The sequence below is a fragment of the Kitasatospora sp. NPDC051705 genome (genome assembly GCF_044453265.1).
Taxonomy (GTDB): domain Bacteria; phylum Actinomycetota; class Actinomycetes; order Streptomycetales; family Streptomycetaceae; genus Kitasatospora.
The window spans coordinates 1-115041 of the sequence record NZ_JBITCO010000020.1; the positions used below are offsets into that span (position 1 = coordinate 1).

The 115041-nt window shown below is 75.1% G+C and carries 98 protein-coding genes and 2 pseudogenes (1 of these 100 only partly in view); 51 read left to right on the plus strand and 49 right to left on the minus strand.

Features of this window, described 5'->3' with window-relative positions; all coding sequences use genetic code 11:
* Nucleotides 1-276: 276 nt before the first annotated feature.
* Nucleotides 277-888 carry a TIGR03086 family metal-binding protein gene (locus ACIA8Q_RS23470; protein WP_396317624.1) on the plus strand — a complete coding sequence of 204 codons (612 nt, stop codon included), beginning with the start codon at nt 277-279 and terminating at the stop codon, nt 886-888.
* 54 nt (nt 889-942) lie between these two features.
* Here ACIA8Q_RS23470 and ACIA8Q_RS23475 read toward each other — a convergent pair whose 3' ends face one another.
* Complete coding sequence (locus ACIA8Q_RS23475; RefSeq protein WP_387906983.1) at nt 943-2607, minus strand: histidine decarboxylase; 1665 nt, start codon at nt 2605-2607, stop codon at nt 943-945.
* 182 nt (nt 2608-2789) lie between these two features.
* On the opposite strand from ACIA8Q_RS23475, the gene ACIA8Q_RS23480 reads away from it, so the two are divergent.
* On the plus strand, nt 2790-3281 hold the full coding sequence (locus tag ACIA8Q_RS23480) for an Lrp/AsnC family transcriptional regulator (RefSeq protein ID WP_360223335.1): 492 nt from the start codon (nt 2790-2792) through the stop codon (nt 3279-3281).
* Between the two features lie 73 nt (nt 3282-3354).
* Here the strand turns inward: ACIA8Q_RS23480 and ACIA8Q_RS23485 are convergent, their stop codons facing one another.
* The 4 genes from ACIA8Q_RS23485 to ACIA8Q_RS23500 form a co-directional block, all read right to left on the minus strand.
* Complete coding sequence (locus tag ACIA8Q_RS23485; protein WP_396317625.1) at nt 3355-5031, minus strand: CocE/NonD family hydrolase; 1677 nt, start codon at nt 5029-5031, stop codon at nt 3355-3357.
* Nucleotides 5032-5244: 213 nt separating this feature from the next.
* Nucleotides 5245-6114, minus strand: coding sequence for a hypothetical protein (locus tag ACIA8Q_RS23490; protein WP_387906978.1), 870 nt, complete (start codon nt 6112-6114; stop codon nt 5245-5247).
* 269 nt (nt 6115-6383) lie between these two features.
* The gene (locus tag ACIA8Q_RS23495; RefSeq protein ID WP_396317626.1) at nt 6384-7424 is read right to left on the minus strand and encodes an oxygenase MpaB family protein; all 1041 of its coding nucleotides are present in this window, start codon (nt 7422-7424) and stop codon (nt 6384-6386) included.
* Between the two features lie 155 nt (nt 7425-7579).
* A complete protein-coding gene (locus ACIA8Q_RS23500; protein WP_360222259.1) occupies nt 7580-8110 on the minus strand; it encodes an EF-hand domain-containing protein in 531 nt (176 codons plus the stop codon).
* A 383-nt stretch (nt 8111-8493) separates the two neighbouring features.
* Here ACIA8Q_RS23500 and ACIA8Q_RS23505 point away from each other — a divergent pair, with 383 nt between their 5' ends.
* The 10 genes from ACIA8Q_RS23505 to ACIA8Q_RS23550 all read left to right on the plus strand — a co-directional run bounded on the left by ACIA8Q_RS23505 (nt 8494) and on the right by ACIA8Q_RS23550 (nt 24169).
* Nucleotides 8494-10134, plus strand: a complete 1641-nt coding sequence (locus tag ACIA8Q_RS23505; RefSeq protein ID WP_360222256.1) for a Re/Si-specific NAD(P)(+) transhydrogenase subunit alpha — start codon at nt 8494-8496, stop codon at nt 10132-10134.
* Nucleotides 10131-11594, plus strand: a complete 1464-nt coding sequence (gene pntB, locus ACIA8Q_RS23510) for a Re/Si-specific NAD(P)(+) transhydrogenase subunit beta (RefSeq protein ID WP_387906970.1) — start codon at nt 10131-10133, stop codon at nt 11592-11594. The genes ACIA8Q_RS23505 and pntB overlap by 4 nt, the downstream gene beginning before the upstream one ends.
* Nucleotides 11595-11822: 228 nt before the next feature.
* A complete protein-coding gene (locus ACIA8Q_RS23515; RefSeq protein ID WP_396317627.1) occupies nt 11823-12266 on the plus strand; it encodes a hypothetical protein in 444 nt (147 codons plus the stop codon).
* 288 nt (nt 12267-12554) lie between these two features.
* Entirely contained in the window at nt 12555-14543 is a 1989-nt protein-coding gene (locus ACIA8Q_RS23520) for an FAD/NAD(P)-binding protein (RefSeq protein WP_387906965.1), read from the plus strand.
* Nucleotides 14540-15988 carry an adenylosuccinate lyase family protein gene (locus ACIA8Q_RS23525; RefSeq protein ID WP_360222244.1) on the plus strand — a complete coding sequence of 483 codons (1449 nt, stop codon included), beginning with the start codon at nt 14540-14542 and terminating at the stop codon, nt 15986-15988. The genes ACIA8Q_RS23520 and ACIA8Q_RS23525 overlap by 4 nt, the downstream gene beginning before the upstream one ends.
* A 625-nt stretch (nt 15989-16613) precedes the next feature.
* Nucleotides 16614-17876 (plus strand): phenylacetate--CoA ligase family protein, encoded by a 1263-nt coding sequence (locus tag ACIA8Q_RS23530; protein ID WP_360222241.1) that lies wholly within the window; start codon nt 16614-16616, stop codon nt 17874-17876.
* Nucleotides 17873-19228 carry an MFS transporter gene (locus ACIA8Q_RS23535; protein WP_396317628.1) on the plus strand — a complete coding sequence of 452 codons (1356 nt, stop codon included), beginning with the start codon at nt 17873-17875 and terminating at the stop codon, nt 19226-19228. The genes ACIA8Q_RS23530 and ACIA8Q_RS23535 overlap by 4 nt, the downstream gene beginning before the upstream one ends.
* A complete protein-coding gene (locus ACIA8Q_RS23540) occupies nt 19225-20376 on the plus strand; it encodes a GNAT family N-acetyltransferase (RefSeq protein WP_360222235.1) in 1152 nt (383 codons plus the stop codon). Before ACIA8Q_RS23535 ends, ACIA8Q_RS23540 begins: the two co-directional genes overlap by 4 nt.
* 11 nt (nt 20377-20387) lie before the next feature.
* Nucleotides 20388-21554, plus strand: coding sequence for an acyl-protein synthase (locus ACIA8Q_RS23545; protein ID WP_360222232.1), 1167 nt, complete (start codon nt 20388-20390; stop codon nt 21552-21554).
* Between the two features lie 11 nt (nt 21555-21565).
* Nucleotides 21566-24169 (plus strand): acyl-CoA reductase, encoded by a 2604-nt coding sequence (locus ACIA8Q_RS23550; protein ID WP_396317629.1) that lies wholly within the window; start codon nt 21566-21568, stop codon nt 24167-24169.
* An 85-nt stretch (nt 24170-24254) separates the two neighbouring features.
* On the opposite strand, the gene ACIA8Q_RS23555 is transcribed toward ACIA8Q_RS23550, so the two are convergent.
* From ACIA8Q_RS23555 to ACIA8Q_RS23585, 7 genes are all read right to left on the minus strand, one after another.
* A complete protein-coding gene (locus tag ACIA8Q_RS23555; RefSeq protein WP_387906952.1) occupies nt 24255-25010 on the minus strand; it encodes a class I SAM-dependent methyltransferase in 756 nt (251 codons plus the stop codon).
* A gap of 3 nt (nt 25011-25013) precedes the next feature.
* Complete coding sequence (locus ACIA8Q_RS23560) at nt 25014-25781, minus strand: SDR family oxidoreductase (RefSeq protein ID WP_360215287.1); 768 nt, start codon at nt 25779-25781, stop codon at nt 25014-25016.
* Complete coding sequence (locus tag ACIA8Q_RS23565; RefSeq protein WP_360215284.1) at nt 25778-26677, minus strand: TauD/TfdA family dioxygenase; 900 nt, start codon at nt 26675-26677, stop codon at nt 25778-25780. The genes ACIA8Q_RS23560 and ACIA8Q_RS23565 overlap by 4 nt, the downstream gene beginning before the upstream one ends.
* A gap of 18 nt (nt 26678-26695) precedes the next feature.
* Entirely contained in the window at nt 26696-27967 is a 1272-nt protein-coding gene (locus ACIA8Q_RS23570) for an aminotransferase class III-fold pyridoxal phosphate-dependent enzyme (protein ID WP_360215281.1), read from the minus strand.
* A 162-nt stretch (nt 27968-28129) separates the two neighbouring features.
* Nucleotides 28130-32473, minus strand: coding sequence for an amino acid adenylation domain-containing protein (locus ACIA8Q_RS23575; RefSeq protein WP_396317630.1), 4344 nt, complete (start codon nt 32471-32473; stop codon nt 28130-28132).
* Nucleotides 32470-33057 (minus strand): DUF6309 family protein, encoded by a 588-nt coding sequence (locus ACIA8Q_RS23580; RefSeq protein WP_360215275.1) that lies wholly within the window; start codon nt 33055-33057, stop codon nt 32470-32472. The genes ACIA8Q_RS23575 and ACIA8Q_RS23580 overlap by 4 nt, the downstream gene beginning before the upstream one ends.
* Nucleotides 33058-33067: 10 nt before the next feature.
* Entirely contained in the window at nt 33068-33865 is a 798-nt protein-coding gene (locus ACIA8Q_RS23585) for a phytanoyl-CoA dioxygenase family protein (RefSeq protein ID WP_396317631.1), read from the minus strand.
* Between the two features lie 365 nt (nt 33866-34230).
* Here ACIA8Q_RS23585 and ACIA8Q_RS23590 point away from each other — a divergent pair, with 365 nt between their 5' ends.
* The 3 genes from ACIA8Q_RS23590 (at nt 34231) to ACIA8Q_RS23600 (ending at nt 36089) form a co-directional block, all read left to right on the plus strand.
* Nucleotides 34231-34914 (plus strand): TetR/AcrR family transcriptional regulator, encoded by a 684-nt coding sequence (locus ACIA8Q_RS23590; RefSeq protein ID WP_360215269.1) that lies wholly within the window; start codon nt 34231-34233, stop codon nt 34912-34914.
* A gap of 156 nt (nt 34915-35070) precedes the next feature.
* Nucleotides 35071-35265, plus strand: coding sequence for a DUF1918 domain-containing protein (locus ACIA8Q_RS23595; RefSeq protein ID WP_360215266.1), 195 nt, complete (start codon nt 35071-35073; stop codon nt 35263-35265).
* 50 nt (nt 35266-35315) lie between these two features.
* Nucleotides 35316-36089: a DedA family protein gene (locus tag ACIA8Q_RS23600; RefSeq protein WP_396317632.1), complete on the plus strand. Its 774-nt coding sequence runs from the start codon at nt 35316-35318 to the stop codon at nt 36087-36089.
* Between the two features lie 21 nt (nt 36090-36110).
* Here the strand turns inward: ACIA8Q_RS23600 and ACIA8Q_RS23605 are convergent, their stop codons facing one another.
* The 6 genes from ACIA8Q_RS23605 to ACIA8Q_RS23630 form a co-directional block, all read right to left on the minus strand.
* Nucleotides 36111-36851, minus strand: a complete 741-nt coding sequence (locus ACIA8Q_RS23605) for a PIG-L deacetylase family protein (RefSeq protein ID WP_360215260.1) — start codon at nt 36849-36851, stop codon at nt 36111-36113.
* 363 nt (nt 36852-37214) lie between these two features.
* Nucleotides 37215-38450 carry an MFS transporter gene (locus ACIA8Q_RS23610; protein WP_360215257.1) on the minus strand — a complete coding sequence of 412 codons (1236 nt, stop codon included), beginning with the start codon at nt 38448-38450 and terminating at the stop codon, nt 37215-37217.
* 5 nt (nt 38451-38455) lie between these two features.
* Nucleotides 38456-39103, minus strand: a complete 648-nt coding sequence (locus ACIA8Q_RS23615) for a GNAT family N-acetyltransferase (protein WP_360215254.1) — start codon at nt 39101-39103, stop codon at nt 38456-38458.
* Complete coding sequence (locus tag ACIA8Q_RS23620) at nt 39100-40338, minus strand: type III PLP-dependent enzyme (RefSeq protein WP_387906992.1); 1239 nt, start codon at nt 40336-40338, stop codon at nt 39100-39102. The genes ACIA8Q_RS23615 and ACIA8Q_RS23620 overlap by 4 nt, the downstream gene beginning before the upstream one ends.
* A 166-nt stretch (nt 40339-40504) precedes the next feature.
* Nucleotides 40505-41818: a DUF6271 family protein gene (locus ACIA8Q_RS23625; protein ID WP_396317633.1), complete on the minus strand. Its 1314-nt coding sequence runs from the start codon at nt 41816-41818 to the stop codon at nt 40505-40507.
* Nucleotides 41800-42909 (minus strand): phytanoyl-CoA dioxygenase family protein, encoded by a 1110-nt coding sequence (locus tag ACIA8Q_RS23630; RefSeq protein WP_360215248.1) that lies wholly within the window; start codon nt 42907-42909, stop codon nt 41800-41802. The genes ACIA8Q_RS23625 and ACIA8Q_RS23630 overlap by 19 nt, the downstream gene beginning before the upstream one ends.
* A gap of 524 nt (nt 42910-43433) precedes the next feature.
* On the opposite strand from ACIA8Q_RS23630, the gene ACIA8Q_RS23635 reads away from it, so the two are divergent.
* A complete protein-coding gene (locus ACIA8Q_RS23635; protein WP_360215245.1) occupies nt 43434-45392 on the plus strand; it encodes an FUSC family protein in 1959 nt (652 codons plus the stop codon).
* 132 nt (nt 45393-45524) lie between these two features.
* On the opposite strand, the gene ACIA8Q_RS23640 is transcribed toward ACIA8Q_RS23635, so the two are convergent.
* On the minus strand, nt 45525-46928 hold the full coding sequence (locus tag ACIA8Q_RS23640; RefSeq protein WP_360215242.1) for an amidase: 1404 nt from the start codon (nt 46926-46928) through the stop codon (nt 45525-45527).
* Nucleotides 46929-47223: 295 nt separating this feature from the next.
* Here ACIA8Q_RS23640 and ACIA8Q_RS23645 point away from each other — a divergent pair, with 295 nt between their 5' ends.
* Nucleotides 47224-48546, plus strand: coding sequence for a cytochrome P450 (locus ACIA8Q_RS23645; RefSeq protein ID WP_360215239.1), 1323 nt, complete (start codon nt 47224-47226; stop codon nt 48544-48546).
* A 90-nt stretch (nt 48547-48636) separates the two neighbouring features.
* On the opposite strand, the gene ACIA8Q_RS23650 is transcribed toward ACIA8Q_RS23645, so the two are convergent.
* Complete coding sequence (locus ACIA8Q_RS23650; RefSeq protein WP_360215236.1) at nt 48637-49218, minus strand: YetF domain-containing protein; 582 nt, start codon at nt 49216-49218, stop codon at nt 48637-48639.
* 184 nt (nt 49219-49402) lie between these two features.
* A complete protein-coding gene (locus ACIA8Q_RS23655) occupies nt 49403-50224 on the minus strand; it encodes a LysR family substrate-binding domain-containing protein (protein ID WP_387906991.1) in 822 nt (273 codons plus the stop codon).
* 67 nt (nt 50225-50291) lie between these two features.
* Between ACIA8Q_RS23655 and ACIA8Q_RS23660 the strand changes: the two genes are divergently transcribed.
* From ACIA8Q_RS23660 to ACIA8Q_RS23670, 3 genes are all read left to right on the plus strand, one after another.
* Complete coding sequence (locus ACIA8Q_RS23660) at nt 50292-50711, plus strand: DUF5997 family protein (RefSeq protein ID WP_360215230.1); 420 nt, start codon at nt 50292-50294, stop codon at nt 50709-50711.
* A gap of 227 nt (nt 50712-50938) precedes the next feature.
* The gene (locus tag ACIA8Q_RS23665) at nt 50939-51853 is read left to right on the plus strand and encodes an SDR family oxidoreductase (protein WP_360215227.1); all 915 of its coding nucleotides are present in this window, start codon (nt 50939-50941) and stop codon (nt 51851-51853) included.
* A gap of 247 nt (nt 51854-52100) precedes the next feature.
* Nucleotides 52101-53777, plus strand: coding sequence for a DUF885 domain-containing protein (locus ACIA8Q_RS23670; RefSeq protein ID WP_360215224.1), 1677 nt, complete (start codon nt 52101-52103; stop codon nt 53775-53777).
* Nucleotides 53778-53835: 58 nt separating this feature from the next.
* On the opposite strand, the gene ACIA8Q_RS23675 is transcribed toward ACIA8Q_RS23670, so the two are convergent.
* Nucleotides 53836-54711 (minus strand): hypothetical protein, encoded by an 876-nt coding sequence (locus ACIA8Q_RS23675; protein WP_360215221.1) that lies wholly within the window; start codon nt 54709-54711, stop codon nt 53836-53838.
* Between the two features lie 313 nt (nt 54712-55024).
* Here ACIA8Q_RS23675 and ACIA8Q_RS23680 point away from each other — a divergent pair, with 313 nt between their 5' ends.
* Entirely contained in the window at nt 55025-55759 is a 735-nt protein-coding gene (locus ACIA8Q_RS23680) for a hypothetical protein (RefSeq protein ID WP_387906917.1), read from the plus strand.
* A gap of 174 nt (nt 55760-55933) precedes the next feature.
* On the opposite strand, the gene ACIA8Q_RS23685 is transcribed toward ACIA8Q_RS23680, so the two are convergent.
* The 5 genes and pseudogenes from ACIA8Q_RS23685 to ACIA8Q_RS23705 form a co-directional block, all read right to left on the minus strand.
* Complete coding sequence (locus ACIA8Q_RS23685; RefSeq protein WP_396317634.1) at nt 55934-57304, minus strand: glycosyltransferase; 1371 nt, start codon at nt 57302-57304, stop codon at nt 55934-55936.
* Nucleotides 57305-57437: 133 nt separating this feature from the next.
* Entirely contained in the window at nt 57438-58181 is a 744-nt protein-coding gene (locus ACIA8Q_RS23690; protein ID WP_360215212.1) for an SDR family oxidoreductase, read from the minus strand.
* Between the two features lie 95 nt (nt 58182-58276).
* Nucleotides 58277-58729, minus strand: a pseudogene (locus tag ACIA8Q_RS23695) (SAM-dependent methyltransferase); the annotation flags it as partial.
* Nucleotides 58730-58978: 249 nt separating this feature from the next.
* Nucleotides 58979-59911, minus strand: coding sequence for an ADP-ribosylglycohydrolase family protein (locus ACIA8Q_RS23700; protein ID WP_360215293.1), 933 nt, complete (start codon nt 59909-59911; stop codon nt 58979-58981).
* Nucleotides 59912-59948: 37 nt separating this feature from the next.
* Nucleotides 59949-60119: a hypothetical protein gene (locus ACIA8Q_RS23705; protein WP_396317635.1), complete on the minus strand. Its 171-nt coding sequence runs from the start codon at nt 60117-60119 to the stop codon at nt 59949-59951.
* A 254-nt stretch (nt 60120-60373) separates the two neighbouring features.
* On the opposite strand from ACIA8Q_RS23705, the gene ACIA8Q_RS23710 reads away from it, so the two are divergent.
* The gene (locus ACIA8Q_RS23710; protein WP_396317636.1) at nt 60374-60844 is read left to right on the plus strand and encodes a hypothetical protein; all 471 of its coding nucleotides are present in this window, start codon (nt 60374-60376) and stop codon (nt 60842-60844) included.
* Nucleotides 60845-60947: 103 nt separating this feature from the next.
* Here the strand turns inward: ACIA8Q_RS23710 and ACIA8Q_RS23715 are convergent, their stop codons facing one another.
* Entirely contained in the window at nt 60948-61832 is an 885-nt protein-coding gene (locus ACIA8Q_RS23715; RefSeq protein ID WP_360215203.1) for a hypothetical protein, read from the minus strand.
* A gap of 58 nt (nt 61833-61890) precedes the next feature.
* Entirely contained in the window at nt 61891-62367 is a 477-nt protein-coding gene (locus ACIA8Q_RS23720) for a hypothetical protein (protein WP_360215200.1), read from the minus strand.
* Between the two features lie 127 nt (nt 62368-62494).
* Between ACIA8Q_RS23720 and ACIA8Q_RS23725 the strand changes: the two genes are divergently transcribed.
* A complete protein-coding gene (locus ACIA8Q_RS23725; RefSeq protein WP_396317637.1) occupies nt 62495-63076 on the plus strand; it encodes a hypothetical protein in 582 nt (193 codons plus the stop codon).
* Nucleotides 63077-63089: 13 nt separating this feature from the next.
* Here the strand turns inward: ACIA8Q_RS23725 and ACIA8Q_RS23730 are convergent, their stop codons facing one another.
* The 3 genes from ACIA8Q_RS23730 to ACIA8Q_RS23740 form a co-directional block, all read right to left on the minus strand.
* On the minus strand, nt 63090-63563 hold the full coding sequence (locus ACIA8Q_RS23730) for a hypothetical protein (RefSeq protein WP_360215194.1): 474 nt from the start codon (nt 63561-63563) through the stop codon (nt 63090-63092).
* Nucleotides 63564-63667: 104 nt separating this feature from the next.
* Nucleotides 63668-63811: a hypothetical protein gene (locus ACIA8Q_RS23735; protein WP_360215191.1), complete on the minus strand. Its 144-nt coding sequence runs from the start codon at nt 63809-63811 to the stop codon at nt 63668-63670.
* Between the two features lie 308 nt (nt 63812-64119).
* Nucleotides 64120-64692 carry a nuclear transport factor 2 family protein gene (locus tag ACIA8Q_RS23740; RefSeq protein ID WP_360215188.1) on the minus strand — a complete coding sequence of 191 codons (573 nt, stop codon included), beginning with the start codon at nt 64690-64692 and terminating at the stop codon, nt 64120-64122.
* Nucleotides 64693-64953: 261 nt separating this feature from the next.
* Here ACIA8Q_RS23740 and ACIA8Q_RS23745 point away from each other — a divergent pair.
* The 4 genes and pseudogenes from ACIA8Q_RS23745 (at nt 64954) to ACIA8Q_RS23760 (ending at nt 69542) form a co-directional block, all read left to right on the plus strand.
* Nucleotides 64954-66142 (plus strand): annotated as a pseudogene (locus tag ACIA8Q_RS23745) (IS110 family transposase).
* 433 nt (nt 66143-66575) lie between these two features.
* Nucleotides 66576-67136, plus strand: a complete 561-nt coding sequence (locus tag ACIA8Q_RS23750; protein ID WP_360215185.1) for an SMI1/KNR4 family protein — start codon at nt 66576-66578, stop codon at nt 67134-67136.
* A 183-nt stretch (nt 67137-67319) separates the two neighbouring features.
* Nucleotides 67320-68579 carry a damage-control phosphatase ARMT1 family protein gene (locus ACIA8Q_RS23755; RefSeq protein ID WP_360215182.1) on the plus strand — a complete coding sequence of 420 codons (1260 nt, stop codon included), beginning with the start codon at nt 67320-67322 and terminating at the stop codon, nt 68577-68579.
* Between the two features lie 747 nt (nt 68580-69326).
* A complete protein-coding gene (locus tag ACIA8Q_RS23760) occupies nt 69327-69542 on the plus strand; it encodes a hypothetical protein (RefSeq protein WP_360215179.1) in 216 nt (71 codons plus the stop codon).
* A 188-nt stretch (nt 69543-69730) separates the two neighbouring features.
* Here the strand turns inward: ACIA8Q_RS23760 and ACIA8Q_RS23765 are convergent, their stop codons facing one another.
* The 4 genes from ACIA8Q_RS23765 to ACIA8Q_RS23780 form a co-directional block, all read right to left on the minus strand.
* The gene (locus ACIA8Q_RS23765; RefSeq protein WP_360215176.1) at nt 69731-71104 is read right to left on the minus strand and encodes a M14 family metallopeptidase; all 1374 of its coding nucleotides are present in this window, start codon (nt 71102-71104) and stop codon (nt 69731-69733) included.
* Between the two features lie 403 nt (nt 71105-71507).
* A complete protein-coding gene (ftsH, locus tag ACIA8Q_RS23770) occupies nt 71508-73454 on the minus strand; it encodes an ATP-dependent zinc metalloprotease FtsH (RefSeq protein ID WP_360215173.1) in 1947 nt (648 codons plus the stop codon).
* 238 nt (nt 73455-73692) lie between these two features.
* A complete protein-coding gene (locus ACIA8Q_RS23775; protein ID WP_360215170.1) occupies nt 73693-74298 on the minus strand; it encodes a disulfide bond formation protein DsbA in 606 nt (201 codons plus the stop codon).
* Nucleotides 74299-74414: 116 nt separating this feature from the next.
* Nucleotides 74415-76022 carry an alpha/beta hydrolase gene (locus tag ACIA8Q_RS23780; RefSeq protein WP_360215167.1) on the minus strand — a complete coding sequence of 536 codons (1608 nt, stop codon included), beginning with the start codon at nt 76020-76022 and terminating at the stop codon, nt 74415-74417.
* 285 nt (nt 76023-76307) lie between these two features.
* On the opposite strand from ACIA8Q_RS23780, the gene ACIA8Q_RS23785 reads away from it, so the two are divergent.
* The 4 genes from ACIA8Q_RS23785 (at nt 76308) to ACIA8Q_RS23800 (ending at nt 80189) form a co-directional block, all read left to right on the plus strand.
* Nucleotides 76308-77183, plus strand: a complete 876-nt coding sequence (locus ACIA8Q_RS23785; RefSeq protein ID WP_360215164.1) for an NUDIX domain-containing protein — start codon at nt 76308-76310, stop codon at nt 77181-77183.
* 151 nt (nt 77184-77334) lie between these two features.
* Complete coding sequence (locus tag ACIA8Q_RS23790) at nt 77335-77715, plus strand: PadR family transcriptional regulator (protein WP_396317638.1); 381 nt, start codon at nt 77335-77337, stop codon at nt 77713-77715.
* Nucleotides 77712-78314 carry an HAAS signaling domain-containing protein gene (locus tag ACIA8Q_RS23795; RefSeq protein ID WP_360215158.1) on the plus strand — a complete coding sequence of 201 codons (603 nt, stop codon included), beginning with the start codon at nt 77712-77714 and terminating at the stop codon, nt 78312-78314. Before ACIA8Q_RS23790 ends, ACIA8Q_RS23795 begins: the two co-directional genes overlap by 4 nt.
* Nucleotides 78315-78986: 672 nt before the next feature.
* Nucleotides 78987-80189 carry an Ig-like domain repeat protein gene (locus ACIA8Q_RS23800; RefSeq protein ID WP_360215155.1) on the plus strand — a complete coding sequence of 401 codons (1203 nt, stop codon included), beginning with the start codon at nt 78987-78989 and terminating at the stop codon, nt 80187-80189.
* 53 nt (nt 80190-80242) lie between these two features.
* On the opposite strand, the gene ACIA8Q_RS23805 is transcribed toward ACIA8Q_RS23800, so the two are convergent.
* Nucleotides 80243-80956: a DUF5995 family protein gene (locus ACIA8Q_RS23805; RefSeq protein WP_360215152.1), complete on the minus strand. Its 714-nt coding sequence runs from the start codon at nt 80954-80956 to the stop codon at nt 80243-80245.
* 207 nt (nt 80957-81163) lie between these two features.
* Here ACIA8Q_RS23805 and ACIA8Q_RS23810 point away from each other — a divergent pair, with 207 nt between their 5' ends.
* Both ACIA8Q_RS23810 and ACIA8Q_RS23815 read left to right on the plus strand, forming a co-directional pair.
* Nucleotides 81164-81856 (plus strand): TetR family transcriptional regulator, encoded by a 693-nt coding sequence (locus ACIA8Q_RS23810; protein WP_360215149.1) that lies wholly within the window; start codon nt 81164-81166, stop codon nt 81854-81856.
* Nucleotides 81853-82767 (plus strand): SDR family oxidoreductase, encoded by a 915-nt coding sequence (locus ACIA8Q_RS23815; protein ID WP_360215146.1) that lies wholly within the window; start codon nt 81853-81855, stop codon nt 82765-82767. The genes ACIA8Q_RS23810 and ACIA8Q_RS23815 overlap by 4 nt, the downstream gene beginning before the upstream one ends.
* A gap of 144 nt (nt 82768-82911) precedes the next feature.
* On the opposite strand, the gene ACIA8Q_RS23820 is transcribed toward ACIA8Q_RS23815, so the two are convergent.
* Both ACIA8Q_RS23820 and ACIA8Q_RS23825 read right to left on the minus strand, forming a co-directional pair.
* Nucleotides 82912-83577, minus strand: a complete 666-nt coding sequence (locus tag ACIA8Q_RS23820) for a DUF6461 domain-containing protein (protein ID WP_396317639.1) — start codon at nt 83575-83577, stop codon at nt 82912-82914.
* Nucleotides 83578-83860: 283 nt separating this feature from the next.
* Nucleotides 83861-85297, minus strand: a complete 1437-nt coding sequence (locus ACIA8Q_RS23825) for a purine-cytosine permease family protein (RefSeq protein ID WP_396317640.1) — start codon at nt 85295-85297, stop codon at nt 83861-83863.
* A gap of 73 nt (nt 85298-85370) precedes the next feature.
* On the opposite strand from ACIA8Q_RS23825, the gene ACIA8Q_RS23830 reads away from it, so the two are divergent.
* The 3 genes from ACIA8Q_RS23830 (at nt 85371) to ACIA8Q_RS23840 (ending at nt 89966) form a co-directional block, all read left to right on the plus strand.
* Nucleotides 85371-86066, plus strand: coding sequence for a TetR/AcrR family transcriptional regulator (locus tag ACIA8Q_RS23830; RefSeq protein ID WP_387906861.1), 696 nt, complete (start codon nt 85371-85373; stop codon nt 86064-86066).
* A 117-nt stretch (nt 86067-86183) separates the two neighbouring features.
* The gene (locus ACIA8Q_RS23835; protein ID WP_387906858.1) at nt 86184-87860 is read left to right on the plus strand and encodes an amidohydrolase; all 1677 of its coding nucleotides are present in this window, start codon (nt 86184-86186) and stop codon (nt 87858-87860) included.
* 120 nt (nt 87861-87980) lie between these two features.
* On the plus strand, nt 87981-89966 hold the full coding sequence (locus ACIA8Q_RS23840; protein ID WP_396317641.1) for an acyl-CoA dehydrogenase: 1986 nt from the start codon (nt 87981-87983) through the stop codon (nt 89964-89966).
* 154 nt (nt 89967-90120) lie between these two features.
* Here the strand turns inward: ACIA8Q_RS23840 and ACIA8Q_RS23845 are convergent, their stop codons facing one another.
* Entirely contained in the window at nt 90121-90585 is a 465-nt protein-coding gene (locus ACIA8Q_RS23845; protein ID WP_387906852.1) for a MarR family winged helix-turn-helix transcriptional regulator, read from the minus strand.
* A gap of 118 nt (nt 90586-90703) precedes the next feature.
* Between ACIA8Q_RS23845 and ACIA8Q_RS23850 the strand changes: the two genes are divergently transcribed.
* The 4 genes from ACIA8Q_RS23850 (at nt 90704) to ACIA8Q_RS23865 (ending at nt 94928) form a co-directional block, all read left to right on the plus strand.
* Nucleotides 90704-92056, plus strand: a complete 1353-nt coding sequence (locus ACIA8Q_RS23850) for an aldehyde dehydrogenase family protein (RefSeq protein ID WP_360215125.1) — start codon at nt 90704-90706, stop codon at nt 92054-92056.
* 143 nt (nt 92057-92199) lie between these two features.
* Complete coding sequence (locus tag ACIA8Q_RS23855; protein ID WP_360215122.1) at nt 92200-92958, plus strand: maleylpyruvate isomerase family mycothiol-dependent enzyme; 759 nt, start codon at nt 92200-92202, stop codon at nt 92956-92958.
* 199 nt (nt 92959-93157) lie between these two features.
* The gene (locus tag ACIA8Q_RS23860; protein ID WP_387904070.1) at nt 93158-94087 is read left to right on the plus strand and encodes an immunity 49 family protein; all 930 of its coding nucleotides are present in this window, start codon (nt 93158-93160) and stop codon (nt 94085-94087) included.
* 334 nt (nt 94088-94421) lie between these two features.
* Nucleotides 94422-94928 (plus strand): HPP family protein, encoded by a 507-nt coding sequence (locus ACIA8Q_RS23865; RefSeq protein ID WP_360218265.1) that lies wholly within the window; start codon nt 94422-94424, stop codon nt 94926-94928.
* A 31-nt stretch (nt 94929-94959) separates the two neighbouring features.
* Here the strand turns inward: ACIA8Q_RS23865 and ACIA8Q_RS23870 are convergent, their stop codons facing one another.
* The 3 genes from ACIA8Q_RS23870 to ACIA8Q_RS23880 form a co-directional block, all read right to left on the minus strand.
* Nucleotides 94960-95487: an NAD(P)-binding domain-containing protein gene (locus tag ACIA8Q_RS23870; protein WP_360218268.1), complete on the minus strand. Its 528-nt coding sequence runs from the start codon at nt 95485-95487 to the stop codon at nt 94960-94962.
* 150 nt (nt 95488-95637) lie between these two features.
* Nucleotides 95638-96432, minus strand: a complete 795-nt coding sequence (locus tag ACIA8Q_RS23875) for a maleylpyruvate isomerase family mycothiol-dependent enzyme (RefSeq protein ID WP_396317642.1) — start codon at nt 96430-96432, stop codon at nt 95638-95640.
* 8 nt (nt 96433-96440) lie between these two features.
* The gene (locus tag ACIA8Q_RS23880; protein ID WP_396317643.1) at nt 96441-97025 is read right to left on the minus strand and encodes an SRPBCC family protein; all 585 of its coding nucleotides are present in this window, start codon (nt 97023-97025) and stop codon (nt 96441-96443) included.
* Nucleotides 97026-97239: 214 nt separating this feature from the next.
* On the opposite strand from ACIA8Q_RS23880, the gene ACIA8Q_RS23885 reads away from it, so the two are divergent.
* Both ACIA8Q_RS23885 and ACIA8Q_RS23890 read left to right on the plus strand, forming a co-directional pair.
* Nucleotides 97240-98133 (plus strand): LysR family transcriptional regulator, encoded by an 894-nt coding sequence (locus tag ACIA8Q_RS23885; protein ID WP_387904062.1) that lies wholly within the window; start codon nt 97240-97242, stop codon nt 98131-98133.
* Nucleotides 98134-98513: 380 nt separating this feature from the next.
* A complete protein-coding gene (locus ACIA8Q_RS23890; RefSeq protein WP_396317644.1) occupies nt 98514-99236 on the plus strand; it encodes a hypothetical protein in 723 nt (240 codons plus the stop codon).
* 54 nt (nt 99237-99290) lie between these two features.
* On the opposite strand, the gene ACIA8Q_RS23895 is transcribed toward ACIA8Q_RS23890, so the two are convergent.
* Nucleotides 99291-100052, minus strand: a complete 762-nt coding sequence (locus ACIA8Q_RS23895) for an enoyl-CoA hydratase-related protein (protein ID WP_396317645.1) — start codon at nt 100050-100052, stop codon at nt 99291-99293.
* A 236-nt stretch (nt 100053-100288) separates the two neighbouring features.
* On the opposite strand from ACIA8Q_RS23895, the gene ACIA8Q_RS23900 reads away from it, so the two are divergent.
* Nucleotides 100289-101623, plus strand: coding sequence for a PLP-dependent aminotransferase family protein (locus ACIA8Q_RS23900; protein ID WP_396317646.1), 1335 nt, complete (start codon nt 100289-100291; stop codon nt 101621-101623).
* Nucleotides 101624-101692: 69 nt separating this feature from the next.
* Here the strand turns inward: ACIA8Q_RS23900 and ACIA8Q_RS23905 are convergent, their stop codons facing one another.
* A complete protein-coding gene (locus ACIA8Q_RS23905; protein ID WP_396317647.1) occupies nt 101693-102667 on the minus strand; it encodes a helix-turn-helix transcriptional regulator in 975 nt (324 codons plus the stop codon).
* Nucleotides 102668-102776: 109 nt separating this feature from the next.
* Here ACIA8Q_RS23905 and ACIA8Q_RS23910 point away from each other — a divergent pair, with 109 nt between their 5' ends.
* Nucleotides 102777-103319: a DinB family protein gene (locus ACIA8Q_RS23910; RefSeq protein ID WP_396317648.1), complete on the plus strand. Its 543-nt coding sequence runs from the start codon at nt 102777-102779 to the stop codon at nt 103317-103319.
* A gap of 97 nt (nt 103320-103416) precedes the next feature.
* Here ACIA8Q_RS23910 and ACIA8Q_RS23915 read toward each other — a convergent pair whose 3' ends face one another.
* The gene (locus tag ACIA8Q_RS23915) at nt 103417-104130 is read right to left on the minus strand and encodes an ester cyclase (protein WP_360218295.1); all 714 of its coding nucleotides are present in this window, start codon (nt 104128-104130) and stop codon (nt 103417-103419) included.
* A gap of 14 nt (nt 104131-104144) precedes the next feature.
* Nucleotides 104145-104921: an SDR family oxidoreductase gene (locus tag ACIA8Q_RS23920; RefSeq protein WP_360218298.1), complete on the minus strand. Its 777-nt coding sequence runs from the start codon at nt 104919-104921 to the stop codon at nt 104145-104147.
* A 156-nt stretch (nt 104922-105077) separates the two neighbouring features.
* Here ACIA8Q_RS23920 and ACIA8Q_RS23925 point away from each other — a divergent pair, with 156 nt between their 5' ends.
* From ACIA8Q_RS23925 to ACIA8Q_RS23940, 4 genes are all read left to right on the plus strand, one after another.
* On the plus strand, nt 105078-105980 hold the full coding sequence (locus tag ACIA8Q_RS23925; RefSeq protein WP_360218301.1) for a LysR family transcriptional regulator: 903 nt from the start codon (nt 105078-105080) through the stop codon (nt 105978-105980).
* 154 nt (nt 105981-106134) lie between these two features.
* Nucleotides 106135-106836 (plus strand): DUF3152 domain-containing protein, encoded by a 702-nt coding sequence (locus ACIA8Q_RS23930; RefSeq protein WP_363365659.1) that lies wholly within the window; start codon nt 106135-106137, stop codon nt 106834-106836.
* A 156-nt stretch (nt 106837-106992) separates the two neighbouring features.
* On the plus strand, nt 106993-107922 hold the full coding sequence (locus ACIA8Q_RS23935; protein ID WP_360218307.1) for a glutaminase: 930 nt from the start codon (nt 106993-106995) through the stop codon (nt 107920-107922).
* Between the two features lie 187 nt (nt 107923-108109).
* A complete protein-coding gene (locus ACIA8Q_RS23940) occupies nt 108110-108520 on the plus strand; it encodes a hypothetical protein (RefSeq protein ID WP_387904044.1) in 411 nt (136 codons plus the stop codon).
* Between the two features lie 138 nt (nt 108521-108658).
* Here ACIA8Q_RS23940 and glmS read toward each other — a convergent pair whose 3' ends face one another.
* On the minus strand, nt 108659-110485 hold the full coding sequence (glmS, locus tag ACIA8Q_RS23945; RefSeq protein ID WP_360218313.1) for a glutamine--fructose-6-phosphate transaminase (isomerizing): 1827 nt from the start codon (nt 110483-110485) through the stop codon (nt 108659-108661).
* 142 nt (nt 110486-110627) lie between these two features.
* Entirely contained in the window at nt 110628-110903 is a 276-nt protein-coding gene (locus ACIA8Q_RS23950) for a hypothetical protein (protein ID WP_244178662.1), read from the minus strand.
* 227 nt (nt 110904-111130) lie between these two features.
* Here ACIA8Q_RS23950 and asnB point away from each other — a divergent pair, with 227 nt between their 5' ends.
* The 3 genes from asnB to ACIA8Q_RS23965 all read left to right on the plus strand — a co-directional run.
* Nucleotides 111131-112981, plus strand: a complete 1851-nt coding sequence (asnB, locus tag ACIA8Q_RS23955) for an asparagine synthase (glutamine-hydrolyzing) (protein ID WP_360218316.1) — start codon at nt 111131-111133, stop codon at nt 112979-112981.
* Nucleotides 112982-113210: 229 nt separating this feature from the next.
* Complete coding sequence (locus ACIA8Q_RS23960; protein ID WP_396317649.1) at nt 113211-114329, plus strand: hypothetical protein; 1119 nt, start codon at nt 113211-113213, stop codon at nt 114327-114329.
* 166 nt (nt 114330-114495) lie between these two features.
* Nucleotides 114496-115041, plus strand: partial view of a pyridoxal phosphate-dependent decarboxylase family protein gene (locus ACIA8Q_RS23965; RefSeq protein WP_396317650.1) — the 5' end (the start) only. Its footprint extends 975 nt past the window's final position; the window shows 546 of its 1521 coding nt (coding positions 1-546); it begins with the start codon at nt 114496-114498; its stop codon lies off the right edge, out of view.

The window sequence follows — 115041 nt, forward strand, 5'->3', positions numbered from 1 at the left end:
CGACCCAGCCCGAGCCGGGAAGTGGTGTTTCGAAGGATTGGCCGCCCCGGGACCGTCCGCGCCGATGCGTGTCCGGTGCTCCCTGCCGAGCGACTTGGTAACACTACTCCTCCCCGGCGCCCAGGACAAATGGCGGTTCGGGGGCGGCCGGGCACTCTGGGTGACCACGCGTCCGGGGGCGGGCGTCGTCGGACGAACTGGGGCCCGCAGGCCTGGCGAGTCACGCCCGGTAGTTGTTTACTGGGAGTGATCAGGGCAGGAAAAGGAGGCCCGGCGATGGAATGTCCACACCCATCCGGGTTCCACGCCGAGGTCCGCTCGCAGTACGCCGCGGCGGGGGCCGAGGTGGCCAGGCTGGTACGAGCGGTTCCCGACGATCGATGGACGGCGCCCACGCCCTGCCAGGACTGGGACGTACGCGGGCTCGTCAACCACCTCGCCGCGCAGCACCTGTGGGTCTGCCAGGCCGTGGCCGGTTACACCCCCAAGGAGATCGGCCACCGCTTCGAGGGCGACGTGCTCGGGCTCAACGCGGCCGGTGTGTGGGAGATGGCGGTGAGCAGCGCGATGCGTGCGCTGTACCGGCCGGGCGCCCCGGACCTGCTGGTGCACCTGCCGTACGGGGTGCGCGACGCCGGCGGGTACGCCCGGGAGCTGACCGCGGAGACCGTCGTGCACGCCTGGGACCTGGCGCGGGCGCTGGGTGAGAGCGGGCGGATGCCGCGCGGCGCCGCGCCGTACGCGCTGGCGGAGTTCCAGGGCTACCGCAACCTGGCCGGCACCGGGATGTTCGATCCTCCGCGGGTCGCCCCGCCGGGGGCGGACGCCCAGGAGGAGCTGCTGGCCCTCACCGGCCGCGATCCCCACTGGTCGGCCGAACGCATCTGAGCGGGTGCGGCGGCCGACGGCCCGTGAGCCGCCGGGCACCGCGCCCCCGAGCCGTCAGACCTGACGGGTGGGCAGCCCCAGGATGGCCGGGTCCTCGGCGAGTTCGGCCAGCAGGGCGTCGAGCTTCGCCCGGTCGACCGACGGCATCACGAAGACGTGCACGTAGCTGCGGCGGGTGGACTCGTCACCCGGGACCATCAGCACGTCCTGGGAGGACAGCGACCACTTCGCGACCAGCTCCGCACTGGGCTTGCGGAACCGCACCGTGACGGCGCCCGGGGTGCGGGCCGGCCAGAGCTCGACGCCGAGCTCGGACTCCATGGCGACCAGGCGGCGCTCCAGGTAGTCGGCGAGCTCCTGGGCGCGGCGGATCCGGTCGACCTGGTCCTGGTAGGAGTGCCGGGACAGGTGGTCCCAGAGGACCAGCGGGGAGAAGCCGTTGCGGGAGCCGGCGAAGGTGGTGTCCGGCGCGCCGATGTAGTCGGGCTGGGACGGGGGCGAGATCTGGTACTTCACCTTCGTCATGTAGATGCCGCACGGCCAGGGCGCGCCCGGCCACTTGTGGCCGCTCATGGCTATCGAGGAGACCATGTCCACCTCGCCGTGCCCGGCGGTCGGCAGCCGGAGGCCGAAGTCGAACTGCGGCAGCCGCGTCTCGGGGGTCCAGCCGTACGCCGGGTCCTCGGCGGCCATCCGCATGAAGGGCGCGTAGCCGGCGCCGAGGGCGCCGTCGACGTGGATCCAGAAGCCCCGGCGGAGGTCGACGAGCGGCTCGCCGGTGCGCGGGTCGGTGCCGTAGACCACCTCGCGGCGGACCAGGCCGTGCCGCTCGAAGATCGGCAGCAGGCGCTCGCAGACCGCCTTGACGTCGTCGTGCGCGCCCTTGAAGGTGCTGCCGAGGTTGAGGTTGACGAAGACCGGGTGGCCCTTGGCGGCGAAGAACTCGACGAGCACCGCGAGGGCGTCGACGTCGATCTCGCCGGGGCCGTCCCAGGAGCCGCCCGAGGGGCCGGGGGCGGAGGGCACCTCGGTGGGCCACTCGCGGCGGCCGGTGGCGGGGTCGACCAGCGGGCACTCGTCCGCGTACTTCTCCAGGCCGACGGCGTGGAAGGTCTCGACGCCGAGCACCCGGACGGCCTTGGCGAAGGAGTAGTGGGTGTCCTCAGAGTAGAACGCGACCGGGCGGTGGGCGTTGGGGTTGTGCCGGTCCGGCGCGGCCTGCACGTAGCGCAGCGCGTCGAACGGTGCGGTCGGCGGCTGGATCAGGGCCTTGCCGCTGAGGTAGTCGCGGGCGTTCCAGAGGGCGTACATGTTGCCCTCGGTGGAGCCCATGGAGAGCATGTAGCCCCAGTAGGACTCGGGGTCGGCCGGGTCGTGCGGCCGCTCGGCGTTCCACAGGGCCGCGTAGTAGTCGAGGACCGCGCGCTCCAGGACCTTGGTGTTCGGCTTGTAGCCGCCGCTCTGGAACGGGTCCCCGAGGTTGTTGATGTTGTTCGGCATGAACCGGGCCAGGTCCAGGGCGCAGCCCTGCATGTCCTGGGTGGCCTGGTAGCCGACCAGGTGCTCGCGCTTGCGCGACAGGTACTCGTCGACCGTGTCGAGGGCCCGCAGGCGCTGGTCGTCGTCCAGACCGCCGGTGGGGAGCACGAACTCGCGTCCGTCCAGCTCCGGGCCCGGGTCGACGGCGGGCGCGGCGGCGAAGGTGGCGGTCGGGCTCATGGGCAGGGCACTCCAGGATCGCTGGCCGGCCGGTCCACGGCGCGGGGAACGGCGGAGGGGCGTTCGCCGCTCGCGGCCAGGATGGAACTTTCCGGCCCGGTGCGGAAGATCTCCCGAAGAAGATTCGGTGGACGGCCGTCGTGGTTTGCGGATCGGCGGAATCACCTGGGATCCTGGGCGCCATGCCGAATAATCCGCAGGGCCGCAGGGGCCCGGTCGACGACGTGGACCGGGCGATCATCCGCACGCTCGCCGACAACGCCCGGATGCCGAACAACGCGCTCGCCGAGGCGGTGGGCATCGCCCCGTCCACCTGTCTGGCCAGGGTCCGCACCCTCCAGGAGCGCGGCATCATCCGCGGGTTCCGGGCCGACGTCGACCCCGCGGCGATCGGGCTGCCCCTGCAGGCGATGATCTCGGTGCGGCTGCGGGCCCACACCCGCGAGCAGAACGAGAGCTTCCGCAGCACCGCGCCCGACCTGCCCGGGGTGCTGGCGGTGTTCCACATGGCCGGCTCCGACGACTACCTGCTGCACGTCGGTGTCGCCGGCCCGGAGTCCCTGCGCGACTTCGTCGTGGACAACCTGACCACCCACCCGGCCGTCGCCCAGACCAGGACCAACCTGATCTTCGAACAGATAGCGGGGCGCCGCTACCTCGCCCCTGAGCACTGACCGGCCGCGTCGCCGGGCCGTCCCGTCCGGAGGCGCGGAGGCGCGGAGGCGCGGCCGGGGACCGCTCCCGCGGTCAGCGCAGCGGGAGCAGCAGTGCGGACGGGTCGGCGGCCGTGGACCCGAAGGTCACCGTGCCGCCCGGCGGGGTGTCGCCCCCGTACAGGGCGTCCCGGGTGCCCAGCACCACGGCGAGCCGGTGGCCCGCCGGCAGGTCGTAGGCCGTCGGGAAGAGCGTGACGTCCAGGGGGAACGGCTGCCCGGGCACCCGGCCGGACCAGCTCTGCGGCGCGTGCGAGATCAGCCGGCCGACGCCGAGCGCGCCCACGTCGTAGAGGTAGGCGACGACCGTCCCCCGCGGGCTGGAGGCGGTGACGGTGGTGTGCACCCGGGCGGCGCCGCGCACCTCCAGGCCCTGCGGGTAGGGCGGGGACTGCCGGACGACGGCGGCGGAGCGGTCGAGCAGCGGGAGGAGCACCGTCGGCGGCTGGTGCACCCGCTGGTCGAGCAGCCCGGACAGCAGGGCGACGCCGCCGCCGGCGCCGGACGCGGTGTCGCCGAGCACGGTCGTCCGCCACTCGGGGGCGTCGGCCGGGCCGCCGGGGGTGTCGGCGCCGAGGGAGTCTGCGCCGAGCGGGAGCCGGTCGGTGCGGGAGCTGACGGACCGCCAGTCGGGGTGGGTCTCGTGCGCGCCGGTGGGCCGGACCTCCAGCTCGACCCGGCCGGACCGGTCGGGGGCGGCCGGTGCGCCCATGACGTACTGGTCGAGCCAGGCACGGGCGCTGTCCCAGGTGGCGTTGTCCAGTCCGAGCAGACCGGTGAACTCCTGGCTCGCGTGGTCCCCGGGGCGCAGTTCGAGTCGCTTGGGCCCGGTCAGCCCCTGGTAGAAGTCGGTGATCTGGCCGGGGTTGAAGAAGCTGTCGCCCCAGGCGTTGGCCAGCAGGACGGCGGTGCCGTTCGCGTTGATCCGGTCCAGGTAGCGGGCCGGGGACCGGGTGTCCGCCCAGCGGACCACGTCGGGTAGGTCCCGGTCGGCGAAGAGGTCGTCCAGGACCCGGGTGAACCCGGGGCCCGGCCGGCCGGTCGGGGCCTGGATTCCGGCGAGCACGGCGGCGGCCTGGAGGTGGCGGGTCCGCCCGCTGTACAGCGAGTCGGTCAGGTCGGCCCAGCCGCTCAGCGAGGCGACGGCCTTGATCCGCGGGTCGAAGGCGGCGCCGAGCAGGGTAAGGCCGCCGCCGAGCGAGAGGCCGACCATGCCGACCCGCTCGCGGTCGGCCGGGGTGTGCGCGAGCGCCCAGTCGATCACCGTGGAGACGTCGGCGACGTCCTCGGGCCCGGCGACGTCGACCTGGCCGCCGGAGCCCCAGAAGCCCCGCACCGTGTAGGTGACGACGACGTACCCCCGGGCGGCGAGCGCCCGGCCCTGCGCGACGTACTCCAGGTCGTGCTGCCCCCAGCTGGCCGGCTGCACCACCAGCGGGTGGCGGCCCCGGGCGTCGGTGCCCGCGCCGCCGGGGGCCGGGGTGAACACGTCCGCCTTGAGGACGACGCCGTCCCGCGCCGGGATGTCGGCGAGCCGGAAGGAGTCGACGCCCGACACGGCCGGGGACGGGGCCCCGGACGCGGCCGGGGTGGTGGCCGGCGGAGCGGCCGCACCGGCGGGCCCGGCGACGGCGGCCCCGCCGAGGGCGAGCGCCGCCGTGAGGACGGCGCTCACGGTCCGGCGTGCGCGGCCTGGGTGGGATCGTTCCATCGTTGCTCCGTCTGTGCTCGTCCGAACCACTGGGCTGCCGGGAGCCTAGCGATCTGACGATTGCTCAGAGGAGTTGTCGATCAGCCAAATTACTGGCCGGTAACAGCGGTCGGGCGAGGCGACGCCGTCGTCGTCCGGGCGGCACGGTCGCCGGCCGGGGCGCGCCGGGGCGGACGGCACCGGGGCGGACGGCACCGGGCCGATCGGCCGGTGTCAGGCCAGCGACTTGGCCTGCCAGTACCGGAACTGCTCCAGCGGGTCACCGTCCAGCACCCACGGCCAGTCGGTCACCGTGTCGCCGAGCAACTGGAACGCGCCCGTGCACTCGCGCCCCCGGCCGGCCTGCACCAGGGCGAACGCGAGCAGGTTCAGGTCGGCCTGCGCGGCCGCGTGCTGCAGGTATCCGGGGCGGGTCCAGGTCGCCAGGGCGCCGTCGAGCACCCGGGCGGCGCGCACCCCGGTCCACTGTCGGCGGGCGAGCAGCGCCTCCACGCCGCCCTTGGCGGTGGTGCGGGTGTGCTCGTCGACGACCGCGGTGAGCTCCACGCCGACGGCCGGCGCGTTCGCCGGCACCGCGGCCCGGACGGACTCCACGAAGTCCATCTGGCTGCTGCGCGACCCGCACTCCTCCGGCGAGAGGTACCGCAGCATCTCCAGGTGCGCCTCGCGGTTCCAGCTGTCGCGGGTGGTCACCTCGTGCCAGACGGCGAACAGCTCGCGCGAGTCGGCGCGCATCAGGCGCAGGATGCCGAGCAGCACGACCCACGGGGTCGGGTCGTCCGGCGCGAGGTCGGAGGCGCGGTAGCAGTTCTCGGCGGCGGCCCTGGCGTCCTCCATCCGGCCCGCGTGCCGGCCGCGGACCAGCTCGACCCACGCCTCGAAGACCAGCGGGTCGGCGCCGGCCGGGCGCCGCAGTCGCCAGGTCCGGGCCAGCGCGGACGGCGCGGCGACCTCGGCCAGCACGACCATGCGGTGCGTCCGGCGGTCCCAGTCCTTACCGGTCTCCTGGAGGAGCCGCTCGACCTGGTCGACCTGAATGGCGTCCTGGCCGGGCATGCCGGAGGATTTCAGCTGCCGCCGCACGCGGCCCAGTTTGACGTCGTCGAGTTCCGGACGCAGACGCGGACCGGAAGCGCGAAATCTTCGAAGGATCGACACGCGCCGCAGCCTAGGCCCCGTCCGGAATTCCGGACACCCCCCGGATCCAATCGTTATTTCCGCGATTCCGGTGACGCCGCGCTTGCGTACGGCGACCATCCCGGCGGAATGATCATCCGGGCGCAGAATTCCCCACCGGGCATTTCCGGAATTGACCGTGCGTCAGAAAATCGGAATTCCGGCGGCCCGGCGGCTCAGCCCACCACGGACCCGCCCGCGGCCGGCCGGTCCGCGGGCGGCACGACGGCGGGTGCGGCGGGTGCGGCGGGTGCGGCGGGTGCGGCCGCCGGTGGTACGGCGCCGCGGGGGGCGCCCTCCGGCCGCGCGGTGGCGCGCGCGTGCGCGGCGGCCCGGATCTGCGAGGGCCCGCAGGCCCAGACCATCACCCGCCCGCCGGTCCGCGCCAGCGGACGGTCCCACCCGGAGCGGACCAACCGGGGCCGCCGCACGCCGAGTTCGTCCCTCGCCCAGCCGGGCAGCAGCCCGATCGAGGCGTTCGTCAGCAGCCGGACGGCGGCGCGCTCGCGGCGGCTGCGGCCGAACCCGCGCAGCAGCCGGAGCACCTCCAGGGCGGCCGGGGTGACCGTCAACTCCGGCCGGATCCGGGCCAGGTAGGCCGTCGCCTCGGACCGGGAGCGGGGTATCGCGGTGGCGCCCAGCCGCTCGGCCACCAGGGACGCCTCGGCGAGGTAGCCGTCGCACTCGGCCGCGGACAACGCGGTGGCGGCGAAGGCCTGGTGCCCGGCCAGGAAGCAGAGCACCTCGGCGGTGTGCACCCAGGTCAGCAGCTCCGGATCGTCGGCGCGGTAGGCGCGGCCGTCCGCCGCCGTCCCGCGGATCCGCGGGTGGATCCGCCGCACCGCCGCGATCGCCGCCTCGGCCGCCGCCGTCGAGCCCAGCGTGGTGGTGGTGACGAAGCGGGCCGTCCGGTGGAGCCGCCCGGTCGGATCGACCCGGAAGTCGGAGTGCGCGTCGACGGCGGCCATCGCCAGCGGGTGCAGGGACTGCAGCAGCAGCGCGGCGAACCCGCCCACCAGCATCCCGGCCGGGTGCCCGTGCACCCGCCACACGACGCTCGCCGGCCCGAAGAGGCCCGGGTCCCCGGCCGGCCGGTCGTACCGTTCCAGGTGCAGGTCCTGCCCGTGCACCGTCGCGTTGATCTCCGCCAGCAGCCGCGCGCGCAGTGCGGCCAGCGGCGCCCACCCGCCCGCGGTCCCGATGATCGTCCCCACCACGCCAACCCCTCCGTCGCCGAGGCCCACCACCCTACGGCGACCGGCCGGGCGGCCGGTCGGGCGGCCGAGCGGGCGCCGTAGGGGCGGCGACGGGCCGTCCGGGCCGCCGGACGCGGCTCCGCGCACGACGCCGGGGCCGTACCCCGGCCGGCCGGTCAGCGGACGGGCAGCTGCGGCGCCCCCGGGCGGGCGCCGCCGTAGGCGTCGGCCATCGGGGAGGCGCCGGTGGTGAGGAAGTCGTGGATCGCCGCCAGGTAGGAGGCCCGGTCCACGGCGCCGTCGCCGTCCTCGTCGAGGGCGTCGAAGGCCGCGGCGGCACCGTCCTCGGTGTTGCCGGTCGCCGCCCTCAGCCGGGTGAACTCCTGCCGGGTCAGCCGGCCGTCGCCGTCCGCGTCGGCGAGGTCGAACAGGGAGCCGAGCGCGGGGCGGCAGGACCGCTCGAACGCCTCGTGGCCCGCCCAGGACCGGTACTCCTCGAAGGTGACGCGCCCGTCGGCGTCGGCGTCCATCTGCCGGAACACCTCCTGGTGGGCTTCCCGGGCCGCGGCGACCAGGGGGTGCTGCGGGTCCCGTCCGGTGGCCGCGGCCGCGCGGTCGACCCGCGCGAGGTACTCGCCGTGGGAGATCACCCCGTCGCCGTCCGCGTCCAGCATCCCGAAGATGTACTGCTTCGCCGAGTCCGACACGTCGTCGCCTTCCGGTTCAAAGGGGGCCCCGGGCAGGGACGTTACCGGCGGCGGGCACCCGGCGCGGGGCCGACACGACGGCCGGTCCGGTGGGCGGTCCGGGGCCGGCCGGACCGCGCGGCGGATCCCCGGCGGGAAGGGGCGGCCGTCCCTTCCGGGGGCGTGGTCCGGCGGCGCCGCGCCCCCCTGATGGAGCAACCCGGGCCCGCGGTGCGGGGGCGCACGAGGCAGGCGCGGACGGGGCCGTGAGGCTCGTCACTGCTTCGACGCCTCGGCGCGCAGGCTGGGTAGGTGTACGTTCCAGCGACCGACGGGCGGGGTATCCGCCCCGATCGCAGACGCCCCGTCAGCGTTGCCCTCCGATGAAGGAGAGACACCGGACAATGGCTGCACAGGTCCCGCACCACCACCCACCCCAGCGCATCGGCGTGGTCGCCGAGTCGGCCCACGGGGAGACCCGCGTCGCGGCGACCCCCGCGACGGTGCGCACCCTGCTCGGACTCGGTTACCGGGTCGTCGTCGAATCGGGGGCCGGCAGCGCCTCCGGCTTCACCGACGCGGCCTACCGCGAAGCCGGCGCGGGCATCGGCGACGCCTGGGCGGCGGAGGTGGTGCTGAAGGTCAACGCCCCCTCCTCCGACGAGATCGGCCGGCTGGCCGAGGACGCCGTCCTCGTCGGCCTGATCGCACCGGCGCAGAGCCCGGAGCTGCTCAAGGCGCTGTCCGCGCGCCGGGTGACGGCGCTCGCGCTGGACGCCGTACCCCGGATCTCCCGGGCGCAGTCGATGGACGTGCTCAGCTCGATGGCGAACATCGCCGGGTACCGGGCGGTGATCGAGGCGGCCCACGTGTTCGGGCGGTTCTTCACCGGCCAGGTCACCGCCGCGGGCAAGGTGCCACCGGCGAAGGTCCTGGTGGCGGGCGCCGGCGTGGCCGGGCTCGCCGCCATCGGGGCCGCGTCCAGCCTGGGCGCGATCGTCCGCGCGACCGATCCGCGGCCCGAAGTCGCGGACCAGGTCAGGTCGCTGGGCGGCGAGTACCTCGCCGTGGACGTCGCCCAGGAGGCGAGCACCGACGGCTACGCCAAGGCGACCTCCGCCGACTACGACCGCGCCGCCGCCGCGCTCTACCACGAGCAGGCCGGGGACGTGGACATCGTCATCACGACCGCGCTGATCCCGGGCCGCCCCGCCCCGCGGCTGATCACCGCGGCGGACGTCGCGGCGATGCGGCCGGGCAGCGTCATCGTCGACATGGCCGCCGCGCAGGGCGGCAACGTCGAGGGCACCGTGGCGGGCCGCACGATCGTCACCGACAACGGCGTCACCATCATCGGCTACACCGACCTGGCCGCCCGACTGCCCGCCCAGGCCTCGCAGTTGTTCGGCACCAACCTGGTGAACCTGCTCAAGCTGCTGACCCCGGGGAAGGACGGGCTGCTGGTCCTCGACCTCGACGACGCCGTCCAGCGGGCCGTGACGGTGGTCCGGGCGGGCGAGATCACCTGGCCACCGCCGCCGGTGGCCGTGTCGGCCGCCCCCGCCGCCGCACCGGCCGCCGCGACCGCACCCGCCGCGCCGCAGGCCGGGCGGCCCCGGCTCACCCCGGCCGTGCGGTTCGGCCTGATCGGCCTGGGCATGCTGGCGGCCTTCCTCGCGATCGCCGCCGCGCCGGCCCGGCTGGCCGAGAACCTCACGGTGTTCGCGCTGGCGGTGGTCATCGGGTACTACGTGATCGGCAAGGTCCACCACGCCCTGCACACCCCACTGATGTCGGTGACGAACGCGATCTCGGGGATCGTGGTGATCGGCGCCCTGTGGCAGATCGGGCACGAGAGCCGGGTCGTGACCGCGCTGTCGTTCGTGGCGGTGCTGCTGACCAGCGTCAACGTGTTCGGCGGCTTCGCCGTCACCCGCCGCATGCTGTCGATGTTCTCCGCCTCCCCCGGGCCGGCCTCCCCAGCGCAGGCCTCCCCCGGGCCGGCCGGCGCCCGGTCCACCTCACCCGAAAGGCGAGCCCGATGACCGCCACGACGGCCTCGCACGCCGCGGACCTCGTCGCCGCCCTGCTATTCATCCTCAGCCTGGCCGGACTGTCCCAGCACCGGACCTCCCGCGCCGGCGTCGTCTACGGCATCGCCGGCATGGCCCTCGCCCTGGTCGCGACCGTGGTGGTGGCGGCCCGGAGCATCAGCGCCGGCGCCATCGCGCTGATCGTCCTCGCGATGGCGCTCGGCGGCGCGGCGGGCCTGTGGCGGGCGCGCCGGGTCGAGATGACGCAGATGCCCGAACTCATCGCCGTGCTGCACAGCTTCGTCGGGCTCGCCGCCGTCCTGGTCGGCTGGAACGGCTACCTGGAGGTCGAGGCGCACGGGTCGGCCCAGACCCGGGTCCCCGGCGAGCTGCTGGGCATCCACCACGCCGAGGTCTTCATCGGCGTCTTCATCGGCGCGGTCACCTTCACCGGCTCGCTGGTGGCCTTCCTGAAGCTGTCCGCCCGGATCGCCTCGCGACCGCTGACGCTGCCCGGCAAGAACCTCCTCAACCTGGGCGCGCTGGCCGCCTTCGCCGGGCTGACGGTCTGGTTCACCGTCAGCCCGGACCCCGGCCCGATGATCGCGGTCACCGTGCTCGCGCTCGCCCTGGGCTGGCACCTGGTCGCCTCGATCGGCGGCGGCGACATGCCAGTCGTCGTCTCGATGCTCAACAGCTACTCGGGCTGGGCCGCGGCCGCCGCCGGGTTCCTGCTCGACAACAACCTGCTCATCGTCACCGGGGCGCTGGTCGGGTCCTCCGGCGCCTACCTGTCGTACATCATGTGCCGGGCGATGAACCGCTCGTTCCTCTCGGTCATCGCCGGCGGGTTCGGCATCGAGGCCCCGACGGGCGGCGCCGAGGAGGACGGGGAGCACCGCGAGATCACCGCGGACGAGACCGCCGAACAGCTCGCCCGGGCCGGCTCCGTGATCATCACCCCCGGCTACGGGATGGCCGTGGCCCAGGCCCAGCACCCGGTCGCCGAGCTGACCCGCCGGCTGCGCGAGCGCGGCGTCGAGGTCCGGTTCGGCGTGCACCCCGTGGCCGGGCGCCTTCCCGGCCACATGAACGTCCTGCTGGCCGAGGCGAAGGTGCCGTACGACGTCGTCCTGGAGATGGACGAGATCAACGACGACTTCGCCGTGACCTCGGTCGTCCTGGTCATCGGCGCCAACGACACCGTCAACCCCGCCGCCATGGACGACCCGGCCAGCCCGATCGCCGGCATGCCGGTGCTGCGGGTGTGGGAGGCGGAGCAGGTGGTCGTGTTCAAGCGCTCGATGGCCTCCGGCTACGCGGGCGTGCAGAACCCGCTGTTCTTCCGCGAGAACAGCAGCATGCTGTTCGGGGACGCCAAGCAGAGCGTCGAGGCGATCCTGCGGGCGCTCGACGAGCGCGCCCCGCAGGCCCCGGCCGCCCCGCTGCGCCAGCCGACGGCGGCCGGGTAGCCCGCGGCGGCGAGCAGGCGTGGAGCGGGAAGTCGGCCCGGCCGACTTCCCACTCCACGGCGCCGGTCCGGCCCAGGTGGGCGGGCGGCCGGACAGGGAGGCGTGCAGCAGCCGGGTTCGCGGGACACCCGTGTTGATCCGTGCACGACCGACCCCCGGCCGGTTGAATCGACCCGTTCGTCGACCAGCGGCGCCACCCGGTGCCGCGCGAGCGAGGGAGCCCGACCGGTGGCACGCGTACCGAGCCTGATCTACGGCATCAGCAAGTCCGACGAGCGGCTGCTCAGTCTGCTCGGGCCCAAGGAGCACGTGGTCCTCCTCCCGGGCACCGAAGGCGAACTGGAGGCCCAGTCGTGGGAGGTGGAGGAGCTCGACAACGGCAACGTCCTGCTCCGCAACGAGCGACACCGCACCTTCGCCGGCTACGACGGCGATCCCCGGGAGAACGCCGAGGTCGTCGGTTCCTACGAGCCCCGGGAGTGGCGGCTCCGCCCGGTGTCGCACCCGGACGACTCCCGCTACCACGTGGTGGTCCCCGGCGGCCCGGTCGGCGGGGTGGAGCTGACCCTCGACCTCAGCGTCCTGGACATCGCCCCGCAGCGGATCGCCCTGCGGCCGCTGGACGCCCACGACCAGCAGCAGGTGTGGGACTTCCTGATCCACCTCCCCTGAGGCAGGCCCGCGGCCCCGGAGCCGCGGGAAGAGGACACCGAGGCCACGGCCCCACCGCGCACGCGGTGGGGCCGTGGCCGTTCCACGCCCCGAGCCCGGGCACCGTCACCGCCGCCGCGGCGAACCGGGCGGCGCTCCAGCCCGATCCGAGCCCGGGTCGACCGCCACGGCCGACGGTTGCGGATGGAAGGAGGCGCTGCGGGGACGGCGGACGCTCCGTTCCGCCCGGCCGCCCGGGCCGACCGCACCGGGATCCCCCTTGCCCATCTGCTGAACGGAGTTGGCGTAGTGAGCAGCGGACGTTTGGAACTGTGCCTGGTCGGCGCCGGTCCGCGCGGCCTGTCCGTCCTCGAACGGATCTGTGCGCACGAGCGGAGGCGCCCCCGCTGGGGGCGGATCACGGTGCACGTCGTGGACCCGGACCCGGCGGGCTCCGGCCGGGTCTGGCGGCCCACGCAGTCCCGGCAGCTGCTGATGAACACCGTCGCCTCGCAGGTCACCGTCTACACCGACGCGAGCCTCAGCATCGAGGGGCCGCTGGAGGAGGGCCCGAGCCTGTACCAGTGGGCGAAGGCGCTCGGCCCGAGCGCGCTCACCCCCGGTTCCGGGGCGGTCTACGACGACGAGACCCTCGCCGAGGCCCGCGACCTCGGCCCGGACACCTACCCGACCCGCGCCCTCTACGGCCACTACCTGACCTGGGTGTTCCGGCAGGTCACCGCGACCGCGCCGGCGCACGTCTCGGTCCGGGTGCACGCCGAACGGGCCGTCGCCCTGGAGGACGCCGACCCCGGGTACGACGGCGCAAGCCAGACCCTGGTGCTGGCGGACGGCACCCGGCTGGCCGGGCTCTCGGCGGTGGTGCTGGCCCAGGGGCACGTCCCCGCGGTCCTCTCCGCCGCCGAGCGCGAGCTGGCCGGATTCGCCGAGCGCCACGGCCTGGCCTACGTCCCCCCGGCCAATCCGGCCGACGTGGACCTCTCCTCCGTCGCCCCGGGCGAGGCCGTCCTGATCCGCGGTCTCGGCCTCAACTTCTTCGACTACATGGCGCTGTTCTCGCACGCCCGCGGCGGGGTCTTCGAGCGCGTCGACGGCCGGCTGGTCTACCGCCCGTCCGGCCGCGAACCGCACCTGTACGCGGGCTCGCGCCGCGGCGTGCCGTACCACGCGCGCGGCCGCAACGAGAAGGGCGCCCACGGCCGCCACCTCCCCCGCCTGCTGACGGCCGAGCACGTCGCGCGGCTGCGCGCGGGCGGCCGGCGGATCCGGTTCGGCACCGAGCTGTGGCCGCTGGTCGCCAAGGAGGTGCAGACCGTCTACTACCGGGCGCTGCTCGCCGCCCGCGGCACCCCGGCGCTCGCCGCCGAGTTCGCCGACCGCTACCTGGCGGCCGAGCCCGGCGAGGCCGAGGACGGGCTGCTCGCCGAGTACCGGATAGCCGCCGGGGAGCGCTGGGACTGGGAACGGATCTCCCGCCCCTGGGGCGAGCGCGTCTTCGCGGACACCGCCGACTTCCGCGCCTGGCTGCGGAACCACCTCGACGAGGACGTCCGCCTCGCCCTGCAGGGCAACGTCAGCGGCCCGTTCACCGCGGCCCTGGACGTGCTGCGCGACCTGCGCAACGAGCTGCGCCTCGCCGTCGACCACGCCGGGCTGGACGCCGACTCCCACCGCGACGAGCTCGACCGGTGGTACACCCCGCTCAACGCCTTCCTGTCGATCGGCCCGCCCGCCGCCCGGATCGAGGAGATGGCCGCGCTGATCGACGCGGGCGTCCTGGAGCTGACCGGCCCCGGGATCCGCGTCGGCACCGACGCCGACGACCCCCGGGGCCCCGCCTTCACCGCCACCGGCGACCTCGCCGACCTGGCGGTCCGCGCCACCGTGCTGATCGAGGGCCGGCTGCCCGAGATCGACCTGCGCCGCACCGAGGACCCGCTGATGCTCCACCTGCTGCGCACCGGCCGGTGCCGCCCGTACCGCATCCCCGCGAGCGTCGGCGAGGACTACGAGACCGGCGGCCTCGCGGTCTCCGGGCGGCCCTACCGGGTGCTGGACGCCCAGGGCGTGCCGCACCCGCGGCGCTTCGCCTACGGCGTGCCCACCGAGTCCGTGCACTGGGTCACCGCCGCGGGGATCCGCCCCGGCGTCGGCTCGGTCACCCTGGAGGACTCCGACGCGATCGCCGCCGCCCTGCTGGCCCTGCCCGAGCTCCCGGCCCCCCTGTCGGACGGGGAGTTCCGGGCGGCCGACGAGAAGGCGCGGGCCGGGGCATGACGGACCACCGCACCGACGCCCACCTCGACGCCGGCCTGCTCTCCCCCGTCCGGGTCGGGTCCCCCGTCGAGGCCGCGGTCGGCGACACCGCCTGGCTGCAGGCGATGCTCGACGCCGAGGCCGCGCTGGTCCGCGCCCAGGCCCGCTGCGGCACCGTGCCCGCCGCGGCGGCCGCGGCGATCACCCGGGCGGCGCGGGCCGAGCACCTGGACGTGCGCGCCCTCGCCCTGGCCGCGCGCGAGACCGCCAACCCGGTGGTCGGCCTGGTCGGGGCACTGACCGCCCGGGTCGCCGCCGAGTCGCCCGGGGCCGCCGAGTACGTCCACCGCGGCTCGACCAGCCAGGACGTCTTCGACACCGGCGCGATGCTGGTCGCGGCCCGGGCCCTGGCCCTGATCACGGCCGACCTGCGGGCCGTCGCCGAGGCCTTCGGCGATCTGGCGGCCGGGCACCGGGACACCGCGATGGCCGGCCGGACGCTCGCCCTGCACGCCGTGCCCACCACCTTCGGCCTGAAGGCGGCCGGCTGGCGGCAGCTGGCCCTGGAGGCGGCCGAGCGCCTGGACCGGGTCGCCGGGGGCGGGCTCCCGGTCGCCCTCGGCGGCGCGGCCGGCACCCTGGCGGGCTACCTCCAGTACGCCGGCGAGGGGGCCGACCCGGCCGCCGTCCTCGACGGCCTGGTCACCGCCTTCGCCGAGGAGACCGGTCTGGCCGTGCCGGTGCTGCCCTGGCACGCGCTGCGCACGCCGATCGCCGACCTGGGCGCGGCGCTCGCCCACACCGCCGGCGCCCTGGGCAAGATCGCGGCGGACGTGCTGGTGCTGGCCCGCACCGAGGTCGGCGAGGCCGCCGAACCCACCGCCGCCGGCCGGGGCGTGTCCTCGGCGATGCCGCACAAGCGCAACCCGGTGCTCGCGACGCTGATCCGCTCGGCCGCGCTGCAGGTCCCCGCGCTGGCGTCGGTCCTGGTCCAGTGCCTGGCGACCGAGGACGAGCGCTCGGCGGGCGTCTGGCACGCCGAGTGGCAGCCGCTGCGCGAGTGCCTCCGGCTGGTCGGCGGGGCCGCGCACACCGCCGCCGAACTGGCCCGGGGCCTCACCGTCGACCCGGAGCGGATGCGGACCAACCTCGGGGTCACGGGGGGCCAGATCGTCTCCGAGCGGGTCTCGGCCGTGCTGGCCCCCCTGCTCGGGAAGGCCGCGGCCAAGGACCTGCTGACCCTGGCCTCGCTCCGGGCCGCCGAGAGCGCCCGCCCGCTGACCGAGGTGCTGGCCGGGCTCCCGCAACTGGCGGGCGTGCTGACGACCGCCGAGCTGGCGGGCCTGCTCGACCCGGCCGGCTACACCGGCGTCGCCGGGGCCCTGGTGGACCGCGCGCTGTCCGACCGGGACCGGCACCCGCTGCGCGCGGACGACACCGCGGCCGTCCGGCACGAGCGGGCGTAGGGCACACCCGGCACGGCGCCCCGGGGCGCCGTGTCGCCCGGTGCGCCGTCGCCGCCAGCCGTCGCCGCCAGCCGCCCACTGCCCACCGCCCGCCGAACGGCGGAGGCGGACACCCCCTGAACGGCGGGTGGCAATTCCGGCATCCGCGCCGCAATCAGGCGGCGCCACATGAAATGTCGTTAATTCAACTACAGAAATGGGGAATCCGCCTCCCGCCTGCGGATTCCCCGCCGAGCCGGCGCGGCCGTGAGATCCAGCTCACCCTTTCGCCGAGCTTTCGCGACCCTTTCGCCGGAAACCCCCTGCTGACGGGAGCTCAGGTCGTATCCGCACCGTTCTGATGCAGGATCATGCTGCAATCCAAGGAACATTCGGATGCTAGCCTTGGTTTCTGCGAGCGAGAGGCCCCAACACTCCCGATTTCGCATCAGCTGACGGACCGTCCACGCGCCCACCGGACCACCGGTACGCACGCCCGGCCCGTTTCCCGCCCCCCGTGGCCCGCCCGGTCCCGGCGGAATCGAATTCCGCCGACCGCGGGCCCGACCATCGCCTCCGACCCATCGGGCGCAGCCGTGCACCACTCGGCCTCGCCCGGCCCTCGCATGCCTAAAAGCAGGAACTGATGCCCGTTCAACCCCTGGCGGAGCTCATACGCTTCGCACGCCGCAATTCGCCCTTCTACGCCGACCTGTACGCCGGCCTGCCCGACCGCACCACGGCCCTCACCGACCTCCCGGTCGTCCCGCAGGCCGAGTACTGGCAGGCCAACACGCCCCGCCACAACCGGCTGCTGACCGGGCCGCTGGAAGAAGCCGTCGTCTTCAAGAGCGGCGGTACCACCGGCTCGCCGAAGTTCTCCTTCTACAGCCGGGAGGAGTGGCGGGAGTTCACCACCTCCTTCGGCGCCGGACTGGTCGACGCCGGACTGCGCCCGGGCCACCGGGTCGCCGACCTCTTCTACGCGGGCGACCTCTACGCCAGCTACACCTTCATCCTCGACTCGCTGCACCGCTCGCCCGTCTCCAACGTCCGGCTGCCGATCGGCGGGGCCGCACCGCTGGAGTCCACCGCGCAGACCCTGGAGCAGTTCGAGGTCGAGGTCGTGGCCGGCACCCCGACCACGCTCTGCGCGCTCGCCGACCACCTGCTGGCCTCCGGCCGCGCGCTCCCCCGCGTGGAGCTGCTGCTGTTCGGCGGCGAAGGCCTCTACCAGGACCAACTGCCCCTGCTGCGCGCCGTGTTCCCCAACGCGAGGGTCTCCTCGATCGGCTACGCCGCCGTCGACGCCGGGCTGCTCGGCCGGCCCGTGCCGGGCCCGGACACCCGGGTGCACCGGGTCTTCGCCCCGGAGACGGTGGTGGAGATCCTCGACGACCACACCGGCGAACCGATCACCGCCGCCGGGGTGCCCGGCCGGGTCGTGGTGACCGACCTGCGGCGACGGCTGATGCCCGTACTGCGCTACCCCGTCGGGGACCGCGCGGAGTGGACCGACGCCGCCGCCGGACGGTTCCGCATCCTCGGCCGCGCCCAGGAGGGCGTCCGGGTGGGCCCGGTCTCGCTGTACACCCAGGACGTGCTCGACCTCGTCCGCGCGGCCGACCCGGCCGAGCGGGTGAACGGCGTCCAGCTGGTGGTGCGCCGCTGGGAGGCCCGCGACGGGCTGCTGCTGCGCCTGGCCCACGACGGGAACCCCGACGGGCTCGCCGAGCTGGCCGACGCCGTGACCTCCGGGCTCCACGCGGCACGGCCGCTGTACCCGGAGGCCGTCGCCGCCGGTCACGTGCACCCGCTCTCCGTCCAGTGGGTGCGCCGGGCCGAGCTCGCCGTCAACGCGCGGACCGGCAAGCTGATCCGCGTCCTCGACGAACGGCCGAACGCGTGACCGCCACCGGGGCGGCCGGCGCACCCGCCCGGCGCACCCCGCTCGTCCTGCGCAACCGGCGGTTCGGCGCCGTCTGGGCCGCGCAGGTGCTCACCCAGGCCGCCGGCCGGATGTTCCAGGTCGGCGCGGTGTGGTGGCTGATCGCCCACGCCGCCGGCTCCGACCGCGGCCTCGCCTCCGGCGCCTTCCTCGCCGTCAGCACCCTGCCCGCGGTCGTCCTGGCGCCGCTGGTGGCCGGGCTCATCGCCCGCCGCCCGCACCGCGCCGTCCTGGGCGTCTCGGCCGCCGTCGCCGGTCTGGTCGCCCTCGGCACGGCCGCCTGGACGTCCGCCACGACGCCGCCGGCGCTCGTCACCTACGGCGCCGCGCTGGTCCTGGCCGGCTGCCAGGCGGTCTTCGACCCCTGCCTCACCACCGCCGTCCCCGAACTCGTCGAGGACGCCGACATCGAGGCCGCGACCGGTTTCGAGCTCGCCACCCAGTCGCTGGCCGGGCTCGCCGGGGGTCTGCTGGGCCCGCTGGTGGTCGACGCCACCGGCCTGGCGGGCGTCGTCGCCGGGTGCGCGGGCGCCTACCTGCTGGCGGCCGCCGTGATCGGCGTGACCCGGTTCCCGGCCACCCCCGCAGCGGCGGCCACCGCCGACGCACCGACCGCCGACGCGGCGCCCGCCGCCGGGCGGCCGCTGCGCCGGATCCTGGCCGAACTGCCGTTCATCCGGCGCGTGCTGCTCTGCTTCACCGCGGCGAACGTCTTCACCACCGCGGTGTTCGTGGTGATGCCGCTGTACACCCGCACGGTGCTGCACGCCGACGGGTCGACCGTCGCCGCCCTGGAGGCGGCGCTCGGCGCCGGCACGCTGGTGGGCTCGTTCACCGGAGGCCGCCTCCCGGGCGCGCCGACCGCGGTCGGCGCCGGGTGCCTGGCCCTGATGGCCGCCGCCCTCGGGCTGCCCGGTCTGGTCGGCGACCGGGCCGGCCAGGCCACGGCCGTGGGGTCGATGGCGCTCGCCGGCTGGTGCGTGGGCGTGATCGGCGTGCGGTTCGTGGCGCTGTTCCAGCGGATGGTCCCGGCCGAGGACCGGCCCGGCTTCTTCGCCGTGATGCAGGCGCTGCTGGGGGCGACCTTCCCGGTGTCGTCCCTGGTCTTCGGCCTGCTCGGCGACCACCTCCCGGCGCGGACGCTGTGCCTGGTCCAGGCCGTCGGCGTGCTGCCCGTCGCGGCCGCGCTGTGGTGGACCGGCCGCCGGCACACACCGGCCACGGACGCCGACGCAGACGCCGACGCGGCCACAACCACGGTCACGGCCGCTGCCACCGCGGTGTCCGCGGAGCCGATCGGGGGCGGGCGATGACCGTGACGATGACCATCGCGCCCGCCGCCCCGCAGGACGTCGCACAGCTGCGCCAGCTCTACTTCGACGTCTACGGCCACGGCTACCCGGTCGCGCTCGGCAGCGATCCCGAGGAGATGCGCCGCCGGATCGACGACCCGCACACCCACTGGCTGACCGCCCGGCACGACGGCGCCGACCAGTTGGCCGGTTCGGTGGCGGTGCAGACCGACCCCGGCGGCCGGATCGGCAAGCTGGTGGGCCTGGCGGTCCACCCCGAACAGCGGGGCGGCGGACTGGCCGGCCGCCTGACCGCGGCGGTCTGCGCCGACGCCTTCGCCGCCGGCACCGTGGACTCGGTCTACGCGACCGTCCGGGTGGTCACTCCCGGTCCGCAGCAGGTCTTCGCCCGCAACGGGTTCCAGGCCCTCGGGTTGCTGCCGAACGCCGTCGAGGTGGCCGGGTGCGAGAGCCTCGCACTGTTCGCCCGCCACGCCGACGGCGTCCTGACCCGGCGCCAGGGCGTCGACCAGGTGCCCGGAGCGCTGCTCCCCCTCCTGGAGGCGGCCCGGCGCAGCACCGGCGTCGGGTACGGCCGGCCGCGCGCCGCCGAGGGGCCCGCCCGGCCCGTCGCGCGGAGCGCGCCGGTGACCGCGCCGATGGAGCTCATCAACGCGCCTGGCTTCGTCCGCCGCCGGTTCCTGGAGCACTTCCCCGACCCGGGCGAGCGGTTCTTCCCGCTGCACCTCCCGAACACCGTGCTCACCCCGCCGGACGGCGCGTTCGAGGCGTACGCCGATCTGGACCGGTCCGCGGCGAGCTGCTCGCTGGTCGCGGTGCACCCGTCCCCGGCGGCCGTCGCCGGAGCGCTCGAACCGCTGATGGCGGCCGTCACCCGCGCCGGCGCCGACTACGTCGAGACCCTGCTGCCGCTGGCCGACACGGCCGGGCTCGACGCCTTCCTGGCGGCCGGGTTCGTCCCCAGCGCCGTCTACCCGGCGATGCGCCGGATCGGCGACCGGTTCCACGACTACGTGGTGCTGTCCCGCACCAGCCGTCAGATCGACTTCAGGACCACGGCCGTCAGCGAGCCGCTCCAGCCCTACCTGCTGGCCTACCTGACCGCCTGGACCTCGACCTACCTACCCCTTTCCGAGGTTGCCCCGTGACCGTCCGTCCCGTGAACCCCCATCTCGCGCCGGTCGGCGTCCCCGACCCCGCCGCGCTCCCGCACGTCCAGCAGCTGTGCGACCTGGCCTCCCCCTACGCGGCCGGGCCGGAGCCGGACGCCCTGTTCGCCGCCGCGATGGCCGAGGCCAACGCGTGGCACGCACAGCGCTCCCCCTTCCTCCGCTCGCTGCTGGACGGCCCCGCCGAGACCCCGGCGCCGAGCGTCGGCACCGGCGTCCGCACGCCCCTGGTGCACGCCAACTTCTTCAAGCGGCACGAGGTGCTCTCCATCCCCCGGGAGGAGGTGCACCTCCACCTCACCTCCTCCGGCACCACGGGCCAGAAGTCCCAGATGTTCTTCGACACCTGGACGATCCGCTCCGCGCAGCGCATGGTGGCCCGGATCTTCGACCACTACGGCTGGATCACCCCCGACCAGCCCGTCAACTACCTGCTGTACAGCTACGAGCCGGCGCCGCAGCTGAAGCTCGGCACCTCGTTCACCGACAACTACCTGTGCGACTTCGCCCCGGCCAACCACACCACGCACGCGCTGCGGCACACCGGGAGCGGCCACGAGTTCGACGTCCACGGCTGCATCGAGGCGCTGCGGCGGTACGCCGGGGACGGCCTGCCGGTGCGGATCCTGGGCTTCCCCGCGTTCCTGCACTTCACCCTGGAGCGGATGCGCGCCCTCGGCCTGCCGCCGGTCCAGCTGCCGGCCGGCTCGCTGGTGCTGCTCGGCGGCGGGTGGAAGGGGCACACCGACCGGCAGATCGGCAAGGAGGAGTTCTACGCGGACGTCACCGCGCAGCTGGGCGTCCCCCCGGAGCGGATCCGCGACACCTTCGGCTCGGTCGAGCACTGCGTGCCGTACGTCGAGTGCGGCCACCACCGCCTGCACGTCCCGGTCTGGTCGCGGGCCGCCGTGCGCGACACCCGCACCTTGGAGCCGCTGCCGTACGGGGAGCGCGGCTTCCTCCACCTGGTCTCCCCCTACATCACCTCGGTGCCGGCGCAGAGCGTCGTCATGGGGGACCTCGCCTCGCTGCACGCCCCGCAGGAATGCCCCTGCCCGCTGCCCACTCCGTGGTTCACCGTCCACGGCCGCGCCGGGGTCAGCCGGAACCGCAACTGCGCGGCGGCGGCCGCCGAACTCCTGAAGGGAATGTCGTGACCACCGAACCCGTGACCACCGAAACCGCGACCACCGAAACCGCGACCACCGACCCCGCGGCGACCGGGCCCGCGGCCACCGGACCGGTGACGCCCGCCGGGACGCACTTCTGGCAGGGCTCGTTCATCGACGACGACGAGGCCGCCCAGCGGCTGGCCGACCTGCCCGGGCTCGCCGCCCGCGTCCTGGCCGACCCCCTGCCCACCGAACTGGTGCTGGACGCCTGCCAGCGCCTCGCCGACGCCCTCGGCACCGCCGGCGGCCCGGTCCGCACCCGCCTGCTCGACGAGCTCACCCGCGGAGGCGTCGCCCCGGACGAGGCGGCGCAGACCCTCGCCGAGATCGCCGACGCGATCACCCGGGCGGCCCTGGAACGCAAGCTCCGCCGCGAGCTCGGCGGGCTGCGCCCCGAACGGCTCACCCGGCCCGACGCGCGGGAGACCACCTTCGAGGCGTGGGCGCCGGTCGGGCTCCTGGTCCACATCGCCCCCGGCAACGGCGCCGCGGTGGCCCCGCTGAGCGTCGTCGAGGGCCTGCTCACCGGCAACCTCAACGTGCTGAAGACCAGCAGCGCCGACACCCTGCTCGCCCAGCACCTGCTCGCCGAGCTGGCCGCCGCCGACCCGACCGGCGCCCTGGCCCGCCGGATCGTCGCGCTGCGCTTCCCCTCCACCCGCACCGGGTGGCTCCGGCTGCTGTGCGAGCCCGCCGACGCGGTGGCGGTCTGGGGCGGCGAGGACGCCGTCCGCTCGGTCTCGGAACTGGTCCCGCCCGGCTGCCGCCTGGTCGAGTGGGGGCACCGGATCTCCTTCGCGTACCTGACCCGGGACGCCTGGTCGGACGGGACGACGCTGGACGCGCTCGCCGCCGACGTCTGCCGCCTGGAGCAGCAGGCCTGCTCCAGCCCCCAGGTGGTCTACCTCGACACCGAGGACGACGGCGAGGTCTTCGCCTTCGCCGACCGCTTCGCGGCCCACCTCGCCGCGGCCTCGGACCCGATCCCCCGCCCCGAGCTCGAACCGGCCGAGCACGCCGAGATCACCACCACCGAACTGCTCGCCCGGCTGGAGGAGCACCTCGGCCTCACCCGGGTCGTCGCCGCGCCGGACGGCTCCTGGCGCGTCCTCGCCGACACCCGCTCGGCACTGGCCGCCTCGCCGCTCCACCGCAGCGTCTGGGTCAAGCCGCTGCCGCGTACCCGCGCCATGGCCGTGCTGCGCCCGATGCGCCGGTACCTGCAGACCGCCGCGATCGCGGGCAGCCGCGCCGACGTCGCCCGGCTCTCCCGGGCCGTGCTCGCCGCCGGCGTGCTGCGGGTCACCCCGGTCGGCGGGATGCTCGACGGCTACCACGGCGAGCCCCACGACGGCGTGTACGCGCTCCAGCGCTACAGCCGCCGGGTCAGCGTCCGGGCGGACGCCGCCTTCACCACCACCGCCTGCCTGGACGACCTGGCGGCCCCCGCCGCCGTCCCCGCCGCGCCGAACGGCCCGCTGCTGGACAAGGCCGGGGTGCAGGAGCAGCTGGGCACGCTCGCGCCGGAGCACGCCCACCTCCACTTCCGCAGCGGTGGCAGCAGCGGCGCCCCGGCGCTGTCGGTGTTCACCAACGCCGACTACGACACCCAGATGCGGGCCGCCGCGGACGGCCTGCTCGCGGCCGGGTTCGACCCGGCCCGCGACCGCGCCGCCAACCTGTTCTACTGCGGCGGCATGTACGGCAGCTTCATCAGCTTCTTCTCGATCCTGGAGCGCCTCAACGCCACCCAGTTCCCGATCGCCGCCGGCCCCGACCACGCCGCCACCGCGGAGGCGCTGGTGACGTACCGGGCGGACACGGTGTTCGGCATGCCCTCCTACCTCTGGCAGCTGTTCCACGCCGAGGCCGCCGTGCTGCGCGGGTACGGCGGGATCCGCAAGGTGTTCTACGGCGGCGAGCACTTCACCGCAGAGCAACGCCGGGTGCTCACCGAGGAGTTCGGCGTCGAGCTGATCCGGTCGGCGGCGTACGGCAGCACCGACCTGGGGCCGCTCGGCTACCAGTGCGGCCACGCCGAGGGCTCGGTCCACCACGTCCTGACCGACCTGCACACCCTGGAGGTCCTGGCCCCCGGGGCCGACCGCCCGGTGGCGGCCGGGCAGCCGGGCCGGCTGGTCTTCACCAGCCGCACCCGGGCCGGGCAGCGCCTGGAGCGGTACCAGATCGGCGACCTCGGCCGCACGGTCGAGGGCGTCTGCCCGTGCGGGAGCCACACCCCCCGGATCGAACTCCTCGGCCGGTACGGCGACGTGGTGCGGGTCGGGACCTACTTCCTCAACGTCCGGCGCCTCGTCGCGGTGGCGGAGGAGGAACTCGGCTACCGGGGCGAGCTGCAGCTGCTCCTGGACGCCGGTGCCGACTGCGAGCGGGCCGTCGTCCGGCTCGACGAGCGGTACGCCCCGGACCGGGCGACCGCCCGCGCCGCCTTCCTGGCCGCCGTCCCCGAGCTCGGCTCGGCCGTGGCCGAGGGGCTGCTGGAGTGCACGGTCGAGACGACCGGCGCCGCCGGCTTCGAGCGGACGCCCACCAGCGGCAAGCTGCGCACGGTGGTCGACCGGCGGCCGCTCCCGGCCTGACGCCCCGGCGCGGGAACCGGCCGCTCCGGTCCCCGCGCCGGGGGGACGCAGCCCCGGCCCCTGAGCGGCCGCGGGCCGCGCCCGCTCAGGGGCCGGGACCCGGCGCGGCCTCCCGGTGGCGCCAGCGGACCGGGTCGACGGGCGCGGAGGGCCTGGCCGCTCGGACCGGGGGCCGGTACCCGCCGCAGGAGAGGACCAGCCGCTCGTTGTCCCCGGGCTGGAACTCGTAGGCCGTCCGTTCCAGGCGGCTCGGGATCCCGGCGTCGGCGAGCTGCGAGCGCAGCCGCTCCAGCGGACCGTAGCGGCGGCCGGTGTCGTACACCATGACCGGGAAGAGCCGGACCTCGCGGCGGGCGACCCGGGCCAGCTCCAGCAGGGACGCCAGGTGGAACGCCTCGTCCAGCCGGTTGCCGTACGAGAAGAGCAGGTGCGAGCTGAGCACGAGGTCGAAGGAGTCGTCGGCGAAGGGCAGGTCGGGCAGCGATCCGGCGACGTAGCGCTCCGGGCGGGCGGCGATGTCGGCCCGGAAGGCGCGGGCGTTGCCGATCCACTGCTCGGTCAGGCGGTCGGGGTGGCCGTACCAGCTCCAGACGAACGCCGCCGCCTCCCGCAGCAGCGCCGGGTGCTTGTGACGGGTCTCCCGCTCGACGAGGGCGCCGAGTTCGGCCCGGTGGCGGGCGTACTCGCGGTCGACGGCCACCGCGTCGACGCCGCGCCCGCCGGCCTCGGCGACGAAGCTCCCGGCACCGCCCGGGCAGTCCAGGACGCTCCCGCCGAGGTCCCGGGCGGTGAGCCCGAACATCGCCCGGTACTCGGCGAAGGAGCGTGCGCTGACCAGCACGGTTCAGCCCCTTCCGACGTACGGCATGGTGGTGGGCAGGACGGTCAGGGAGTGGACGTTGGTGTCCAGGGGCATCGAGGCCATCAGCAGCACCGCCTCGGTGAACCGCTCCACCGGGATGGTCGGCTCCACCGCCGTCCGCCCGTCGGCCTGCAGGGCGGCCGGCTGGGGTCCGCCGTCGAACGGGGCGACGTTGCCGACGTCGATCTGGCCGACGGCGATGTCGTGGGCCCGGCCGTCCAGCGACAGCACCCGGGTGAGGCCCAGGAGGGCGTGCTTGGCGGCCGTGTAGGCGGCCGAGTGGGGGCGGGGCACGTGCGCGGAGGGCGCGCCGTTGTTGATGATCCGCCCGCCCTGCGGGGTCTGGGTGCTCATCACCCGGAAGGCCTCGCGGGCGCAGAGGAAGCCGCCGGTGACGATGGTGTCCAGCACCCTGTTCCAGTCGGCGAGCGGGGTCTCGGTGACGGGCCGGCGCGGAGCCGCGGCGCCGGCGTTGTTGAACAGCAGGTCGAGCCGGCCGAACCGCTCGCGGACGGCGTCGAACAGGGCGGCGACCTCCTGCGGGTTGCGGACGTCGGTCGGGAAGGCCAGCACCCGGCCCGGGTCGACCGGTGCGAGGGCTGCGGTCTCCTCGAGCGCGTCCTTGCGCCGGCCGGCCACCGCCACCGACCAGCCGGCGCCGAGCAGGGCCAGCGCGGCGGCCCGGCCGAGCCCGCTGCCGCCGCCGGTGACGATGGCGATCCGGCCGTCCGGTGTCCGTGCGGCGGTCATGACGCCTCCGTGTTCATCCAGATCCGCAGCATCCGCCGGGCGTTCGGTCCCGGCTCGTCCACGTAGGGTGAACGGCCGTGCAGCACGCGGCTGTTGCGGATGATCAGCAGGTCGCCCGCGGCCATCGGCAGGCCGAAGGCGATCTCCGGGCGGTAGAGCACCTCGTCCAGCACGCCGAGCGCCTCCCACTGACGGTCCGTCAGCGGTGGTCCGCCGCGGTCCGGCGAGGAGCGGACGGTGCGGGTCTGGTAGTAGCAGCCGACGGTGCCGTCCTTCTGCGCGAAGAGGATCGGGGAGACCACGACCTGGGGGCCCGCCCGCCCGGTCCGGTCGAAGGTCCAGTCCTCGGCGAGGGTGGCGAGGGCGTCCGGCCGCTCCCGCGCGATCAGGTCGTGGACGTGCCGCGCGCTCGCCAGCTTGGTCGCCCCCCCGCCGTGGAAGGCGGGTCGGAGGCAGAACAGGACGAGCAGGTCGCAGGTGTCGCAGTGGAAGCCGAGCTCGGTGTTCCCGTCGCCGTCCTGGTCGCTCAGCACCTGGGTGAGGTCGCCGCGGCCGTTCTGCGGGACGATCTCGCCGAAGTCGCTCAGCAGGAAGGACAGTGCGGCCGTGACCTCCGCCTCCGGCTCCTCCGGGTCCAACAGCCCGCGGACGTGGGCGAGGCCGACGGAGCGGGTGGCGCCGTCGACGAAGGCGCGCAGCCGGGCCCGGACGGGCTCCGCCGGGCCCCAGCGGCGGGCCCGCGCGTCGGCCCGGAGCAACCGCCGTTCCCGGTCGTCCGGCGCGAGCGACCAGAGCACCCGCCGGGCATCCAACTCGGCACTCTCCCAACCGATCTCGGCCACCCGGCCGGCCCCGGCCACCGTGCCGGCGTCCGGCGTCGTGTCGTCGTGGTCCATGTGCACACCGTCCCTCCGCTACCGGGCGTCCGCCACCGCGACCGCCTTGGACCACAGCGCCAGCGCCTCGTCGATCTGATCGGCCGTGACCACCAGCGCCGGCACCATCCGCACCACGTTGAGGTGGACGCCGCAGGTCAGCAGCAGCAGGCCGAGGTCGGCCGCCGCCTGCTGGGCCCGCCGCGCGGTGTCCGGGTCCGGCGAGCCGTCCGGGTGGCAGAACTCGCTGCCGGCCATCAGCCCCAGCCCCCGGACGTCGGCGACGGCCGGGGCTCCGGCGGCGACCGCCCGCAGGCCGTCGAGCAGACGCGGGCCGAGCTCGGCGGCGTTGTCGACGAGGCGCTCGTCCCGGATGACGTCCAGCGTGGCGAGCGCGGCGGCGCAGGCCACCGGGTTCCCGCCGTACGTGCCGCCCTGCGAGCCCGGCCGGGCCCGGCGCATCAGCGCGGTCGACGCGGCGACCGCCGACAGCGGGAAGCCGCTGGCCAGGCCCTTGGCGGTGATCAGGACGTCCGGCACCACGCCCTCGTGGTGCAGGTGGGCCCAGAACCGGCCGGTGCGGCCGAAGCCGGTCTGGATCTCGTCCACCACGAGCAGGATGCCGTGCCGGTCGGCACGCTCGCGCAGCCCCGCCAGGAACCCGGCCGGCGCGGGCACGTAGCCGCCCTCCCCCAGCACCGGCTCGACGAACATCGCCGCCGTCTCGTCCGGGTCGGAGACGGTGGCGAGCACCTGGTCCAGCCCGCGCAGGGCGTGGGCCACCGCCTCCTCCTCGCCCAGGCCGAGGTCCAGCCGGAGGCGGAAGGCGTTCGGGAAGGGCGCCACCGCGACACCGGGCATCACCGGGCCGATGCCCGCGCGGAAGCGGGTGCCGGCCGTGCTGAGCGCCGCCGCGCCCATCGTCCGGCCGTGGAAGGAGCCCTCGAAGACGATCACGTTCTGCCGCCCGGTGGCGTGCCGGGCGAGCCGCAGCGCGGCCTCCACCGCCTCGGTGCCGGCCGTGGCGTAGAACAGCGCGTCCAGACCGGGCGGCAGCACCTCGCCCAGCCGGCCGGTGAGGGCGAGCAGGGGGTCGTGCAGCACGGTGGTGTACTGGCCGTGGATCAGCCGGCCGGCCTGCTCGCGGACCGCCTCGACCACCCGCGGGTGGCAGTGGCCGGTGCTGGTCACCCCCACGCCGGAGGTGAAGTCGAGGTAGCGGCGGCCGTCCGCGTCGAAGAGGTGGAGGCCCTCGCCGCGGGTCGCGACGACGGGGGTGGCTTGCTTGAGCACCGGGGAGAGCTGGGACACGCGGTCCGCCTTCCGTGGTCGGGGGGTGGGTCTCGGTCGGTCGCGGATGGTCCGCGGGGTGCATACGTCGGGTGCGTGCGCGGAGCGGGCGGTGGGCGCGGGAGCGGGTCGGTGACGCGGGGCGGGCGGTGGGCGCGGGAGCGGGTCGGTGGCGCGGGGCGGTCAGTGGCGCGCGGGGGCGGGCGGCAGGTAGCCGGCGCCGGCCGCCCAGGTGAGCGCGGCCGACCACCACTGCGGGGTCGGCGCCGCGAACCGGACTCCCAACCGCGCCAGCACCGAGGTGGTGTACGCGCTGTCCACCAGGACGTTGCGCTCCTCCTGCAGCGCCCACGCGGCGGCCAGTCCGGCGGCCGTCGGGTGGTCGCGCTCGGCGCGGGCGATCGCCGCCGCGAAGGTCGCGTCGTCGGCGAGCCGGACGGCGTGGCCGTGGGCGGCGAGCCAGCGGACGAGGTCGTCGTGCGGCGTCTCGTGCGGCGTCTCCACGTGGTAGGCGCCGGGCGGCGCGGACGGGTCCAGCGCGATCGCGGCGATCCCGGCAGCCACGGTGTCCACGTACGAGAACCCGAAGGCGGTGTGCGGCCGGCGCGGGGCGACCCCGGCCAGCAGGTAGCCGCGGACGAGCTGGTAGATCCGGTTGTCGCCGACGTTGGCCTGGAAGGCGCCGGTGCCGCTGTGCGCCGCGATGTGCCCGCTGCGGTACAGGTAGGCGGACCGGCCGCCGGCCGCCCAGGCCCGGACGGTCTGCTCCGCGGCGAACTTGCTCCGCTCGTAGGGGGTGCGGAAGTGCTGGCCGATCCGCAGGTCCGCCTCGCTGAACCGGCGCGGCGGGCCGTCCACGCCGCCCGCGACGGCCAGCGTGGAGACGTGGTGCAGCCGGGCCGTCGGGGCGTGCTCGTCGACCCAGTCGAGCAGTCGGCGCACCGCCGTGTGGTTGGTCCGCTCCAGCTCGTCGGGCGAGGCGACCAGCCGGACGTCGGCGGCCGCGTGCACCACGACCTGCGCCCGCCGCGCCCGCGCCAGCCCGGCCGGGGACAGTCCCAGCCCTTCCCCGTCGATGTCCCCGGCGACGGCCCGGACGGCATCCGGCAGGCCGCCCAGCCGGCGCGCGGCGTCGGCGTCGTCGGCGGCCCGCACCAGGCAGGTGACCTGGGCACCGCGGTGGTGCAGGGCGTCCACCAGGTGCCGCCCCAGGTAGCCGGTGGCGCCGGTGAGCAGCACCCGGACGGGCTCGCGGACCACCAACGGGCCGGGCGCCGCGGGCCGGGCGGGCGGGGCCACCGGGGCGCCCGCGTGGAGCGGTTGGCCGGAGGTCGACAGCGGGCACCGCACCGGCGGTGCGGGCCGCGCCCCGGCCTCGGTGGCCACGGCGGCGGCGAACCCCGCGACGATCCGCTCCGCCTCCGGGTGCGGCAGCGCGGGCCACCCGTACACCAGGTCGGCGACCAGCCGGCGCTCCACCACCCGTGCGGTGAGCCGCAGTTCGTAGAGCGGGTCACCACCGGTGCAGCGCGCCACCCCGGCCTGCTCGTCGGCGACGGTCCAGTCCAGCGCCGGCTCGTCGGGCAGCCGGAAGGTACCGAGGAAGTTGAACCCGGCGGCCGGGCGGTCGCCGGGCGCGTCCATGGGCCGCACGGGTGCCCGGCGCAGCCGCTCGGCCACCGCCGCCGGGCCCGCCGACGGGTCCACCTCCAGCCGTTTGACGGCGGTGAACCAGCCCACGGTGTCCAGGAACTCGCCCTGGTCCCCGGCGGTGTCGCGGCCGTGCGTCTCCACCTCGACGGCGAGCCGTGACCGCGCACCGCGGCCCGGGACGGCCGCGGCGAAGGCGGTCAGCAGGAGGGCTTCCAGTCCGGCGCCCCCGCCGTGCCGGGCGACCAGCCGGGCGGTGCCCGCCTCGTCGAGCGCCCAGCCGACGGCCGCCGGCCGCGCGCGGACCGGGGCGGCCGGGGACGGGGGCCGGGCGGGCGGGCGCCGGACGGGCGGGGCGCCGGAAGGCGGTTCGTCCGCCGGGGCGGGCACGGCGGCGGCCCACCGGTAGAAGTCCGGGGCCGGCGGCAGGGCGGTCGGCTCACCGTCGAGCGCCGCCCGGTAGGCGTGGGCGAGGTCGTCCAGCAGGATCCGCCAGGAGAGGCCGTCCACCACCAGGTGGTGCGCGATCAGGGCGAGCCGGTCGTCGGTGCCGGGCGGGCCGGTGAACAGGTGGGCGCGCAGCAGCCGGCCGGCCGCGGGGTCGATGCCGCGGTGGAGTTCGGTGCAGACCCCGGCGATGGTTCCCGCGAGGGTCCCGGCGAGGGGGTCGGCGGTAGGCCCGTCGACCGGGCCCGGCGGGCCCGGGAGCCGGGAGAAGGTGAGCGGGTCGAGGTCGGCCACCGGCCGGGGCTCGCCGTAGCCCTGCGGGCCGACCGGCCGGCGCAGCGCCGGGTGCCGTTCCAGGACCGCCCCGAGGGCCGCCGACAGCGCGCGCGGGTCGACGGCCTTCCGGCAGCGCAGCAGGACGGACTGGTTCCAGTGCCGCAGGTCGTCGACGGCACTCTGGCGGTACAACCACCGCTGGGCCGGGGCGAGTCGGGCCCCCCGGTCGCCGGGCGGCGCGGCGCCCGCGTCCGGCGGCGTGACCGGGGTCGCCGGCGTGCCCGGGGTCGGTGGTGCGGCCGGAGCCGGCGGTGCGGCCGCGGCGACCGCCGCCAGGCCGTGCGCCGTCGGGTGCCGGTAGAAGTCCTCGTAGTGCACCCGCAGGCCCCGGCGGCGCAGCAGGGCGACGGTGCGCATGGCGAGGATGGAGTCCCCGCCGAGGCCCCGCACGTCGCTGTGCGGCCCGACCGCGGGCAGGCCCAGCGCGCCCGCCCAGAAGGCGGCGATCGAGCGGGCCAGGCCGTCGTCCTCTCCCGTGGTGGTCCCCGACTCGGCGCGCCGGCCGACCAGTTCGCCCACCAGCTCGGCCAGGCGGGCCCGGTCGAGCTTGCCGTTCGGCCCGAGCGGGAACGCGGGCAGCACCAGGATCGGCCGGGGCACCGAGTAGCCGGGCAGCCGGTCGCGCAGGTGGGCGTCCAGCCCCTCCGGGCCGGGGCCGCGCCCCGACAGGCTCACCGCGCCGACGAGTTGGTTCCCGAGCACGGTCTCCCGGACCAGCGCGGCCGACCGGGCCACCCCGGGGAACCCGTCCATGGCCCGTTCGACCTCGGCGAGGTCGACCCGGTAGCCGCGGACCTTCACCTGGCGGTCCACCCGGCCGACGAAGACCAGGCTGCCGTCCGGGCGGCGCCGGCACAGGTCGCCGGTGCGGTAGCGGAGCTCACCGCCGTGCCAGACGAAGCTGCGCGCCGTCTCGGCGGGCCGGCCGAAGTACCCGGCGCTGACGCCGCGTCCGCCGATCAGCAGCTCCCCCACCCCGCCGTCGGCCACCGGCCGCCCGTCGCCGTCCAGCAGGGTGAGCAGCACCTCGCCGATCGCGGTGCCGATCGGGACGGTCGGCTCGTCGGCGGGCAGCTGGCGGGCCTCGGTGGCCAGGAGGCAGGTGGCTCCGACGGTCGTCTCGGTCGGCCCGTAGTGGTTGGCCAGCCGCGCGGTGGCGCCGGTGTCGAGCAGGGCGGCGGCCAGCGGGCGCGGCAGCGCCTCCCCGCCGAGCAGCACGGTGTGCAGCGGCGGGGCGTCGGCCGGGCGGCCCTCCAGCAGCGCGGTCAGGTGCGAGGGCGTGGTCTTCAGCACGGTCACCCCGGCGCGGTGCAGGGACGCCCAACAGGCCTCGGGGTCGCGCACCTCGGCGTCCGGCACGACGTGCACCGAGCCGCCGATGGCCAGCGCGAGCAGCCAGGCGGTGTGGCCCAGGTCGGCGGCGAGGGTGGTGACGTGCGCGGTGCACGGGGCGTCGGCCTCGGTGTAGCCGAGCCGCCCGGCCAGCGCCTGCGCGTAGTGGACGGCGTTGCCGTGGGTGACGGCCACGGCCTTGGGCTCGCCGCTCGACCCGGAGGTGAAGGAGAGGTACGCCGGGTCGTCGCCCTGCCCGGCGGGTCCGGAGGCAGCGGGGCCGGTACCGGTACCGGGGCCCGCGGCGGCTTCGGCGGCGGCCGCCCGTGCGCCGGGCGGCCCTTCCGCGTCCAGCACCTCCACCGGCCGCTCCGCCCCGCAGCGGGCGTCCGGCTCGGTGCCGAGCACCCGGGTGACCCGGACGGCCGCCAGCCGTCGGGCGAGGTCGGCCGCCGACCACTGCGGGTCGACGGGCACCGCGGCCGCGCCCGAGCGCAGCACGCCGTACAGCAGCACCAGCATCCGGGCGTCCCGGGGCCCGAGCAGGGCGATCCGGTCCCCCGGCCCGGTGCCGGAGGCGGTCAGCCGGGCGGCGATCCGGCCCGCCGCGGCGTCGAGGGTGCGGTAGTCGAGGGCGCGGACGCCGTCGGTGAGGGCGGTCCGCACCGGGTGGACCCGGGCGTGGTGCGACAGGAGCTCGGACAGCGACCGGGCGGCCCGCGGGGGCCGCGCCGGCCGGACGTGCTGCGTCGCGGAGGTCACGCCGACTCGTCCCCCGTCCGCGCGGCCCGGGCCGCCCGGGGTGTCCGGGCCTCCGGCGCCACGAGCAGGGGGTCCCCCGCGAGGTACCCGTCCAGCCGGGCCCGGCCGGGCAGTCGCCCGGCCAGCTCCCAGGCCAGCATGCGGTGCAGGCCGTCGATGTGGATCAGTCCCTCCCGGACCAGCAGGTCCGTGTAGTCGGTGTGGTCGACCGGGCCGGTGCTGAGGTAGACCGGAGTGAACGGGGACCACCGGAGCAGCCGCAGCTTGGCCGCGCAGACCGGGTTCGCCCCGGACCAGTCGGCCCCGCCGGCGCGGATCCGCTCGGCCGCCTCGCCCACCGTCAGGCCGGAGCGGGGGACGAGTTCGCGCTCGCCGCCCTCGCTCAGGTGCCAGGGCAGGACGACGCCGAGGACGTCCGCCCGCGAGAGCCGGACGCGCCACCAGCCGCCGGGGATCCGGTCGGCGCGTTCGAGGTTCTCCTCGCCGGCCGGGTTGCTGTTGGCCTCGTGGGCGCGCTCCACCGGGTGGTCCCGCAGGTAGGCGTCGTGGACCTCGGGGTAGGCGACGGCGGTGACGATCTCCACGCGGTCCTCCTCAGACGGTTCCGGTGTACTCGGTGAAGTGCCGTTCCGCGAACAGCTCCGGCCACTGGGCGCCCGCCAGCCCCAGTTCGCGGGCCCGGGCGAGCATCTGGCGCCAGTACGGCTTCACCGGGCGCCAGCGCGCGCCGACCTGGCAGTAGGACGCGTCGATGAAGTAGCGGGGACTGCCAGGGCCGTCGGGCGCCGGTCTGCGGGTGTGGAGCAGGGCCGAGTCGAGCAGCACGGTGGAGCCCGCGGGCAGCCGGTCGATGACCACCTCCCCGGCCAGTTCGCGGGTGCCGTGGTGGGCGAAGGACGCCTTGCCGACGACGCGGCGGTGCGAGCCGGGCAGCACCGCCAGACTGCCGACCTTCTCGTCCAGCCCGCCGAGGTAGTGCAGCGCGTGGACCATCAGCAGCGACGGGTCGGAGCGGTCGTTGGGCTCGCGGTCGTGGTGCCAGGGCTTGCCGGGGATCCCCGGCGCCTGGCGGTCGCTGTGCAGGTGGTGGAAGACGAAGGACGGGCCGATCAGGCCGGTCAGGGTGCGCAACAGCGGCGGGTGGGTGAGGAGCCGGCCGTGGGCGGGCAGTTCCAGTTCGAGCAGCGGGGGCGCCGCGCGCCCGGTCGGGTCGGCGCAGGCGGCGATCGAGTCGGCGCGCAGTCCCTCGTCGACCCAGCGGTCGACCTCGGGGACGAGCCGCGAGCGGAGCGGCTCCGGCAGCAGGCCGGGCAGGACCAGGTAGCCGGACTCGAGGAACCGACGGCGCTGCGCGCCGGAGGGGGCCTCACGCCCCGGGGAGGACGGCGTCACCGAGCGGACCCCCTCCTTCCGGACGACGGGACGCACAACCGGGCACGGTCGATCGGACCTGAACGGGTTCGGTGGGTCGCACGGGACCATCCAGACCTCGGGTGGCGACGGAGACGTCCGTCGTCGCCACAGCTGACACACGGGTCACCACGAAGAGACACGAGTTGATCACGCAAAGTAGTCCGCGTGAGGAGTATGAACCGGCCTTCGCGTCCACGACAAGACCACGGCCGACCCGTGGACACCTTCCCGCCACCGTGCCGTTCAGCTCCGGCCACCGGTCGACCCGCTCCCCACGGGGCACTCGGGGGCGCCACCGCACCGGTGATTGGCCGCCGGAACAGCGGATACGGCAGAGTGACGTCATGAGCGCCGACACCAGGAGTCACCAGACGGCCGGCCGCGGCCCCGTGGTCCGACGGCGACCGGTCCAGCAGCGCAGCCAGGAGCGGTACGGCCGGATCCTGGACGCCTGCGCCGGACTGCTCGACGAGGTCGGCGCCACAGCGCTCACCACCAAGGAGGTGGCGCAGCGCGCCCAGGTGCCGATCGGCACCCTCTACCAGTTCTTCGCCGGCAAGGAGGACCTGCTGGCGGCGCTCGCCACCCGCAACCTCGACCAGTACCTCCAGCGGCTCGACGGCCGGCTCGCGGGCGCCGCCCCGCTCGGCCCGGCCGGGTTCACCGACCTCGCGGTGGACGAGTTCGTCGCCATGAAGCGCACGGTGCGCGGCTTCGGCCAGGTCGACTTCGGCCTCGCCGACGCCGGACCGGCCCTCCCCGCCTGGGTCCACGACGACCAGCACCTGCTCGACGCGGGCGTGGACAACAACACCGCCGTCGCGCTGCGCCTGCAGGCGCTCGGCGGGGACCTGTTCGCGGCGGCCGACCCGGCGGCGCTCACCCTGGCCCTGCGGGTCGCCCTGGAGGCCGCCGACGCGGTGCTCAAACTGGCCTTCCGCAGCGACCCGGACGGCGATCCGGCCCTGATCGCCGAGTGCAAGCGGCTGGTGCGCTGCTACCTCACCGAGCAGCCGCCCGCCCGCTGAACCGGCCCCGGGCCCGCCACCGGGCCCCGCCGGCAGCGCACCCGCCGCCCCCGACCCGCCCGCCCGAGGCGTTGCGAGCCCGCCGCCGCGGCAGCACAGTGGAAACCGTGGACCGGAACGGCCGCGCGGCGGCCGCCACGACCCGAGGAGCAGACCATGCACGCAGCGGTAGGTGACCAGCTCCACATCCACAGCAGGTCGGTGGGCATGGTGGACCAGAAGGGCGAGATCGTCGAGGTGCGCGGCGCCGACGGCCAACCGCCGTACGTGGTCCGCTTCGAGGACGGACACCAGGGCCTGATCTACCCCGGCCCGGACTGCAACATCGAGCCGCGCGCGACGAACCGCTGACCGACACCCCCACCGCCCCGCACCCCACCGGGACGAGGTGGTGAGGAGCGGTGTCCGCCGCCACGACCCCGCTGCCCGGGGCGCTCGCCGGGCTCGCGCCACTGCTGGACCACTACGGGTACCTCGCGGTGGCGCTGCTCGTGCTGCTCGACAACTGCGGCATCCCGGTGCCCGGGCAGACCATCCTCGTGCTCGCCTCGGTGTACGCCGGGACGGGCCACCTGAACTTCGCCGCCGTCCTGCTGATCGCCGTCGTCGCCGCCACCGTCGGCAACAGCCTGGGCTACCTGATCGGCCGCACCGGCGGGCGCGCCTTCGTCCACCGCTGGGGCCGCTACGTGCTGCTCACCCCGGAGCGGATGGAGCGGGCGGACGGCTTCTTCGCCCGGCACGGCGCCAAGGTCGTCACGGTGGCCCGCTTCGTGGACGGGCTGCGCCAGACCAACGGCATCATCGCGGGCACGACGGAGATGCCCTGGCGCCGGTTCCAGCCGTTCAACGTGCTCGGCGCGGTGCTGTGGGTGGGCGTCTGGGGCACCTTCGGCTACCTGGCCGGGGCCAACATCGGCACCGTCTACCGGACGGCGATCCGCTACCAGCTCTGGTTCGCCGTCGGCCTCGGGCTGCTGGTGGCGGCCTTCCTGCTCCGGCAGGTGCTGCGCTACCGGCGCCGGCGCGCGGAGGACGGCGGTGCCGACGGGAACCCCGCCGGCACCGAGCCGGGCGGCGCCCCGGGCGGCGCCACCGGCACCACCTCCGACACCACCACCGGGGACGACACCACCACCGGGCACGACACCGAACCCGGCCCCGACCGCGACTGAACGGGCCGGCCGCCCGCGCGCCTACCGCAGCGGGAACACCTCGAACGGCACCGCGAACCGCACCCCCAGCCGGCTGCCGGCGCCGCGTCCGAAGCCCTCCAGGAACTCGCGCGCGTCCGCCATCGCCCCGCCCAACCCGGCCAGGTACGCCTTGTGCTCCTCCAGCGAGGCGACGCCCAGGTCGAAGTGGTCGGTGGTGTCCACCGCGTGCCGCGCCTCGGGCGAGCCCGCCGCCCACACCTGCCGCACCCCGTTCCACGGCTCGTGGCCCTCGTCGAGCAGCTCGCGGAACACCCACCGGTTGCCGGCGTCGCGCACCGCGTCCAGGGTGGCGCGTCCGACCGCGATGTGGTCGGCCTGGTTGAGGAACACCCCGCCGTAGGTCTCCCGGAAGTTGCTGGTGATCACCACGTCGGGCCGGTGCCGGCGCACCGCCCGGGCGATGTCCCGGCGCAGCGGCAGCCCGTACTCGAGGACCCCGTCCGGGTGGCCGAGGAACTCGACCGTGTCGACGCCGACGACCCGCGCCGAGGCGATCTGCTCGGCCTCGCGCAGCGGACCGCACTCCTCGGGGCTCATCGAGTCGATGCCGGCCTCGCCGCTGGTGACCATCACGTAGACGACCTTCTTGCCCTGCGAGGTCCAGCGCGCGACGGCCGCGGCGCCGCCGTACTCCATGTCGTCCGGGTGGGCCACGACGGCCAGTGCCGTGGTCCAGTCCTCGTCGACGGGGAGGTAGGGCTCGGGGGCCTGCTCGGTCATGGTGCTGTCGCCTCTCGCTCCGTGCATCACAGTCGTACGGTCGTGCCGCAGGCGACTCTAGAAGACCCCCGGCGTCGACGCACCGTCAGACACCGTTCCGGCCCGCGGCCTTGCCCCGGGGCCGGTCCGGCGGACGACCCGCCGCCCCGCGGAGGAGTGCCGCCCCGGACGCCGGGAGCGTCCGGGCGGGCCGCCCGACGGGACGGGCTCGCCCGGCACGTCCGCGACGGGGGCGCGGAGGTGCCGGGCGAGGGTCGGGTGCGGGCGGGTGACCGGGTGGTCCCGCCCCGGCGGAGGGGGCTCGCCCGGAACGCCGCGACGGGGGAGGGCGCGGCGTGCCGGCGAGGGTCGGGGGTGCGGGCGTCAGGCCGGGCCGGCCGCGAGGTCGGCGCCGGGCCCGGTGCGGGGCTCCGGGGCCGGCCAGCCGATGCGCAGGGCGCAGAGCGAGACGATCGCGGCGGAGGCGGCGACGGCGGCCATGCCCCAGACCAGACTGGTGGCGTCGGCGATGAAGCCGATCACGGCCGGGCCGGCGAGCAGTCCGGTGGTGCCCATCGCGGCGACCAGGGAGAGCGCGTCGGAGCCCTGGCGGGCCGCGGCGACGTAGACGCAGGGCGTGACGGCCGCGACGCCCAGGCCGACGCAGGCGAAGCCGAGCAGGGTCGGGACGACGCCGCCGACGAGCAGGGCGAGGGCCAGTCCGGCGCCGGCCAGCAGGCTGCCGGTCCGGACGATCCGGCCGTCGCCGAACCGGGTCCGCCAGCCGTCGGCGAAGATCCGGGCGAGCACCATCATCACCGAGACCACCGCGATGCCCATCGGGGCGAGCCCGGCGCCGGCGTCCACGACGTCCTTGAGGTAGAGCGCGGACCAGTCGTTCATGGCGCCCTCGGTGACGGTGCCGAAGACCATGGCCAGCCCCATCCAGAGGGTGGCCGCGACGGGCAGGGCGAAGCGGCGCCGCGCCTTCCGCCCCGCGGGCGCCGGCTCCGCAGCCTTCGCCTCGTCCGTCTTCGCCTCGTCGGCGTCCGCCTCGTCGGCGAGCAGCCCGGGCCGGGCGGCGACGACCAGGACGGCGAGCAGGGCGGCGGCGACACCGAAGTGCGCGAGCAGGCCGTCGGTGACGGCGGTGACGCCGGAGGCCAGCAGCGCGGCCAGCAGCGAGCCGGCGCTGAAGGTGGCGTGCAGCCGGGACATCGTGGTCCGCCGGTACCTGGCCTCGAGCGCCGCGCCCTGGGCGTTCATCGCCACGTTCAGGCAGCCCACCGCGACGCCGTCGCAGAACAGCACCAGGAGGGTGAGCGGGTAGTCGGGCACCACGGACAGGGCGAGCAGGACGGCGCCGAGGGCGAGCGCGGACAGCACCGACAGCAGGCGCGAACCGACCCGCCGCATCAGCACCGCGACCAGCGGGAAGGACACCGCCGCGCCGACCCCGCAGGTCATCAGCAGCAGGCCGATCTGGGCCTCGCCGAGGTCGAGCCGGGCCTTGAGCGCGGGGATCCGGGAGACCCAGCTCGCGTACTGGAATCCGAGCAGGAGGAACAGGGCGCCGATGGCCAGTTGGGACCGGCGGAAGGCGTCTCGATCGGGGGACATGTGCATCAGCCCACTTCGGCTCTGGGTGGGGACCCGGGGGACGGTTCGGTGGAGCGCGCCGGCGGCCGGGGCACGCCCGGGACGGGCGCCGGGGAGGGGACCGGGGCGGCGGCAGGGACGGGCGCCGGGGCGGCGGGGAGCACCGCGGGGGCCGCGACCGGGCCGAGCGGCATCGCCATGTAGACGGCCTGCGGCCCGTAGCTCTCGGGCAGGTCGACCTCGGGCCGCGCCCGGTAGCCCAGCGGGCCCCACACCACCTGCGCGCCGCCGACGGCGACCAGCGAGACGGTGCGGTAGCCGGCCGCGCGGGCGGTCTCCTCCAGGTGGCGCAGCAGCCGGTGGCCGAGGCCCCGGCCGCGCAGCTCCTCGGCGACGACCAGGTCGTGGGCGTGCATGTTGGTGGCGCGCACGCCGCCCGCCTCGCTCCGGCTGAGGTCCGGGCACCGGAACAGCGGGTAGGGCAGGGCGAGCAGGTACCCGCCGAAGCCGCCGGCGTGCTCCAGCACGAAGCAGGTGTCGGGTGAGGCCCGGTGCCGGGACTGCAGGGCGGCGCGCCCCTCGGAGAGACCGCTGGCGGCGTAGGCGCGCTCCTCGAGCGCGACCAGGCCGTCCCAGTCGCCCTCCCGGAGCAGCCGGATCCTGACGTCGTTCATGCCGCGCCCCCGTCCCGGCCGACCGTTCCGGCCACGGCGCCGGTCACGCCGGGGCCGTCCGCACCGCCCGTGCCGTCCGCCGGGTCCGTCCGGCCCACGCAGACGTAGGGCAGCGGCTCGAAGCCGTTGAACCCGCGAGTGGTGTAGGCGGTGGCGTACGCCCCGCAGGAGTGGATCCAGACCGGGTCGCCGGAGGCGATCGCGCGCGGGACGCGGACCAGTCCGCCGTCCCGGGTGTAGGCGTCGTCGCTGTCGCAGGTCGGCCCGGCGACGACGGCGTTGACGAACTGGCCACCGGGGTGGGTGGGGAACTCCAGGCGGTACTGCAGCTCGTCCATCTCGTAGAGGCCGTTGAACTTGCCGCAGCTCAGGTAGAGCCAGTCCTCACGGGTGCCGTCGAGCTGGCGGCGGGAGGAGAGCCGCGCGACGTGGGCGCGGATGGCCCCGTGGTCGGCGACCAGGTGGCGGCCGGGTTCCAGCAGGAACTCCAGCGGTGCGGCGTTGACGGTGCGCAGCCGCTCCATGCCCTCGCGGATCACCGCGAACATCTTGTCCAGCGGCGGCTCCAGCGGTCGCCCGTGCCGGTCGAGGACGCCGAGGGCGGGCAGGCCGCCGCCGAGGTTGATCCGCTGCGGGGTGATGCCGCGCCAGTTGAGCGCCTCCAGGACGGCGGCGAGCGAGTCGACGGCGGCGCCCCAGGCCTCGGCGGTCATCTGCTGGGAGCCCACGTGGACGGAGAGCCCGGACGGGACGAGCCCGGCCGTGCGGGCCGCGTCCAGGACGCGCAGAGCGTCCTCCGGCGAGCAGCCGAACTTGCGGCTCAGGCCCCACAGGGCGCCGTCGCCGGTGGTGGCGATCCGGCAGAACACCCGGGAGCCGGGGGCGTGTTCGGCGATCGCGGCGACGTCCTCCAGGCTGTCGGTGGCGAAGTCGCGCACGCCCAGCCGGTACGCCTCGGCGATGTTGCGGTCGGACTTGATGGTGTTGCCGTAGTGGATCCGCTCGGGGCCGACCCCGGTGCGCAGCGCCTGGGCGATCTCCTGCGGGCTGGCCGCGTCGAAGCCGGAGCCGAGCGCGGCGAGGCCGGCGAGCACCTCGTCGACCGGGCAGGCCTTCATGGCGAACCGGACGTCGACGCCGGGGAGTTCACGGACGAGGGCGGCGTACTGGCGCCCGATGCCGTCGAGGTCGTAGACGATCCGGTCGTCGGTGGCGGCGGCGAGGGCGGCGCGGATCGCCGTCCGGTCGTGCGCGGCCGGGTCGGGTGCGGGGCCGGCGAGTTCGCCGGCGTGGTGGGCGGTGGTGTGGTGCGCGGGGGCGCGGTGGGCGGCCGCCTGGCGGTGGCCGGCGCTCTGGGAGTGGGTGGTGCTCTGGGATATCACGGATGGGCTCCCGGTCCGGCTACCGCGGCAGCCGCTCGGCGGGGGTGGTCCTGCTCGCCCGGGTCAGCGGGCCCCACGCGTCGATCAGCAGCGCGAAGTCCTCGATGTCCGCCTGCGCCTCGTCGAGCAGGCGTGCCCGCTGGGGCGCCAGGTGGTCGGCGAACTCGGCGTACTTGCCGCCCAGTCGCCGGTAGCAGCGGTCGAGTTCGTCGAGCCGCCGGTGGTTCTCCGCGCGGTCCGTCGCGGCGCTGCGGCGGGCGGAGTCGGCGATGGCGTCGGCGCGCACGTGGTGCGCCTCGTCGAGGAGGGCGTCGCCGGCCGCCTCCATGTCGAAGTAGACCGGGTAGAGGTAGAGCATGGAGAGCAGGAACTTGGCGTAGCGCAGCTGGTAGGCGGTGAAGCCGGCGCCGGTGCGGCGTTCCGGGGTGTAGTAGTTGACGATGTGCCGGTTGTGGACGACGCCGGGCAGGGTGGCGTCCCGGACGAGGTGCAGCAGGAAGTAATCGCTGCCGATGGTGTCGGTGGCGGGCGGCAGCGGGACGCGTTCGTAGACCTCGTGGTCGATGGCGACGTTGCACATGTCGATCCGCCAGATGTCGGGCAGGTCGAGCACGGCGCGGTCACCGCCGAACGGTTCGGTGCCGCCGCCGGTGAAGGACTCGGCGACGAGCTCGCGCCGCTCCTCCTCGCTCGCACCGGTGGGCGCCCAGAGCGCGACGACCCGGTGGTAGGCCTGCGGGTCGAGGTCACGGATCTCGGCGAGGTCGACGGAGAGTTCACCGACGAAGGAGCCGCCGACCAGGGCCACGGGCTTGTCCGCGTGCGCCGGGTCGAGGGTGTGGTCGGTGACGGCGGCGGCCGCGTCGGCGGCCTTCAGGCCGAGTGCGGCCAGTTCCGGGACGATCGGGAACACCGGTTCGCCGTAGAGGAGTTGGTAGTGGCTGTCGGAGTCGCGGCGGTGCACGGAGGTGCAGCCGAGGGCGGCGGCGAGCAGGAAGGCGCGGTTGGTGCAGGCGCCGTAGGAGACGGCGTCGGGCAGCATGAGGTCGAGCAGCCGCTCGGGGCCGGCGGCGCCGGAGCGCTCGATCACGTCGCGCAGGAAGGCGCGTTGGGCGTCCTCGTCGAGGTGGTGGACGGTCACCCGCTCGACGGCGGGCAGGGCGGCGACGGCCTCGGCGTGCCGGCGGAAGACGGCCGGGTCGGCGGAGTCCAGGACCAGCAGGTGCACGCGGACGTCGAACCGCGCCGCGGCGAAGGCGGCTTCGGCGCCGATCGCGGCGATGGTGGCCGCGCACTCGCGGTTGGTGGGCAGGGTCAGGCAGACGGTTCGCATTCGGGCTCCCCCGTGGACGTGGCGGGCTGGTGCGCGGCGGGATCCTGCTCCGCCGGCGCCGGGTCCGCGCTCGCGCGGCCGTGCCAGGAGCGCAGGCCGAGCAGCTTCTCGCCGAGTTCGGTGAGCCGGGCCGGCCCGTACCGCAGCGACTCGTGCCTGACCGGGTCGCCGACCAGGGTGCGGTTCCAGTCCGGGGTGGCGAGGGTGCGCCAGGACTCCACCCGGGAGCGGCGCATCTGCTCGGCCTCCTCCAGCGCGGGCATCATGGACAGGTACTGCACGGCCCGCACGCCGTTCTCGGAGGTGTTGCGGGCGACTCCGTGGGCCAGCAGGCCGTTCCAGATCAGCAGGTCGCCGGCGGCCAACTCGGGCCGCACCACCGGGAACTCGGTGCGGTCGACGTCCGGGCGGATCGGGTCGCGGTCGGCCGGCTGGGCGGCCTGCCACTCGTTGAACCGGCGGAACAGCTCCGGGTTGCACTGGAAGCCGCCGTGGTCGGGGCGGGTGTCGTCGAGCGCGATGATGCCCTGGACGCGCTGGGGCAGCATGCCCTGGGTGGTGTCGACGTCCCAGTGCAGCTCGATGTCGAAACCCTTGTCGGTGGGCTCGATGAGTGCGCGGTCGCGGTTGCGGACGTTCGGCGGGTTGAGGTTGAGCCGGTCGAGGGTGACCCAGAGCTCCTCGCAGTCCCAGACGTCGACGAAGGCGTCGTAGACGCGGCGGGTCTGCCGGCTGTCCCAGATCAGCTGGTGGTGGTAGGCCTCGACGAAGCCGTAGATGTGCAGGTGCTGGTCGAGTTCGTCCCGGTAGTCGCGCTCGCGGTACCAGTCCTCGGGGCGGTCGGGCGAGAGGCCCTGGAACTCCCAGGCGAACTCCAGCAGGCGCCGCGCGGCCTCGGCCGGGACGGCCTGCTTGACCACGACGTAGCCGTAGGTCTGCCAGAACGCGAAGTCCTCTTCGGAGAGCACCCGCAGCGGGTGCTTCTTGCGGACCTCGCGCAGCGCGGTCCGCGCGAGGTAGCTCTCCCCGTCCTCACTGAAGTAGGGGCGCTCCGAGGCGGCTCGGTGCAGATACCCGTCAGGGCTCGGCATGGGCAGTCACTCCATGGTTCGTAGTCGACGCAGCGCCACTCGGGCGCAGAGTGCGGGTACGGCGGGCCGACGGCCCGTCACCGGCCGCACGCGGAATTCGGCCCACGAACGCGTGCCGATCCGCACACGCTCCGTCCCTTCCGGGGCCCGGTCGCGGGCTTCACCGAAAGGGGCCAACTCGCAAGTCCGGCAGGCGTGCTCACCCCGTCTCAGCCTTTTGCCGAACCGCGCTCCCCATACGTTGGACTAGACCAACTAATGGTGTCAACCCTCGATCGGCGGTTACCAACGGGGAAATCCACGCAGCTCATGACAGCCCTCGGGAGCGCTTTATGTTTCGGGAACCGACATAAGCCGGGATATGTTTCCGGAATTGACATAACCGTCGGTGAACCGGATCGGCCGCCCGTCCGTTGCCCGCCCGCCCGGGCCGGACGCAGGACGAACCCCGGACCGGACGCCCGACGAACCCCGGACCGGACGCAGGACGAGCCGCGGGCCGGGCCCGGCCGTACGTTGGGCCTATGGCACGCCGCCGACGAGTCGCCGCCAGGCTCGCCCCGCCCAGCTGGCTGACCGAGGGCCTGCGGCCCGCGCCCGCACCGGTGCCCTGGGCGGCGGCGGCCCGGGCCTCGGTGGCGCTCGCCGCGCCGCTCGCGGTCGGCACCGCCACCGGCCGGACCGGGTACGGCGCGCTGGTGTCGATGGGCGCCCTGTCCGGGGTCATCGGTGACACCGCGGACGCCTACCGGATGCGGGTGTTCAACATCGCCGTCCCCCAGCTGTTCGGCGCGCTCGGGGTGCTCCTCGGCACCCTGGTGTACGGCTCGGGCTGGACGGCCGTCGCCGTGCTGACCGCCGTCGCGCTGGTCTCCGGCATGATCTCCTCGATCGGCGCGGTGGCCTCCGTCTCCGGGCTGCTCCTGCTGCTGAACGCGGTGGTCGGCGCCGGGCTCCCGCTGCCCCCTCCGTGGTGGCTGCCGCCCGCGCTGCTGCTGCTCGGCGGTCTGCTGGTGCTCGCCCTCACCCTGCTGGCCTGGCCGCTGCGCGGCGGCACGCCGGAGCGCTCGGCCGTCGCGGACACCTACCGGACGGTCGCCGCCGTCCTCGAGGCCACCGGCACCCCCGGCCACGACGCCCGGCGCCAGGCGCTCACCCAGTCGCTCAACCACTCCTACGACCTGCTGCTCGCCCGCCGGGCCCGCCGGCACGGCCGCTCCCCCACCCTGGTGCGCCTGCTCGCCCAGCTCAACGCCGTCATCCCCGTGGTGGAGGCGGTCTCGGCGGCCCAGCTGCGCCCGAGCCCGCAGGTACCGCTGCCGGCCGCCTACCCGGCGGCCGTGCGCGACCTGGCCGCGGCCATCGACCACGACCGCCCCGGGCGCGCCCCGCCACCCGCCCTCCCCGCACCCACCGGGCCGTCCACCCGGGCCCTGGTGGACGCCATCGGCCACGCGCGGAGCGTCGTGCACGAGACCGAACCCGACCCGTACGGCGCCGAGGACCGGCTCGGCCGGCCCGCCGCGCTACGGGTCCGCGCCCGGAAGGCGGCGCACGCCCTGCTGCTGTCCGGCGCGTCCTGGCGGTACGGCCTGCGGCTGGCGCTGTGCATCGGCCTCGCCCAGATCCTGGTCTCGGTGCTCGCCGTCCCCCGCTCCTACTGGGTGGCGCTCACCGTCACCTTCGTGATGAAGCCGGACTTCGGCTCGGTGTTCTCCCGAGCGGTGCTGCGCGCCCTCGGCACCGCCGGCGGGCTGCTGATCGCCGTACCGGTGCTGGCCGCGGTGCCGCGCGGCTGGTGGGACGTCCCCGTGATGGCGGTGCTCGCGGCGCTGATCCCGGCGATGTCGGCGAAGGGCTACGCCTTCCAGACCGCGGCGATCACCCCGGTGGTCCTGCTGCTCTCGGACCTGCTCAACCACCAGGGCTTCCACCTGGTGCCGCCCCGGCTGTACGACTCGCTGATCGGCTGCGCCATCGCGCTGCTGGCCGGCTACCTGTTCTGGCCGGAGTCCTGGCACACCCGGATCGGGGAGCGGCTGGCCGACGCCGTCGCGGACAGCGGCTCGTACGTCGCCCTGGCCTTCACCACCGCGCCCGGACGGGACCACCCGGCCCGCGCCCGCTACCGGCGGCGGCTCTACCGGGACCTCTCCGCGGTGCGCAGCGAGTTCCAGCGGGCGCTCACCGAGCCGCCGCCGGTCGGGGCCAGGGCCGAGGCCTGGTGGCCGCTGGTGATCGCGGTCGAGCGGATCGTGGACACCACCACGGCCACCCGGGTCCGGGTCGAGCACGGTGCGCCGGCCCCCTCGCCCGCCGAGGTCCGTGCCGTCACCCGGGAGCTGGCCGCCCTGGCCGACGCGCTGCGCACGGGCGCACCGCTGCCCGCGGCCGGGGCGGACGGCCTCTCGCCGGACTGCGCGCTGGCCCGGCTGCACCACGAGGTGCAGGCGGCCCGGGCGGTCGCCGCCCCGGCCGGATAGCGCCCCGGGCGCCGGGCCGACCCGGGCCGGGACGGAGGCCGGGGGCCGGGGCCGGGACGGAGGCCGGGGGCTGGGAGCTGGGAGCTGGGGGACGGGAGCCCGGGCCGGGGGACGGGAACAGGGGGCCGGGGCTCAGTCCTGGATCCGGCGCCAGGGCCGGTCCGCCTCCAGCTCGAAGGCCAGCTCCAGCAGCCGCCGCTCCTCGCCGTGCGCCGCCGACAGGTGCACGCCGATCGGCAGGCCACCCGGTGCGACGCCGGTGGGCAGCGCGATGCCGGGCCCGCCCGTCACGTTGTTGACCGGCGTGAACGCGACGTAGCGCAGCAGGCGCTCGATCAGCTCGTCGAAGGCCACGTTGGGGCTGAGGTGCCCGATCGGCGGGGCGGTGTGCGCGAGCACCGGCGAGAGCACCGCGTCGTGGCTGCGGAAGATGCCCGCGTAGGCGGCCTCGGTCCGGCGCAGCCGGCGCAGCACCGCCGGGACGTGCCGGAACTCGCGCTGGAAGCGGCGGCGCAGGCCGGTGGTCAGGCCGTCCAGCCGGTTGATCCGGAAGCTGCGGTCCAGCATCAGCCGGCCGCTGACGGCGATGGCGAAGGCGATGTACCCCCAGTACAGGACGAAGTCGCGGGAGAACTCCTCGCCGAACGGCAGGGTGGTCTCCTCGACGTGGTGCCCGAGCGCCGACAGCCGGGCGGCCGCCTCCTGCACCGCCGCCCGGGTGGGGCCGTCGGTGGTGGCGATCGGCGAGTCGACGACCAGCCCGATCCTCAGCCGGCGCGCCGCCGGGCCCTCGACCAGCCCGATCGGGGCCAGCCGGGGGTTGCGGTGGTGGCGTTCGGCGGCGGCGTAGAAGGCCGCGGTGTCGCGCACCGACCGGGTCAGCACGCCGTCGGTGACGATGTCGATCGGCAGCTTGTCGCTCTGGGCGTTGACGACCAGGCGGCCCCGGGTGGGCTTGAGGCCGACCAGTCCGCAGCAGGCCGCGGGGATGCGGATCGAGCCGCCGCCGTCGTTGGCGTGCGCGATCGGCACCACTCCGGCGGCCACCAGGGCGGCCGAGCCGCCGGAGGAGGCGCCCGCGGAGTGCGAGGGCTTCCACGGGTTGCGCACCGGCTGCGCGGTGGCGAACTCGGTGGAGGCGTTCAGCCCGAACTCGGGCAACCGGGTCTTGCCGAGCACGGACAGGCCGGTGGCGAGGAACTGGTCCGTGAAGCGGGCGTTGCGGCGGGCGGGGCGGGCCCGGAACGCCTCGCTGCCCATGGCCGTCGGAAGACCCTGCAGGTCGACGTTGTCCTTGAGGAAGGTCGGCACGCCGTACAGCGGGCCGCCGGCCCCGCCCGGGCCGGAGCGCGGACGGTCGTAAGAGGGGTGGGCGACGGGCGTCAGCGCGCCGTCGATCCGGGCCGCCCGGGCGGCCGCGGCGGCGGCCAGCTCCGCGGGGGACACCTCGCCGGAGCGGACCAGCGCGGCCAGCGCCACGGCGTCGTGCGCCCCGAGGGCGTCGTCGGTGAACGCGTGGGCCCGCTCGTCGGACATCCGAACTCCCCAATCCCTACTGACCAGTAGTCTCGCAAGTTCCGCAGTGTAGGGGCGGGGCGGCGCCCGGGGATACCCCCCACGCCGAGGGCGGCGCCGACACGCACCACCGCGCTCCCGGCGTCGGCCGACGTTCCCCCAGGCGCCGGACGGCGCACGGACGTTCGGCACGCGCCCCCCTGCCTCCCCCGCCCGCCCACCGCGGATCGTTTCGCCACCGGGCTCCGGGAAAGATCGGGAGCACGAACCGTCCCGGCCACCACCGTTGCGGCCACCCCCACCCAAGGTGACGCCCGTGCCCACCCAGTACACCTCGGCCACCGCCCCCGGCGCCCTGCCCCTGCTCGGCCACACCCCGGCCCTGCTCCGCCGGCCGCTCGCCTTCGTCGCCGGCCTGCCCGCCCACGGCGACCTCGTCCGGCTCCGACTCGGCCCGCGCGACGCGTACGTCGCCTGCCACCCCGAGCTGGTGCGCCGGCTGCTCGCCGAGGACCACCTCCTCGACCGGGGCGGGCCCGGCACCGGCCCCGCGGGCGGGGACGGCCCCGCCGGCTGCCCCGCCGCGGCCCACCGGCGCCGGCGCCGCCTGCTCCAACCCGCCTTCCACCACGACCGGTTGCCCGGCTACGGCGCACTGATGGCCGAGGAGATCGCCGGCACCACCGCCCGCTGGCGCGTCGGCGACGTGGTCGACGTCCCCGCCGCGATGCACCGCCTCACCACCGCCGCCACCGCCCGCTGCCTGTTCGCCGCGCACGACCGGGCCGGCTCCCCGGCCGTGCACGACAGCGTGGACGTCGTCACCCGCGGCACCGGCCGGCGCGTCACGCTGCCGCTGCCCGGAGCCGACCGCCTCCCCACCCCCGGCAACCGCCGTCTCCGGCGCGCCCGCCGGGACCTGTCGGAGCTCACCGGGCGGCTCGTCGCCGGCCGCCGGGCCACCGGCACCGACCACCACGACCTGCTGTCCGGGCTGCTCGACGCCCGCGACGAGGACGGGCGCGGGCTCACCGACGCCGAGGTCCACGACCAGGTGGCCACCTTCCTGCTCACCGGCACGGAGACCACCGCCGCCACCCTCGCCTGGGCCTGGTCGCTGCTCGCCCGCCACCCGGCCGTCCGCGAGCGGCTGCACACCGAACTCGACACCGTGCTCGACGGGCGCCCCGCCCGCTACGAGGACCTCCCGGCCCTGCCGCTCACCGCCCGCGTGGTCAGCGAGACCCTGCGGCTCTACCCGCCGGTCTGGATCCTCAGCCGCACCGTCACCACGGACGCCGACCTCGGCGGCCTGCACGTCCCGGCCGGCGCCACCGTCCTGTTCAGCCCGTACCTGCTGCACCGCCGGCCCGACCTGTTCCGCCGCCCGGACCGCTTCGACCCCGACCGCTGGCTCACCACCGCCCGCCCCTCCCCCGGCACCTACGCCCCCTTCGGCCTCGGCGCCCGCCGCTGCCTCGGCGACGCCTTCGGCACCACCGAGGCCGTCCTCGCCATCGCCACCATCGCCGCCCGGTGGAGCGTCACCCCGACCCCGGGGCGCACCGTCCGCCCCGGCCGCGGCCCCTCGCTCTCCCCGCACCCCTACACGGCCACCCTCGCCCGCCGGGCCCGGTGAGCCCTCAGGGGCACGGTGAGCCCGTACCAGGGGGCGGTGAGCCCTCACGGGGGCACGGCGGGCCCGTCCGGGCACGGCGGGCCGCCCGGCTCAGCGCCCCCGGCCCCGGTCGGCCGCCAGGATGGCGAGCAGCCCCTCGATCGACTCCAGCCGGCGCCGCAGCTCCTCGACGTCGCCCCGGGTGGCGCCCTGCTCCTCGGGCTTGAGGGTGATCACCAACTGGCCGTCCGGCTCCAGGCGGCCGACCGCGACGTCCCGGACGGTGTCCCCGTTCTGCACCCGCACCGCGTGCTCGATCTCGGACGCCCGCAGCGCGAGGCCGCGCAGCGACTCCGGCACGAGCCGGCCGTCCTTGACGACGGTGGTCGGGGTTCCCTCCAGCAGCCGGGCGGCGCGCGGGTCCCGGGCGAGCCAGCGGGTGACGGCGGAGTTCACCGTGACCAGGGTGACCGCGCCGATCGTGCCCCCGAGCAGGCTGTTGTCGTTGCCGATGATCGCGTTCTGCACCACGTTGGAGAGCAGGAAGACGACCACCATGTCGAAGGTGTTCAGACCGGCCAGCCCGCGCTTGCCCGCGACCCTGAACAGCACCAGGATCAGCACGTAGACCGCCACCGTGCGGACGACCTTCTCCGCGATCGGCATCTGGACAACCACCAGGTCGTGCCACACGGCGCGCTCCTCCAACCCCTCGACCGGACGGGGCCGGCAGCGCCCGGGGCCGACGGTACGCGCCCCACCGGGCCCCGGCCAGCACCGGAGGCCCCGGGCGTCCCGGCCGGGGGCTCCGGTGCGCGGCGCCGCGGGGGGGGTTCCGGTGCGTGGCGCCGCGTTTGGCGGCCGCCCGGGCCTGGCGCTACGAGCGCCGCTTGGGCTTGCCGCTGCCCCGCTTCGCGGCCGCACCGCCCCGGCCGCCCGCCGAAGGCCGCGGCTTGCCCTGGGTCTTCTGCTGGCCGCCCTTCTGCTGGCCCGCCCGCTGCTGGCCGGCCTTCTGCTGGCCCGCCTTCGGCGACTGGGGCTTGCGGGCCTGCGCGCCCTTCTTCGGCTCGGCGGCGGGGGCGGCCGGCTGCGCGCCCCGGCCGCGCGAGCTGTTGACCGTCCGGCCGCGGACGATGCCGATGAACTCCTCGACCAGGTCCGTCGTCTCCTCCTGCCGCCAGGCCAGCACCACCTGGGACTGCGGCGCCTCCACGACCGGGCGGAAGGTGAGGTCGCGCCGGTGGTGCAGCCGGGCCAGCGACTGCGGCACCAGCAGCACCCCGACGTTGGCCGCCACCAGCTCGATCGCGTCGGCGGTGGTGGCCGGGCGCTCGACGGCCGGGCGGCCGGGCAGCTCCCCCGGCCAGCCCAGGGTGTCGTCGAGCGGGTGGAACACCACGTCCTCGGCGAGGTCGGTCAGCGCGACCTCCTCGGCCGCGGCGAGCCAGTGGTCCTTGGGGAAGACCACCACGGTCGTCTCGGTGTACAGCGGGATCGCGCTGAGCACGTCCCGGTCGACCGGCAGCCGGAGCAGCCCGGCGTCCGCGGTGCCCCCGCGCAGGGTCCCCTCGGCGTCGCCGACCGGCACCGCGAGGAGGTCGAGCGGCACGTCCGGGAGCCGCTCGCCCCAGACCCGGGCCCACTTGCCGGGGGTCACGCCCGGGACGTACACGAGCCGGAAGGACGGGTTCACCTGCATCTCTGTCACAGGGCAAGGCTACCGACCGTGACCGGGAGCGCCCGCGCACTCCCTTACCCTTGTCTCCATGACATCGCTCAAGCAGAAGACCGGCCAGACCATGAAGCCGGCCACCGCGGCCAAGAAGCTGGGGATCTACCTCGACGCGGCGCCGACCGGCTTCCAGGAGGGCGTGGTCTCCCGCGAGGAGCTCAACGCGCTGCAGGCCGAGCCGCCGCAGTGGCTCCAGGAGCTGCGCAAGAACGGCCCGCACCCGCGCCCGGTGGTCGCCGCCAAGCTCGGCATCTCCATCTCGGGCCTGGCCCGCGGTGGCGTGACGGAGGCGCTCACCACCGACCAGATCGAGGCGATCAAGGCCGAGAACCCGCTCTGGCTGCAGCACGAGCGCGCCAACCAGGTGGACGTCCGCAAGGAGACCGCCCGGATCAAGGCGAAGCACGACAAGGAGGCCGCGGCCAAGGCCGCCAAGGCCGCCCACGCGGGCTGAGCAGCGGCTCCGGCCGAGTGTCGGACCCCTGCGCGAGGATGGTGCCGACGTCCGTTCCACGGGCGTCGGCACAGTCGTCACCGCGGCCGGTCGGTCCCGGTGGGTCCGGCGGGTCCGGGTCCGGTGGGTCCGGCGGGTCGTTCCCGGGCAGCCGGGCCCGCCCGGGCCGGCCGGTGGCGTGACCGGGCAGCGGGCGGCCGCCGGAGGCGGTCAGGGAGGCGGGGCGCGTGGCAGGGGTACTGGACGGGCGGATCGCGCTGGTCGCGGGGGCGACGCGGGGCGCGGGGCGGGGCATCGCCGTCGAACTGGGCGCCGCGGGCGCCACGGTGTACGTCACCGGGCGCAGCACCCGGCGGCAGCGCTCGGAGTACGACCGCCCGGAGACGGTCGAGGACACCGCCGACCTGGTGACGGCGGCCGGCGGAACGGGCATCGCCGTCCCGACGGACCACCTCGTCCCCGCCCGGGTCGCCGCCCTGGTCGAGCGGATCGACGCCGAGCAGGGCCGGCTGGACGTCCTGGTCAACGACATCTGGGGCGGCGAGAACCTGTTCGGCTGGAACGTCCCGGTCTGGGAGCACGACCTGGATGACGGCCTGCGGCTGCTGCGGCTGGCCGTGGAGACGCACGCCGTGACCAGCCACCACGCGCTCCCGCTGCTGCTGCGCCACCCGGGCGGCCTGGTCGTCGAGATGACGGACGGCACCGCCGAGTACAACGGCGCCACCTACCGCAACTCCTTCTTCTACGACCTCGCCAAGTCCTCCGTGCTGCGGATGGCCTTCTCCCTCGGCCACGAGCTGGGCCCGCGCGGCGCCACCGCCGTCGCGCTCACCCCCGGCTGGATGCGCTCCGAGATGATGCTGGAGCACTTCGGCGTCACCGAGGAGACCTGGCGGGACGCCGTGGTGCGGGAGCCGCACTTCGGCATCTCCGAGACGCCGCGCTACGTCGGCCGGGCGGTCGCCGCCCTGGCCGCCGACCCGGCGCTCGCCCGGTGGAACGGCCGGTCGCTGTCCAGCGGGCAGCTCGCCCGGGAGTACGGCTTCACCGACCTCGACGGCAGCCGCCCGGACTGCTGGCGCTACCTGGTCGAGGTCCAGGACGCCGGCCTGCCCGCCGCACCGGAGGCCTACCGCTGACGCACCGTCAGACCGGTGCCCCGGCGCGCGGACACCGGCGCGGACCGGCAGCACCGCGCCGGTGCCGCACCCCGGCGCGGCCCGGCCCCGACGTCGACCGGCGCTCGTTCCACCGACCCCGTGCCACCGGTGCTTATTTCCACCGGTGCTTATTGACCACGCCGCCGGCCGCTCCGAATAATCGGCGCAACCGGGGCCGCCCAGGGCCCCCTCGGCACACAGACCGCACCGGACCGGGGGAACGATCGTGACCGACCAGCCGCATCAGGCCGAACTCGCCTCACTCGCGGAGGAGTTCTTCGCCGCCGAGAACGCGCACAACCCGTTCGACGCGACGCTCAGCGGGGTCGCGGGCCACGCCCACCAGGTGCCCGACCCCTCCCGGGCGGCCGCGCTGCGCCACCGCGAGGTGCTGACCGGGATCGGTACGCGGCTGGCCGCGATCCCGGTGGACGCGCTGACCGGCGACGACCGGATCACCCACGGCGTCCTCGGCCGGCTGATCGAGAACGGCACGGGCCAGATCACCCACGGGCTGGCCGACTTCAGCGTCTCCGCGACCATCGTGGCACCGCAGAACGCGGCGTTCACCTCGCTCGCCATGACCTCCGTCGACCAGGAGGGCCCCGAGGCCTACCTGGAGCGGCTGGCCGGCCTGCCGGGCTACTTCGACGCCGTCCTGCAGGGCTTCCTGGACACCGCGGCCGACGGCCGACGGCCGCTGCGCAGCGGCGTCGACGCCGCCGTCACCCAGCTGGACGCCTACCTGGCCGCCGGCCCGGACGACGACCAGCTGCTGCGCCCGATGCGGGGCCGGCCGGAGCTCGAACGGGCCCTGGCGATCGTCCGCGACGGCGTGCGCCCGGCGGTGGCCCGCTACCGGGCCGGGCTGGCCCAGCAGTTGGCCGCGGACGCCAGGCCCGACGACCAGGCCGGCGTCTGCCACGTGCCCGGCGGCACCGAGGGCTACGCCGACGCCGTCGCCCGCTACACCCGGCCGGGCCTCACCCCGGAGGAGGTCCACCGGATCGGCCTGGACACCGTGGCCGAGCTGCGCGAGGAGTTCGCCGAGCTGGGCGGGCGGGTGCTCGGCATCACCGACACCGAGGGCGTGCTGACCGCGCTGCGCGAGGACCGCGCGCTGCGCTTCGACAGCGCCGCGGAGATCATCGCCCTCGTCGACGACGCGCTGGAGCGCGCCCGCCGCGCCTCGGTCGACTACTTCCGCCCGTACCCGATCGCCGACTGCGTGACCCGGGAGATCGACCCGGTCGAGGCGGAGACCGCGCCGCTGGCCTACTACCAGCCGCCGGGCCCCGGCGGCCTGCCCGGCACCCACTGGATCAACACCCTGCGCCCGCAGACCCGGTTCCGGTACGAGTACGAGGCGATCGCCTTCCACGAGAGCGTGCCCGGCCACCACCTGCAGATCGCCGTCGCCCAGACGCTGCACCACCTGCCGGTGTTCCGGCAGAAGCCGAGCGGTCAGCTGACCGCCCACGTCGAGGGCTGGGGGCTGTACACCGAGCGGCTCGCGGACGAGATGGGGCTGTACAGCTCGGACCTCTCGCGCTTCGGCATGCTCTCGATGGACGCGCTGCGCGCCGTGCGCCTGGTCGTCGACACCGGACTGCACCACTTCGGCTGGTCGCGGGAGCGGGCGATCGCGTTCATGCGGGACAACACGGCCACCACCGAGGAGAACGTCCGCAACGAGATCGACCGGTACATCTCCTGGCCGGGCCAGGCCACCGCCTACCTGATCGGCCGTCGGGAGATCGTCCGGCACCGCGAGCGCGCCCAGGCGGCTCTGGGCGGGCGGTTCGACGTCCGGGAGTTCCACCACCAGCTGATCGGGCACGGCAGCCTGCCCCTGGGGGTGCTGGACGAGCTCATCTCGGACTGGATCGCGGCGCAGCGGTAGCCCGTCGGCCGTGCCGCCGTGGGGCGCGGCCTCGCCCCCACGGCGGCACCCGGGGGGATCAGCAGACCGGGATCGGCACCGTCAGCACGAAGGCGTGCGGGTCCGGGTTGGCCGGGGCCTGGTAGGTGAGCGTGACCGGGATGCTCGTCCCGGGGCTCGCGGCCGGGTCGACCCGGAGCGCGAAGCCCCGGTTGTACCGGGACCAGGTGTTGTTGACCGGGTCGTCACAGGTCGCCGTCGTGCCGTCCGCCGAGATCACGCACGGGTTGGAACTCGGCGCGGTGTCCAGCCAGGTGGAGCCGGGCGGCAGCTGTGCCACCACCCGGCCGCGCCACGGGTAGTCGGTGGAGGGGCCCAGGTTGCGCTCCAGCACCTCGAAGTCGGCCGGGTCGCCGGGCGCCGCCGGCTTCGGGGGCCGCCACATCTCCAGCACGGCGTTCGTCACCGGCGCCGAGGTGGCGAAGGACCAGGTGGCCGACCCGTCGTCCGGGTTCTGCGCCGGGTCCCAGGTGACGACGGCGGTGCCGCCCGGGTAGGTCTGCGGGCCCGGGGTGGTGCCGATGCTCCGGCCGAAGATCCGCTCGGTCTCGCAGGTGCCCGGCGCGAGGCCCTGCGCCACCTGGAACCGGATCCAGTTCCAGCCGCCGTCCACCGGGCCCGCGTGGTCGGTGGTGAGCTCCAGGCCCGGATCCCCGGGACCGTTGACGACCAGGGTGGCCTCGGTCGGCGTCTCGGTCCCGTTGTTGCAGACCGTCACCAGGACGGTCCCGACGGCGCCGGGCGCGGTCGGGAAGGACGGCGGGCTCACCTGCACGCTCAGGTCCTTGGCGTACGTCGGGCGGTGCACGGGCGCGGCGGAGGCCCGGGCGGCCGGGGCGGCGAGGAGCGGGACGGGTAGCAGCGCGGCTGCCGCGATCAGGGCGGGGATCCGCATGGGGTGACTCCGCATGGGGTGACTCCGGGAGGTCCGAAAGGGGCGAACGTCGTCGTTCGGTCACGAAGCTACGCCGCCCGGCGCCTGCCGCCCTGCTGGGTTGCTCCGCCCGGCGTCGGCCGCGGCCGGCCGCCGGGGAGGGCCCGGGCGTCCGGTGTCGCGGAAACGATTCCGCACGCCGGTCACAGCCCTCCCGCGCCCGGACGTGGCGTCACCCGTTCGGCCCCCTCGACACGGTAGTGTCCGCTGGCGCGGCCGGCGGCGTCACCCGTCCGCCCGCCGCCCGTCCGACCGCACCGACCTGGAGGAACCCGTGCCGGCTCCCGCCCGTGCCGCCCTGGCCATAGCCGCGGCCGCCCTGATAGCCGCAGCCACCGGCTGCTCGCCCGGCGGCGGCCACACCGCCAAGCCGGCGGGCCGCAGCACCGCCGCCGCACCCGCCGGCGACGCCGCCGACCCCAACGCCGGAGCGGCCCCCGCACCCGCCGCCGTCGTCACCGGAGCCGGCCCGAAGAGCTCCTACGACGTCCAGCCGCAGCCCGCGCCGGGCAGCTGCAAGTACCGCTACACGGCCGACAAGCAGCCGCTGCCCGACCCGAACTGCACCCCCGGCGCGATCAGCCCGGCCGTCAACCAGGGCAACCTCAACGACACCATCTGCAAGACCGGCGGCTACACCTCGACGATCCGCCCGCCGTCCAACATCACCGGCAAGGAGAAGGCCGAGAACGCCAAGTCCTACGGCTACAGCGGCCCGATGGGCGACGCCGAGTACGACCACCTGATCAGCCTGCAGCTCGGCGGCGACCCCAACGACCCGCGCAACCTCTGGGTCCAGCCGCCCTCCCCCGACCACGTGCCGGGCAAGGGCCCCAACAACCCCAAGGACTCGGTGGAGACCCACCTGCACACCGCGATCTGCAAGGGCCAGACCACCCTCGCCGCCGCCCAGCAGGCCATCGCCACCGACTGGACCACGGCCGAGGTCAAGCTCGGCATCAAGTCCGGCGGCGCGCCGACCGCGGCCCCCGACGCCGACGGGGACTGACGGCGACGGGGGTTGACGGTGACGGGGACTGGCGGCGAGCGGGACTGACGGCGAGCAGGCCGGTCCCCGGGGTGCCCCCGGGGGTGGCCCGGGCACCCTGAACCCGGGCACCCGGAGCCCGGCCTCAGCAGCCCTGAGCGGCTCTCAGCAGCCCTCAGCGGCCCCCGGAGACCTTCAGTGACCCTCAGCAGCCAGGGAGTCCACCAGCTCGGCGATGGCGTCGAACGGCCGGTACTCCGCGAGCTCCGCGCCCAGCGCCCGGGCCCGCTCGCGGAACCGGCCCCGCCCGAGCACCTCGTCGACCGCCCGCCCCACCGCGGCCGGATCCGGGCGACCGGTGCGCAGGTCCACCCCCACACCCGCCCACTGCACCCGGGCCGCCACCTCCGGCTTGTCCTCGCTCGCCCCCGCCACCACCAGCGGCACCCCGTGCCGCAGCGCGGTGTGCACCCCGCCGTAACCACCGTTGCTGACCAGCACGTCCGCCTGCGGCAGCAACCGCTCGAACGGGACGTACCCGGCGGCGCGCACGTTGCCCGGCAGCTCCCCGCCCAGCAGATCCACCAGCGCCGCCGGCCCCTCCGGGCGGCCGGTGACGGCCACCACCAGGACGTCGCGGTCCGCCAGCGCGGTGACGGTCGGTACCACCAGCTCCCCCAGGTCGGCGTTGGCCAGCGTCCCCTGCGTCACCACCACCACCGGCCGCCCGTCGGACAGCTCGTCCCACCACGACGGCAGCGGCTGCGCCTCCCCGTCGACCCCGGGCAGCGCCCCGATCAGCCGGAACGACGCCGGGGCGTCACTGCGCGGGTACTCGAAACCCGGCACGGTCAGCTGGAGGTAGTGGTCCGGCACCGTCACCATCGCCAACCCGCGCGGCCCCTCCGGCATCCGCACCCCCAGGCCCGCGTACACCTTCGCGGCGTACTCCCGCAGGGGCTCGCCGCGCCGCTCCAACTCCGCCAGCAGCGCCCGGTTGCGGGCCCGGCCCTCCTCCCCCGGCATCGGCGGCAGCGCGTAGCCGAACGGCGCGGTGTCCACGCTCGGCAGCATCACCGGCGACACCCCGATCCCGATCAGCGCCGGACGCTCGGCCCGCGGCCGGCCCGACGCCAGTGCCAGCGCGCCCTGCACGAACGCGTCGGCGATCACCGCGTCGGCCGGGAAGTCCGCCAGCAGCGCCAGCAGCGTCCGGTACTGCGCCGGAATCGGGTCCAGGAAGACGTGCCGCACGTCGAAGCCGATCCGCTCCGGCCCGGGCGGCAGCGCCGACCGGCCCGGGAACGACGCGTCCAGGTCCCGGTCGTCGAAGTCCGCCTCGGCGGGCAGCGCGGCGAACCGCACCCCGGCCCGGCGCGCCGCCCCGGCGAACCGGGAGCCCCCGAGGAAAACCACCTCGTGCCCTCGGGCGGCGAGGTCGGCGGAGACGGCCAGCAGCGGGCCGGTGTGGCCGTGTGCGGGCAGGGCGGTGGTGATGATCCTGGACAGCGGGGACTCCTCGGGTCGGTCGTCGGCGGTCGGTGGTCGTCGGTCGCCGGTGGTCAAGTGCGGCGGTCGTCGGTGGTCGTGCGGCGGCCGTGCGTCGGCGGACGGACCCACGGTAGGCAGGGCCGGTTGACGTCCGATGAACGCGCCGCGCGGCGCCGCGGCCCGCGGTGCCGCGACGCCCGGGCACCCCTCAGCGGCCGAGCACCGCACCGCCGTTCAACCCGATCACCTGCCCGGTGAGGTACCCGGCGGACGGCGAGGCGAGGAAGCCGACCGCCTCCGCCACATCGGCGGGCGTACCGGCCCGACCGACCAGCGTGTCGGCGACCTTCCCGGCGTGGAACTCCTCGCTCCAGCCGGCACCGAAGATCTCGGTGTCCGCCACGTAACCCGGCGCGAGCACGTTCACCGTGACACCGTCCGGGCCCAACTGCCGCGCCAGCCCGAACGCCCAGCCGTGCAGCGCCGCCTTCGCCGCCGCGTACGAACCGGCCGAGTGCGGGCCCGCACCGCCGCGCTGCGCCGCCGCCGAACTGATCACCACCAACCGGCCACCGGGCCGGCGCAGCCTCCCCTGCAACGCGGTCGTCAGCAGCACGGCGGTGAGCAGGTTGGCGTCCAGGTCCTTGCGCCAGGCGTCAGCGAGGGCCGCCAGGCCGTCCCCGGCGGGCGGGGTGACGATGGCGCCCGCGTTGTTCACCAGCACGTCCACCGGGCCGAGCCCGGCGATCCGGGCGGCCGCGGCCTCGACCGCCGCCGGGTCCGTCAGGTCCGCCGGCACCGGGACGATCCGGCCCGGGCCGACGGTCTCCTCGATCCGCGCCCGGGCCTCCTCCAGCACCGCCTCCCGGCGGCCGAGGATCACCACCCGGTTCCCGTCGGCGGCCAGGCGGGCGGCGATCGCCCGGCCGATCCCGGTCCCCCCGCCGGACACCACCGCGAGCCTCACTGGGCGGACCCGGAGGTCTCGGTGGCCCCTGCGGACCCGGAGGTCTCGGTGGGCTGAGCGGACTCGGCGGACTCGGTCTCGTAGTACTCCTTCATCAGCTCCACCGACCACTCCGACTGCCGGACCTCACCCCGCGGCCCGAACTCCGCCAGGTACGGCTTGATGTCGAGCACCGGCGTACCGGCCACCGCGTCCAGCCCGGTCACGTGGAGCTCCAGACCGTCGACGCGGACCAGCTCGCACCGCGAGACGCCCAACCGGTTCGGGCGGTTCTTGCCGCGCTGCGCGAAGATGCCGACCAGCGGCCAGTCCGGGTTGCCGCGCGGGCGCCGGGCCCCGGACTCCACCTCGTCCTCCGGGACGCGGTCGAAGTGGTAGACCACCTCCAGGTGCGAGAAGTCCGCCAGCCCGTACAGCGCCTCCTCGCCGAACCGCTCGCCGTCCAGCCGGATCACCGCACCGACACTCCCCCAGCCGTCGTCCCGCACCTCCTCCCGCCCGCCGACCACCCACGCCACCGGACGGACCGTCACCTCGACTGCCACCTGGCCCCCTCATTCGCTCTCGAACCGCTGCCACCGTACGGTAGCCCCGCCCACCACCGACCCGGCCACCGGGTCCGCCGGGCCCCGGAAGGTCACGAGGTCAGGACGCTCGGGGCCGTCGGGCCGGTGGGCCGTCGGGCCGGTGGATCGGTGGGACGTCGGGCTCTTGCCCCTCAGGTCGTCGGCCCGTCAGATCGTCGGCCCGTCAGATCGTCGGCCCCTCAGATCGTCGGCCCGTCAGACCGGGCGGCCCGGCCAGGCCGCCAACCGCGCGGCCAGGTCCACCAGATCACCCACCCTCAGCACCCGCCCACCGGATCCGGGCAGCGGCACGTGCAGCGGCTCCGTCCAGCGCGCCGGAATCGCCGCCAGGCCGTACCTGGCCCCGGCCAGGGCCCCGGTGACGGCAGCCACCGTGTCGGTGTCGCCGCCGAGATCGACGGCGGCGCGGAGCGCCTCCTCGAACCCGCTGGTGGTGCGCAGCGCCCACACCGCCGAACCGAGGCACGGCCAGACCGCCCCGTTCGCCTCGGTGGCCCGGTCTGGGTGCCAGTCCGGCGCCAGAACGGCGGCGTAGCGGTCGCGGTGCTCGGCGTCGACGTGGGCCAGGGCGTCGGGGACGGCGGCGAGCGGATCGGCCCCGGCGAGGGCGAGGCGGACCAGCTCGTGGAAGATCGCCGTCCCCTCCCAGGCCGCCCGGTCCCCGTGGGTGAGGGCGGCGATCCGGCGGGCGGCGTCCATGGTGGCCGACCGTCCGGCGTCGGCGAACGCGACGGCCGACGTCGAGGCGCGCATCAGCGAACCGTTGCCGGCCGCCCGCAGCGTCGAGTTGAAGTGGACGGCGGCCGCGAGGTCCCACGGCATGCCGTTGGTCAGCACGTCCTCCGTCTGGATGCCGATGTCCTTGGGCTCGGCGGCGGCCCAGCGCCGGAACCGTTCGAAGACGTCCGGGAGGTCCAACTCCCCCCGGTCGAGGAGCGATTCGGCGACCAGCACGGCCATCTGCGTGTCGTCGGTCGCCTCACCCCGCTCCCAGCCGCCGCCCGCCGCCAACTCTCCCCCGCCGTCCGGGAACCGGGCCGAGAACGCCCCGGCCGGGCCGAACTCGTAGGGCGCGCCCAGGGCGTCACCCACCGCCGCCCCGACGACCGCCCCTGCCGCTCGTGACACCACGCCCCCCGTTCCCTGGACGAGTCATTCCAAGTGATCAGTGATCGTAGGCGATCAGGGGCCGTGTGATCGGCTGTCCGGTCCTGTGGTCGTGCCAGGTTGCCACGGCCGGCGCGAGGACGCGTCGGGCGACGCGGACGGCGACGCCCTCAAAGGTCCGGCCGCCGCGTTGTTCCAGGTCGAGCAGGCCTTTGAGGGTGTCGTTCACCGACTCGATCAGTTGAGTAGGCCACAAGCTGTGGGAGACCGGACGCCGCCGCCATGGCCGCCCGTGCCGGACCTCCCGGTCCGCGCTGTGGCCAAGAGCACCCAGGACAACGCGAAGGTCTCAGGTCTTCCGCCGTCTGCTGCCCGCCGCTGTCGAAGGCGGCGACGACCTGGCCGCCTTCGCGTCCCGGCCTCGGCCCGGTGTTGCCCGAACCCCGTGCCGTGTTCATGCCGTTGGTGTCATAGTCGGACGCTATGTGGACAACGCTTGCGCCGCTCATCGGCGTCCTACTCGGCGGACTCATGTCGATGCTGGCCCAGCGCTCGGCAGGACGCGCCCTGGAACGCGGCGAGGCGCGCCGCAGTGTTCGTGAACTTGCCGAGGCGCGCCGCAACGAGCGTCTCACTCACCTCATCGAATTTCTGTCTGCGGTGCAGGAAGCAGAACGAGTCGCGGTGGATCGGCATCACCACGACCTGGCTGACGAGCAGTGGCAGGCCCGGGCAAAGCAGGTCCTTGACAGGGTGTGGGTGATGCAGAAGACGATCCACGTACTGTGCCCGTCCGAGGTCAGCGAAGCGGCACGCAGCCTCGCGTTCGCACTACAGGACGTGATCAGAAAGGGCCCCGAAGACCCGGGAGAGCCACAGGACGAGAAGGTCTGGGCACACATACATCCGAGCCGACAGGCATTCCTTGATCTCGTGCGCGACCAGCTGAGTTGAACCCCGGGGAGGGATTCGGCAGCTGCCGTGAGCGGCCCGGGACAACGCCCGCGCCCGACTCCTCGGCTTCACCTCACCGCAACGGGTGGACGGCGGCACACCGTTATCGGCCCGCCCCGTCCGGCCGGGTGCCGAGGGCCCGGGCGAGCCGGTCGGCCGTCTCACCCGACACACCCGACGCGCCGCTGTGCGCGGCGTGTCGCGGGCTCGCCGGGGCGTCGCACCGGAGGACGTGGTCGGCAGGCCCCCCGGCCACCCGCCTGCACCACGACGGGCCGCGCCACGACGGCCCGCGCCGGCCGCGGTCTGCGGACGCCGGCGACTCCCAGCGGGCGGCCGGCCAGACCGGGCGGTCCAGCAGGAAGCGCGCGGCAGCGGGCGCGTCCGCCGCCGCCACACCGGCCGCGGTGAGGGCCGCCCCGATCGACCCGACCGCCCCCTGCGGGGTCTCGGCGTCACCGACCAGCGGGAGCAGCAGGAGCAGCCGCGCGTGCGGGTCGTGGACCCCCGGGGCCGCGCGGTCCGGCGTCCGGGCCAGGTGTGCGGCCTCCCGCCAGGACAGCCCCGGGCCCCGCTGGTGCTCCGGCGTCCCGAGGCGCCGTGCGACGTACCGGTCGACGTCCGCCAGCTGCACCGAACGTCCGCCCCAGCCGGGGTGGTGGATCCGGAACTCCGTCCCCCAGTCCGTGGGGAACTCCACGCTTGTCACGACCACCCGGTGACCGCCGCCGAACGGCACCAGGACCTCGGACTCGCCCCACAGGTGCGCGTCCCAGGCCGCTTCGGCGTCGACGGCGTCCACCCCGAACCAGCGTGCCAGGCACCGGCCTTCCGGATCGTCCAGCGCCCACATCCGCATCAGGTAGGCGGCCCAGAAGGCCGGACGGATCAGCCTCCCGTCCGGGCTGCCCTCGCCCTCCCCCGGCCCCGGCCGGTGGCTGCCCTGGTCGCCCTCGTCGCCCTGGTCACGCGTGTAGTCGCTCGGCACCGGCCCAGCCTGCCACCCGCGTCCGCACCCCCGCACGCCACCCCGGTAGCCGGGCGGGTCAGTCCTCCAGCACGGTGTACCCCAGCGCGCGGGCCTGCTCGGCGACGGCCTCGAAGCGCGCCACGGACGACAGCGTCGCCACCAGCCCCCGGCCGACCGCCCCGCCGACCAGCACCGCGGCCACCGCCTCCCGATCGACCTCCCGCTCGTAGTAGTCCTCGGCGAACGCCACGTACGCCTCCGGGCCCTCCCCGGTGAGCAGCCCGAACAGCCAGTCGGAGCCGTCCGACTCGCCGTCGGCGAACTCCACCGGACCGCACCGCCACGCCGGGGCAGCCGCCTCCCTCCAGACGCACACGGTGGCGTCGAAGAACCCCTCGAACTGGAACTCCGGCGCCTGCGCGTACGGCGCGAGCGACGCGGGCAGCCCGTCCAGCAGGCCGGGCCAGTGCGCGCGCTGCTCCGCCCGCCACGGGGTGGCGTCGCTCTCGTGGTCGAAACCGTGGAGGAACACCCCGGCCTGATCGAAGACCACCGCGTAGTCGTCCCCGGAACCGTTGTACCGGGCCGCCCGTGCGGCCGTACGCCGGTGCGCCGGCGCACCCGCACGACTGTCAGACCCGGGTGGCAGCATCCCCCTACGACGACGAGAGGGGGCGACGGTGAGCTTCCTGGGGATGTGGTGCCTGCTGCCCATGACGGCCGACGCCGTCGCGCAGTACGCGCCGCGGCTGCGACCGGCCGTCGACGCCGAGGCCTCCCTACCCGGGTCGCGGGAGCTCCTCGCGTGGTGGCGCGAGGCGGGAAGCACCGAGGAATCACGGCACCACCTCGTCGAGTCCGCCGCGCCGTCCGCACTGGACGACCGGATCTGCCTCGTCTACGAGGCCTGGGAACGCGGGGGCGACGACTCGCTGCCCCGCCTCGCCGTCTCGGCCCGCAACTCCTACCCGGCGGCCGCCCTGGCGCACGCCCTCGGCCCCACCCGGTTCGCGCTCCTCCCCGGCTGGTTCGGCGATCTCGTCCTCACCCCCGAGGAGGTCCGGCAGACCCTCCCCGCCGTCGAACAGGCCTTCACCTGGGACGCCCCCGCGCGCCACCACGCCGAACGGCTCCTCACCGCCGCCCTCCGCGACGAGGCGACCCGGGCCGACCTCGACACCCTCCTGGACGGCGTCCCACCCGTCTGGCGCGCCGCCGCCGACACCGGCCGGGGCCTCCTCGGCGCCCACTTCCTGCCCTGAGCCCCCGACCGGGTCAGTCCACGTCCGACGGGTGCTGCGCGCGGCTCGCCCGCAGGAAGGACTCCAGCCGGTCCCGCTCCGTGTCGAGGTTGCTCAGGGTCTCGTAGGCGTGCTCCCGGGCGATGCCCGACGGATGGGTGACGAGTTCCCGGTAGAGGATCCAGACGCCTCCCCGGATCAGCTCCTCGCACTCCTCCTGCTGCACGGTGTCCCCGGCGCCGAAGGCCAGGAGAAGACCCAGCAGGGCGGTGCGGGCCACCGGCGTGGTGACGGCCGGATCGGCCAGCGCCGCGAGGACGACGGCGGCGGCCGCGGGAGCCGGGTCCATCAGGCTGGACTGGATCATGACGTGACCGTCGATCTCCGCCAGCGTCGCCTCCCCCGGCGTACGCGCGGTGATCAGCCGGAGCAACGCACCCGGCAGATGAGCCGCCGATCGCCCGCACCCGCAGGAGAACGCGCCCCAGTCGTACCGGTCGATCTCCATGCGAACCACCCGCATTCCGGGCGCCTCCGCCATCCCACCCACCCCCGTTCCGGCCCCGCTCCCCGATCCCGATCCCCCCGACCCTACGGGTGCATCCCCACGCACTACTGCCGCGCCCCGCTCTCCGTCACGATGTCGACGGCGACCCGGAGCGGCGTCTCCGCTCTCCCGAGCAGCTCCCGGGTGATCGCCATCGCCTCGATGACGGTCGCACCACGCTCAGCCAGGAGCGCCTGAACGGCCCCCATCCCATCGCCCTCGAGAACCGGCCGGGCCTCCTCGACCGGCGCGTTCCACCGCGCCGCCCGCTGCACGGGAAGTCGGCCTGGTCGACTTCCCGTGCAGCGGGGCCCGGTTGCCTCATCCGGGCCCGCGCCATCCCCCCCAGCACCAAGCCCTGGAGCAGCAGCCAGCCAGAGCCGGCCATCAATGACCGGCTGGACGGCTCCTGGCCGGCGTCGTGGGCTGGCGGTCGTGGCAGTGTGCACCGGAAGTCGGCCGGGCCGACTTCCGGTGCGTCGGCGGACGGGCCGTGGCTCCACCGCTGGTCGGGAGTTCAGAGGCCGGCCGCCACTCCACCCGGCCGCCACCGCGAGCGCGCACCGGCCACTGGGGCCGCCCGGCGGTGCGCGATCTGACCAGCGGGCGGGGTCCAGTCGGCGGGGAGGCCGGACTGGGCGAGGACGGTGGAGAGGCTGTAGCGGTCGCGGTCGGCGGTGATCCTGCAGTGGCTCCCGTCGAGGTCGAGGACGGTGGTCATCGGCACGGCGAACGGCGTCGGTGCGCCCTTGAGGTGGCCCGCGTAGACGGCGTCGACGGTGATGCGGTCGCCGTTGCGGTGAGCGGCCCGCACGGTGACGTGGACGCCGTCGATCAGGCCGTCCGCGCGGGCCTTCCACCCGGAGATCTCCTGGCGGCCGTGGAAGGTGACGCCCACGCCCTCGTCGGAGTAGGTGCCGTCGACGGTGAACAGGGCGCCCAGCGCCCGGGGGTCGGTGCCGTTCCAGGCCCGGGCCCAGTCGTTGACGATTCTCGACGGACGCCGGCCGGCGTCCTCCACAGCCTGCGCGGTGGTGGCGGCCGAGACAGCGGTGGCACAGAGGGCCGCGGCGGCGACCAGTGTGCTCACGGCGTGGGGCGGACGGGACGTCATGGTGCTGCCCTACCTTTCTTGGTGGGTTGAAACTGATCATTCGTAAGATCGGAGCTACCCAGGGGATCTGGGTATGGCTACATGTGCTGCGCCGCCGATGGCTCAAGGAGCTTGGCCGCCCGGACCCCCGCGACGACTCGACCGCCAATTGGGATCTGCGACTCGATCGCTTTGTAGGGCAACGCCGGCGAGGTCGTCTGCTGGAAGTTCGACCGTGACGAGCTGGCGGAGGTGACCGTGCCCCGGATCTGGGCCGGAGTGGACATCGGCAAGGAGCATCACCACTGTGTGGTGATCAACGCGGACGGCGAACGGCTGCTGTCCCGCCGCGTCCTGAACGACGAATCGGCCCTGCTGGAGCTGATCCAGGATGTCCTGGCCCTCGACGAGGACGTGCTCTGGGCCGTCGATCTCAACCACGGCGGCGCCGCGCTGCTGATCAGCCTGCTGGTCGGCCACGACCAGCCGCTGGTACATCACCGGCCTGGCTGTCCACCGCGCCTCTGGCACCTACCGCGGTGAGGGCAAGACCGACGCCAAGGACGCCTACGTCATCGCCGACCAGGCCCGCATGCGCAAGGACCTCGGCCTGCTGCGGCCCGGTAACGAGATCGCTGTCGACGTGCGGACGTTGACCACCCGCCGCACTGACCTGGTGGCCGACCGGACTCGCCAGATCAACCGCCTTCGCGCCCAGCTGCTGGAAATATGCCCGGCGTTGGAGCGCACGCTGGAGCTCACCAACAAGGGCCCGGTCCTTCTGCTGACCGGCTACCAGAGCCCGGCGGCGATCCGCCGGGCCGGCGCGAAGCGCATCGAGACCTGGCTTCGCAACCGCAAGGTCCACGGCGCCGCCGCGCTGGCCAAGGCCGTCGTGGACGCGGCCGAGGCCCAGTACACCGCCCTTCCCGGCGAGAAGCTGGCTGCCGCGATGGTGGTCCGGCTCGCCAAGGGGGTGATCGCCCTCGACCAGGAGGTCGCCGAGCTCGACACCATGATCGAGGCCCGGTTTCGCGAACACCCGTACGCCGAGGTAATCCTCAGCCTGCCCGGCATGGGCAAACTCCTCGGTGCCGAGTTCCTGGCTGCCACCGGCGGCGACATGGCCGCCTTCGGCAGCGCCGACCGCCTCGCCGGATACGCCGGCCTGGCTCCGGTCCCGCGTGACTCCGGACGGGTCAGCGGCAATCTCCGCCGCCCTCGCCGGTTTCACCGCGGGCTCCTGCGGTCGTTCTACCTCTCCTCGTTCGCCAGCCTGAAGTCCTGCGCCGCTTCGAAGGCGTTCTACACGCGCAAGCGAGCCGAGGGGAAGGGCCACAAACAAGCCCTGCTGGCGCTCTCGCGCCGCCGCGTCAACGTCCTGTGGGCCATGATCCGTGACGGACAGTGCTATCACGATTCACCTCCCGTCACTGCAACGGCTTGACATCAGCATTGGGAAGCTCCTTCGGGCGGGCTGGGCAGTCGTGCAGTGCGGAGGTGCGGGGATGGCGCGTCAGACGACCGGACCGGCACGGCCCGTCGGGACTCGGCGCACCTCCCGTCCGTCCGGGTGCGTGTGCGGGGTCCATGGCGCACAGCCTCACGTCAGGGGCTGTCCACTTCCCAGACCTGCGGGGAACGGCGGCTGTCCGGCCCTGTCCGCACCTGTCCACCCGCTTCGCCCGGAGCCGTACGGCGGCTGTCATGCGCCGGGCCCTGGGGATCCGGTGCGAATCGGGTTCCGTGGTCGGCGACCGCGGTTGCGGAGTTCGCCTCGCACAGACGTGATCACTAGGGTGTCCCAGGCCGCGGCGGGAGCCGCGCTCCTGCGAAACGCTCGGCGGGGCTCTGTCCGGGCTCTCTGAGAGGCACTGCTGATGCATCCGAGTGTTGCCCGGTTGGCCGGGGTTCTGCCGCCGCACGACGGAGCCGGCGATCCCGTCGACTGGGACGCGGCGGCCCGCAGATGGGGCACTCGGTTCCCCGCGGACTACCGCGCCTTCGTGTCCGCCTACGGTGGCGGATCGATCAATTGCTCGCTCCACGTGGGGCTGCCGCTGAAGGATGTCCAGGACCCTCGCAGCCACCTGGGGTTCGAGGAGTTGATCGAGTGCGGGTACGAGCTGCTCGACCTGAACCCCGAGGACGGCCCGGCCCTGCGGGGGAGGTTCTCGTGGGCCGTGGACTGCAGCGCCAACCAGGCGTTCTGGGACACCACGGATCCGGATCCCGACAGGTGGACCACCCTCGTACTCACCCGGGACGGCGACTGGGTCGAGTACGACTGCGGCATGGTCGACTTCCTCGTCGGGTTCCTGGCCGGGGAGATCAGTCCTCAGCCCATGGGCCTGTTCTCCCCGGATCAGCCGGTCTTCCTGAACTGGCGGGAAGAACAACGGCTCAAGGAGGCGGGAATCGACCCGTGGCCCCACCTCTGACCCTCGGCCCGTACACCCCAGCGCGCGGCCCGCGACACCGGCCGCCCGGAGCAGGTCACGATCCATCCGCATGGGGGCAGGAACGGGTGGCTACGCCCAAGGGTGGTGCAGACCTCGTGCGAGGCCCGTCGGCAGTACTGTCGGACCGGCCGCCCGGCGATGATGAGAGAAACGAGCAGCACCGTGTCGAACGCACCCGTGATCCGCAGCGACGTCCCCGGGTCGTTCGCCTGGGGCGTCTTCCACCAGCGGCACCCGGTGCTCCTCCGACAGGTCCTCGGCGCGCTGCCGTACGGGCCCGCCGAGCGGGCGGCGGTCGGGCGGCTGCTCGCGGAGAGCACCACCGGTGTCCTGGAGCCGCCGGGCACGGACAGCCCGGACGCCAGGCAGTGGGTGGAGTGGGGCCGGGGCCTGTGGGGCAAGCCGTGGGGCGAGGCGCCGTTCCTGTGGGCGGAGAGCTACTTCTACCACCGCCTGCTCGACGCCACCGGCTACTTCCGGCCCGGTGCCTGGCAGGGCGTCGACCCGTTCGCGCCCTTCAAGGCCGACGAGCTGGCCGGGGCGGCGGTCGACGACGAGCTGGCCTCCCTCGACGTCCTGGACGGCCTGCCGCAGAGCCGACGGGCGGACGCCCTGCTGTCGTCCGCCCTGTGGGGCAACCGCGCGGACCTGAGCTTCCGCATCACCGCCGAGCCGGAGGGTCCGCCTGCGCCCGACGGCCCGGCCTCCTCCGACGGTCCGGCGTCCTCCGACGGTCCGGTTTCGGCCGCCGGCCGGGCCGCCTCCGGCCTGCTCGCCGACGACAGCGCGCAGCTCTGGGCCACGCTGGAGCGGGCCGGGGGCGGGCGGGTCTGCGTCGTCGCGGACAACGCGGGCCGGGAGCTCCTCCCGGACCTCGTCCTGATCGACCACCTCCTGACCCGCGGCCTGGCGGCGCAGGTCGCCCTGTACGTCAAGCCGCAGCCGTACTTCGTGTCGGACGCGACGACGGCCGACGTCCTCGCCGCACTCGGCCGCCTCCGCACCGCTCCCTCACCGGCCGCCGCGGCGGCCGGCGGGCGACTGTGGCAGGCCATGGGCGACGGAACGCTCGCCGTCCGCACGCACCCGTTCTTCTGCGCCCCGCTGCCGTACCACGACATGCCCGGGGACCTGCGGGCCGAGTTCACCGGCGCGGCCCTGACCGTCCTCAAGGGAGACCTCAACTACCGCCGCCTCGTCGGCGACCGGCTCTGGCCGCCGACCACCCCGTTCGCCGAGACGACACGCCACTTCCCCTCCGCCGTCGCGGCACTGCGCACCCTCAAGTCGGACGTGATCGTCGGCCTCGACGACACCCGTGTCACCCGACTCGACGACACCGCCACCCCGTGGCGCACCAACGGCCGCCACGCCGTCATCCAACTCGCCCCCGCCAACACCGACGTCGACGCCGAGGGTTGACGCCGCTGGCGGCGAGCCCGGTCAGACCGGAGCGCCCACCGATGACGCGGGCCGCGCCGTGCACTCCCTCCGGCCACGCGTCGCGGGCCGCAGCGGTGCAGCGAACGACGCGATCCCCGGTGATCGCCCGGAGCCTCGATCGATTCATGACGTCACTGCGCGATAACAGTCCTGCACATGAAGGTAGTTGGCCTCCGTCTGCTGCCAGACTCGGTCCTGGCCATCCGACCCACAGGTAAGGCACCACTCGTGACCGACCCCGACCTATCCCGCCCCAACCAGGGAGGGGCGCAGAACCCCGACTCGGCCAGGGCACCATCCGGTCTTGCGCCGTCGGTTCAGCCGGCCACGCCTCGCCCACGCAGGTTCAAACCCTGGCAGGTCGCCGGCATGGGCTGCGGTGGCCTGTTCGCCCTGCTCATGGCCATCGGGATCATCGGCTCGATCGTCGGTCCTCTCCCGAGGGCCATGCCGCCCAGCGCGTCGACCACACAACCGAGGCCGGCGGCGGTCACGGGCATCGCAGCTCCGGTGACGGCGTCGGTAGCAGCACCGGTGCCGTCTGCCAGTCCAGACCGGGAAGCGAGAACCACACCGCCGTCAACGCCGCCGTCCACGCCGGCCACGCACAGCCCGACCGTGCAGGCGCGGCCCGCGGGTCCGCAGGCGGCCACAGCAGCCACAAGTACGCCCTCGCCGGTCACGACCGGCTGCGGGCCCACACGTGACGTCATCGTCCGGTTCGTCGTGCCGGGTCTCCCCCCGAGCTCAGAGCTTCTCGGAGCGTACGCAATCGCGACCTGCGAACCGACGTTCGAGAACCTGGAGAGGACGGCCCCGAAGGAACCGGGCTACTGCACGCAGGCGGCCTGGGCGAGCGACAACCCGGGCTACGACACCGACGTCACACCCGCCCCGCCACTGAAGAAGGTCCAGGTGTTCTTCGGCCCGGCCTGCCGCTAGTCGGGATCAGGAGGCGTCCACCGGGCCTTCCGACGTCCTCTGCCGTGGCACCGGGCCCGTCTGAGCTGCAGCGGACAGGCCTCCGCCGCCGGCGCTTCTCGCGCGCCGGCGGCGGAGGCCTCGACTCTTCGTGAGCGTCGGCCCGTTCGGCGAGGAAGGGCCGGGCACCCGCTCCGAGGTGTGTGCGGTCAGGCCGGGATGCCGCAGTACTGCTGCTGCTTGCCGATCACGCGGTAGACGCAGTCGGCGGTCTCCACCAGGCGCAGGACCGCCTCGCGGTTGCGGCTGGTTTCGCGGCCGATCACCTCGTCGGGCGGGTAGAAGCCGCTGCTGCCGTTGGGGCCGGGGTACATCTCGAAGGTGTAGGCGAAGACGCGTTGGGCGCCCCAGAGCCAGTCGTCGATCGCGCCGTCGGTGATGTAGAGGTCGCTGGACTGCTCGGGCGTGTAGCCGTTGGTGGCGGCCATGCTGCGGCCGAGGGTGGCGAAGGTGTTGTACTCGTCGGCGGTCATGCCGGGCACCGTCTCGGCGGTGGTCCAGCCGAACGGCCAGAGCACCAGTTCGCTGTAGGTGTGGAAGTCGATGGCCGCGGTGATCTGCTGCTTGCCGCCGACGATCCGGCTGCGGACGAAGTCGGCGACGACCTTGGTCTCCCGGGCGGACTCCGGGGCGCTGCCCCGGTAGGTCTCGCTGGAGGTGGAGCCGGAGGAGCCGCCGCAGCAGCCCCACTTGTAGTTCCAGTTGCGGTTGAGGTCGGTGCCGACGCTGTTGCTGCCGGAGTTCGGCTGACGGTCCTTGCGCCAGCTGCGGTAGCGGCCGGTGGCGATGTCGTACTCGCCGCCGTCCGGGTTGAGGTCGGGGATCACCCAGATCTCGCGGCTGTTGACGGCGTTGGCGATCCGGCTGTCGGTGGCGTACTTGTCGCCGAACTCGTGCAGCAGGTACAGCGCCATCTCGACGGTGAGGTGCTCGCGGGCGTGCTGGTGGGCGGTGAACAGCACCTCGGGCTCGTTCTCGTCGGTGCCGACGTTGTCGCTGATCTTCACCGCGACGATCGGCCGCCCCTCGTACGAGGTGCCGATGACGCGCTTGCTCATGATGTCCGGGTGTGCGGCGACCACGGCGTCGATGTCGGCGGTGGCCTCGGCGTAGTTGTGGTAGCCGGAGTCGGCCTGCGGGAAGTCGTTCACCCCGCTCAGGCTCCCGACGTCGGGCCCGTCGCCCTGTCCGGTACCCGGCTCGGCGCCGTAGCGGGGGCCGGGCAGCGCGACCGGGGACCAGCCGAGCGCCCGCAGCCGCTCGGCCTCGGCGGGGGTGGCGGTGACCACCACCGCGTCGGGCAGGACGGCGTCGACGGCGGCGCCGGTGGCGGCGACGGCGGTGCGTTCGGCGACGGTGCGGGGGCCGTCGAGCCGGTACTGCCGCGCGGCGTCGACGGACGCGGACGAGGGAGCGGGGCGGCGGTCGGGGGAGGCCGCCCGGGCGGTGATCGGTGTGGCGAGGGCGAGGGCCAGCAGCACGGCGGTGGCCGCAGCGGGCTTCCCTCGGCGGGGCAGTCGCATGACTGTCCTCCTGTGGGGGTCCGTGGGGGCGGAACGGTGGAGGAGGTGAGGCGCGCGCCAGCATGATGGTCCGCCAGTGTCATGGGTTCGTCAAGACACTGGGAAGGAAAGGAAAAGCCCCCCGAAAACCCCCACCCGACGGCGCCCGAGCCGGCCGCCACGCCAACCGGGCAGGCGCGCATCCTGATGGAACCGGGGGACGGCGCCGACCCCCGACTCGCGCACATGGTGCGGGACTCGAGCGCCGGATGGCCGGCCGCCCACGCCACCCTCCGCATGCCTGCGGGGGTCGGCCGCCCCCGCGCATCGGTGATCCGCACCTCGGCGGTCCTCCCCGCACACAGGGATTCAGCGCCGGGGGCGCGGGGTGCGGGGATGCATCAGGCCAGGCTGGGCGTGGGGGTCAGGGGGCGGGGGTGGGGTGGGTGAGGAGGGTGAGGACGACGGTGCCGTCGACGGTCTCCTGGGCGACGAGGAGGGCGGCGAGTTCGTCGAGGTGGTGGCGGTGTTCGCGGAGGAGGTCGACGGCGCGCTGTTCGGCGCGGCGCAGGAGGCGGGCGACGGCTTCGTCGACGGCGCGCTGGGTCTGTTCGGAGTAGGGGCGGCGGAGCAGGTCCTCCGGGGTGTCGCCGAGGAACTGCGGGGCGCCGGAGGAGTAGCCGACGGGGCCGAGTTCCGGGGAGAGGCCGAACTCGCGGACCATCCGGGTGGCGACGCCGGTGGCGTTGGCGAGGTCGTTGGCGGCGCCGGTGGAGCCTTCGCCGAAGACGACCAGTTCGGCGGCCCGCCCGCCGAGTTGGACGGTGAGCAGGTCGGTCAGGTAGCTCTCGCTGTACAGGTGGCGTTCGGCTTCGGGGAGTTGCTCGGTGGCGCCGAGGGCGACGCCGGCCGGGATGATGGTGACCTTGGCGACCGGGTCGGCGTGTTCGCAGAGCGCGGCCATCAGGGCGTGCCCGGACTCGTGGACGGCGACGGCGTGCCGCTCCTCGGGCAGCAGGGCGTTGGAGGAGTCACGGCGGCCGAGCAGGACGCGGTCGCGAGCGGCGTCGAGGTCGGCGGCGGTGAGGGTGGCGCGGTCGGCGCGGACGGCGTTGATGGCGGCCTCGTTGAGGAGGTTGGCGAGGTCGGCGCCGGAGAAGCCCGGGGTGCCACGGGCGATCCGGTCGAGGTCGGCGTCGGGGGCGAGGGTCTTGCCGCGCACGTGGACGGCGAGGATGGCGGCCCGTTCGGCCTGGTTCGGCAGCGGGACGGTGACCTGGCGGTCGAAGCGCCCGGGGCGCAGCAGGGCGGGGTCGAGGGCGTCGGGGCGGTTGGTGGCGGCGATGACGACGATGCCGGTGCTCTGGTCGAAGCCGTCCATCTCGGCGAGCAGCTGGTTGAGGGTCTGCTCGCGTTCGTCGTTGCCGCCGAGCCGGGTGCCGCCGGCGCGGCGGCCGCCGACGGCGTCGATCTCGTCGATGAAGATGATGGACGGTGCGCGGTTGCGGGCCTCGTCGAAGAGGTCACGGACGCGGGAGGCGCCGACGCCGACGAACATCTCGACGAAGCCGGAGCCGGTGACGGAGAGGAACGGCACCTCGGCCTCGCCGGCGACGGCGCGGGCGAGCAGGGTCTTGCCGGTGCCGGGCGGACCGACCATGATCACCCCGCGCGGGCCCTTGGCGCCGGCGGCGGCGTACCGGTCCGGGCTGCGCAGGAAGTCGACGACCTCGCTGACCTCCTGTTTCACACCCTCGTACCCGGCGACGTCGGCGAAGCCGGTGGCGGGCCGCTCAGCCTCGATGATCTTGGCGCGGGAGCGGCCGATGGCGCTCAGGCCGCCGCCGAGCGCACGGGTGGCCATCCGGCCGGACCAGAGGAAGAGTCCGCCGAAGATCAGCAGCGGCAGGAACAGCAGCAGGGTGGACCAGATCGAGCCGCCCCCGCTGCGGGTGGCGGTGACGTCGACGTGCTGGTCGGCGAGTGCCCGGCTGAGCTGGGAGGTGTCCAGGGCGGTCGGGATCTGGCTGGTGAAGTGCGTGCCGTCCTTGAGGCTGCCGGTGACGCCGCCGGTGTTGTTGACGTTCACGGTCCGGACCTGTCCGGCGTCGACCCGGTTGAGGAGGTCGGTGTAGCCGTAGCGGGTGCCGGTCGGACCGGGGCTCGCGAACAGCACCAGCAGGAGCAGGGCGACCAGGACGGCGACGGGCAGCAGCCAGCGGCGCGCCGACGGCGGGGGCGGCTTGCCCGGCGGCGGGCGGCCCGGGGTGGGCTTGCGGGGACGGTCCGGGCCGACGCCCGACCCCCAGCCGCGGTGTGGCGGCGGGGTGGCCGGGTGTCGGGCGGCGCGCGACCGTCCTCGCACGATCATCGTCGCTCACCGCCTCTCGGCACCTCCGGGCCCACCCCTCCATGGTGGGGCCGGATGCGCCCGGACGGGAGTCCTGGGGGCGACGAGAGGGCCGGGGCGGGCGGGCCGGGGCAGCCCGGGCGGGAGGCGGCGGGCCGGGAGACGGCGGACGGCGGTCGGCGGAAGGAGGCCGGCGGAAGGAGGCCGAAGGACGCCGGAGGGACGCCGAGGGCGGCAGTGCAGGCCCCGGGCGAACGCCTCAGGAGAAGTCGAGCGAGCCCGTCCGGGTGCGCTTGAGCTCGAAGAACTTCGGGTAGCCGGCCAGCAGCCGCACGCCCTCGAAGACCCGGACGGCGTCCTCGCCGCGCGGGATCGCCGTCAGCACCGGGCCGAAGAACGCGACGCCGTCCACGTGGATGGTCGGCGTGCCGACCTCCTCGCCGACCGGGTCCATGCCCTCGTGGTGGCTCTTGCGCAGGGCGATGTCGTGGGCGGTGCTGTCCGCGGCGTCGGCGAGCTGTTCGGGCAGCCCGGCCGCGACCAGGGCCTCCCGGATGACGTCGGCGTCGGCCTCGCGGTCCTGGTCGTGCAGGCGGGTGCCGAGTTCGGTGTAGAGGTCGCGCAGCACGTGCTCGCCGTGCTGCTCCGCGGCGGCGATGCAGACCCGGACGGGGCCCCAGCCGGTGGTCATCAGGCGCTGGTACCGCTCGGGCAGGTCGGTGCGGCCCTCGTTGAGGACGGACAGGCTCATCACCCGGAAGTTGAGGTCGAGTTCGCGGTGGCGCTCGACCTCCAGGATCCACCGGGAGGTGATCCAGGCGAACGGGCAGATCGGATCGAAATAGAAGTCGACTTTGGTGGTCACGCCGGAGAGACTAACCGTCCGAGTGGACCGGTATCCAGGGCCAATCGATATTCGATGGAGTGGGCCACTCACCCGCTGCCGGTCGCCCCGCCGGCTGCGGACGGGCTCCCGCCGGGTCAGCTGCAGGTGGTGCCGTCGGCCGGGACCGTGCCGTCCAGCAGGTAGCCGTCCACGATCTTCTTCAGGCAGGGGTTGCCGGTGTTGTAGCCGCCGTGGCCCTCGCCCTGCAGGGTGACGGTGACGCCGACGCCGGGGCCGAGCTGCTGGGCCATCGCCCGGGCGCCCTCCACCGGGGTGGCCGGGTCACCGGTGGTGCCGACCACCAGGATCGGGGCCGCGCCGGCGGCGGACACCTCCGGATGGTCGGTCCTGCCCGCCACCGGCCAGCCGGTGCAGCTGGTCAGCCCCCAGGCGGTGAAGGCGCCGAACACCGGTGAGGCACTGTCGAACTGCGGCAGCTGCTGCTGGACGTCCTGGTCGGAGTAGCGCTGTCGGGAGTCCACGCAGGAGATGGCCCGGTTCGCGGACATCAGGGTGCTGTAGTGGCCCTGCGGGTCCCGGCCGAGGAGCGCGTCGGCCAGCTGGAGCAGCGTGTCGCCGGTGCCCTGTTGGGTGGCCTCGGTGAGGCCGGCGGCCAGCGCGGGCCAGGTCTCCTGGCTGTACAGGGCGGCGGCGATGCCGGTGAGGGCCAGGCTCTCGGTGAGTTGGCGGCCGCTCGCCGTGGGCAGCGGGGACTGCTCCAGCTTCTTCAGCAGGGCGGTGATCGTCGCGGTGCCCTCGGCGCCGCCGCCGCCGGTCGGGCAGGCCGGTGCCTGGCTCGCGCAGGCCTTCATGAAGTCGTCGAGGGCGAGTTGGAAGCCCTGGGCCTGGCCGAGCGCGGACTGCTGGGGGTCCTGGGTCGGATCGACCACGGAGTCCAGCACCATGCGGCCGACCTGGTGCGGGAACAGGTGCGCGTAGACGCCGCCGAGCTCGGTGCCGTAGCTGATGCCGACGTAGGAGAGCTTCTCGTCGCCGAGCGCCTGCCGCATCAGGTCGAGGTCGCGGGCGGCGCTCTCGGTGTCCACGTAGGGCAGCACCGGGCCAGCGTTGTGCTCGCAGGCGGCCGTGACCTGTGCGTTGCTGTCGTCCAGGGCCTTGACCGCCTCGGGGCCGCTCGGCGTGCTGTCGACGGCCGCACTGGCGTCCGTCGCCCGGTCGTCCAGGCAGTGCACCCCGGCACTCTCACCGACTCCGCGCGGGTCGAAACTCACCAGGTCGTAGCGGGAGTTGAGGGAGTCGTAGGTGGCCGCGAAGGCCGGCAGGGTGGCGACGCCCGAAGCGCCGGGGCCGCCGAAGTTGAACAGCAGCGAGCCGATCCGGTGCTGCGCGTCCTTGGCCGGGGTCCGGATCAGCGCCAGGTCGATGGTGCGGCCGCCCGGGTCGGCGTGGTCCAGCGGGACCTTGAGGGTGGCGCACTGCCAGTCGCCGGCGGGAGCCGTCCCGGCGCCCTGGGCGGTGCTGGGTGCGGCACAGGTGTGCCAGTCGAGGTTCCGGGCGGACGGCCCGCCGCTCGTGGTCGCCGCGGCCGCCATGGCCGCCCGGTCGGCCGGGGAGGCGGGGGAGGCGGGGGAGGTCGGCGCCGGCTCGGCGGTGGACCGGCCGTCGTCCTGGCAGCCGACGGCACCGGTGAACAGCAGCGCTGCCAGGCCGACCGCTCCGGCCCCGCGAACGACGGTCTGCATGGTGCGGTCCACCTCTCGGGTTGACGGGCGCGCTCCGGCGCACGGCCGCGCGGCGTACACCCCGGCGCCCGGCACGGTCGACGCATCACCGACCCTAGGGGCGGCGGGGCGGCCGTGCCCGCCGGAAGCCCCGGACGGGGGGCGTGCGCCGGACCGGCCGCCACCGGCCGTCCGGGTGAAGGAGCGATCCGCCCTCCGGGTGAGGGTTCAAGCCGCCCGTCAGGTGGCAGCCTCAACCGCCGGCCGCCCGCGCCGGGCGGCGGCCCCGTCTGCAGGGAGGGCGACTTGAGCACCGACTTCACAGGCTTCGACTCCACCGGTTCCGACTCCGGTTCCGACTCCGGTTCCGGCTCCGGCCCCAGCTCCAGCTCCAGCTCCAGCGAGTCCGGTTCCGCCTCCGCCTCCGCGTCCGCGAGGACGAGCGCGGGCCCGGCCAACGACGACTACGACAGCGTGGACGTCTTCATCACCAACAGCCGGCACGAGGTCCTGCTCCAACTGCGCGACGACAGGCCGGACATCTGCTGGCCCGCGTACTGGGTCGTCCCCGGTGGCCACCGCGAACCGGGCGAGACGCCGTACCTGACCGCCGTCCGCGAGCTGCGCGAGGAGACCGGCCTGGACGTGCCCGGCCTGCTGCCCTTCGACCCCGTGCCGTACGAGGGCGCGACCACCGGCCCGTACCGCTTCTTCCACGCCGTGGTGGACGTCGACCCGGCCGACCTGGTCCTCGGCGAAGGCCAGGAACTGCGGTTCGTCCCGATCGCCGAGGCCCAAGGAATGAAGGTGCCGCCGGCGGTCAGGGACTACCTGCGCCAGCTGGAGGGCCACCTGCGCACCGGCAGGCCGCGGGTCTGGGCCGTGATCGACGAGATCCACCGCCACCTCTCCGACCACCGGGCGGCGATCGGGCAGCCGCTGCTGCCGCTCCAGGTGGTGAAGATCCAGGAGGAGGCCGGGGAGGTCGCCGAGGCCCTGCTCGGCGTGCTCGGCGCCAACCCGCGCAAGGGCGTCAGCCACACGGTGGCCGACCTGCAGGGCGAGCTGTGCGACGTGATCACGGCCGCCATGGTCGCGTTGCGCGAGACCACCCCGGACGCCGCCTCCGTCCTGGCCGCCCACCTGGCCGCCTGGCGCCCGGGGCCGCGCGCACAGGCCTGACCCGGTGGGGATGCCGCGGCGCGCCCGCCATCCCCACCGGCACCGCCACCGCACCCGGCACCGCCACCGCCACCGCATCCGGAGCCGTCGCCCGTCGCCCGTCGCCCGTCGCCCGTCGCACTATCTTGCTTCGCCTGCTATCTTGCATTGCATGGTACCTGGCATCGCACAGCACGAGGGCGCCGGCGACCCGGCCGACGGGCCGGTGGCGACGCAGCTACGCAAGGGCGTGCTGGAGTACTGCGTCCTCGCCCTGCTGCGGGACGGCCCCCGCTACGGGGTGGAGCTACTCCAGGAACTCGGCCGGTTCCCGATGCTGGCGACCAGCCAGGGCACCATCTACCCCCTGCTGTCCCGGCTGCGCCGCGCCGGGCTCGCCGACACCTTCCTGCGCGACTCGGCCAGCGGCCCGTCCCGCCGGTACTACACCCTGACCGACGCGGGCCGCAGCGCACTGGCGGAGTTCACCGCCCTGTGGCCGGCCTTCCGCAAAACCGTCGACCACGTCCTGACCCCGGGAGAGAACCCGTGAACGAGCCGATCGAGCACCCCCTGGTCCGCGCCCACCTGGACGCGGTCGCCCGCTACACCGCCCCGCTCCCCGAGGAGCGCCGCCGCGAGCTGCTGGCGGACCTGCGCGAGCACGTCGAGATCTCCCTCGCCGAGTGCGACCCCGCCGACGAGGCCGCCGTCCGACGGGTCCTGGAGCAGCTGGGCAGCCCGCGGGCGATCGCCGACGCCGCGCTCGACGAGGAGGGCCGGGCGCGGCCCGAACCGGAGAGCGCCGGCCGCACCACCCGCACCCTGATCCTCGCCGTGCTCCCGATGCCGCTGGCGCTGATCCCCGCCCTCGGGCCGCCGCTCGCACTGGCCGCCGCGGTCATCGCCGCGACCCGGGTGTGGCGCTCCCCCCAGTGGACCCGCCGGGAGAAGCGGCAGGCGGCCCTGCTCCTGCTCTCGCCCGCCCTGGTCACCCCGCTGGCCGCCGCCGTGCTGGCCGTCTCCGGCCCCGGTCTGACGCCGGTCGGCGTCCTCCTCGCCTGCGCCGTGGGCTTCTGCCCCACCCTGGTGGCGGCCTTCCGGCTGGCCCGTTCGGCCTCCCGCCTGCGCACGGCCGCACTGACGGCCTGACGGCCTGACGATCTGACGGCCTGATGGCCTGATGGCCAGGCCGGAGGCAGGCGCTCCACCCCCCCCGGGCCCCGCACGACGAGGAGCCCGACGCGCCCGCACAAGGCGCCGGCTGCGGTCCTGGCGCCGGCCGCGGTGCGGGCACTGATGGTCCTGACGAGCCGCGAAGCAGCCCACCGACCGACGGCCGGTCCGCGCAGTCATCCGCCCACGACCAGCGCGAGTCCACCCATGCCGACGCACACCGGGCCCACGGCCTGCGGCTTCCTGCCGCACGCCGCCCAGTGAGTTCGCACACGGCCCAGTGTGATGGTGTGCGGCATGCCGCTGTCGGCGCAATCGGGGCACACGGGCCGTCCGGTCGTCACGCTGTGCCTGTCGATCGCGCTCCGGGCCAGGGACACCACCGCTGTACCGATCGCGCGATCCAGCACCCCGAAGCCCCACCTCAAGCCAGCACATCGGGAGACAGCAGTGACCGGACACCACGCCCCCGGACATCCCGTCGTCGAAGGAGAAGCAGGCGTCCGCGCTCGTGCACGGTGGTGGCAGGCCGGGATCGTGGCAGGGATGTGCGCGGCCCTGGCCGGTACCGGGCCGGCCCCCGCAACCGCCGCCGCAACGGGGCCTGCGCCGGCCGCCACCCCGGCGCGAACCCGAGGAGCCGACCCGGTGTTCACCTTCGGCTTCACCGGCGCCCCGCAGAGCCTCACCATCCCGGCCCAGGCGGTGATCACGATCACCGCCGACGGCGCGGGCGGCGCCGACAACACCGGCACCTCCTGTTCCGCCACGGGGGCCGGCGGTACGGGGGCGCGGGTCGTCACCACCCTCCCGCAGACCACCGCCACGACGACGGTCACCGTCACCGTCGGCGGCGCGGGCGGCAAGGGCTGCAACGGCACGGGTACGGGGGGTGCCGGCGGGTTCAACGGCGGCGCCCCGGGCGGGGGCATCCCGGCCACCGGCTTCAAGGCGGAAGGTCCGGGCGGGGGCGGGGCCTCCAGCGTCAGCGCGGGCTCCTTCCTGGTGGTAGCCGGGGGCGGCGGTGCCGCCGGCGGCACCGGGGCGACCCGCGCGGGAGGGAACGGGGGCAACGGCGGGACGACGCCGGACGCCACCGCCGGTACCGCGGGAACCGCCACCGGCCCCGGGGCTTCGCCGGGCCAGGGCGGTGGCGGCGGCAGCACCAGCACGACCACCGGTGGTCCCGGTGGGACCGCCGGCAGCGTTCCGCTCTGCGGCGTCACAACGGGTGGGCCGGGAGGCGGGTTCGTCGGCGACACGGTCGGCACCGGCGGCACCGGCGGTTCCATCGGCGGCGGCTGCGCCGCCACCGCCACCGGTGCCGGGGGCGGTGGAGGCGGCGGGTACTTCGCCGGCGGGGGCGGCGGCAGCGGTGCCGTCAACAACACCGGCACCGCGGCGAGCGGCGGCGGAGGCGGTGGCGGGAGCAGCTTCGCGACGCCGTCGGGCACCGGGACGTCCTATGCGGCCTCCACGATCGGAACGGCGAACCACAACGGCCAGGTGATCATCAGCTACACCGTGGGCGAGCCGATCACCACGACCATGACGGCGATGCCCCAGCGCACCCGGATCGGCTCGCCGGTCGTGCTCAACGACATCGTCTGCCCCCGCGGGGCCTCCACGACCAGGCCCACCGGAACCGTCACGTTCACCGACGCCACCACCGGGACGACCCTCGGCACGGGGCGCCTGTTCGTCTCTCTCGGCAGGTGCGCCGCCGGCGGGACGGTCACCGCCTTCCGCACCGCCGGCACCCACACCATCACCGCCGTCTACAGCGGCGACTCGGTGTACCAGGACAACAGCGCCACCCCCGAGACCATCACCGTGACGGTGAACCCCTGACCGGGACGCCGTAGCGGCGGGCCGGACGGTCCGCCGCTCCACGCGCGCCGGGGCTACCCGGCCGGCGGCGGGACGACGGGGACGAGGATCCCGTGACTGGTGGTCCGCACCCCCTGGGCCATGAGGGCGAGCTGGCCGTTGTAGGCGAACGGGAGGCCCCGCACGGCCCACAGACCGTTCGCCGCGCCCCAGGCGACGTCGCGGGCCGCCCTGATGCTGAAGCCGCTGACGGCGTGCTTGAGCGACTCGGCGGGCGCGGTGGCGATCCGGACCAGCCGGCCCTCGAACTCGGCCCGGACCTCGGCCTCGACGCTCGCCAGCAGGTCGTTGACCTTCTCGTAGTCCCGGTGGACCGGCGGGCGCTCGGGCGCGGTGCCGCGTTCCTTGCAGGTCTCGACCACGCTGATCGCGAGGTCGTGGTCGATGTGCGCGTTCATCCCCGCGAGGGCGAACTGGATCGGCCAGACGACCCGGTTGCCGCGCATCCGGAAGAGCGGCTCCCAGGCCGGGTCGACCGGCTTCCCGGCCTTCGCGGCGTCGACGTTCGCGAGGTAGAGCCCGGCGAACAGGACGTCCATGCGCTCCATGAACGCGTTGTCCTCGAAGCCGCCGGCGGCGACCTTCTCCTTGACCAGTTTGGTCACTTTCAGATACATGCGGTTGAAGCAGGCCACGCCGTCGCGGGGGTCGAGTTCGGCGTCGACCTGCTCCATCCTGGCGATCACCGCATCGATGGTGGTGGGGAGTTGGGTGGACTGGGTGGTCATGGTCGGCCTTCCGTGGGGCGGGTCAGCTCAGCGGATACGGTACGACCTGTCCGCCGCTTTGACTACGGAGCGTGTCGAAACAGCCCACAAGGTAGTACGGGGAGCAACGGACGCGCGGCGCGACCCGCCGCACCGGGCGTTGCCCTCGCCGCATCCGTCCCGTATTAATAAATGAACAGTTATTTATGAATGGGATGGGAGTGCACCATGGCCGGACGCCCCCGGGGTGTCGAGGACGCCGTGCTGCTGCGGCACACCGCCGAGGTGATGGGGCGGGTGGGCCCCGCCGGACTGACGCTCGCCGCCGTGGCACGGGCCGCCGGCGTGGCGCCGGCGACGCTGGTGCAGCGCTTCGGGTCGAAGCGCGGACTGCTGCTGGCGCTGGCCCGCGCCTCGGCGGACGCGGCGGACGCGCGGTACGAACGGCTGCGCGCCGCGCACGCCTCACCGCTCGCCGCACTGCTCGCGCTGGCCGAGGAGGAGACCGCGCCCCTGGCCAGCCCCGAGAGCTTCGCCAACCACCTCGCCTTCCTCGGGATGGACCTCGCCGACCCGGAGCTGCACGCCCACGCCCTGACCGTGCACCGCGCCCAGGGGCGGGCCGTCGCCCGGATGCTGGAGGCGGCCGCGGCCCTCGGCGAACTCCGCCCCTCCGCCGACCCGGCACGCCTGGCCCGCTCGGTGCAGACGGTCGTCGCCGGAACGGGACTGACCTGGGCGCTGGACCGCGAGGGGACGCTGCCGGACCGGCTGCGCACCGAGCTCACCGACCTGCTCGCGCCCCACCTCGCCGCGGACCTCGCCCCGCACCCGCACGTCCCCGCCGGCACGGGCCCCACCGGCACCGGCACCGGCACGATCCGGACCACGACCACGACCACGACGTCGGAGGAATCATGAGCACCGCCCCCAAGCCGCTGTCCGGCAAGGTCGCCCTGGTCGCGGGCGGCACCCGCGGCGGCGGCCGCGGCATCGCCGTCGAGCTGGGCGCCGCCGGCGCCACCGTGTACGTCACCGGCCGCAGCAGCCGAACGGCCGGCACCACCGGGCTGGACCGCCCGGAGACCGTCGAGGAGACGGCCGACCGGATCACCGCGGTCGGCGGGACGGCGATCCCGGCCCCCACCGACCACAGCGACCCGGCGGCCGTCCGGGCCCTGGTCGAGCGGATCTCCACCGAGCAGGACGGACGGCTGGACGTCCTGGTCAACTGCGTCTGGGGCGGCGATCCGCTCGTCGACTGGGAACACCCGCTCTGGGAGCAGGACCTGGACACCGGCCTGCGGCTGCTGCGCCAGGCCGTCGAGACCCACGTGATCACCAGCCGGTACGCCCTGCCGCTGCTGGTCGCCCGGCGCAGCGGCCTGGTGGTCGAGGTCACCGACGGCAACACCGCGCGCTACCGGGGCTCGTTCTTCTACGACCTCGCCAAGTCCGCGGTGATCCGGCTGGCCTTCGCCCAGGCCGCCGAGCTGCGGCCGCACGGCGTCGCCGCCGTCGCCCTGACCCCCGGCTTCCTGCGCTCCGAGGCCGTCCTGGACCACTTCGGCGTCACCGAGGAGACCTGGCGCGAAGCCGCCGCCCAGGACCCGGACTTCGCGTACTCGGAGAGCCCCGCCTACCTCGGCCGGGCGGTCGCCGCCCTCGCCGCCGACCCGGAGGTCATGGCGAAGAGCGGCCGGGCGCTGGCCACCTGGGGGCTCTACCAGGAGTACGGCTTCACCGACGCGGACGGCACCCGGCCCGACTTCGCGGCGCACTGGGCCGAGGCCCTGGTCGACACCTACGGCCCGCTGGGCGACCCGCTGTGACCGGGGACGGCCGGCGGGACGCGACGTCGGGCACGTGACGCCGGGCACGCGACGTCGGGGACGCGGGGGCGGGACGTGACGCCAGGGACGCGACGCCGGGGACGCGACGGGAACGGGCCGCCGGGACGGACGCCCGGCGGGCGCTCAGCGGGCCTGCAGCTCCAGCCCCGGCGTGCCGCGCACCGCGTACGCCGGCAGTCGGAGGTCACCGAGGACGGCCCGGGGCAGGGTGAGGCCGAAGCGGCGCTCGACGGCGCCGAGGGCGCGCCGCCGGACGGCCTCGTGCGATTCGCCCACCGGGCCCCGGTACGTCACCCCGTCGGCTTCGAGCACGCCCGCGGCGACCAGGTCGGGCAGCAGCAGATCGGGCTCCCGGCCCCAGCGCCAGCGTTCCTCCGCGAGGCCGAAGCCGCAGAGCACGGCGCCGTCGCGGGCGTAGTCGAGCAGCGCCGGCGGGTGCTCGGGCATCGGACGGAAGTGGACCACCTCGGCGCCGTCGCAGGCTATCTCCGTCAGCCGCTCGCCGCCGGTGGAGTCGCCGTACTCGACCGCGAAGGACCAGCCGCCGGCCTCCCCGACCCGGATCACGCCGTCGCCGTCGTCGCTCGGGCGGTAGACCTCGATGTCGAGCTCCCACACCTCGGTGCCGCTGATCGGCCGGGTGGCGGCGGCCGGATCGGCACCCATCCGGCGGGCGAGCTCCTGCGGCGGGATGCCCCGGGCGAACACCACGCCGTCGAGGGACCCGCCGGCGTCGGCGAGCCATCTGATGCCGTCACCGCCCCCGGCCCCGGCGGTACCGTTCGTCATGAACGCCCCCTCCCCTGGCGCCGATCCGCCGTGGACCGGGCTACCGGTCGGCACCCTAACCGACCGCACTGACACCCGGCGGGCGTTCGGCGGACGGCCGGGGAGGGAACGGACCCCCGACGGGCGGGAGAAGCCGTCGGCCGGGAGGCCCCCCGTGCGAGCCGACAGCCGACCCCGTCGGACCTCCCGTCCAGACCTCCCGTCCAGACCTCCCGTCCGGACCTCCCCGGCCGGACCCCCACCCCGGCTTCCCCGGCCGAACCCCCCGGGAGGACCTCCCCCGTCAGACCTGCCGCCGCGCCGCCGGGCGACGCATCAGCACCGCGTACACGGCCGCCGCGACGACCATGCCGACCGGCAGGGCCAGGTCGACGCCGAACAGCGCCGCCACCGGCCCGGTGTAGAGGGTGTCGACGCACAGCGCGGCGCAGGCCACCCCGGCGCCGAGGGCCAGCGCGCCGGCGGGGTTGACGCCCGCCCGGTACCAGAAGGCGCTCCCCGGGGACTCGTCGCCGAGGGCGCGGCCGTCGTAGCGGTTGCGGCGCAGCAGGATGTCGACGGCGTAGACCGCGGTGCTGGGGCCGAGCAGGACGACGGTCAGCTGGAGCACGTTGCTGACGGTGTCGAGGAAGTTGGAGACCAGCAACGCGTACAGGGTGAGGCTGACCGCGACGGCACCGTCGACGAGCACGCTGACGGTGCGCTTGATGCGGATGCCGACGGCCTGCAGTGCGAGGCCCGCGCTGTAGGCGGTGAGGGCGTTGACGGCGATGGTGCCGACGACGAGGGCGAGGAGGAAGACCGGGTTGAACCAGCCGGGCAGGATCCGCTGGAGCGCGGCCTGCGGGTCCGTCATGTCGACGACGGTGGCGGCGAGCACGCCCAGGCCGCCGACGAGGACGCTGGGCAGGAAGCCGCCGAGGGCGGTCCAGCCGAGGACGGCGCGCGAGGAGGTGGTGTGCGGCAGGTACCGGGAGAAGTCGGCGCTGGTGGTGTAGGACAGCGGGCCGGAGGCGATCAGGGTGACGCCGGCCAGGACGGCGGCCCACAGGTGGCCGCCGGAGAGCGGCTCGGCGGGCGCGTAGCCGTAGTCGGCGCGTCGCAGGACCACGTACCCGACGACCGCGAAGGCGGCGGCGAGGGCGAGGGTGATCGGCAGGTAGAGCCGGACGATCGCGGCGTGCCCGTAGACGCTGATGGCGAGGGTGACCACGACGATGGCGACCACGATGGCGACCTTGATCGGGGTGGTCGGGGTGAGTCCGGCCTGCTCGGCGAGGGAGAACGCGGCGACGGCGGCCGCGGCGAGGTTGAGCGCGAAGTAGCAGACGGAGATCATCCAGCCGGTGACCGCGTTGTTGACGCGGTTGCCGATGACGCCGTACATGGCGCGGGTGATCACCTCGCTGGGTGCGCCGGCGGCCGGTCCGGGGACGGCGAGCAGCCCGGTGCCGAGCCAGAAGAGGTTGCCGACGACGACCACGGCGAAGGCCTGGAGGAGGTCGAGGCCGGCCAGGACGAGGGCGCCGCCGACCACCAGGTTGAGGTAGTTGACGTTGGCCGCGGCCCAGACGGAGAAGAGTTCGCGGGCGCGGCCGCGCCGTTCGTCCTCGGGGATGTGGTCGATGCCGTGGACCTCGACCCGACCGGCCTTCTCCGGCTGGGGCGGTGCGGCCGACCGGGTGTCGGAGTGGGGGTGGTCCGGGAGCGTGGACGCCATGTGGGGGCCTTCCGTGGGGGGTGTCGTGCCCACCTGCTTGCTTATTGGTCGCACACTCAATAGCATCCGGCACATGACGTCAAGCGTTCAGCGCAAACGGGTCCGCAAGTCCCCCGACGACCGGCGGGCGGAGATCGTCGGGGCCGCCGCCACCGTCGCCCTCACCGAGGGCCTGGAGTGCATCACGCTGCGCCGGATCGCCGAGCAGCTCGACGTCCGCCCCGGGCTGATCAGCCACTACTTCCCCGCCGTCGAGGACCTCGTCGCCGAGGCCTTCGGCAGCGCCGCCACCGCCGAACTCGAGACCCTGCTGCCCGCCGACCCCCACGACGGGTCGCCGCTGCGCCACCTCGCCCGGTTCTTCGCCCACGCCACCGGGCCGGCCTACGACGACATGAGCCGGCTCTGGCTCAACGCCCGCCACCTCAGCCGCTACCGGCCCGTCCTGTCCGAGCGGGTCCTCGCCCAGGAGGCCCTCTGGCGCGGCCGGCTGAGCGGCGTCATCGAGACGGGCGTGCGGCAGGGCGAGTTCCGCACCGAGGACGCCGACGTGACGGCCCTCCAGATCCTGGTGGTGATCGACGGCCTGGCCGGGCACGCCAACACCGGGCTCGGCGGCCACCCGGCCGCCGTCATCGGCCTCGCGGCCAGCACCGCCGAACGCGAACTCGGCCTGCCCCCGGGCACCCTCGCCGCCCCTCCCGCCGAGGCACCGGACGCCCCCGCCACCCCTCCGGACACCCCCGCCGCCCCTCCCGCCGAGGCGTAGAACCCGCCCGCCGGCCCTCCCGCCGAGGCGTAGAACCCGCCCGGCGGGCCCGCGCCGGATCCGCCGGACCCGCCCCGGGCCCCTTCTCCCCCACCCCGCACCCCCGTTGGAGCCGCCGTGCGCACCTCCCTCGTCCTCCTCTCCGCCCGTCTGCTCGACCCCGCGACCGGCGGATTCCTCCCGCAGACCGCGCTGGCCGTCGCGGACGGCCGGATCGCCGCCCTCGGCGACGACCGGGAGATCCGCGAACTCGCCGACGCCGCCACCACGGTGATCGACCTGAAGGGCGCCGTGGTCACCCCCGGCCTGGTCGACGGACACCTGCACCCCGTCACCGGCGCCGAACTCACCCACGGCCTCGACCTCTCCGGCTGCACCGACCTCTCCGACGTCCGCGCCACCCTCGCCGCGGGGGTGCGCGCCCTCGCCCCCGGGGCCTGGCTGCACGCCTGGGGCCTGGACCCCAACGTCTTCGGCGACCGGCCGGTGGAGTCCGCGGCGCTCGCCCCCGTCCTCGACGGCGTCCCGGCCCTGCTCCAACTCTTCGACGCCCACTCCATGCTGGCCAGCCCCCGCGCCCTGGAACTCGCCGGCGTCGACGGCCCGCGCCGCTTCGACCAGGCCGCCGAGGTGGTCTGCGACCCGGCCGGCCGCCCCACCGGGCTCCTGCTGGAGGACGCCGCCTGCGAGCTCGTCGAGCGCGCCGCTCCGCAGCCCACCCGCGCGGAGCGCCGCGACCGCCTCGCCGCCGCGCTCTCCGCGATGGCCGCCGCCGGCCTCACCGGCGGCCACGCGATGGACGCCAACGGCGACAGCCTCGAGCTGTACGCCGAACTCGACGAGGCCGGCGACCTCCCGCTGCGGCTGCGGGTCGCGCCCTGGTGCCAGCCGGGCGTGGACGCGGACGGGCTGCGCGCGCTGATCGAGCAGCAGCGCCGGGGCGGCCGGCTCTGGCGGGTGGACGGCGTCAAGCTGTTCATGGACGGCACCATCGACAACGGCACGGCCTGGCTGGAACGCCCGGACTGCCACGGCGAGTCCACCCACGCGTTCTGGCCCGACCCGGCCGAGTACACCCGCGTCATCGCGGAACTGCACCGCGCGGGGGTGCCCACCGCGACCCACGCCATCGGCGACGCGGCCGTCCGTCACGCGCTGGACGCGATCGCCGGGGCCGCGGGCGGGACGACGGGCGAGGCGGCCGGCGGGACGGCGGGCAGGGCGGCCGGGGCTCCCGGCGGCGACCGTGCCGTCCGGCACCGGATCGAGCACATCGAGACCGTCCCGGACGACACCGTCCGCCGGTTCGCCGAGCTGGGCGTGATCGCCTCCATGCAGCCCACCCACTGCTGCGACTTCACCCGGGCCGACCACACCGACAACTGGTCCCGCCGCCTCGGCGAGGAGCGCGCCGACCGCGCCTGGCGCTGCCGCGACCTCTGGGACGCGGGCGCCACCGTCGTCCTCGGTTCGGACTGGCCGATCGCCCCCTACCCACCGCTCGGCGTCATGGCCGGCGCCCGTCACCGCCGGCCGAGCCGCGACCTCGCCCAGCCCCCGCACAACCCCGGCCAGGCGCTCACCGCGCTGGAGGCGCTGCGGGCGATGACCGTCAACGCCGCGCACGCCGCCGGCGAGGAGCAGCGGGCCGGCCGGATCGCCGTGGGCCGGCGCGCCGACCTCACCGTGCTGGCCGCCGACCCGCTGACCACCCCGGCCACCGCGTTGCCCGAGGTCCCCGTCCTGCTCACCCTCCTCGACGGCCGCCCCACCCACCGCGCCGACTCGCTCTGACCCCGGCGCCGCCGTCCGGCCCCCGGAGCCGGACGGCGGCGGTGTCGAGCAGCAGTGACGCCGCCGGTGATCTTGATCACAAAGCCGTTACCCGGCCGCCTCCCGGTCAATGACCCGTACATGACCTTAATCAGCGACACCCTGCCGATCCCCGCCCCGACCACCCCGGCGGGACCCTCCACCCAGGCCGGGACGGACGGTCCGGCCGGCCCGTCCGTCCCGGATGCCGCGACCGCCCCTACCGGCACGACCAAGACGACCGCCGACCTCACCCGTCTCCTCCTCGGCCCCGACCGCGACCGGGTGCACTCCCCCTGGCGCGCGCTGACCACCGACCCGGCCATGCACCGCCGCACCGAGGCCGGCACCGAGGAGCAACTCGCCGCCTCCTACCGACGGTTGCACCGGATCAACGCCGGCACCGACGCCGCCGGACTGGCCACCGACCCGCGGCTGCTGACCGCCCTGCACGAGTGGACGGCCCCGCTCGACGGCGCACTCACCGTCCTGGCCGGCATCCACTACAACCTCTTCCTCGGCTCCCTCCTCGACCACGACCCGGCGCCGAAGCGCCCCCTCGACGAGTACCTCCGGATGGAGCGGATCGGCACCTTCCTCTGCACCGAGCTCGGCCACGGCAACGACGCCGCCGCGCTGGAGACCGTCGCCGACTACGACCCCACCGACCGCACCTTCACCCTCCACACCCCCATCCCGGCGGCCGCGAAGTTCATGCCGAACACCGGCCCGGCCGGCGGCCCGAAGTCGGCCGTGGTCGCCGCACGGCTGCGGGTCGACGGCCGCGACCACGGGATCTTCCTGTTCCTCGTCCCGCTCACCGACGAGCGCGGCACCCTGCCCGGGGTGACGGTCCGCCCGCTGCCGCTGCGCCCGGGCAGCCCGGTCGACCACTGCCTGACCTCCTTCGACCGGGTCCGGCTCCCGTTCGAGGCCCTGCTCACCGGCGACCACGGGCGGCTCTCCGACGACGGCACGCTCACCAGCGCGCTCGGCAGCAAGCGGAAACGGTTCCTCACCGCGATCTCCCGGGTGGGTCTCGGAAAGCTGTGCATGAGCGCCAGCGCGATCGGCGGTGCCCGGGCGGCCCTCGCCACCGCGATCCGCTACGCCCACCACCGCGAGGTCACCGGTGCACGGCCGGACCGCCGGGTGCCCGTCTGGGCGCACCGCACCCACCACGGGCCCCTGCTGGAGGCGCTCGCCACCGGCTACGCGATGACCGCGCTGCACCGCGCCACCGTGGAGCACTGGGCCGGCGACCACGGCACCCGGCCCGTGACCGCCGACCGCGAGGCCGTCGACCACGAGCCGGTCGATCCCAGCACGGCCGGCCGTGGAGGGGTCGACCGTGCGCACGCCGAACGCCGCGTCGCCATCACCAAGGGCTGGATCACCTGGCAGGCCCGCGACCTGATCATCGAGTGCCGCGAGCGCTGCGGCGCCCAGGGGCTGCTCCCCGTCAACGGCCTGATCCCCCTCGCGGCGGACATCGAGGGCGCCATCACCGCCGAGGGCGACAACCTCGCCCTCTGGGCCAAGGCCGGCGCCGAACTGATCCTGGAGAGCGCGCCCGAACCGCCCGCCGCGGCCCCCGCGCACCCCGGCGACCTCCGCGACCCGGCCACCCGCCAGGCCCTGCTGCACGCCGTCGGCGGGCACCGGCTGGCCCGCGCCCGGGGCCGGCTCCGCGGGGCGCCCGCCGGCGACGGCCTGCGGCGGTGGAACGCGGCCGCGCCGGACGCCCTGGCGGCGGTGACCGCGCGGGCCGAGCACGACGCCGGTGCCGCCCTGCTGGCCTGGGCCGGGTCCGCACGGGACCCGCAGGCCCGCGCACTGCTCCTCGACCTGCACCGCCTGTTCACCTTGAGCCGGATCGAGGCCCACGGGACGCTCCTGCTGGCCACCGGCGAACTGGCCCCGGACCGGGCCGACGGACTGGCCGCTCTGCGGGAGCGCTCGATCGACCGGCTGGCCGGGCACGCGCTCGTCCTGGTGGACGCCTTCGACCTGCCCGAGGCCTTCTTCGCCCACCGCCCCATCGCCACGCCGGCCTACCAGCAGGCGTTCGCCACCCGGACGTCCTGAGCCCGCGGGCACGGCCCGAGCCCACCGCGACGACCGGCCCGCCCACGACCGGGGCCGCACCGGGCGGTCCACACAGCAGCGCCCCCCGCCCGGTTCCCGTCCCGACCCGGGCGGGAGGCCGCGGGCGGGAGGCCGGGCGCCGATCCGCCGGGGGTTACCCGGGCAGGGCCCGGTCCGCCGCGGAGGTCGTCTCCGGGAAGGCCCGGTCCAGCAGGGAGCGCAGGGCACCCCGGTCCTCGGCGGTGAGCTCCTCGAGGGCGGTGAGGCCGGACATCAGGTCGGCGCGGATCAGCCGGACGGTCCGCTCTCCGTGCTCGGTCAGCGCGATGTTCTTGACCCGGCGGTCGGAGGGGTCGGGCTCCCTGAGCACCAGGTCGCGGGCCTCCAGGCGGTCGACGATCCCGGTGACGTTGGAGGCGTCGCAGGAGAGCAGTCCGGCGAGGCCGCGCATGGAGCGCGGGCGGGTCAGCAGGCTGAGCGTCTTGCCCTGCATCAGGGTCAGCCCGTGCCCGGCCGCGGCGGCGGCGAAGTGGCGGTAGTAGGCCGCGGCGACCCGGGCGAGCTGCTCGATCAGTTCGATCGGCGTGGCGGTCCGGTCCGGCCGGGGGTTCTCGTGCACGGTGTCGAGCATAGGCAGATTGCTTGACATCCTCAACCATCGAGGTCTACGGTCCAACAATGCTTGAGGTCATAAACCATCGACGACCTCAAGACACTCGGAAGGACCGCGAGCCCCCATGACCCACACCCCCGCCACCCCGGACACCGCCCCCGACGCCCCCGGCACCGCTGGCGTCCCCGCCACCGTCGCCCGGCTGCGCGCCACCTTCGACACCGGCCGGACCAAGCCGCTCGCCTGGCGACTGGCCCAGCTGGCGGCGCTGCGCGCGCTGCTCACCGAGCGGTCCGAGGAGCTCCTGCAGGCCCTGCACGCCGACCTCGGCAAGGGCACCGCCGAGGCCTACCGCACCGAGGTCGGCTTCACCCTGAACGAGCTCGACCACACCGTCGCCCACCTGGAGCAGTGGCTGCGGCCCAAGCCCGCCGAGGTGCCCGAGGTCTTCCGGCCCGCCGCGGCCCGCGTGGTGCGCGACCCGCTCGGCGTCGTGCTGATCATCGCGCCGTGGAACTACCCGCTGCAGCTGGCGCTGGCCCCGTTGGTGGGCGCGCTGGCCGCCGGGAACGCGGCCGTCGTCAAGCCCAGCGAGCTCGCCCCCGCGACCTCCGCCGCCATCGCCCGGCTGCTGCCGCGCTACCTCGACCCGGAGGCCGTCGCCGTCGTCGAGGGAGCCGTCCCGGAGACCACCGCCCTGCTGGAACAGCGCTTCGACCACATCTTCTACACCGGCAACGGCGCGGTCGGCCGGATCGTGATGACGGCCGCCGCCCGGCACCTGACCCCGGTCACCCTGGAACTCGGCGGCAAGAGCCCCGTCGTGGTCGAGCCCGGCGTCGACCTGGCCGTCACCGCGCAGCGGATCGCCCGGGGCAAGTTCCTCAACGCCGGTCAGACCTGCGTCGCCCCCGACTACGTCCTCGCCGTCGGCGACACCGCGGCCGAGCTGGAGGCGCGCCTGGCCGAGGCCGTCCGCGAGCTGTTCGGCGAGGACCCGGCCGCCGACCCCGGCTACGGCCGCATCGTCAACGAGCGCCACTTCGACCGGCTCACCGCGCTGCTCGGCGACGGGCGGACCGTCACCGGCGGCACCCACGACCGCGCGAGCCGCTACCTCGCCCCGACCGTGCTCGCCGACGTCTCCCCCGAGGCCCCGGTGATGCGGGCGGAGATCTTCGGCCCGATCCTGCCGATCGTCGCCGTGCCCGACCTCGACGCGGCCATCGCCTTCGTCAACGAGCGCGACAAGCCCCTCGCCCTCTACGCCTTCACCGCGTCGGAGCGCACCAAGGAGCGGCTCACCGAGGAGACCTCCTCCGGCGCGCTCACCTTCGGCCTGCCGGTCTCCCACCTCGCCATGCCGGAGCTGCCGTTCGGCGGGGTCGGCGAGAGCGGCATGGGCCGGTACCACGGCGAGTACTCGATCGACACCTTCAGCCACGCCAAGGCCGTCGTCGACAAGCCGCTGGACTGACCGTCCGACGGGCCAGCCCGTCGCCCCCGAGGCCCGGCCTGCACCGGCCGGGACCCGCGACCCGGCCGACGCCCGTCGGCACGCGTCCACCCCGAGCCCGTCCGCCCCACACCCATCCACCCCCGTACCCGAGCGAGCACCCCATGACCACCATCGACCACGGCGCCGCCGTCGCCGCGGAGACCGCCCGCCTCGTCACCGTCCTCCGGGACGCCGACCCGGACACCCCGGTGCCCGGCTGCCCCGGCTGGACGCTGACCGACCTCGCCCGCCACACCGGCAGCGTGCAGCGCTGGTTCACCGTGCTGCTGCGCGGCCGGGTCCAGGAGCCGCCCCGCAGCCGCGAGGTCGACCTGCGGCTGCCCGAACGGCCGGACGGCTACCCGGCCTGGCTCGCCGAGGCCTCGGCCGAGGCCGCCGAGGCGTTCGCCGAACTCGACCTCGACGCGCCGATGTGGGCCTGGGGCGCCGACCAGCACGCCCGCTTCTGGGTGCGGCGGATGCTGTTCGAGACCCTCGTGCACCGCGCCGACGCCGAACTCGCGCTCGGCCGCACCCCCGACCTCGACCCGGTGCTCGCCGCCGACGGGGTGGACGAGTTCCTCACCAACCTGCCCTTCGCGGCCCTCTTCGCGCCGCGGACCGCCGAACTGCGCGGCTCCGACCGCACCCTGCGCTTCACCCGGACCGACGGCGAGGGCGACTGGCTGGTCCGCCTGCGACCGGACGGCTTCGGGCTCGACCCGGACGGCGCCGGAGTCGCGGCCGACGCGACCGTCCGCGCCGGCGCGGCCGACCTCCTGCTCCTCCTCTACGGCCGGCTCGACCGCACCTCCCCGCGGATCGACGTCCGGGGGGACGACGCGCTGCTCGCGCACTGGTTCACCCACTCCGCGTTCTGAGCCCCCGCGTTCCGCAGCTCCGCACCCTGACCCTGGAGCGGCCGGGCGGGCGGCGGGCGTGACGCCCGCCCGCCCGGCCCCCGCTCCACCGTCCACCCCTCACCCCTCACCCCTCACCCGTACGGGTGAGCGACCGTCAGTGGTCGCTGCTAGCGTGCCGTTCCGTCAGCAGACGATCGAGGAAGGGCGGTAGCGGCTCGTGAACGTGGCGCGCCACCAGCTTGTGCAGGAGCGGATCACCGAGGCGGCGGAGGGCGTCAGCGGGCGGGTGCTCGACCACTGGTACACCCTCCGCTACGGCCGTCTCGCGATCGGGACGGTCCGGGAGATGGGCGAGGTGCTCCTCGACCACCTCGGCGCACTCAGCCTGGAGGAGGGCGCGCTCGGAGGCGCCCGCGCCGGTGCCGCCCTCGACACGGCGGCCGAGTGCTTCCACGGCGTGCTCAGCCTCGGCTGCTTCCCCCGGGGCGACTTCGAGGTGCCCTTCCCCCTCATCGACGAGACGCTCTCCAGCGAGGAGCTCCGCTTCGACACCATCGACTTCGCCCCCACCGCCGCCACCTGGGTCGACGCCTTCGCGCTGGTCGTGATCAGCGGCCAGATCGGGGAGCGGCGCCGGATGCTCGGCCCGCTGCTGAAGGACGACTACGCACCCTCCGTCCGCAAGGGCCTGCCCTGGTCCGACATCCACTCGACCTCCGAACCGGCCGAGCTCGCCGAGATGGACGCGCTCTGCGACTACCTCGACGTGGTGGAGACGGCCGTCTCCCCCTGGGTCGCACCCGGCCCGCTGCCGCTGCGCAAGCCGGACGCCGCCGAACGGGGCGCCGCTGCCGCGGCCCTGGACGCCGCCGGCGCGCTGACGCCCGACCAGCGCCTGCTGCGCGTCCTGCTCGACGACGACCAGCCCGCCTTCGAGCGCGCCCTGGTCGCACGCCTGGACCTGCACCGGGAGACGACACCCGAGACGGCCCCCGCCCGCAGCCTCCTCCCGGTCGGCCCGATCACCCTGGCGGCCCTGGCCGTCCAGGCCCACGGTTGGCAGCTCGGAGTCTCCTCCGGCTACCTCCCGGCGGCACTGATACGACCCCAGGAGGCCCAGGCGGCCCAGGAGCCCCGGCAGGCCTGACCGGTCCCGGGGCCGATCCTCCGTGGCAGCGGTGCGCGGCCGGCGGCGCGAGGGGCCGAAGCCGCACGCCCGAAGGCGATGACGGGATGGTCGGCACGGTGGCGAATCAGCCGTGGACGGGGCCCCACCGGGGCCGCCCGGCGGCGAAGGCACCGGTGCCGCGGCGGGGCGGTGTCGGCTGGGCGGCGTCGCCGGGGCGGGGGGCGGTCGGGGCGCGGCGAGCAGTCCACCGGGGTGTCCGCCGGGCAGTCCACCAGGCGAAACATCCCACCTTTTGACCGGCGGTGTGCCTGTCATCCCGTGGTTCCCCGTCGCCCACCCGGAGTCGCCCCGCATGCCCACCCCTGAGCCCGCCGACGCCCCCGGGCACCACGCCCCCAGGCACCACCCGCTGCACGCGCTGCGCGCCTCCGTCTTCGCCGTCGGAGCCCTGCTGCTGCTCGCGGCGATCGGCGTCCTGGTCCACCAGCCGCTGCTGATCCCCCCGATCGCCGCCAGCGCCGCCCTGGTGCACGGCGCCCCCGGGCTGCCGATCTCCCAGCCGCGCAACGTCGTCGGCGGCCAGCTGATGTCCGCCCTGATCGGCTACGCCACCCTCGCCGTCTCCGGAAGCACCGCCTGGGGCGCCGCGGTGGCCGCCGGGCTCTCCCTCGGCGCGATGATGCTCACGCACCTCTCCCATTCCCCGGCCGTCGCCAGTGCCGTGGTCGTGGTGCTCCAGGCCCCGCACCCGGTGCCGTTCCTCCCGCTGCTGGTGCTGTCCGCCGGGATCCTGGTGGCCATCGGCCTGCTCCCCGGACGGATCGGCGGCCACCCCGTCCGCTACCCGGTCTCCTGGTGAGCCCCGGCGCCCCGGAACCGGCGCACGGGGCTCAGCGCCGGGAGCCGCCCGCCGCCGACACCGGCACCTCCACCACCGGCGTGCCGGCACGGACGACGGGCGCGATCGCCCCGAGGACCGGATCGCAGAAGGCGCGGGCGTCGGCGGCCGCCGGGCCGACCGCCAGCAGGTCCCCGTGCTCGCCGATGAGCGGGGTGTGCTGGTAGGTGAGCGCATGGGAGCGGGCGAGGGCGCGGAACTCCTCGTTCGTCGCGGCGGCCGCCGGGGCCAGGTTGAGCCACCAGGCGCCGGACGCCACGGCGCCGAGCGCACCGGCACGGCGGTCCGTCAGCAGCGCGCGGAGGTCGTCGGGGTCCTCGACGCAGGTCAGCAGCGCTCGCGCCCCGGCCGCGGCCCCCGCGGGTGTCGGGTTCGCGCGGGGGCCGCGGCCGGGGCGGGCGGATCCGGCCGCCCCGGCTTCGGCGGTGCCCCAGGTGCGCACCACGTAGCCGGCCGCGGCGAGTCTGCCCGCGACCCGGACGGCATTGGCGTTCGATCCGAGGACGGCGACGGCGATCACGTGTCTTCTCCCGTGGTGCGAGGCGGTGGTCCGGCGCTGCACCGCCCGGAGCGGCCGCGCGGCGGAGGTGTCGCCAGTGAACCGCGTCCGGGTAAACGAACGATCAACGCCGGGCCCGTCGCCACCGGCCGGGGCGCACCCGTGGCGCCGTCAGCCCCAGCCGGGAGCGGGCGGGAGCGGCCACCGCGGTGGCACCGGGAGCGGGCCGGTCGAGTGGAGCCGCTCGGGCGGGATCCGGCCGGCGAGCCAGCCGAGCAGGGCGTGGCCCGGAGCGGACACGACGGTGCCGGCCTGCGGACCGGCCTCCGGTTCGGGCTCCGGTTCGGGCTCCGCTTCGGCCGGGCGCCAGGTGCGGCCCAGATCGGTGGCGTGCATCCCGGCCAGCGGGAACCGGCGGGCGCCCAGCGCGGCCGCGGCCTCGTCGAGTTCCCGGCCGACGAAGTCGGCGGGCCACCGCGCGGCCGGGTGACCGACACCCAGGTCGACGAGGTGGACCTCCAGCTCCCGCTGCGCCCGGCACAGGACGTACCAGGCCGGGTGCCGCCACCCCGCGAGGGCGGTGACCAGCACCAGCCACCGCTCGGCGGGCCCGGCCGTCGCCTCCTCGACCAGACGGTCCAGGCTCTCCCGCAGGTCCGCGCCGAGGGCGGCCGCGTCCCGCCCCGCGCCCTCGCGCAGCAGCCGGTCGAGGGTGGGGGCGTCCGCCCGGGGCCCGGGTTCGGTACCGGTGCGGGCCAGCTCCAGCAGCCAGTGGTAGACGTCGGCGCTGCGGGCCACGTGCGTGACCAGGTGGGCCCGGCTCCAGCCCGGGAGCCGGGACGGCCCGCGGGCCTGCGCGTCCGACAACGCCCCGACCGCGGCACCGAACCGTGCCGCCGAGGCGCGCACACCCTCGAGCAGCGCGGACACCTCACCGGGCGGCGCCGGCGCCTCGCCCGGTGGCACGGGACTCGTCATCCTTCCGCGCGGCCGGCCCGGTCGCCCCGCTCGGCCAGCGCCTTGATCCCCTCCAGGGTGGCCGTCATGCCCTTGCGGAGGTCCGCCAGGCGGTACTCGACGATCTGCTCCTCGCGGTCCGGCCACCGGTCGATGACCAGGCTGACCCCGCTGCGCCCGGGGCCGATGACGACGGACTGGCGCAGCCGGGTGCCCCCCTCCTCGGGGGCGAGGTCGAAGCGCCAGGTGGCCAGCGCGACCGCCGGGTCGAGCCCCTGATCGTCCGACAGGGCGGACGACGTCGGCACCGGCGCGCCGTAGCGGCCGTCCGGGTCGACGACGGCCCACGCGAAGGACCGGTATTCGGCCAGCTCGATCACCTGGCTGACGGTCCGCCAGTCCCCCATGTCGTCGCGGTGGTTGTGGCCCTCGAACCGGGCGCCGGGCGCCGGCCCGTCGGCGCCGTCGAGCCAGCCCACGCGCTGGAGCTCGGGGCTCAGGCGGGCGGGCAGGCCGATGTCGGTGACCAGCCGCCACACCTGCTCCACCGTGGCGTCGACGTGCACCTCGCAGTGCGTCCCCGGACCGTCGGCGTAGCGCACGTCCGTCCCCCTTCGTTCGTTCCGATCGCGGTCGTCCTCATCCTGCACCAGCTGTGCGGGTCGGCACCCGCCGCGTCCCCGCCTGTGCGTCCGGTGCGCGCGAGGACAGCGGGCGGGTTGCCGCCCTGGGCCCACGACGATGATCGATCCTGCCGAACACCCAAGTCAATCCACCGATTTACTGGGAAACCCCCAAGCACTACCTTGGGTCGTCGTGACTCTTGACGACCTCCGCGTCTTCGCCGCGGTCTGCCGGGCCGGCTCGCTGAGCGCCGTCGCCCGCGAGCTGTCCTGCACCCAGTCGGCCGTCAGCCAGCACGTGAAACGGCTCGAACGGGAGCTGGGCCTGACCCTGGTGGAGCGCCGTCCGCGCGGGGTGGTGCCCACCAAGGCCGGCCGCCTCCTGCAGACGGCCGTCGCCACCGGTCTGGGCAGCATCGACCACGCGCTGCGCAGCATCGGCGAACTCGCCCGCGGTGAGGGCGGATCGGTGCGGATCACCACCGGAGCCACCAGCATCCGGCACTTCATGTCCGCCGCCGTGGTCGACTACCGCCGGCGCTTCCCGCAGGTCAGCCTGGAGTTCCAGACCGAGGTCTCCAGTCGGAGCTGCTTCGAGGCGCTCACCGCAGGCCGGGTCGACCTGGCCTGGGTCACGCTCGGCACCCCGGTGCACGGGATCGAGCAGCGGCCGGTGGTCGAGCTGCCCTGGGTGCTGGCCGTCGCCGCCGGGGACCCACTGGCCGCCCGGGACGCCATCGAGCCCGCCGACCTGCAGGACGCCCGGCTGATCGGGCTGCCGCAGAACTCGGTGTCGCGCTCCCAGCTCGACTCCTGGCTGGGGCGGTCCGGCATCCGGCCGGTCTTCGACACCAGCGTCGCGGACTGGGACACCGCGATCCTGCTGGCCGAGCTGGGTCTGGGCCACGCCGTCGTCCCGGCCCTGCCGCAGTGGCAGGGCCCCGGCCACCCCGGCCTGCGGCTGCTGCCGCTGCCCGCGCTCCCCGTCCTCGCGGCCGGCTGGGCCGTCCGCCGCGGGGACCCGCTCTCCCCACTGGCCCGCGCCTTCGCCGACACCGTCGCCGACCACTGTGGCCGGAACACCTAGCTCGCCCGACGGAGCACGGCACCGCGCCCGTCCCCGAACCGTGGACGGATCACGGCGCTCCGGCAGCGCCTGCCGGCCGGCGGGGCCCTGGCGGCGACGGCCGCCGCGCGGTACCGGGTCGACGAGGAGTCCCCTGCAGCGATGCCGGCCAGGCCGGTCGTCCGGGTGCTGACGGAGGCGGCTTCCGCGGTCGTCGGGCTCGACGGCGACCGCTGTTCCTCCCCCGAGGAGGAGGTCGAGGGCGCCCACCACCAGAACATCGCGAACGTGCTGTCGCCCGGCATCGGACGGTGCCCGCTGCGATCGCCGCAGCGCGGAGGCCTGCGCGACCGCACTCGCGCTGCCTGCCCGGCCCGCGCGGGGCGTGGGAGGATCCCGGGATGCTGATCGAACGCATCGCCACGGTGGACTGGGACGCGATCCCGACCCCGGGGCTGCACCTCACGCCGCGGGCCGACGACACCGGGCCGCCCGAGCGTTGGCTGTCCGATCCGGTGGAGCCGCTGCGGCTGCTGGCCACCGCCCGCAGCCGGGTCCAGGTCGCCACCGCGGTGTCCGGGCTGGAGTACAGCAGCGTCATGCACGGCCACATGTCCGCCGTGTTCCCCGCTGCGGTGACGGCCGCGCGGTTCCTGCTGGAGATCGCCGAGCAACCGGATGCCTTCCCGCCGGCCCGCGCGAGCGCCATCGCTCTGCTCGGCGAGTTCCTGACGATGGCGCCGTTCCACGGTTTCCACCGGGTCGAGGGCACCGCGCTGTGCTGTGCGGTGGCCGATCTGCTCCGCACCCGCCGGGCTTTCCTGCGGGGGCTGGACAAGTCCGGCCGGCTGCTGCTCCAGGAGGCCGACACGCACTGGCGCCTCGAGGTCACCGAAACCCTCGCGGACGGCGACGGGGTGCTCGTCTTCGGCGCTCTGGCGGGGCGGTTCCCGGCGGCCAGGGTGCGCGCGGAGCTCCAGCCCGGCGGAGCGCAGCACGCGGCGTCGGTCGAGTACCAGGCGGACGGCCCGGCCGGCGAGGCCTGTCTGCTCCTGGCCGGCCCGGCCGCGCTGCCCGTCGGCGGCGTGCTGCGGCCCGCCGAGTGCGGTGAGCGCGAACACTGAGCAAGCCCCCGAGAGCGCGACCGCCGAGCGAGCATGCCCGCAGGCCCTCGGGCGCTACCGGTCGAGGAAGCGCCGCAGTCCGTCCCGGACGCCCTCGGTGGGCAGGGTGCTCGCGAAGCAGGCCGCCTCGACGGCGAGGCCCGCGTCGACGGGCAGGTCGATGCCCCGGGTGACGGCGCGCAGGCAGGCGGCGACCGCGGTCGGCGCGTGCCGGATGATCCGGTCGACCAGGGCCCTTGCGGTGTCGAGCAGTTCGGCGGCCGGGACGACGGCGTTGACGAGGCCGAGCTCGGCGGCTCGGGCGGCGGTGATCGGGTCGCCGGTGAGGATCAGTTCCAGTCCGCGCTTGCGGCCGACGTGCCGCGGGAGCCGCTGGGACCCGCCGAACGGCGGCGGGAAGCCGAGCGAGATCTCCGGCTTGGCGAAGGTCGCGTGCTCGGCGGCGACAGCCAGTGGGGCGGCCTCGGTGATCTCGCAACCCCCGCCGTAGGCCAGGCCGTTGACGGCCACCGCGACCGGCTTCGGGAACTCCTCGATCCGCCGGGTGAGCGCGTGGCCGCGCCGGACGACCTCGCGCAGCGCCCGTTCCGTGCCGCCCGCGATGCTGCCGGCGAGCCAGGGGATGTCGGCGCCGGCGCTGAAGGCCCGCTCCCCTGCCCCGGTGAGGACGACGGCGCGGACGTCGTCGTCGGCGTCGGCGCGGTCGAGGGCGGCGAGCAGCGCGTCGATGGTCGGCCGGTCGAGGGCGTTCAGCTTCCGTTCCCGGTCGATGGTCAGGGTGACGACGTGCCGGTCGCGTTCGGTGCGGACGGTCATGGCGGTTGCTCCGTTTCGCCCGGCAGCACGCGGGGCCCGCGCCGGGGCGGGGCACGCGCACGGACCGCTCGGGGTGGGCCTGGGTGCGGACGGCATCGAGGCTACGAACACCCGCCCGGGACGAGCCACTTATTGTCCTGGATACACGTCGACGGACACGTCGACGGCCCCATGTGGACGAACCCGTGGACGAACCCCATGGGCGGACCCCATCGACCCCGATCCCGGAGGCGCCCGTGCGACCGCCCTCCTACAAGGCCGTCGTCGACGCGTACGCGGCGGCCATCCGCTCCGGCGCGCTCCGGCCCGGCACCCGGCTGCCGACCCACCGGGCGCTGGCCCGCGAGCGGCGGATCGCGCTGGCCACCGCCTCCCGGGTGTACGCCGAACTGGCCGCCGCCGGGCTGGTGGTGGGGGAACGCGGGCGCGGCACCTTCGTCCGGGACCGCTCCGGGTTCGACGGCATCGAGCCCTCGCGCGCGCTGCCGGTGCCGCGGGTGGCCGACCTGTCGTTCAACCAGCCGCTCGATCCAGGCCAGGGGGAGCAGCTGCGCCGGGCCCTGCGCGAACTGGCCGCCTCGGCGGACCCGTCGGCGCTGTTGCGCCAGCACCCGCCCGGCGGCAACCGGGCCGACCGGGCGGTGGTGGCGCGGTACCTGCTGGACCGCGGGGTCGACACGGCCCCGGAGCGGGTCGTGCTGACGGGCGGGGCGCAGCAGGCGCTGGACTGCGTGCTGCGCGCGCTGACCCGGCCCGGTGACGTGCTCGCCGTGGACGCGCTCGGCTACCCGGGCGTGAAGCTGCTGGCCGCCGCGCACGGCCTGGACCTCGCGCCCGTCCCGGTGACGGCGGCGGGCCCGGACCTCGACGCGCTGGAGCGGCTCTGCCGCGCCCGGCCGGTCCGCGCCGTGTACACGATGCCGACCGTCCACAACCCGCTCGGCTGGGTGCTCGACCCGGCGCAGCGCGAGCGGTTGGCGGACCTCGCCGCCGCGCACGGCTGCACGCTGATCGAGGACGGCACGTACGCCTTCCTGGAGGCGTCGCCGCCCCCGCCGCTGCACGCGCTGGCCCCGGAACGCACCTGCTACGTCGCCGGGTTGTCGAAGAACGTGGCTCCCGGGCTGCGGTTCGGCTTCGCCGTGCCGCCCGGGCACCTGGTGCCGGCCGTGACCGGCGCGCTGCGCGCCGCGGCCTGGGGCGCCCCGGGGGTGGTCACGGCGCTGGCGACGGGCTGGCTCGCGGACGGCACGGTCGCCCGGCTGGAGGCGCGGCGCCGGGAGGACGCCGCCGCCCGTCAGCGGGTCGCCCGGGCCGCGCTGGCGGGTCTCGAGGTCACCGCGCACCCCGCCTCGTACCTGCTGTGGCTCGGGCTGGCGGAGCACCAGCGGCCCGATCGGGCCGCCGCCGTCCTGGCGGAGCAGGGGATCCTGGTGTCCACCGCCGACGCCTTCGCCACCGGCCCGCTCCGCCCGCACGCGCTGCGGCTGGCGCTGGCCGGCCCGCCGTTGGAGGAGCTGGCGGGCGTGCTGGGGCGGCTGCGGGCGGCGGTCGAGTCGATCCCGCCCTGACGTCCCGGCCGGGCCCCGGCCGGACGGTCCGCCCGGACGACTGCCCCGCCCCACAGCGCCGCACCGCCGCTACCCGGCGGCCCCGGCCCCCGCCGCCCGGGTGAAGCGTGCCCCCCACTCCTCGACGAGGACGCGCAGTTCGGCCGGGGCCGTCACCCGGAACTCGGCGCCGAGCGAGCCGAGCGCCATCGCGGGCCAGTCCAGCGAGTCCGCCGTCATCAGCAGCCGGCAGTGCCCGGCGTCCACCTCCTCGACGGTGCCCCAGCGGCCGACGTGGGCGCGGACGGTCTCGGCGGGGGCGGCCACCAGGGCCTGGACCCGGTGCGGGCGGGGCACGCCGTCGAGCCCGGCCCGGACGAACGCGGCGGCGTCCTCGGCGGGGAGTTCGCGGGGGCCGAACCGGGTGCCGCTGCCCTGCGGGGAGCTGAGCCGGTCGAGTCGGAAGGTCCGCCAGTCCTGCCGGTCGAGGTCGTAGGCGACGAGGTACCAGCGGCGGTGGAGGCAGACCAGCCGGTGCGGCTCGACGTGCCGTCGGGAGCCCCGGCCGTCGGCGGCGGAGTAGGAGAAGCGGAGCCGCTCGGTGTCCCGGCAGGCGAGCGCCACCGCGGTGAGCCGGTCCGGGTCGACGCCGGGGCCGGCCGGGGTGCCGCCGCCGATGGGCACGGTGACCGCGCGCAGCGCCTCGACCCGGCGCCGCAGCCGGGCCGGCATCACCTGCGCGACCTTGGCGAGCACCCGGACGGAGGCCTCGGCGATGCCCTCCACCGGGCTCTCGGCCGCGGCCTGCAGGCCCACGGCGAGCGCCACCGCCTCCTCGTCGTCGATCACCAGCGGGGGCAGGGCGGCGCCCGCGGCGAGCTGGTAGCCGCCGTCGACGCCGCGCTGCGCCTCGACGGGGTAGCCGAGTTCGCGCAGCCGGTCGACGTCCCGGCGCAGCGTGCGGATCGAGACGCCGAGCCGGTCGGCCAGTTCCCCACCCGGCCAGTAGCGGTGGGTCTGGAGCAGCGAGAGCAGTCGCAGCGTTCGGGTGCTGGTGTTCGCCATGTCAGCGATTCTCGCGCAATTCAGGCCAGGAACTGACCGCAATGGCCCGTAGCGTGGACCTTGTCCGAGAGAGCAGGAACCGAGCACGACCCGAACGGAAGGCCACACCATGACCGCGACCCCGAGCAGCAGCACCGCCACCGCCACCGGCGAGCGCGCCGACCTGCTGACGGCCCTGGCCAAGCAGCGGCACTTCCTCCGCTTCACCACCCGCGACCTCACCGACGAGCAGGCCGGTCTGCAGACGACGGCCAGCGAGCTGTGCCTGGGCGGCCTGATCAAGCACGTGGCCGCCGTCGAGCGGGTCTGGGCCGACTTCATCGTCGGGGGCCCGTCGGCGATGCCCGACTTCACCGCCTTCACCGAGGAGGACTTCGCCCGCCGGGCCGACGAGTTCCGGATGCTGCCGGGCGAGACGCTGGCCGGCGTGCTCGCCGAGTACGAGGAGGTGGCCCGCCGCACGGACGACCTGGTCGTCGAGCTGCCCGACCTGGGCGCCACCCAGCCGCTGCCGAAGGCGCCCTGGTTCGAGGCCGACGCCGAGTGGTCGGCCCGCCGCGTCCTGATGCACGTCGTCGCCGAGACCGCCCAGCACGCGGGCCACGCCGACATCATCCGGGAGTCCCTGGACGGCGCGAAGAGCATGGGCTGAGCGGGTTCCGGCGGCTCGGCGACCAGGGGCCGAGCCGCCGGAGAACCGGGGGAGGAGGCGGACGGGCCGGGGAGGGAGGGGGCGGACGGGCCGGCCGTCAGCCGCCGACGCCGAGTTGGCGCAGGAGTGTCTGGTTGTCCTCGACGTGCCAGTCCTCGGTGATCCGGTCGCCCCCGGCGTGCTGGATGTCGATCGCGTTGAACTCGACCCGCTGGCCCCGCCCCCGGACGCCCTCGAAGGTGCCGGTGAAGTGGCCCCGGAAGACCAGCCGGGCGGTGATCCGGTCCCCCGTCACCAGGACGTCGGAGAGCTCGCAGGTGAGGTCGGGCACCGCCGCCCGGAAGGCCGCCGAGGCGGCGGCGGGTCCGGCGGGCCCCTGCGGGCGGCCGTCCGGCAGGGTGTTGTCCCGGAACGACGGGCTGATCGCGGCGTCCAGGTACTGCTGCCGGCCGGTGTTCCAGAACGTGTAGAGCTGCTGGGCCAGGTGGACCAGCCGGGTGGCCCGGCGTTCGCCGATCGTGCGGTCGACGGTGAGCGTGCCGGGCCGGACGAGGTCGGGCGAGCGGTCGACCAGCCGCTGCGGCCAGGCCCGCGGGGTGTCCCGGTGCCCACCGCCGCGGGACTGCGCGGCCGCGGTGGTGCCGCCCACCAGGCAGGCCGCCACCGCGAGGGCCACGGTGCCGCGGGCCAGACGGCCCCGGGGCGGAGTCCGGTGCAGGACCCGGCGCCGGCCCTGGCCACTGCCACGCCCTGGTGCCCGCTGCGGAATAGCCACCGGGAGCCCGGAGGCCGTCGGAGTCGTGTGCGTCATCGGAGGTCCTCCCGTCAGGCCAGCCGGCCGCCGCCGTCGACGTGCAGCACCGTGCCCGTGACGTACGGGTTGTCGACTGCGTAGAGGACGGCCTTGACCAGGTCGTCGGGGGTGCCGACGCGGCGGGCCGGGTTGCGCTCGGCGACGCCGCGCAGGAACGCGGCCTTGCCGGAGCCAAGCCCGTCCCAGGAGCCGGTGTCGACGATGCCGGGCGAGACGGCGTTGACCCGGACCGGGGCGATCTCGACCGCGAGCGCCTGGACGAGGAAGGCCAGCGCGCCGTTGGCGGTGGCCATCACCGTCCGCTCCGGCGCCGGGCGCCAGGCGGCCACGCCGGAGAAGAAGGTGAACGAGCCGTCGTCGGCGGCCTGCGGTGCCAGGTGCTTGGCGAGCAGCAGCGGGCCGATCACCTTGGCCGCGAACGCCCGCTGCACGTCGGCGAGTTCGAGGTCCTTCAGGGGGCCGTTGGCGGGCATCGCGGCGGTCGAGACCAGGTGGTCGAAGCCGCCGGCCCGCCGGGCGAGGGCGGCGATCGACGCCTCGTCCGCGAGGTCGACCGGCACCACCTCGGACGGCCCGGACAGCTCACCGGCCGTCCACTCCAGCTTGCGGGGGTCGGGCCCGGCCAGCACCAGCTCGGCGCCGGCCGCCGAGGCGGTCACGGCGAGCAGGCGGCCGGTGCGCGAACCGGCGCCCACCACGATCAGGCGCTTCCCTTCGAGGGCGGCGAGCGCGGGCCGCGGGGTCGGGGCCTGCGCGGACGTCGGGGACTGCGCGGACGTCGAGGACACGGGGTACTCCTTCGGGGGTCTTCGGGTACGGGCGCGGGAACGGGGACGGAAGGTCCCCGGGCCGGGCGTCTCGCCCGGCGGCCACCCCTTGACCCTCCCCCGACTAGTACTCATGCGTCCAAGGCATGTAGTCGATGCCATCGATAAAATCCGCTCATGACAACGCTGCGGCAGCTCGAGTACCTGGTCACCGTCGTCGACACCGGCTCCTTCACGCGCGCCGCCGAACAGCTGCACGTGACCCAGCCGGCGCTGTCCCACCAGGTGCGCGCGCTGGAGAAGGCCGTCGGCGGTCCGCTGCTCGAACGGCTCCCCCGCGCGGTGCGCCTCACCCCACTGGGCCGGGCCGTCCTCCCGCACGCCCGCGCGGCGCTCGCCGAGACCGACCGGCTGCACGCGGCCGCGCGCCGCGCCGGCGGGCTGGACGAGGGCGAACTGGAGGTCGCCACCGTCCACTCGGTCAGCCTCGGCATCCTGCCGCCCGTCCTGCGGACCTGGCGGGCGAGGCACCCCGGCGTGCGGATCCGGCTGCGCGAGTACCCGCACGCCGACCGGCTCCAGGAGGCGATGGCGGCGGGCCGGGCCGACCTGGCCGTCGGGCCGGTACCGGCGGGGTGGGAGGGCCCGATCCGCGAGCTCGGCGTGGAGGAGTTCGTCCTGGTGCTCCCCTCCGACGACCCGCTCGCCGGGCGCCCGGAACAGCCGCTGCCGCTCGGCGCACTGGCCGACCGCGCCTGGGTGCACTACGCCCCCGGCCACGGCCTGGCCGATCTGCTCGACCAGGTCTGCGCCCGGGCCGGTTTCACCCCGCGGGCCGCCGTGCGCACCGAACAGACCTCCGCCGCGCCGCTGTTGGCCGCGGCGGGCCTCGGACCGGCCCTGGTGCCGGCCAACCTCGTCCCGGACCGCTTCGACGCCGCCGTGCTGCTGCCCGACCCCCTGGTGCACCGCACCCTCGCGGCCTACACCCGCACCCGCCCCGACCCGGCCACCACCGCCTTCACCGACCTGCTCGCCCGCCAGGCCTGCGTCACCCCCGAACGCTTCCGGCCGTCCTGACACCGGCCGGTCCCACCGGGACACCGAGCTCCGCCACCGATCCGCCCCGCCCACCCCCGACCCGACCCGATCCGACCGAATCCGACCAGACCTGTCCGAATCCGACTGAACCAATCGCCCCCGTCCGCGCGTTCCTCCCGGTATGAGGAGGTTCATGAAGAGGCTCGGCGCACCCCGGTCCCGGCGGATCCGCTACGGCGCACCCGCCCTGGTCGTGGTCGCGGCGGTGACCGCCGGTCTGCTGTGGTGGCACCCGTGGGCCCAGGACACCCGGCAGAAGCCGATGCGGTTCACGACGGCCACCGGCGGCACGGCCCGCATCGGTACGGGCGAGCACCTGTACCGCTACAAGGTCCGCGCGGAGGACGGCCTCCCGGAGAAGCCCGGGCAGTTCGCCGCCGAGGTGGACGCCGTCCTCGGGGACGTCCGGCGCGGCTGGGCGGCCGGCGGCGAGGCCTCGTTCCAGCGGGTGGCCGCGGACCCGGTGGACTTCACCGTCTACCTGGCCACCCCGGCGACCACCGACCGGATCTGCGGCCAGTACGGCCTGGACACCGGTGGCACGGTGAACTGCGGGGTGGGGCACCAGGTCGTCATCAACGTCAAGCGCTGGCGGGAGCTGTCGGAGTTCTACGTCGGCAAGCCCGCGCTCTACCACGCGCTCGCCGTCAACCACGAGGTCGGCCACGTCATCGGGTACGGGCACGTCGACTGCCCCGGCGAGGGCCAGCCGGCGCCGGTGATGATGCAGCAGATCAAGGGCCTGCACGGCTGTGTGCCCAACGGCTGGCCGTACTCCGACACCGGCACCCTGCTCTCCGGGCCGGCCCTCCCGGCCCCGAGCGCCGCGCCCTGACGGCCACGCGCCGACGGCCACGCTCCCCGACGGAACGGATCACAGGACGACCACAGGGCGACCGGCCACGCCCCGGCGGCCGGCCCGTCGTGCCGAAACCCGCATAATTCTGGTCGTACCTGTGATCGCGCCCGTGGAGGAACAGCGTTGAGCGGCATGCCCGACGGAGAGAGCCTGGACTACCCGCTGCTGCTGGAGGCAGCCTCCGCGGCCGCGCACGCCACCGCCGGGCAGGGCCGCGTCGCCGACTACATCCCGGCTCTCGCCACCGTGGAGCCGGACGCCTTCGGCATGGCGGTGGCGACCGTCGACGGCGAGCTGTACGGGACCGGGGACTGGGAGCGGCCGTTCTCGGTCCAGAGCGTGTCCAAGCTGTTCACCCTCGCGCTGGCCATGGCGCACGGCGGCGACACCGTCTGGACCGGCGTGGGCCGCGAACCCTCCGGCAACCCGTTCAACTCCCTGGTGCAGCTGGAGACCGAGCACGGCATCCCGCGCAACCCGTTCATCAACGCGGGGGCCCTGGTCGTCACCGACCGTCTGCAGAGCATGACGGGCGACGCCGCCGGGGCCGTCCGCGACTTCCTGCGCCGGGAGTCCGGCAACCCGCTGATCGACACCGACCCGGTGGTGGCGGCCTCCGAGGCCGAGCACGGCCACCGCAACGCCGCGCTGGCCCACTTCATCGCCAGCCACGGCAACCTGGAGAACCCGGTCGAGACCGTCCTCGACCACTACTACGCGCACTGCGCGGTCACCGCCAGCTGCCGCGACCTGGTCCTCGCCGGCTCCTTCCTGGCCCGCTACGGGGTGCGCGCCGACGGCACCCGGCTGATGTCGCGCAGCGAGGCCAAGCGGGTCAACGCCGTGCTGCTGACCTGCGGCACCTACGACGCGGCGGGCGAGTTCGCCTTCCGGGTCGGCCTGCCCGGCAAGAGCGGCGTGGGCGGCGGCGTGCTCGCGATACTCCCTGGGCGGGCCGCGGTCTGCGCGTGGGGCCCTCGGCTGGACCAGGCCGGCAACTCGGTGGCCGCGGTCACCGCCCTCGACACCCTGACCACCCTCTCCGGCTGCTCGGTGTTCTGACCCACGGCAGGCCCCTGCCGACCCGGGACCCAACGGAGGCCGGACGCTCCGCCGGCCGACCACCACCGCAACTTCTCACGCCCGTCGGCCGGTTGACCACCGGCCGACGGGCAGTCCGTGGCATGCTCCAGGCGGGGGCCCGATCGTCGTCACGAGGAGTCCGAGAGGAATTGGGGGGAACCGTCCGATGCGTACCGCGTTAGCAGCCCTGCTGGGTCTGGCCGGAGCGGCGGGGCTGGTGCTCAGCTCTTTCCAGCCCTGGTACGGGAAGAGCGATCCGAGGTCGGTGCCGGTGGCCGACCTGTTCCGGGGGATGTCCCCCACGCGCACCACCTCGACCGCGATGTCGATGTTCCTGCTCCTGGCCCTCGCCGCCGGGATCGCGGTGGTCGCCCTGCTGGTGCGGTCCCGGCCCGGGCTGCTGCTGGCCTGCGTGGTCGGGGTGGTCACCGGTGTGCTGTGGGTGTACCAGAAGGGCCGCGAGCTGTCGCCGGTCTCGCTGGACGTCACCGACCTGGACAACGGCTTCTGGAACGCCTGCGGAGGCGCCCTGGCGATCCTGCTCGCGGTGGCCCTGCTGCCGCCCAAGCGGGTCTGAGGGCGGGCGCCGGGCCGCGCCCGGCCCGTAGCTCCCGGGGCCCGGCCGTCCGTGCGACAGCCGGGCCCCGGGAGCGCCGGGGCGGACGGGACCGGCAGGCCCGGCCCGGTCGACCCGGGCCGGGCCGGTCCGGAACGACTACTCGACGGTCACGCTCTTCGCCAGGTTGCGCGGCTTGTCGACGTCGCGGCCCAGCGCCACCGCGGCGTGGTACGCGAGCAGCTGGAGCGGGATGTTCAGGAGCAGCGGGTCGAGTTCGGGCTCGCTCTTGGGGACCAGGATGCAGTGGTCGGCGAGCTTCTCCTCGGGCCTGCGGTGGGCGACGGCGATGACCCGGCCGGAGCGGGCCTTGATCTCGCCGAGGGTGGTGAGGTTCTTGTCGAGCAGCTCGTCGTCCGGGACGAGGGCGACGGTGGGCAGCTCGGGGCTGATCAGCGCCAGCGGGCCGTGCTTCAGCTCGCTCGCCGGGTACGCCTCGGCGTGCACGTAGGAGATCTCCTTGAGCTTCTGCGCGCCCTCCCGGGCGACCGGGTAGCCGCGGACGCGCCCGATGAACATCATGCCGGTGGACCCGGCGTACTCGGCGGCGAGCTCGGCGATCTTCCCGCTCTGGTCGAGCACCTCGCGGATCTGGTCGGGCAGCGCGTTCAGGGCGGAGACGATCCGCCGGCCGTCGGCGGGCGAGAGGTCGTGGATGCGTCCGAAGTGCAGCGCGAGCAGCGCGAAGGCGACCACGGTGGAGGTGAAGGCCTTGGTGGAGGCGACCGAGATCTCCGGCCCGGCGTGCAGGTAGATGCCGCCGTCGCACTCGCGGGCGATGGCGCTGCCCACGGTGTTGACGACGCCGAGGACCCGGCCGCCCTTGCGCTTGACCTCCTGGACGGCGGCCAGCGTGTCGTAGGTCTCCCCGGACTGGCTGACCGCGATGTAGAGGGTGTCCGCCTCGATCACCGGGTTGCGGTAGCGGAACTCGGAGGCGGGCTCGCTGTGCGCGGGGATCCTGGCGAGCTCCTCGATCAGCTGGGCGCCCATCTCGCCGGCGTAGTAGGCGGATCCGCAGCCGAGGATCTTGACCCGGCGGATCTCGCGCAGCTCGCGGGCGTCCAGGTTGAGGCCGCCCAGGTGGGCGGTGGCGAAGCGCTCGTCGAGGCGGCCGCTGAGGGTGCGCTCGACGGAGCCGGGCTGCTCGTGGATCTCCTTGAGCAGGAAGTGCTCGTACCCGCCGGTGTCGTAGGAGTCGATCTCCCAGTCCACGGTGGAGGGCTGGCGGTGCGTGGTGCGGGCGTCGGAGGTGAAGGTGCGGAAGCCGTCGGCGCGGACGGTGGCCAGCTCGCCGTCCTCCAGGTGGACGACCTGGCGGGTGTAGCGGACGAGCGCGGAGACGTCGGAGGCGGCGAACATCTCCTTCTCGCCGATGCCCAGCACGATCGGGCTGCCGTTACGGGCGACCACGATCCGGTCCGGCTGCTCGGCGTCGAGGACGGCGATGCCGTAGGTGCCGACCACCCGGCCGAGGGCGGCGCGGACGGCGTCCTCCAGCTCGACGCCCTCGGTGACGTGCGCGGCGATCAGGTGCGAGAGCACCTCGGTGTCGGTCTCGGAGCGGAAGACCGCGCCGTCCGCGGCGAGCTTGGCGCGCAGCTCGTCGGCGTTCTCGATGATGCCGTTGTGGACGACGGCGATCCGCTCGGCGTTGTCCAGGTGGGGGTGGGCGTTGGCGTCGCTCGGCACGCCGTGGGTGGCCCAGCGGGTGTGGCCGATGCCGGTGCCGCCCTTGAACCGGGCGGGGACGGCGGCGGCGAGGTCGGCGACCCGGCCCTTGACCTTGCGGACCTTCAGGCCGCCGGTGCGCCCGGTGACGGCGACGCCGGCCGAGTCGTAGCCGCGGTACTCCAGGCGGGCCAGGCCCTCCAGCAGGAAGGGGGTCGCGTCCTTGGGGCCGATGTAGGCCACGATTCCGCACATGCGTGGGCTCCTCTTCTGAAGGCGGGAAGGCACTTGGCGATACAGCAATACGGCGATACGTCGATACGGCGGTGGAGCGGTAGGCGGTGAAGCAGCGGGGCGGCGCGGCCGGGGCGCCTGGGCGCCCGCTCGGCGACGGCGCTCAGCCGTAGACGATCCGGCGCAGCTGGCGGGCCGAGAGCTCCGGTGCCGCGACGCGGCGGGCGGGCAGCTCCTCGGCGAGCCGGGCGAAGATCCGTTCGTTGGTCAGTCCGCGTGCCTGGAGCTCGCCGTGGCGGCGGCGGACGTACTCCTCGGTGGTCTCGGAGAAGTAGGCCAGCACCTCGGCCACGATCCGCGCCGCCTCCCGGGGCCCGAGCGGGCTGGTCCGGGTGAGGTGGGCGAGGAGGTCCTCGTGAGGGTGGGGTGAGCTCGACACGAGTGAGGAGCCTAGGCCGCGCCGGTCGGGGAGGACAAAGATCCTGCCCGAATTCGGGCAGACATTACGACTTTCAGCTCAAGAGATCAGCCGATCGGCCCCCAGCGGGCACCCTCGCCCCTCCCCTCCCCTCCCTGCCGCACCTTTCCGTCGCACCCTTGTAGCCGCACCTGGCCGTCACGTAGCGTGACACCCTGAGTACGCAGCGGAAGACCGGAGGCTTGCTGATGTGCGGGATCACCGGATGGGTCGCGTTCGACCGCGACCTCACCGCCGAACGGGACGTCCTCGACGCGATGACGGCCACCCAGCTCTGCCGCGGCCCGGACGCCGGCGCCGTCCGCCTCGAACGGCACGCCGCGCTCGGCCACCGCCGCCTCGCGGTCATCGACCCCGGGGGCGGCACCCAGCCGATGGCCGTCGAACGGGACGGCCGGCTGCTGGCCGCGCTCACCTACAACGGCGAGGTCTACAACCACCGCGAGCTGCGCGCGGAACTGGCGGCGGCCGGGCACCGCTTCCGCACCCGCAGCGACACCGAGGTGGTGCTGCACGCCTACCTCGAGTGGGGCGAGGGCCTGGCCGAGCGGCTGAACGGCATGTTCGCCCTCGCCGTCTGGGACGCCCGCACCGAGGAGCTGCTGCTGGTCCGCGACCGGATGGGCGTCAAGCCGCTGCACTACCACGCCACCGCCGACGGCGTGGTCTTCGGCTCCGAGGTCAAGGCCCTGCTCGCCCACCCCGCCGTCCGCCCGGTCGTCGACCTGGACGGGCTGCGCGAACTCCTCGCCCTCACCCGCACCCCCGGCCTCACCCCCTACCGGGGGATCGCCGAGGTCCCGCCCGGGCACCTGCTGCGGGTGGGCCGCGCGGGCGTCACGACCCGCCGCTACTGGGCGCTCGAGGCACGCGAGCACGCCCACGGCCTGGAGGCCACCGTCACCACCGTCCGGGCCCTGCTGGAGGACGTCGTCCACCGTCAGCTCGACTCCGACGTCCCGCTCTGCTCCCTCCTCTCCGGCGGCCTGGACTCCAGCGCCGTCACCGCGCTCGCCGCCCGGGAGCTGCGGGCCGCGGGCGCCGGCCCGCTGCGCTCCTTCTCGGTCGACTTCGCCGGACAGGGCGCGGACTTCCACGCCGACGAGACCCGCACGACGCCGGACGGCCCCTACGCCCGGCTGCTCGCCCGGCACGTCGGCGCCGACCACCGGGTGATCGAGCTGGCGCCCGCCGAGCTCACCGACCTCGCCCAGCGCTCCGCCGTGCTGCGCGCCCGCGACCTGCCCGGCGGCGTCGGGGACATGGACGTCTCGCTGCTGCTGCTGTTCCGCGGCGTGCGCCGGCACTCGACCGTCGCGCTGTCCGGCGAGTCCGCGGACGAGCTGTTCGGCGGCTACCGCTGGTTCCACGACCCGCGGGCGATCGCCGCCGAGGACTTCCCCTGGGCCTCCGCGGTCAACGCCATCGGCGGCCCGGGCGCCGGCCCCCGCGAGCAGCTACTCGACGCCGACCTGCTCCGCAAGCTCGACCTGCCGGGCTACCGCCGCGCCCGCTACCGCGAGGCGATCGCCGAGGTGCCCCACCTGCCGGCGGCCGACCCTCGGGAACGCCGGATGCGGGAGATCTCGTACCTCAACCTCACCCGCTTCCTCCGCATCCTGCTGGACCGCAAGGACCGGATGAGCATGGCCAACGGACTGGAGGTGCGGGTCCCGTTCTGCGACCACCGGCTGGTCCAGTACGTCTTCAACACGCCGTGGGCGATGAAGCACTTCGACGGCCGGGAGAAGAGCCTGCTGCGCGCCGCCGTCCGGGACCTGCTGCCGCCCGAGATCGCCGACCGGGCCAAGAGCCCCTACCCCGTCACCACCGACCCGCACTACCCGGCGCTGCTGCGCTCCGAACTGGCCCGGCTCGCCGCCGCGCGCACCTCCCCCGTGCTCGGCCTGCTGGACCGCAGGCGGCTGGCGGACGCGTTCGCCCCGGACACCGACCCGCAGTCCGTCCGGCTCGCCGTCGACCTGGCGCTCGACCTGGACGCCTGGCTGACGCAGTACCGGGTGACGCTGGACCTCTGAGGCCCGTCCGCCCGCCGGAGCCGCCCCCGCGCACGGGCCGGCGGCGCCGGCGGCCCAGCGGCTGCACCGTCCGGGTGATCATCGGGAACCATCCCGCCGCACCCGGGCGTCGGACCGTGCGATAGCGTCGCCGACACCTCCCGAATGGCGGGCGAAAACGCGGATTCCCGCCACCGTGCCGTCAGGATGGGAGCGAACCGTCCACCTCGATCCGCCGGGGGATCCCGTCATGCAGCCGCGAGTATTCGCGATTCTCACCGCCCTGCTCCTGGGCGTCCTGGGCCTCGGGTCGGTGGCCGTCACCGACTGGACGCCCGCGACGGCCACCGCGGCGACGGCCCAGGCCGCCCCCGGCACCACCCCCGGCACCGCGCCGCCGGCCGGCACCCCGGCCGCGAGCGCCACCCCGACCGGCGACCCGGCCGTGTGGACCCGCTCGACGCTGCGCAACAAGCTGATGGCCGAGATGGACGCCACCGACCCCGGCGTCGCGCTGGCCGACCTCGACAAGATCACCAAGGAGAAGCCGTACACGGTGCGCTTCTGCCACCCGATCGCGCACGAGCTCGGCCACGCGGCGGTCAAGCGCTTCAACGCCGACTTCCAGAAGGTCATCTCCTTCCCGCACGAGACCTGCGCGGCCGGCTACCTGCACGGCGCCGTCGAGGAGATGCTCAACGCCTCCGCCCAGCCCGAGGTGGACCTGCTCAAGCTCTGCGCGCCGAAGAACACCGGCCCGTGCATCCACGGCGTCGGCCACGGCACCATGTTCGTCGCCAAGCAGGACGTCGCCAAGGCGCGCGACCTGTGCAACAAGTTCCCCACCGACCAGAACCGGATCCGCTGCTCCGAGGGCCTGTTCATGCAGCTCTTCGGCCCGGACGAGGAGGACGAGAAGGCCAAGGCGAACCTGCCCGCCGACAAGCTCGCCCAGGACCCGCTGTACCCCTGCAAGGACCAGCCGTCCCTGTTCCAGTCCGCGTGCTTCTTCTACGCCCCGACCTTCTACCTCTCCTCGCACGACTACCCGAACCACCCCGAGGTCTACGCCGACGCCCTCAAGTGGTGCCTCAACGGCAAGGCCAGCGGCGGGGCGGTGGACTGCAGCCGCGGCGTCGGCTCGCGCACCATGAAGTACAACCTGGACCGCGAGGACTGGGCCGCCCAGCAGTGCGCGACCGCCGCCGACGGCTGGCAGCGCAAGGCCTGCGCCGAGGGCCTGGTCAGCTACTACACGGTCAACTACACGGACGGCGGCGCGGCCGGCCGGCTCTGCTCCAAGATCACCAACAAGGAGATGCAGGGCTACTGCCGCTCCGCGAGCGGTCTCTCCGCCTCCCTGGACTGACCGGCCCCCAGGGCGACCGGCTCCGTCCACCCGCTCGCACGCCCCCGTCCCACCGCGTCCCACCCACCGGGCCCGCGCCACACGGCGCGGGCCCGTTCCGTAGGATCGGCCGCTCAGGGTGCGCCGAGGACGCCGCGCCTCCCCCCACCCCTGGAGAGCCGCCGCCATGACCACCGAGGACCCCCGCGCCGGGCTCCGGCCCGGGTCCGGCCCCGAGCCCCGCACCGAGCCCCGCACCGAGCCCCGCGCCGAGTCCGGCAGCGCCGCCCACGCCGAGTTCCGCGGCGCCGCCCACGCCGCCGCCGACCTGGTCTCCGACTACCTCGCCGGACTGCCCGCCCGCCCGGTCTGGCAGCCGATGGACGACGCCGCCCGCACCGCCCTGCTGGACGCGCCGCTGCCCGCCGACGGCCGCCCGCTCGCCGAGCTCCTCGCCGCCATCGACCGGGACGTCCTCCCCCACCCGATGGGCAACGGCAACCCGCGCTTCTTCGGCTGGGTCAACTCCGCCCCCGCCCCCGCCGGAGTACTCGCCACCCTCGCCGCCGCCGCCATGAACCCCAGCTCGGCCGGCGGCGACCACGCCGACGTCCACCTGGAACGCGCCGTGGTCCGCTGGATCGCCGAACTGGCCGGCTTCCCGCACCCGCCGGGCGGCGGACTGCTCACCTCCGGCACCTCGATGGCGACCATCGTCTGCCTCGCCGCCGCC

Bases quoted from the DNA above. Each gene is read 5' to 3' on its own strand.
- ACIA8Q_RS23470 (WP_396317624.1), top strand. From the start codon at position 277: ATGGAATGTCCACACCCATCCGGGTTCCACGCCGAGGTCCGCTCGCAG.
- ACIA8Q_RS23475 (WP_387906983.1), bottom strand. From the start codon at position 2,607: ATGAGCCCGACCGCCACCTTCGCCGCCGCGCCCGCCGTCGACCCGGGC.
- ACIA8Q_RS23480 (WP_360223335.1), top strand. From the start codon at position 2,790: ATGCCGAATAATCCGCAGGGCCGCAGGGGCCCGGTCGACGACGTGGAC.
- ACIA8Q_RS23485 (WP_396317625.1), bottom strand. From the start codon at position 5,031: ATGGAACGATCCCACCCAGGCCGCGCACGCCGGACCGTGAGCGCCGTC.
- ACIA8Q_RS23505 (WP_360222256.1), top strand. From the start codon at position 8,494: ATGGCTGCACAGGTCCCGCACCACCACCCACCCCAGCGCATCGGCGTG.
- pntB (WP_387906970.1), top strand. From the start codon at position 10,131: ATGACCGCCACGACGGCCTCGCACGCCGCGGACCTCGTCGCCGCCCTG.
- ACIA8Q_RS23525 (WP_360222244.1), top strand. From the start codon at position 14,540: ATGACGGACCACCGCACCGACGCCCACCTCGACGCCGGCCTGCTCTCC.
- ACIA8Q_RS23530 (WP_360222241.1), top strand. From the start codon at position 16,614: ATGCCCGTTCAACCCCTGGCGGAGCTCATACGCTTCGCACGCCGCAAT.
- ACIA8Q_RS23540 (WP_360222235.1), top strand. From the start codon at position 19,225: ATGACCGTGACGATGACCATCGCGCCCGCCGCCCCGCAGGACGTCGCA.
- ACIA8Q_RS23560 (WP_360215287.1), bottom strand. From the start codon at position 25,781: ATGACCGCCGCACGGACACCGGACGGCCGGATCGCCATCGTCACCGGC.
- ACIA8Q_RS23565 (WP_360215284.1), bottom strand. From the start codon at position 26,677: ATGGACCACGACGACACGACGCCGGACGCCGGCACGGTGGCCGGGGCC.
- ACIA8Q_RS23590 (WP_360215269.1), top strand. From the start codon at position 34,231: ATGAGCGCCGACACCAGGAGTCACCAGACGGCCGGCCGCGGCCCCGTG.
- ACIA8Q_RS23595 (WP_360215266.1), top strand. From the start codon at position 35,071: ATGCACGCAGCGGTAGGTGACCAGCTCCACATCCACAGCAGGTCGGTG.
- ACIA8Q_RS23605 (WP_360215260.1), bottom strand. From the start codon at position 36,851: ATGACCGAGCAGGCCCCCGAGCCCTACCTCCCCGTCGACGAGGACTGG.
- ACIA8Q_RS23610 (WP_360215257.1), bottom strand. From the start codon at position 38,450: ATGTCCCCCGATCGAGACGCCTTCCGCCGGTCCCAACTGGCCATCGGC.
- ACIA8Q_RS23615 (WP_360215254.1), bottom strand. From the start codon at position 39,103: ATGAACGACGTCAGGATCCGGCTGCTCCGGGAGGGCGACTGGGACGGC.
- ACIA8Q_RS23625 (WP_396317633.1), bottom strand. From the start codon at position 41,818: ATGCGAACCGTCTGCCTGACCCTGCCCACCAACCGCGAGTGCGCGGCC.
- ACIA8Q_RS23630 (WP_360215248.1), bottom strand. From the start codon at position 42,909: ATGCCGAGCCCTGACGGGTATCTGCACCGAGCCGCCTCGGAGCGCCCC.
- ACIA8Q_RS23635 (WP_360215245.1), top strand. From the start codon at position 43,434: ATGGCACGCCGCCGACGAGTCGCCGCCAGGCTCGCCCCGCCCAGCTGG.
- ACIA8Q_RS23640 (WP_360215242.1), bottom strand. From the start codon at position 46,928: ATGTCCGACGAGCGGGCCCACGCGTTCACCGACGACGCCCTCGGGGCG.
- ACIA8Q_RS23655 (WP_387906991.1), bottom strand. From the start codon at position 50,224: ATGCAGGTGAACCCGTCCTTCCGGCTCGTGTACGTCCCGGGCGTGACC.
- ACIA8Q_RS23660 (WP_360215230.1), top strand. From the start codon at position 50,292: ATGACATCGCTCAAGCAGAAGACCGGCCAGACCATGAAGCCGGCCACC.
- ACIA8Q_RS23675 (WP_360215221.1), bottom strand. From the start codon at position 54,711: ATGCGGATCCCCGCCCTGATCGCGGCAGCCGCGCTGCTACCCGTCCCG.
- ACIA8Q_RS23710 (WP_396317636.1), top strand. From the start codon at position 60,374: ATGTGGACAACGCTTGCGCCGCTCATCGGCGTCCTACTCGGCGGACTC.
- ACIA8Q_RS23730 (WP_360215194.1), bottom strand. From the start codon at position 63,563: ATGGAGATCGACCGGTACGACTGGGGCGCGTTCTCCTGCGGGTGCGGG.
- ACIA8Q_RS23735 (WP_360215191.1), bottom strand. From the start codon at position 63,811: ATGGGGGCCGTTCAGGCGCTCCTGGCTGAGCGTGGTGCGACCGTCATC.
- ACIA8Q_RS23750 (WP_360215185.1), top strand. From the start codon at position 66,576: ATGCATCCGAGTGTTGCCCGGTTGGCCGGGGTTCTGCCGCCGCACGAC.
- ACIA8Q_RS23765 (WP_360215176.1), bottom strand. From the start codon at position 71,104: ATGCGACTGCCCCGCCGAGGGAAGCCCGCTGCGGCCACCGCCGTGCTG.
- ftsH (WP_360215173.1), bottom strand. From the start codon at position 73,454: ATGATCGTGCGAGGACGGTCGCGCGCCGCCCGACACCCGGCCACCCCG.
- ACIA8Q_RS23780 (WP_360215167.1), bottom strand. From the start codon at position 76,022: ATGCAGACCGTCGTTCGCGGGGCCGGAGCGGTCGGCCTGGCAGCGCTG.
- ACIA8Q_RS23790 (WP_396317638.1), top strand. From the start codon at position 77,335: ATGGTACCTGGCATCGCACAGCACGAGGGCGCCGGCGACCCGGCCGAC.
- ACIA8Q_RS23805 (WP_360215152.1), bottom strand. From the start codon at position 80,956: ATGACCACCCAGTCCACCCAACTCCCCACCACCATCGATGCGGTGATC.
- ACIA8Q_RS23810 (WP_360215149.1), top strand. From the start codon at position 81,164: ATGGCCGGACGCCCCCGGGGTGTCGAGGACGCCGTGCTGCTGCGGCAC.
- ACIA8Q_RS23815 (WP_360215146.1), top strand. From the start codon at position 81,853: ATGAGCACCGCCCCCAAGCCGCTGTCCGGCAAGGTCGCCCTGGTCGCG.
- ACIA8Q_RS23820 (WP_396317639.1), bottom strand. From the start codon at position 83,577: ATGACGAACGGTACCGCCGGGGCCGGGGGCGGTGACGGCATCAGATGG.
- ACIA8Q_RS23825 (WP_396317640.1), bottom strand. From the start codon at position 85,297: ATGGCGTCCACGCTCCCGGACCACCCCCACTCCGACACCCGGTCGGCC.
- ACIA8Q_RS23830 (WP_387906861.1), top strand. From the start codon at position 85,371: ATGACGTCAAGCGTTCAGCGCAAACGGGTCCGCAAGTCCCCCGACGAC.
- ACIA8Q_RS23840 (WP_396317641.1), top strand. From the start codon at position 87,981: ATGACCTTAATCAGCGACACCCTGCCGATCCCCGCCCCGACCACCCCG.
- ACIA8Q_RS23850 (WP_360215125.1), top strand. From the start codon at position 90,704: ATGACCCACACCCCCGCCACCCCGGACACCGCCCCCGACGCCCCCGGC.
- ACIA8Q_RS23855 (WP_360215122.1), top strand. From the start codon at position 92,200: ATGACCACCATCGACCACGGCGCCGCCGTCGCCGCGGAGACCGCCCGC.
- ACIA8Q_RS23865 (WP_360218265.1), top strand. From the start codon at position 94,422: ATGCCCACCCCTGAGCCCGCCGACGCCCCCGGGCACCACGCCCCCAGG.
- ACIA8Q_RS23890 (WP_396317644.1), top strand. From the start codon at position 98,514: ATGCTGATCGAACGCATCGCCACGGTGGACTGGGACGCGATCCCGACC.
- ACIA8Q_RS23895 (WP_396317645.1), bottom strand. From the start codon at position 100,052: ATGACCGTCCGCACCGAACGCGACCGGCACGTCGTCACCCTGACCATC.
- ACIA8Q_RS23905 (WP_396317647.1), bottom strand. From the start codon at position 102,667: ATGGCGAACACCAGCACCCGAACGCTGCGACTGCTCTCGCTGCTCCAG.
- ACIA8Q_RS23910 (WP_396317648.1), top strand. From the start codon at position 102,777: ATGACCGCGACCCCGAGCAGCAGCACCGCCACCGCCACCGGCGAGCGC.
- ACIA8Q_RS23915 (WP_360218295.1), bottom strand. From the start codon at position 104,130: ATGACGCACACGACTCCGACGGCCTCCGGGCTCCCGGTGGCTATTCCG.
- ACIA8Q_RS23925 (WP_360218301.1), top strand. From the start codon at position 105,078: ATGACAACGCTGCGGCAGCTCGAGTACCTGGTCACCGTCGTCGACACC.
- ACIA8Q_RS23930 (WP_363365659.1), top strand. From the start codon at position 106,135: ATGAAGAGGCTCGGCGCACCCCGGTCCCGGCGGATCCGCTACGGCGCA.
- ACIA8Q_RS23935 (WP_360218307.1), top strand. From the start codon at position 106,993: ATGCCCGACGGAGAGAGCCTGGACTACCCGCTGCTGCTGGAGGCAGCC.
- ACIA8Q_RS23940 (WP_387904044.1), top strand. From the start codon at position 108,110: ATGCGTACCGCGTTAGCAGCCCTGCTGGGTCTGGCCGGAGCGGCGGGG.
- glmS (WP_360218313.1), bottom strand. From the start codon at position 110,485: ATGTGCGGAATCGTGGCCTACATCGGCCCCAAGGACGCGACCCCCTTC.
- asnB (WP_360218316.1), top strand. From the start codon at position 111,131: ATGTGCGGGATCACCGGATGGGTCGCGTTCGACCGCGACCTCACCGCC.
- ACIA8Q_RS23960 (WP_396317649.1), top strand. From the start codon at position 113,211: ATGCAGCCGCGAGTATTCGCGATTCTCACCGCCCTGCTCCTGGGCGTC.